Source organism: candidate division KSB1 bacterium, from assembly GCA_034521575.1.
Classification (GTDB): Bacteria; Zhuqueibacterota; Zhuqueibacteria; order Residuimicrobiales; family Krinioviventaceae; genus JAXHMJ01.
This window is the reverse complement of record JAXHMJ010000002.1, coordinates 57,672-173,014: the sequence shown is the minus strand read 5'-3', so window position 1 is coordinate 173,014 and position 115,343 is coordinate 57,672. Positions and strand designations below refer to the sequence as shown.

Here is a 115,343-nt window from a genome sequence, read left to right as displayed (position 1 = left end):
GGGTTCCTGCGGCGGATCACCGACAAGATCATCACCCTGCTGCCAAAACGGCTCCTGAATTGGGTCACGCGCTTTGCCATATCCGCCCCAGGCCCAGAAATTTGATCCGGCCAGAGGTGACCCGGATTCAACGCCTTGATAGATCTTGTCAAACACTGTTTTAAAATATTTGTCCCGCCATTGGGTTGTCGCCTCTGGAGAATAGGAATGACCGTCACGCGGAATCCCAAATTCCTCGAACGTAACCGGTTTGCCGACCTGTCTCGCATATTCAATATGCTGATTCAGATAGTCGAGTGCATTCTGCTCAGCGATGGGATAGGTTTCTTCCGGCTTTTGCGGATCGAACCAGCCCAAATTCGATATCCGGAGATGAAAGGTCATGTAATCGATATTCCCGGACTGATGGGTCTCGAGATAGCAGCGTTCGGATTCGAGCGAGCCCTTGAGGCCTTCGTTTCCGGTTGAGACCAGGTGATTGGGATCAAGGGATTTGATATAAGCGGCTGTTTCATCGGACCCCATAGGATAAACCGGTCGATATGCTGATCCTGATCTTTCCCGGTCTGGGGCGCGGTTCATTGGCAAGATCGCCAGGACGTGATGGTCGGACACATCTTGTACAATCGGTCGTTGACTGTATTTTCTCGATTGATAAGCATTTTGATATAATCACGATACGCCTGATTGGCCTGTTCATGCGCGTAAAATTGTCCGCTGTAGAGCATAAATGTATGCCAGTCATACTCTTTTAGAAACGGATTGGGCATGGTTTCATTTTCACACCACGACACATACTGCGCCATACCGCCGCTCCATACCCAGTAATTATTGAGATAAATCACGGCCACCATATCACGTTTGCTCATTTCATTTAGAAGAAAATCCAGGCCCCGAAGCACATCTTCATTATACACTCCAAGGGATGTCTGAAACGCCGGTTTAACGGTATTGAAATATTCGGTTTGTTCCGACGCCCGAGGACACGCAGATTGGTCACTCCCGAGCGATTGCAGATCAAGCTCCCGTATCAAGCGTTCACGATCTCCCTGATTGCCTTGCATCCCGAGATTTGCGCCGTACCAGACGTTGGTACCGAGAAAATAATAAGGTTTGCCGTCTTTGATAAATTGTGTTCCTTCAACTTTTACAAAATCGGTTTGTTGCGTCATGGAAGCGCAGGCCATAAACATCAGAGCTGATACAAGAACAATGATCCGTTTCATAGAAAAGCCTTTCATTTTAAGAGTAAACATTTTTTACTGAGCGTTTTGTCTTTGGTTTGCAGCCTGATAAAATAAACTCCGGTTTCTGCATTTTCAGCATTCCAAACCAGATTATGTACACCGGCGTTCTGATACTCCTTGACTAACAATTTTACAGTTTGTCCGCGTACATTCATCACAGATATTTTTAAAAGTCCGGATTTTGGCAACCGGTAGGTCATCCGGGTTGAGGCGTTAAATGGATTCGGATAAACCGGAGATAAATAAAAATCATCCGGAACGATAGCCGGTTTTTCTTTTACGCCTGTACTCAATCCGGTCGAAAACAGAATACTATCCAGAACAATCACACCCAATCCGCTCCCCCCGATGCCGGGCAGCACGTTAAAGGCCAGTTCGTTTAAATTCTCAAGATCGATTTGCGTCGCCGTGTCAGAAGCTGTGAATTGATCCAATGGAATAGAGATATACACAGGCTCCCGGTTTGAGAGAACAGCCTGCGGCTGATACGTCCAATAGCGGCCGTTTTTTTCTTTCAGCATTACCACAAAATCCCGGTTTGAAGCTCGTCCGGTTTCAGCCAGAATCGGATGGATTTTGCTGCAGAAAAATCACGGTCATGCAACTTTTTTACCAAGGCAGCATACGGCGCATAACCGCTTCCGACGCCATAGCTCACCCTCAGAGCATACGGATCGGTATCCACGTGTTCCGATTCCAACCTGAACTGCAGTTGTGTACCGGAGCGTATACTCCAGGCCGATTCGACTGTGGCCTGATTTTGATAAGCATCAAATGAATCCACAGTCATACGGTCTGTGATCAGGACCTCGACCGTATCGTTCACCAAACCATCGGATGCAGCAATTATTGTTGCAGCGCCGGTCTCCGGGGTGGCGTGGAGATCAATACATGCCACACCATTTTTCACCACCTGTGTTGTTTCTCCGGAAAATTCGCCGGGACCGGTTTTTTGGAATTCCACGCCGGGAGCAGCCTCACGACACAATCGACCCTCCCGATCAAGAAGATAACAGCAAAGCCGGGACGCAAAAGACTCTTGATTTAAAATTCGCGGCGGTTCCGCCGTCAGGCTCAATTGATAGGGCTCAGTGCCGTCCTGGATCGGAGAGGAGAAAAAGCGATATCCGGTATCGGTTTTGAGCGAGCTCGGGCACACGCAGTGTCAATACCCCATCGGAACCCGCGCCAATTTGGGTCGAAATCAGTTTACCGGACCAGGGTCATACCATTGGACAGAATAGGACGTATCCGGCACATTCTTTAGTTTGACCAACGTTCGGGACACATCAAGACCATATTGCTGACGCAGCCAGCCAAACGCTGTTCCGTCCGCGTGCATAGCCGCGGCATCGCAATCCGCCGCGCTGATATCCGCAGGCTGGAACGGAATATGCGCGTAATCAATGTGTTTGACAATTTCAGCAAAAGCATTCATTTGCTCCATAACATCACGGGTCATCAGTTGTTTGGAGCCGAAATCGCCGGCCACCACACGGGAGTAGCAGCCAGTCCGTTCGCCCAGCTTGCCCAGAGTGCATTATGAAACATTTGCGTATATTCGGGCGTGCCTCCGCCAAAGTCGCCGTAATTATCCGTATAACCGGCTTCGCCCAGAATAGCCGGCTGTTCAAAATCATTCCACATTTGACGGGTGACATTGGAATAAGTATATACGCTGCTGCGCAACGGATTACCGCCATAGGGCGCCAGCCAGCCGGTTTCATACATGTGTACATTCGATATATCCACCTCGGCATAGCCCTCGGGCCAGTATTGTCCGCCGCTCATAGAAGCGGTGGTGGGCCGCCCCGTTGGATCATGGGCTTTGAAAAAATCATGTACCCGGCCGACCCAGCGCCGGGCGTCATCCCGGCGTCCGTTTTGCCAGCCGTCGGTGCCGTTGATTTCATTGACAATTTCCCAAATCCCCAGAGCACGACTGTATCCCCAGCGTGCTATCAGATAGCGGTACTGCCGTTCCTGATACGTCCATGCCTCCTCACTGCTCCAGAAATCATTCACAGATGTAATGCTATTATAAGGATTGTTATGCCATTGATGCGCCCAGACCGTATTGGACAGCAAATATGCGGCCAAATCGCAAACATCATTTTCAGATTCCGCTCTTCAGACCATTCGATGAGCTGATCAATACGTCCGCATTTTTCCTGATCATAGCGTCCGAGACCGGATTGCATGGATTCGATGATACGAATCTCTCCGCCGTACGGGATATTCCAGTATCCCCAGAAATTGGCGCCGTATTCCTCCAATTGTCCGAGTCCGGAAGACCCGTTACTGACACCCCAGGGGTAATAGGGTCCGACCCCATAGAACGACGTTCCGTCATCATGCATAAAGTAGTGCGGATGATCCGGAGAAACTTTGATCCAGCCGTGATAATCGGATTCAGACACCTGAAAATGAAACAGCTCTGTAGAGGTATTCCCCGAGGAGGCCTGAGCGAGTAACCGATAGCTCCAGGCGCCGGTTTCGTTGGCGGCAAACCGGACTTTCCAGATATTTTGGTTTTGATAATCATCATAAAATCCATATTGATTCCATTCCTTGCCGGAGGGCGCGACAAAAACCCCTCTCACATCAATCTCTTCAGGATTATAGGGGTTGTCATAGTCGGCTTTTTCAATATGAAAGCGAATTTCGATTTTTTCATACTTGCCCACCACGGTTGAATTTACATCAACAACATTGATCACCGGATCGGTTTGGGCAGAGAGTGTTGCTGTTGTCGTGTGGAGAAGACGAAGTAATCGAAATCCAGCAAATGGATGTATACATTGCTCTATTCAAAAAGTCCATACAACTCCTTTTAAACCAGATTCTCAACTTCTATTTATTCAACCCGATCAAAACATCCGGAAGCCTCATAAGCTGATTCACTTGTCCATGGCGGACGCCACCATAAAACAGCCGGCTTGGTATTGGTTTCACGATCCCGGTCCATATAAGCGACATTCAGCCGGAATGATTCTGGTCCTGAGACATGAGCGATTTTGATTTCCATTCTCATTCCGTCCCTTGTTTAGGCGCAGGCAAATGCTTGCGGCCCAGGTTCACTTTGTCACGGATTATCATCTGACCCTCTTTTCCGGGCGCAATTTCGATTGAATACAGCGGCTTTGCTTGATTCGCAGAGAGCTCAGGTTGATTTTCACAGCGGGAAAAATGAATGATAAATTTATCCTGTAAATGATCAATAGAATCCGCGGTTAGTATCTGTTCATCGACAGCCTCTGCTGCAATATAAATATGGCTGGAATCATGCATCACAGCAAATTTGAACCAACTGTCCTCCTCGCCGGTCCGGGCCCAGTCTTCCTTGATCCATTGAGGTGTTTTGGCGCATCAAAAACCGCGCCTTTCGGCGACTGCGCATCCAGACAGGGCATTCGGTGGTCGCAGATCAGGCCGGAAGTCGCACGAGTGCCGCCAGTCTATCAGCAGCTTCCTGGAGGCGGATAAACTGATCGGATTTTTTGATGTTTCGAAATAGGCGGCCTTTAACTGCACCACAGGCAGATGATCCTGCAGATCCCGGATAGAAACCGGATTTTCCGCAGCCAACGTGATGGGGATGTCGATCTGTTCTTGTGCCGCTACGGTGGTATCCACATACCCGGGTTCATATTCCAGATCCGACCGCTCAAAGGTGCCGGTAATATGCATCGGGGGTTCAGCCCTGTTGATAAGCGACAAAGAGGTATTCAGTTTTTTGAAATACTCTCCGGGGTGAACCACCGGCTTGATGCGAAACCAGTTTTCGTTCCGCAGTGCAGTAACCACAGGATAGGTCTTTTCCGTGACAATATTGTCGCCTAAAATACCATCCAGAGTAATGACAGCGTTTTGAGGTCCATCCGGAGTCATGGTCACCCACATGATGTGATCAATCTCTCCCGATCGTTGGCCGCGCGGCCTGCGCTACCGCCTCCGGTAGTCCCGAGTACGTAATGGCGCCGGCCGTGACGTTCGGCTTTGAGATAGTGATGGTGATGACCGGAATATACCGTATAGTCCCGCCCGGCCAGAACCTCTTCCAGCGCATCATAGCCGCCTTTCTGGTGACGGTGCGGGACGATGCATGAGAGCAAGTCCGTTACATCATGATACTTTTTTAAAATCCGGGTAAAATAGTTGATCTGTGCGGCATCGATTCGTGAATCCGGTTCGGTATTCAGCATCAAAAACAGCACATCTTTGTAGACAAAATAATAATACGACCGGCCAAACCGACGTTCCCATTCCGTACGCATCCATTCATTGCTGATGTCATGATTGCCGGGCAGATAAAAAAACGGTAAAGTTAACTTTTGTATGATATCGTTAAATTCCGACCATTGTTCATGTAAATAGGTAGAATCCGTTGTATAACCGTCGACCAGATCCCCAACGGAAAGGACAATATCCGGTTGAAGTCGATTGACGTTGTCTACAGCGGAACGAAACACTCCGCCTCTCATACCGCCTGTCCGGTCTGCCATGATCACCATACGAAGCGGTGCATCATCGGCCCGGAAGCATTACAGGCATTTTATCGTCTCAATGGGGAATGCACCTTAACAAACGAAACACGACTCAAGATTATTCCCCGGATCAGGAACAACCAGTGCAATTTGATTTTACGGCCATGATTTTTCAATTGTCGAACCACATCTATTTTTGATTGTTTTTTATCAGCTGAATGCGCTGTTGAACGCATGCATAGGACCGGCCGCCGTCTTGCGGGGTGTTCATGGTATAATCCACAAGCTTGTCCACCGTGCTGCGGACCACGTGCATGCGGGTATCGGAAGAACCATAGTAAATGAACAACTCACCATTGTCCCGGGCCACCCAGCCGTTGCTGAAGACCACATTCGATACATCGCCCACGCGTTCATCATATTGGGGGGCGAGGAAATAACCGCCGGGCTGAAAAATCAATCGGGTCGGGTCATTGAGTGGTAGTGAACACCGTCAACATAACGCAGTCCGGCGGCGCAGCCGCGCACACCATGCGCCAAATGCAGCCAGCCGTGCGGCGTTTTGATCGGAGCCGGTCCGAGCCCGTTTTTGGATTCTTTGATGGTATGATAGGCGCGTTCTTCAATCACGGTTTCCTGTTCAATGACCGGATTTGTAATATCCTCAGCCAGACCCATCCAATTCCGCCGCCGGATCCGGCCTGGATAAAATCATCCTGTGGACGGGTGTAAAAGGCGTATTTTCCGTCGACAAATTCCGGATGCAGCACCACATTACGCTGCTGCGGAGACGGGGTTTTGAGATCAGGGAGACGTTCCCACTCGTTTAAATCGCGGGTGCGTGCAATTCCGGCCTGTGCGACAGCTGAAGATAAATCTCCCGGAGGCGCATTCGGGTCTTTGCGTTCGGTGCAGAACACGCCATAGATCCAGCCGTCTTCATGGCGGGTCAAACGCATGTCGTAAACATTCACATCCGGTTCGCTGGTTTCCGGCATCACAACCGGGAATTCTCGAAAACGAAATTTATCAACACCTGACTCGCTTTCGGCGATCGCAAAAAACGATTTTCGGTCATTGCCCTCGACCCGAACAGCTAATGCAATTTTGCCGTCTATCTCGATAGCCCCGGCGTTAAAAGCAGCGTTTACACCCATCCGTTCCAGTAAAAAAGGATTGGTGTTCTCATTCAGATCATAGCGCCACTCAACCGGAGCATGTTTATCTATAACGATCGGATTTCGAAATCGAGTAAAAATGCCGTTTTCAGTCGGCAATTCCTCATTATTTTTGTCAATAAAGGCTTTATGTTCATCCAACAACTGTTTAACGGCTTGCTTAAAATCAGCTTTCATTTTTTACACCTTTTATTATTCTGTTCATTCATTTATTCGTCTGATAATTTCGAGACAGGCCCGGCTGTTATGATAAGGGCCCTTCCACTCGGATACCTTGTATTCATCAGCAGAGGGGTTGTGATTTTCGTCAATTCTGTAAAACCACTCCCCGTGTTTATGATCCACAATACGTTTCCGTATAAACTCCCAAATATCATCGGCGATGCTCAAATAAATGTCATCTTTGTTTATCTGATATGCATTCAAAAATCCAACCAGCGCCTCTGCCTGCACCCACCAATGAAAATCCGTATCGATCTCGCTTTTGCCATTCATCCGTAATAGATGCCATGATCTTTACTAGTGCCCTCGGCTGCGGTCACCTCGGCAACGCGCAGTGCCCATTGCCTGATTCTGTTCAACCGGTCATCATCAGCAATCACATCCACCGTTTCACATAAAAGCCAGCTGCCTTCAATATCATGTCCAAAAGATACATTCATGGATTTTGAATTCCATTTCTCATCAAAAAACAATTTAAAATGAGCGGTTTCCGGATCAATGATATGCTCAAGAAACGTATCGAGCAGACGTATCAATTGCTCTCTCAGTTCATGCGGCCAGGCCCGGTATAAATGAGTATAAGCCTGATGAAGATATGCAGATGCGTATTCATGGATTTCTTTTCATTCATATCAATGTCCTGAGTCTGGGATAGTTGCAAGCAAGAACAGTCCCGGTTTGCCGCCTCATAATATCCAGCATTCGCCTGATCAAAACTGTATTTTTCGATTAATGTATACAGGTCTTTGGCATGCTCAAGCGCCTGTTGCTCGCCGGATGTGGTGAGAAGATACCATGAGTCCGTAGTGGTAAAGGCCTGTCGTTGAATTTTTATTACTATTGACGAGGGTTGTCCCGGTGATCAAGCGTCCAATAGAATCCGCCGAGTTGCTTGTCGTAAAAAGTATCCATTAATATCCGGTAAATATCCCGGGCCCGGTTCAGCAATGCCGATTGTCCGCTTGCGCGATACAACGTTGAAAACGTCCATAGTAAGCGAGTGGTTAGAATCAGTGATACATTCGCATTCTTGATTATGCTTAAATCATTGCTGATGCAGCCATTGATTTGCTTTGCATCGTTCAAACAATGTGTATTCCAAAACGGTACAATATTGTTCCACAATTCTGTTTTAACAGACTCGCCAAAACGATGCAATTCATTATTCGAAATAGTCAATTTCAAGCCTCCCGATCTGAGCGTCATGGTTGAAAATAATTTTTATAAACCGGTATTTTTGCTGATTATTGTGATAGGTAGAGAGAATCGGAGGCAGATAATTATATTGCTCATGGATTTTGTAAACGATTCATCACTAGGTTGATGTTTTGGATTCCGCTAAGTTTTCAGACAGAAGCAGTTAAAACTTGGGGTTCCATCTTAGTAACGTTGAGCCCGCAGCCTGCGTATAAAACCCGGCACATAATAAACCAGTTCGCTGCCCGGTTTTCCTGTTAGACGATTCAAATCTTCCTTTGTTTGTCTGGCCTGTTTAGATTCAAAGGTAAAATCCCCTTTATGGAAATAGGTGTTTCCAAAGGACAAAAGTTCATCGACCATTGTTTTAGAGTCGGCTGAAACAGGTCCAACAGGTTTTGACGGTTCCGAGACTCCGGACTCGTTCACGGCCCGCGCCCGGTAATCATAAGCCAGTCCGGTTTCAAACGTGGTATCATTGTACAAGGAAAAGTACGCCACTTTTGCATCTGAGACCCGATGCGCAATCGTTACCCATTCGTTTTTTCCATGTAATGAACGTTCAAGTTTATAAGCACGGGCTCCAACCGAACCCTGCCAGCTGAGGTGACCTGGACCTGCCGCCGGCAGCATGACAGGTGCAGCGGGAACAGTTAAGCATCGGGGCTTGCCGACTCTCCTGAAAAGCAAATGCCCGGCTGCGCATGACCTCGAGAATTCCCTGTTCGGCATTCGCCGCACCCGAGGGAAAACCCGGAAAATGATAAGACTTGAACAGACCTCCAATCGCCGGTTCGGAATGTCGATAAAATCCACCATCCCGGTTATGAAATCTCAGGCTCCAATAGAGCGCACCGCAGACGCCGGGGTGATCTTTGACTTTATTGAGCAGACGATCCAGGGCAGGGGGCATCAACCATCCGAACTCGCCGATCAAATAAGGTTTTTTACCCTGAGCCCTTTCAGCATTTTCGAGGATATGCTCTTGCATACGCATGGGATGATTTTCATAGTGATGCGATGTCACAATATCGATATGCGGATTGTCAATGGATGCCTGCCGCAACCGGCTGCTCTGATGTCCATTCCACCACCAGGTGATTGGAATCCTGCGATTTGATGTATGCAGCCATTTCACTCGTCCATGCATCGGGACAACCGCCGAGTTCATTACCGGTTTCCCAGGCAAGAATGGCCTTGTCGTTTTTATAGCGAATACCGGTCAGGGTGTTTTTTCGATTGACCATAAATCGAATGGTCTCTTTAAAATCCTGTTTTATCTGCGGATCGGTCCAAAAGTCTTGCGGCTGTTTTCCGCGAAAAGCCGCATACTCTGCTTTGCCTCCCATCCAGCTCCAATTGTCGACGAATGGAATAATGACGCGAATACCGATCTCATTGGCCAGCGCCAGCACCTGATCCAGCGCCTGAAACGCCTCTTCATTGAATTCTCCCGGACCTTCCACATGACGCGGAATTTCCGGATCTTTGTCGGGTCTTCGGACGGTAATCGTATAGGTCCGTACCACCTGACCGCCCATTTGTTTTACAGAATTCAAAGCATCTTGAATTTCAAACGCATTGGGAAGCCGCCAAAAATTTGTGCTCTTGAACTGCATATTATCTTCTATACAAAGCAAATTGGGGACATTAAAAGACACAAAACGCAATACATTCTCACCTTCGTACAATTGATCTCCTTCTGCCGTCACAAAATGATCAAACTCGGAATCATTTGAAGCGGCAAACAGCAGCGCAACACTGACTATAAGGCAAAGAAATAAACCTGATATAAACTTCACGTATCACTCCCATTAATTTTTTAATTCATAGTTTGCTTCGGATTCCTGCGGACGATAAACGGATTCATAATAATGATGTATTCTGTCCGGGAATGTTTCTATCGTTATATCTTTTTGTAAAGAGTCCAGAAAAACAGGGACAGCATTTTGTTTCTTACGGCGTAGAATTTTTTCGTGCAAAACATCTGCCGTCGACTCGAAAGTGACGTTGGGATGCTGCGCTTTGACAGCGTTAAACTCTTTGCGGATTTCTGACTCTGTGACGTTAACCTGACTTACAAGTTGTCGTTTCAATTTTAATTGCAGGAGATATTCTCTGTAAAGTGTCGTCTGTGTTTTGACATCATCTTTGTTATAAAGTTCGAGTTGTTCGGCCTCGCGGGTGAGCAAAACATCGCGGCACACCACATCAAGCGCCTGTTTAAAGCCTTTAAACAGGAGATCATAAGGAACATATTCGAGAGCGGCCACAAATTCTCCAATCGTCAACTCCTCACCATTGATCATGGCCAATGGTTTGTTCCTATTATCCCAGAGAGAATTGGATATTTGATGATACTCTGCTTCCGAGAGCTGCCGTTCATACATCGCGTCATACTTTGACGGTTGGCGGGTAAAATGTTCTCCAAGACGGGTGCCGACCTGCTGCATGGTCTTTGGATATACCTTAATGTCCACGTTCTGCATCATACTGTCTATGACATTGGCAGCAATATAATCACCCAATTTGTATTCGGCAAGGTATCTGATCTTTTTTGCACGGCTTGCAAACGCCTGTTCCGTAACGATGGGAACAGTTTTATAATCCAGAACCTGAACGATATGATAACCATGCCGCGACTGCACCGGTTTAGAAACCGTTCCCGGCGCCAGTTAAAACGCCGTCATTGCCAGGGGGTAATCCAGTTCATCCCATTTGATCCATCCCAGGTCCCCGCCATTTTCACGCAGTTCAGCATCCTGATAGATCATCCGGGCCAGGCTATCAAACGGCACACCGGATGCAAGCAGGGAGCGCAATGAATCCGCTTTTTCTTTTGTATCAGCGAACAGATGCCGAACATGGCGCGATTCCTGCATATACTGATATACCCTTCTGACCTCTGTTTCACTGATATCAATTTTCGGCTGTATGACAGCCTGATAATGAGCATCCCGGCACTTTTTGTCACGATAGGCATCAGCGCCGGTATTCAAGATATTCATCCATCATTCCGGTTTCAGCTGCAACTCTTGCAATAAGACGACGGTTTATCAATTCCTGCAGAAAGGATTCGCGCAGGGATTCGCTGTCAAACGTATCCGGTGTTTTTAGCAGTTTCAGATAAGCCAGCCTGAATTCTTCAAGCGTGATCTCTTCATCAGCAAAGACTGCGACCGGCGTTTTATCCTGCTTGCTGCAGGCGCTCATAAAAAAAAGAACCGTCAATAATAATACGGTTATTTTGAGTCTATACATCATAATATACATTATTCAGTTGCTAAATAAAAATCAAAATCTCCAGAATCTTGCCGCTGCCTCAGGACAGCGGCGAGACTCTTCAGGGAGATCGTTATTTAATCACGAGCATGCGTCCGACGTGTTCCCCGATTCCCGGGGCGTCCACATGATAAACATAAACACCGTAAGCGAGATCCATATTATCCTTGGTCATCAGATCCCATTCTTCGGAGCCGTCGGTCATGCTGCTGTTGTGTTCGATCGTTTTGATCAAAGAACCGTCCAGGGAATAAATCCGGATGGTGCACTCTTGCGGCAAATGAATAAACTCTACCTTGCGCGGCCCGCGTCCGGATGTATACGGATTCTGAGGTTCCCAAACAGCAGTAACCACATAAGGATTGGGAACCACTTTGATACGGTTGAGACTGTTTTTGGCCTCTTCCTGATCAATCTTTTGGCCTTTAACCTTGAAGCGGAATTTGGTCTCGGACGTAAACGGGAAATCCGGATACAGACTCAGTGTATCCCCGGCGCCCAGTGTACGCCCATAGTGGTTGATGAATGTTGTATCTTCAACCGAATTATTAAGCAGACTAAAAGTGATGAGTGTCGAGTCATTGGGCAGTTTTTCAACAAAGATAAGGCGGTCTTTGGCCGAGAAAAATCCGGGATTTACCAGATCCTTGTCCACGGTCGCATCCACAACACCGAATGTGACCTCTTCCCCGCTCTGTTTATCATACACCTTGTAATTCACCTCAGCCGACGGCAGTGGATAGAGTGTTCCGGTAGAGGCCAGAGGAATACCGATTTGCTTTGTAGTGGTGACCAATTCATCAAAAAAGACGATTTCATATTGCCGCGGATAGGCCGTTCCCTGAACAAATCCGCCCAGGTTAAACCGGCCGAACAGCAGCTTATAGGTGGTATCCGGATCAATGTTCCGGCTCCATTGCGTACCGTTGTAAATATTTCGTTCAGGCATATGCACCCGACCGGCTTCCGGTACCCTGGCTGTTATTTTCAAGCTGTTTACAATGGTTGAGGCGGTTCTCGGATCACCGTCCCGATCATCAAACAGATTGCTCAGCAATATAGTTTCCCCGTTAAGCGATCGATAATTTTTAAACCAGACTGTATCAAACAGCACGGACCGGGTCAAATTCCGAAGCACAAAACCGGTGGTTTGATTGGGAATCAACTCGCTGGGATCATCCATATCGACCAATGTGTCAAAATCATTATCCCGGAAATCCATGGATTGATCCAAAAACTGAATTTCATATTCATCACCATCAACCAGCGAATCGGGGTCCAGAAAATCGACGCCAACCCAGCCATGTGACACACCGCTTCCCATCATATGCGGTTCTTTATCAAAATCGGGACCGTCATAACCGAGAGCCGGGGCGCTCGGTGTTACCGCCACGACGTTTTCTCCAAGCTGAATATTCCCGGCCTGATCCACATTTACAAATATTGTTGTTTCGGTGGGACCGATATTATTTTCAAGATCTCCCTTGTCATATGCGGTTACCGCGTAATAATAACGCATTCCATTGACAAGAGGTGAATCAACATAGGTATGAACCAGTCCGGTTTCGTTACCGAGATTAAACTGAACACCGGTGCCAAAACTTTCCGGGAAAAAGCCATAGACACTATCAATTTTTATCATAAATTTCCAAAGGCTCTTTAAACCGTTCATATCCGAGTCCATCGGTAATGCTGCCGGCATCTTCAAAGGTATGATGAGTCGCCCGATAGATTTTGTATCCTTCAAAATCATAAGCCTTGAGAAAACGGTCAAAGCTTTCTTCTGCGTGCCGGTCCCAGTACAGGGTCACTTTATTATTACCGGGAACAGCGCGCACCTGCGGTTTGAACGGCGCCAGTGCAAAATTATAATTTGAATCATATATTTTCTGTACGGTTACTTTGTTTCTTAAAATATCTTCCTCATCCCATCCGTACAACATGGCGACGGAAAAGAATTCCTTCTGAGACGGATTCAAAGGAAAATAACCGGAGGAAAAGACATAATCATAATCTGCTCGGGTTCTGGACTCTGTATCGAAATAACCGGGTCGTGACATATCCCACATTTGCGGATCATTGCTGTAGGTGATATCTCCATATTCATAAAACTTGAAACTGGTCAGACCGATCTGATCACTTTCATCGACATCCACCTGATCTATATTGGGTTCACCCGGCAAGTCTCCGGCTCCCGGTGTAGGCATGCCGTCTCCCTCACCCTGATCCCCGGTACCCGGTTTACCATCCAGTCCCACATCATCAAATTCAGAATCCCAATCGTTATCATTATCAATCCCGTCATCACGGCGTTCATCAATCATGGGATTATTCAGCCCCTCTCCGGTAATATAATTTTTAGCCAGATAATCCTGATCGTTATACAGGGGATGCCGAATGTATAGAAAATATTCAACCGAGTCCTGAGTCATGGCGCCGTCGCTCTCATCAATAAAACCATTCAGATTATCATCAAAACCGTTTCTCGGCTGTTCCGTCAAGGGAGCGTTGGGGCTGCGTCTGAAAACGCTGTCCCTGAGCGTAAAAGTCAAGCCCTCAGCAGGCATGGTGCTGACTGTGCGCTCATAATGTTCACTATCATAATCAATAAGGACAATTTCATCTCCAACATCATAGAATTTTGTAAACATATCCTGAGTGATCATCTGACCGCCGCCATAGCCTATAGCATCGCCGTCATTATCGATGCCGTCAAACGCATTGCCGGGACTCTCCAGAAATGCGAATCCCACCCAGGGTACGGGCGTGTATCCACGGGTTCCGGTATTATCGGAATCGTAATTCACGGCCAACGCTCTTTCACGGTAATACTTTGCCGCGTCATCATCGTAATCAGAATTCTCACCGATTAATCCGCCGCTGGAAGCGCCGACATTGGCCCCGAATACGGTTTGATCCAGACTCAGTTCACCAAAATTACGGATTTCATACAGCCAGAATATACAATCCTCAGCATCCGGATTCGACCACTGCAGTCCGCGCGCAGCCAGACGCAGTCCCAGACCGCCGCGGTCCGGTTCCGAAGGAACCGGTTCGGGAAGTTGGTAGCCGCGCACCAGTTTTTTGTACTGGTAGTCATCCAGGATAAAATAGCTTTCTTCATCGGCATTCAGCTGATCTTTGCCGAAATATCCATTCCAGCTGCCACTCCATCCCGGATCGTTCGAGTCTTCCTGCTTGTCCGGCCAGAACGGCGGCCAGGTAAACGGCATGTGACTCATGGCAACCGCATGCGACGGATCTTTTTCTTTCTGTGTAATATTCAGGTAACCGGGCAAAGGTTCAAACCCCAAAAATGTGCCCAATGAATCATGAGAAAACATATTGGGATCCCAACCCTGACAAAAAATCACCGGTGTTACATATTCAAAAGTTGAATCACCGGTGGCAGAATCCAGGCCGGCGAACACCCGCACATTACTCATCACATAGAACGATGTATTACCCATTTGTACCATACCGGTACCGATGGGCCATTCACCGCCGTACACTGTGCTCTGGTCACCTTTGATCCCCCCCATCATACCGTGATTGTAAAATGTGACACGCACCAGATTGCCGGCGTGCACATTTTCGGCGCGGTTGATTGCGTCTCCGTGCCCGATTTCTTCGGCAGAGGCCGCACTAAAACCGGCAAGTAGAATCAACACTGTCAATAATTTATAATTCATAACCAATCCTCTGTTCAACATTAAAATGAAAATAACAATGAAAATTTATTGTGATGATCCAAACGACCGTAATCCACATTTGCATAATCGAGATTCAGAACCGTATTTAGAATATTAAACCGGACCCCAAATCCGAATGTAAAGCCGCCCTCCCGGTCTTTAAGGAAAAGTTGCCGATATCCGGTGCGCAGAGCCAAAGCATTCCACACATCGATTTCGGTACCGACATTCAGATACTCCCGATTGTCATTGGGATGAACCGCATCCACGGCAACGATCCAGTCGTATTTCTCAAGATTGAAAAAATCACGTCCGATATTTGCGGATAAACCGACCCGGAACAGAACCGGCATCGGAAACCCGTCAGTGTCCAGATAGGCGTTAATATTTTCATTGTTTCCTGCATATTGTTCAGAGATATCATGCTGAATCAGCATATCGCGTCCCTGCATGCTCATATCCGTACCGAAATTGGTAATCGACATACCGATCTTTACGTTTCTAAAAAGCGCACGATACAGCAGCCCGACATCGAACGCAAATCCGGTAGCCTGAGCATGCCAGATGCTCTCGCCCACATATTTTACATTTCCACCGATTGCAAATCGGTCTGTGAGAGCGCGGGCAAATCCAACATTTACGGCGTAGGAATGTGCAGAGACCATTTCACCATTCCCGTCCGGTGACATGACCGTTGTTCGCTCCATATCCGGCATTCCCAAATATGAAAAAGATATGCCGAACGTTCCCAGATTTTGAATCGGCACCGCAGCGCCAAAATATTCAAAATAGATATCTGCCAGATAATCAAAATGGTTGAACACCATCTGGATATTGTCGATACGGTCCAGGGCGCCCGGATTCCAGTACAGGGCTGTCACATCCGTGGCCTGCGTGGTATACGCCTCTCCCATTCCCAGAGCGCGAGCTCCCACGCCGATTTTGAGAAAACTGGCGGCCGTTGTTCCCACACCGCTGACTGTCTGGGCCTGCAGCGATTGAGGGACAGCGGCCAAAAGGAATAATAATCCTGTCAACAGTCCACATCGGCCTGCTGTTTTTAGCTTATTTCTGATCGCTGTTAAATTCATAATCAAACCTCATTTTTCTTAATAGCTTAACCGCAAACCCAAACTGATATACCGAGGTGACGAATACATCCCCGGACGTGTATAATACTCTTTAATGTCAGAGATTTCAATGTATCTGCCTTCCTGCTGATAGCTCTCCAGCGTGTAATCCGCCTGCCCTGTATCAGAATACACATAGAGAACGTTACGGGTATCCAGCAGATTGGTCACATCCAGGTAGAACTGCATAGCATAGGCTCCGATATTTAACATCTTTGAAACCCGCAGATCAAAATTATATGTAAAGGGCTTGCGTTCACTGTTTTCACGTAAACCGATATAAGCGCTGGAGCCCGTCGCTTCACCGCGAATAAAAGAAGGCGTATAGGGCAACCCGGAGTTCATTGAACTGGTCAACGTAGCCGACCACCCATTCTGCGCATAATTGGTAACCACACCGAGAGAGTGGCGCTGGTCCCAGTTCAGATTGATCAGCTGGACGCGCGGGGCTCTGTCGTTCTGCAGATCATTGTACGCATCGCGCGGATTCGACGATGTGCCGCGTGCCATCATATACGTATAATCGAAATTTACACGCAATGGTGAAAAATCCATTTGCGATGAAACCGTCACCCCCTTGGCGCGCGCATGGTCTTTGTTCACATAGCTGAAATAGGTCAAACCCCGATAGGTATCCTGGGGAAAGCCCGTACCAATCCAATCACGGATATCCCGGTAAAACCCTGTGATGTGAAGGTACCAGGCGTTGGAAAGCTGCTGTTGCAGTCCAATCTCATACATGACCGTGCGTTCGGCCTTTAAATCAGAATTGCCCACCAGATTTTCCGCTCCGGCACCGGTAATCCAGAAATTCGGATTGGCATACAGATATTGAAACTCCGGATTCTGGAAAAAATGACCGTAGGAAAAGTGGATGACCCCCTGATCAGAAATGGGAAAGGAAAGGCCGAACCGCGGACTGAGTTGAGACTTGGGTTCCGGCTCGTTATACCAGAACTCCTTGCGCTCTTTAGCCGAGTATCTGACCAACTCGCTATCCGGAGTGGCTGCGGTGTAATTCTTGTAAATATGATCGTATTTAAACGGAGAATACACCTGGGGATCGATGGGGTCGCTCAGCAGCCGACCATCAGAGTAAAAATAATCATACCTCAGCCCCAGGTTAATGACCAGCTCCTGGAATTCAATCTTGTCCTGAATAAAAGCAGCGAATTCCTGCGGTTTTGCCGAATAATAGGTATGAAACGGTGAACTTGACGGGGGCACGATCGGACGATAATCCGCCTGCGAAAACTGCAGTTCGTAATAATCGTTTTCGATCTCGTGCATTCGGCCGGACACACCCATCTTGACCAGGTGACGTTTGGTAACCTGACTGGTCAAGTCCAGATTAACCGAGTAATAGCTCGTATTCGTATGAGTGCGGTTGGCATCGTTGCCCCAATAGGCAAAGTCATTTTCGGCTTGGAGGAGATTGAGATATTATCATCCGGGCCCGGAGCAAATACGTACTGCTCAAAATCGCCGGGCTGAGTCGGCATATAGCGATAGTCATACGGATTTTGATAGGCATAGTTTTCGTGATCGTTTTTATAGTAACTGCCTTTCAGATCGAGAAACGTGCTCCTGCTGAACACATAGGTGGCGGACAAGATATGAGTATATCGATTGGTGTAATAATGACGTCCGGCATCCGGGACATATTTAAAAGTCGTCGCTCCGCTGACACCATAGCTGTGATCATTATTGAAATAAAAGCCGTAACTTAAATCCAGATCTTCTGTAAGATCGATATAGAGTTTGGATTGTGTGGAAATCCCGCGATACCAGTCGAGCACCTTGAGTTCGTTATCCGGAGATGCAAACTCGTGGGTTGTATCGGAAACCGGACTTTGAAATCCCCAGGCATAAAATACTGCATACCATGCTGATAACCCGGAGAATAATTGTACCGCCCGGACACGAAAAATGACAATCGTTTATTCGTAAACGGCACCGGACCGGACATATTAACCTGCAGATCCTGAGATTTTAATGGATTAAAAGTGTCCAGATACCCTTCTTTCTGCAGCCAGGGTTTTTCCTGGAAAATTTCTGAATCAAAGCCTTCTTGTTCATCAAAATACTGAAACAGGTCATAATCCAGTCTGTCATTACGCCGGTTTAAAGCGCGGGCTGCTGCATGCACCCAGTCTTCATTTTTATTCACGTGATATACATCATTATCAAAACTGAAATAATCACCAAGATATCCAGTCAGATTGAATGTAAATTTGTCGGTGGCTTTTTTGGTCACGATATTGACCACCCCGGACAAGGCTTGACCGTATTCCGCATTAAAAGTTCCGGTAATCGCTTTTAACTCTTCAATAGCCTGATCATCGATACTGATACCGGAACTGCGGTTCAACGGATTCAAAACCTGGACCCCGTCCACCATATAGGTAATTTCGTTCGTTCGGCCGCCGCGAATATGCAGGCTCCCGGACGCATCCCGGGTAATACCGGCCTGCAGGGACAGCATCTCGGAAACACTGCGAACCGGTAAATCTTCGATGGTTTCAGAACTGATGGAAACTTCGGATGAAGTTAGATCTTTCTGAATTTCCCGATGAGCCGTCACAACCACTTCCTCACCGGCTTCCAGTACCGTTTCGCGCAATTCAAAATTGACTTTGGATGTCAGGTCAACACTGACCCGGACCTCTTCAACACGCTGCGGTGTATAGCCGATCATCCGGGCAACAACTGAGTAACTTCCGGGTGGAACATTAATGATATAGAATTCACCCTCTGCATCCGCTGCCGCCCCCCTATTTGTATTCTGAATTACAATATTCGCACCAACGAGCGGCTCGCCGGTTTCAGCGTCTAGCACTCGTCCTGCAATTTTCCCGGTGGTCGCGGCAAAAGCCGCAGATACGGAAAACAGGAGAATCAGAAAAATCCACCTGATCATTGGTTTACATCTTTTTTCAACCATATATTGTACCTCTGACAAAACGTTTAATATTATGGATTTTATTTAACAGTCCATCAACGGTTAAATAAAATCCATAATCAGGTTCAGGAGAAAAAAAGTGGCAAGGGCATTGTATGCCCTTACCACTGTGATCAGCTTATTTAAGCAGCATCATTTTTTGAGTTTTTGTATAATCCGTTGTTTTCATCTGATAGAAATAAACACCGCTGGATACCCGGAGACCGGCGTCATTGGTTCCGTCCCAATTGACGCTATGGGTTCCGGCAGCCTGTTTGGCCTGCACCAGGGTTTTCACTTTTTTGCCCAGCACATCATACACCACAATCGTAACATCTGTGGCTTTTGCCACATCATAAGTGAGTGTGGTTACCGGGTTGAACGGATTCGGGTAGTTCTGATGTAGAGAAAATTCATTTGGAGCCGAATTGGCATCATTCACGGCAGCCGGGCCTCCGATCACCTCAAGAAATCCCCAGGCGCCGGGACGCTTCCAGCCCTCATGGCCGCTGCTGCCGCCCCAGTTTGCCTGCAGCGTACGACCTTCATCACCTTCAGCCGGATCCAGATCGTTACAATTGATCTGCATGGGCATTTTTGTACCGTCTTTGATAATCAGCTCATGATTCAGAGCCAGAGAATCGAGAAAAATGCGGGTTTCAATGATATAGCCGTCACCCGTGAACTTTTGAAATACCGTGGTTTCCACACCGGGGAAGGACTGGTCAATAGACGTAGCCGTACCGGAGGTGCCCCATGCGGTGAAAGCAATGCGCCAGTCGCCGGTTCCTTCCGCATCAACCGTATTGTACCCGTGATAATCATCAAGTGTGGTCACGTCATAGTAACCGATATAGAATTCAAGCGCATCGCCCATCCAGGGTTGAGTTCCTTCGTACAACGGCTCGTTGCCTTCCGCGTTCAGATCATCATCTGTGACATTCGCGGAAATGTAGAGATAGTCGTCATCCACCACAAAGGTGGTGTGCCACATCAGATCAGTGGACTCGTGGTCCCATCCCGCGACTTGAGATGAATCGCCACCGGCGTTCTCAGGAACAAGTTGATATTCGTTGTAAGGCTCAAACTCTGTTGCCAAACCATCAAGCGAAAAAGAAGAAGCAAAATCAGCAACATACCTGGCTTTGGCTGTAGCGCTGGTATGGGTTACCGTCACCGGACCAACCTTGCATGATTCCGTCAGTTCGGTTTCACCGCCTTCGGGATCATTGGCTGTTACAGCATAATAGTATGTGGCTTCGCCGCCGTCCGAGGTAAAGGGTCGATGCTGCCAGTATTCTTCTCCATGCGGAATGTCATTGGTCAGTTGAATCACACCTTCCGCGTCCAGACTGTTGACAGGAGATTGACTCATGTAAACATTATAGCTTTCTGTGCCGAGATCGTTATCTACCCAATTGATCTCAACGGTCTGGTAGGGCGGCATGGATTCATTTGACGTATCAACCGAGGCTGTAACAGTCGGCGATGCAACCTCACCTTCGGGTTTTTCAATACCTAAAAGAGTCAGGTTATCAAAATAAACAGAACCGGTCCATTCATGACTGGCATCTGCATAATAAACCTGGGTACCGATAGTAATCGCGGCTTTAGGGTCAATCTTCCCCTGTTCTTCGAAATCAACGATATCATACGTCATCGTATACCAGCCGCCAGGCGTCAAAGTCGAATCACTGACCATATATTTGGCTTCACTCCAGTCGACATTTGTCCCAAATATCGAGACCTGAGCGCCGAGCGGCATACTTTCGGGGATATAAACATCCAGCGTCATTGCGGTGGCGCCGGTATCCGTCTCGGTCCAACCAAAACTGACGTTACTCATGCCGATGGCTTCTTTTTGTCCCAGACTGAAATCCCAGTCGGCTTTCATCACACCGTCACTCTCGCCGGTCGGATCATCCATGCGCGACAAATCCGTGAGGGCATTCCCCCAGTTCATGGCTTTGAATCCCTGCAATTCCGCAGCAGGACTCTCAAAATCAGCCAGTACCCATTTGGAACCAATGTCCATTCCGAGCATTCCAGCATTATCGATATAAATCGTGCCGGTCCAGGCGGTGTCCGCACCGGTTACATCAAAGGTATGCACTTCCAGCCCGGCTCTTCCAAAGGTATACTGATAGTGATCAAATTCCGCCGGATTCATAGCGCGTGCCGCTTCCAGATTGAAAAAGATCGGATACCAGACTTGCTTGGGAATAGCATTAGCTCTGTAAAGCTTTTCTTTCCAGGTCCAGGTGTTGTTATCCTGTGCCCAGGTTTTAATTCCCAGTTCATCAGGAGTACCCTCCGGCAGCCAAATATGATAAACCATCATATCATAGGACGCCGGATCCGGCAGGCCGCTTCCTTCTACATCGCCTTTTTGCCCGGCAGAGCCGTCAAAGGTCAATGCAAGCACACCGTCTGACTCGCCACTGGGATCAGCCTGATTCGATACATCGGTGAATCCGGTTCCCCAGCCATTGTCAGCGAAACCACTTGTTGTACCATCATCGAATTGAGCGTAAAAATCCGGTTCGACACCTATTAAGGAAACATTGTCCATATACAGAGTGCCCGCCCAATCGGCTTCCGCACCGCTCAATGAATAACCTGCGACCTCTATACCGGCTTTTATCTTGTAGTCATGATGATTGAGATTAGCCGGGTCAGCTACATATTTGGCTTCAAGATCAAAGGTTATGGGATACCAGGTTTCTTTGGCAATATCACCGGCATAATACACCTGTTCATTCCATCCCCAGCTGTTTTGATCCTGCGCCCATGCTTTGAAAAGCAGAGAATCCGGTGCGTCCGAAGGCAGCCAGAGCCACATCATCAAACTATAGGCGCCATTCGACTCTATATCGGCTTTCGCAAAGGCTCCTTTGTCACCAGCGGCGCCGTCAAAATTGAGCTCCAGAACACCCACAGACTCTCCAGACGGATCATCTGCATAGCCGATGCTGGTCAAGGCTTCGCCCCAGCCGATGGAAAACCCACCGTCTGTACCCGCCTCAAAATCAGCAATCACCTGTGCCTGAGCTGTTGAAAACAATCCCACACAGATCATCAAGGCAAACCATAAAACATGTCTCATTTCCAAACCTCCTTTTGATAAAATTGATAATACAACCATTAATGAAAACGATAAATTGTGAGTTTCACCTCCTTTTGCTAATGTCCATAACGGAATCTCTCTCCACAAGACGCACAGGAACAAGTGAGGTACTCGGCTCTGATTCTGTCTGTTGCAGGACAGAAAGAAGACGCCTGACCGCGATCGAACCCATCTCTTCTTTGTACACCCGAATTGTGGTAAGCGGAGGAGACGATATTTTAGCCAGACCGATATCATCAAAGCCTATAAAACTGATATCGTCCGGAATTTTGAGTCCTTTATCCAAAACGGCTTTATAACCGTAAATTGCATTGATGTCATTGGCGGAAAAAATGGCAGTGGGAGGATTCGAAAGCGATAAAAGCCGCGTGACATGTTCATACCCTTCCTCCAATCCCCCATTGACAACCAGGGCTTTATCAAACTCGATTTCGCGATATTCCAGAGCTTTTCGATACCCTTTAAATCGCGTTTGAAAACTCAAACGATCCAGGTCGGCGCTGATAAACCCGATTCGTCTATGCCCTTTCCGGATCAAATGAGTGCTTGCTAAAAAGGCACCGCGTTCATTATCGATAAGAATTTGGGGGAAAAAGGACTGCCTGTATCGGGGATCTACCAATACCGCAGGCAGATTCAGCTTGGAAATACGCTCCACAAAAGATTCGCTGACCACGCCGACCAGCATAAGGCCATCCACCAATTCATCGCGAATCATCTTGGGCAGGGTAATATTTTCATTCTGAGGGAGCAAGTGAAGAACGAGGTTATAATTATTCATCACCAGAGCAGCTTCTATGCCTTCGAGTACTCTTGAATAAAACGGATTATTTGAAAGGGGTAAATCTTTGTGACAGAAAATAACACCGATATTTTCACTGCTTTTTCGAGATTTCCGGGTTCCATCTACAAGCACCGGTCCGGCATCTTTTAACACAGAACGCCTAGGATTTTTAGATATACTGGACTCTGTATTTTGAGAGTTTTCCTGCAAAAAATTGTTCATACCGGACTCATTTTTGGAAAAGGTACATTGAAAATATCTGCACTCCGAATCTCGCAACCTTGTTTTTCGCTATCACAAGCGGCTAATCCGACATATTGTCGAAATCGTTTTCGACTTAAGCAAGATAATATACAAAACATCTAAAGTCAAGAACTTTTTTTACGAAACCAGTCCTGGAGACCTTTTTTTTTTATCGCTTACAGAACAGGTTTATCTTTGCATTTTATCTGATTTTTTTTATTTTAAGAGAATAAACCTATGGATTGCCTTATGAAAGAAGCGTTGTATTATTCAAAACTCGAGAATCAGCAGGTCCAATGTCATCTGTGTCCGCATGAATGCCGGATCGCTGATCAAAAGACAGGGATTTGCAATGTCAGACAAAATAAAGAGGGCGTTCTATATTCTCTGGTTTACGAACGTGCGATTGCCACTCACATTGATCCCATTGAAAAAAAACCTTTGTTTCACGTCTACCCCGCTTCCCATTCTCTTTCGATTGCCACGGCAGGGTGTAATTTCCGCTGCATGTTTTGTCAAAATTGTGATATCAGTCAGGTTAAATACAGTGACACTATCACAGGAGAGCGCATTCAGGCAAAAGATATCGTTCGCGCCGCACATGACAACCAATGCCGAACCATCGCATTTACGTACACAGAACCCACGATTTTCTTCGAGTATGCCCTTGACATTGCAAAAGAAGCGGCCGAAAAACAAATCAAATGCGTTTTCATTTCCAACGGTTTTATCAATCCCGAGCCTATGAAACAACTGGCCCCTTTTCTGGCAGGCGCCAACATTGATCTCAAAGGATGGGATGAATCATTTTATCGAAAAATTATCGGGGGCCGGCTTGAACCCGTATTGAATACCCTCAAGCTTTTGAAGCAGCTCGGCGTATGGCTGGAGGTCACAACTCTAATTGTACCAGGTTATGCCGATTCCGAACAAACATTGCAGAGTATTGCACAATTTATTAAAACAGAGCTGGGCCCTGAAACACCCTGGCATATCAGCCGTTTTCATCCCCAATACAAAATGACCGATAGAGATGCCACGCCAACATCTGTGATTAAAAAAGCGGTGGAAATGGGTTCCAGAGAAGGGTTGAGATACGTCTATTCGGGAAACATCCCCGGCGATGATGGTGAACACACGCACTGCTACTCATGCGGCGCCATGCTGCTGAAACGATACGGCTTTCGCATCATTGAAAACAATGTTCGCAACGGGAAATGCTCTGAATGCGGCGCTGAAATAGATGGCGTGTTTGCCTGAGCCTATTCATCCAGACAGACCCGTCCAAGCGTCCATTGCATTTTACCCGAATCATAAATCAGCTCAAAGGTGCCGGATTCTCTGGTTGTCACGTGATAATGCACATAACAGTTGGCTCCTGCCGGATGATTCCAGACAGCCTGAATGCGACAAATATGGTATGCCCGATCCCGCCACCGGAACCGAATGGGTCTCATACGTTCAGTAGAAAAGTACGAAATGACCTCAATGGTTTCATTTATAGATTCAAATGTCACAATCGATTCCTCAATAATCAATGCAAAAATATAATAAATGGTGTACTTTATCACAACACTTATTTCAGCTTTTTGAACCGGCAAGAGTGTTTCGAATCTCGTTCGCATTTTGTATATTATAAGAATGAACAGAACTGATTGACAAAATTGCCGACAACCCGACCGCGTTTCGACATTGTACTGGTATGACCCGAAAGGTTTAATGTGCGTTATAAAAGAGTTATAAATGCCGCCATGCTGACGGCATTGTGCGCCGCTGTGGGATTTGCGTTTATTTACATTCCCAATATTGAATTGATCACAGCTGCTATTTTCATATCCGGCTTTTTGATGGGTCCGGCATACGGAGCAGCGATCGGAGCTCTGGCTGAATTTATTTTTTCCCTGTTCAACCCCTACGGCGCCTCAGCCCCTCCTCTGCTTCTGGCCCAGGTTATTTCCATGAGCCTGGTGGGATTTACCGGCGGAATCATCAGAACGCGATATTGGTTCGAATGTCCGAGAATCCGCAGACATGTTATAACAGGACTTTGCGGACTGCTGCTCACCTGTGTGTTTGACGGATTAACGACCCTGAGTTTTGCGGTTTTTGTGGCGGGTGGAGACACGCAAAAACTCGCGTCCATTTTCACCAGTGGTATTGTATTTTATCTGTTTCATATATTGATCAATACGCTGATATTTACAACTCTTGTCCCCGTTCTGCTAAATCGATTACACCGTTACCAACACAAAGGGATCCAGTGAAAAAACTGATTTGTATTTTAAGTCTCATTCAATTTTACAGCGCAGCCCGCGCCATACAGGCGGAAACCACGCAGGAAATATCCGCCGTCCTGCCGGTACGACCGGACACGGCATTTTCCCTGCTTTACGCCGATTCAAATTCTCTGCAGGGCTCTGATTATTCATCCTTTGCTGATATTGTCAATTCACTTGCCGGTGTCTATCATTACGATTCTCACAGTATGGGAGTGCCCGCACCGGTTTCGCCGGCCTGTTCACCGCCCGGAGAATTCACCCTGGAATATGACGGACTGATATTGAATGATCCGGTCAATGGCAAAGCAGATGTTTACCTGATTCCGACCGAGAGCATGGGAACTGCGGGGCTTGAGCAGGGTCTTTATCAGCATTTTTCAACCGGACAAACGGTGCGAATAACCAGTCAGGACCGGTCCTATATTCCGCTGCATTCAAAGATCGCCTACCGTCCGGGAACCTATCAGCGCAATCAGTTTGATGTGAGACTCGGTGTGCAAATCAATCCGACAACAGACTTTAATGCAGGTGCTCTTACCCGGGCATTCGGCGGAGTGATGCCTCACTCGGCTTACAGATCAACGATCTGGAACGCAAAACTGGACAAACACTATAAACATGCGTCGCTCAGCTATCTCTGGTATCAATACAGCGACCATCAACGATTTCCATTAAAGTCACCGTTACCCGGCTGGCAATCGCTTGAAGAGCCTCATCGAAAACGTTTCCGAAATGATCACGCTCTTTTCCTGCGCAGCGGAAATTTTCGAGCTTCAGCCCAGTTAACACTCTATGATCGAAATGATTTCGGCAGTGACCGTTCTCAACTTGACCAATCCCATACTGTTCGCCGTCTTTACGTCAAGACCGCCTATCAGGACAGCATCTCCCGCCTGGGATACGGGATGGGGCTATTCGGTCGATTTGATCGTTTCCAAAGCGATACATGGAAAGATATAAAGGACAGTCAATACGGAGGATGGCTGCATGTATCGGCACGGTTAAAAAACCTGACCGGAGAAGCTGGATTTAATGTCAAAACACAGAGCCAACATTCATTTCTACTGCCTCAGTTGCGGATCAGGCTCAAAACCGGCGAGAAATCCGCCCTGTCGGTTTATGCCGGTCAAAACATCCTGCGCCCGTCTATTGAGGAACGCCATGGCAGGGGGCCATTCGCCACCGGTAATGATTCACTCAAGGCAGCCACATTAACCCATACCGGCCTGAATTGGCAAATCAACCGTTCCCGCTTTCAAATTCTTGCCGGCATGGCAGTACAACACAGAAAGCATCTTCCGGTCGCCGTATTCGATCATGACAAGATTCAATACAATAATTTTGACGCACACACGTGCGGTTCAATGACCATTGCCCTCAATTATCAGCCGACTGTTCACTGGGGCGCACACGCACGCTTGCTATTTTATCAGGACGTGTCTGATTCATTTATTGCGGCCAATCGTCCTGATTTGTACAGTCGTTTTTATATTTCATATCAAAATATCTTTTTTCAGCGTGATTTAAACCTCATGCTTCGTCTGGGCGGAGAGTACATCGGCTATCGCAAAGGGCCGGTACCCGTTTATTCAGAATATTCTGATATCACTGTCACGTTATCTCCCCGTATCATCCCGTATGCACATATCAGTGCGACCATTGGCCGTGTTGATCTGTTTGCCGTCATCGAAAATCCGGCAGGCTGGAATTTTCAGCAGGTGTATGGATTTGATACGCCCCGGGCATTGATCCGATACGGTATCGTATGGACTTTTGATGATTGATAATCACAGGAATGCCCCCGCATTCCTGTGCAAGCTGCTTACCAGCCCAGGGTGTCAGTTTGCCCCAGCATTTCATTGAGACGATGTTCAATGATCTTCTCCCGATTTTGCCGGCGTTCCTGAACCATTTCTTTCAGTTTTTCAAGTTCTTCTTCCAGTTTCTTGATGCGTTCCCGTTTGTCTTGTTCACGCAGATCAAAAAGCTCACTCAGTTTTTGCTCAAGCTCTGATTGGATCTGCTGCTTTTCAGCATCATCAGAGCTGTTGCGATAGTTCCAGGCAAGCTGCCAGCACTCTGCATTTAGCTTTAATTTTTCCAATCCGCGATCATAATGCTCCGGGGCAATTTCTTTGAGCCGCTGCAGTTTTTGCATTTCTATCCAGTTTTTAACCAGAAAGCGTTTGTATTGTTGCGGATTATCCTCAAGATCATTTAAAAATGCAGCATCAATGATGTTTTTCTCTGTCAGTAAATCAATAATTTCCTGTTCTTTGTTATCATCCCATCGCTCATTCGGATTTACTTTGCGTTCAGGTCGTTGCAGCCGGTTGACCGGTTGGGCAAACACGGTTCCTGCAAGCGTGAGCAACACCAATATACCGATTATTCGATTCATTCGCATGATTCTACCTCCGGGTATTAAAATGTCATTGTTTCCAGGTCTTGGGTCAAGGATCGCATATTACTTTCAATCAGATCAATTTTCGATTCAATACTTTGATCAGAATAGATAGCATAGTCCTGATCCGAATATAGCTCTGAAATTTTCAGTTCAATATGATCCAGATTGTCCTCAATTCCGGCATCCCAGGCCAAAAGTTCCCGAGATAATTCCGGCTTTGTCGAGGTCATCGTCCAGAGACTGATAATGAGAAAGGCAGTGGCGGCAGCCACAGCCACAGCCCATGGCAGCCGCAAGTCCGTGGCTGCAGTCCACCATTGTTTCAGCTTATTGATCACATTCCGGGTCCAGGAGATGCGAACGTTATGCTGCAATATGTTCTGAATAACGTCAGCATCAACCGATTCTTCCGGCAATTGATCAACAAGCTGTGCAGCGCTCTGCAGTTCCTTTACAGCTTTACGGCATTGCGCACAACGTTTCAGATGTGTTTTAAAATCCCGATTCGTCTCTGTGTCCAGCTCATTATAGAGATAAAGGACAGCTGTATCTTTATATTTTTCACATAACATGATAGTCTCCAAACTCTGATTGCATGATTTTTTTCAGATTGATCAGCGCATAACGCATTCGTCCCAGAACGGTATTTAAAGGGCAATTTACTTTTTCAGCGATTTCTTTGAACGACATGCCGCTGTACTGCCGAAGCAAAAGCACCTGTTTTTGTTCCACGGGCAATTTTCCCACCGCCTGTTTTAATAGCGTTTTTAATTCAGAACGATCAAATTCCTGATCCGGTAATGGAGAATTTACATCCTCGTATTCCACCGGTTCTTCATCGTTCTTTTCAATCGTATCTGTTTTCATATGCGATTTGATCCTTTTTTGTTTGCGCAGATAGTCAATTGCAACGTGATTGGCAATCCCGAACAACCAGCTGGAAAACTTGCCGTCCTCCCGGTATCGCGGCAGCGCTTTGACAACCTTTAAAAAGGTCTCCTGAAACAGGTCGTCAGCAGCGATTCTGTCTGTAATCATCCGGCGCAGATAACCGGTTAACGGCCTGTTGTATCGCTGAACCAGCCGTTCAAATGCCCGCGCATCGCCACCTTTGTATCTCCGGATCAGCTCTGCGTCTGATACAATCTGATTTGAATTCATAGCCTCTGTTCCTTGTATTCGTAACGGTAAACGGTAAACCTGAGAATTTATTGTATATTTTATTTGTTTAAACAAATAAAATAAAAAATCGAAATTCCGGGTTGTTTCTACTGCTCAGGGGTAATGGGGGGTAAAAAAACCGATATGCGGAACAGTTTTGCTTTGCAGCCACCGGTCAATCCTGATCAAAAAACAATTTCAGTTCCGAAAAAACTGTTTCGCGGGTTCCGGTGAGGACACGGCAGGATGGCAAGGAATGTAGAAAACGTTTTCCATAGGATTTTGAAATAACACGATGATCAAAAATAATTACAGCGCCGCGGTCGCTTTTTCGACGGATCAGGCGTCCGAATCCCTGCTTAAATTTAAGCACCGCAAGCGGCACCGCATATTCGATAAATGCGTTGCCGCCACGCTTTTCAATGGCTTCGTATCGAGCCTCAATCACAGGTTCACTGGGCACCCGAAACGGCAGTTTGGTAATGATCACCGACATCAGAGATTCACCTTCAACATCTACGCCTTCCCAGAAACTGTCCGTGGCAAACAAAACCGAATGTGTATCTTTTTTAAATTTATTAATCAGATGATGCCTGTTTTCATCCCCCTGTTTCAGCAAACGGATACGAATCTGTTTCAGGGATTCGTACATCTGCCGGTAGAGCATATTTAAAAGTCCGTACGACGTAAACAGCACAAAGGCTCGGCCGTTAGATATATTCAGCGCCTTGAAAACCGCTTTATTGAGTTCACCGGCAAAGGATGAATGGCGCGGATCCGGCATATCTTTGGGGATGGCCACCACAACCTGTTTCTGATAATCAAAGGGGGCGTCCAAAAGCAATTCTATGCGGCGGGCCGGCGACAACAGATCCAGACCAATACGGCTGGCCAGGAAATCAAATTTGCGGTCCACGGTCAATGTTGCAGAGGTCATAATTACGGTTTCAAAATTTTCATAAACCGCATTGAGCATACGTTCCTTGATCTCGAGGGGCGATATTTTAAAGCGCAATATATTGAAATGGCGTGCGCCGCCCTTGGCCTCGATCCAGCGGATATGGTCTTCGTCGTGTTTGAACAACACATTCCGGATCACCTGGCCGGCCAGAATCAAACGTTCGGCCTGGGCCGCGATATCAATACAGACCGAATCCCAGGTTGGATCCTGCAGCATCGCCCCGGCCTGCTGAGCGGTTTTCACCAAAAGACCCAGGTCATCTGTAAATGATTTCAGATTATCCAGATAAATTTCCAGAGGTTGACGCAGCCCCACATCATCGATCAAACGCGATGTGACGTCCGGCAGCAGTCGCAATTTGATTTCCTGATCAACAGATTTGCCCTGATAGCGCTCCACCGCCTCATAAAAAAGATCCATCACGGTATTCGTATGCTCCAGCAGCTCGCGTACAGCGGGCAGAATATCATTCTGCAGCAGATTTTCAATTTTTTCCGATTTATGCTGATCCAGTTGTCCGGTATTTTTCAGCAACTTTATGCGAAGGGTATTCAGGTATCCATACTCTCGCTGTTTTTTTTGCCGAAACAGCCGGTGCAACATCCGGATCAGTCCGGCCCGGGTGATCTGGCTGCCGAAATAGCTGGTTGCAACATTTTCGATATGATGCGCTTCATCAAAAATAATTTTTTGATACGGCGGCAGTACCGCGGCGCTGGTCATACTGCCGGTTTCCTGTCGAACAGCAAGATCAGCAAACAAAAGATGATGATTAACCACCAAAATCTGCGCTTGTGCGGCCTCCCGCCTGGCTTTGTTCACAAAACACGTGCGGAAATGCGCGCAGCGCTGCCGGGTACAGGTATCACTTTCCGATGCAATCCGCTCCCACACTCTGTATTTGGGTATGAATGACAGATCAGCTTTGCTGCCGTCTTTGCTGTTGCGTGCCCACTCGATCAATGCGCTGAGCTCGTCCTGATCTTCTTCATCACCCTGTAGTTTTAACTCGGATTCAACTTCATTCAATTTGCGCAAACAGACATAGTTGGACCGTCCTTTTACAAGTGCGGCTTTAAATTTAACATCCAGGACATTTTGTAAAAACGGGATATCCTTACTGATCAACTGTTCCTGGAGATTAATCGTATTGGTGGAAATAACCACCCGCTCGCGATTCTGCAAAGACCATTGCACGGCCGGGAGCAAATAAGCCAGAGTTTTACCGGTTCCGGTTCCCGCCTCGATCGACGCCACTTTTCGATTGTTAAATGCCTGAACCACCTGTAAAATCATGCTCATTTGCTGTTCACGCTGTTCAAAACCGGGAAGGGTTGCAGCTATTTGACTGTCCGGTCCGAGGAGCGCCTGAATGGCATCAATATCCAGAGGCGTGATATCCGTTTTTGCAAACGGTTCAATAACGACATAAACATGCTCTACTAAATTATCAACAATATAAAATGCAGTGCTGAAATCATCGAGCTGAGTGGCGATGCTCAAATCTGCATTCGAGGGTTTAAGAGCCCCTGAAGGATGGTTATGGATGACCACATCCGCCTCCCGGGCGGCTTTGGTGACCACCGGAACCGCCGTATCATGCCCCCTTGCTACGGTCTGTACATCCTGAACGACAAGATTGTCATCTGTATAACCGACAAAAAAGACTTCATTTCCATCCGCGGCTTTAATGTCGCGGGCCAGTTGTTCGCGTGCCGATTCCGCAATATAGGTTGTGATATCCATATAATTCCCAGATAATAAGTAGGAAAGATACGAAAATCAGCGGAAAAGATAAAGAAAAACATGGACGCGCTATTCAAAATCTGTACTGCGCCCCCATGCCGAGCATCACAACGCCATCATCATGACTGTTATTCTACACCCAGGGCGGTATATCGGGTAAACTGTCGTTAAATTCCTGAACACGTTTGTTTTCGATTTCAGCGGTATATTTGCGGTTTAGAAACAAATCAACAATCTCCTTTTCAAAGTATTCCCAGGACTCTGTTTCTTTCCCCGAAACAATCGGATAAAACCGGGCTCCCACAGCATACGCTGATTTCATATCTCCGGGCGCGTCGCCTATCATGAGCACCTGCGCTTTGGGATAGCGATTTTGCGTTGTTGCTTGCAGCTGCGTCTTTTTATTCCCCATTTCCTGCCCGGCTATGATGGAAGTATAAACATCTATACGGTGCTCGTTCCACTCTCTGACAATCGCCTCATGAGGTGTGCTGGAAACCACAACAATATCAGCCTGATTCTGCAAACGTTTCAATACATGCGGGACGCGTTCGAAACAGGTAACCCCTCTTACCATATCCTCAATCGAGGCGTCCACAGCGCGACTCCATTCAACAGCCTGTTTTAATACCGGATCCTGTGTTTGTTTGTACTGCGCTTCAAGAGCGGGTACGCCCAGTGGCGCGCCGGATTCGATGAATGTTTGCAGAGCCGTCACATCAGGGAGCGGCAGACCCCTTTTTTTCACATCAGGATGTTCCTGGAGCAGCTCGAGCACCTTGATTAAAGCCGGGAACCGGTTGGTGCCGCGCCATTGCGAGTATAAATTAACAAATTCCGCCGCCTGTCTGGCTGGCCTGGAAATGGCCTGTAAATTCCAGTGTTTGATAATATTGGGTATAAAACATTCTTTATGTTTGATCTCCATGGAATCAAACACACATCCGTCCGAATCTATACCGATATAAAACTCGTATTTCGGTTTAAAATTTTCCAGTAGTTGTGTATAATTCATCCGGGGTTCCTTTTATTTAAATTTAGTGCCGCGCTCTGACTATTTGTCACATACAGGATAAAGCAAAGCCAGCCTGTCAGCAGAGTGTAATAACGACATATCATGCAGCAAATCAACATATTGCCCATCCTGATATTTAATAGATGCAATTCTCAATAGTTTTTCCAATATATCATATTCATGGTGCATGGGAGTGATCTGCGGGTACGGCCAGGGTTGATCCTGGAAATAAGGCAGCAGAAAATCGAATGCCGTTTTAATCCCCGCGCCCTCTTTTGTTCGATAGCGCCAGAGATCAATATTAACATGTTCGGCAAGCTGAGCGAGTTCAAAATAAGCGACCAGATTGAACAAACTGTAATGCATGGAACGGGTTCGCTCCAGTTCAAATGGCTGGCTGCCGTCCGGTTTAATATGAGCTTCAATACGGCGTGTCTTGCTGCGCTCACATACACGCCGAGCAAGCGAATCGTTTCTCCGGGAGAAATAACAACCGGTGTATTCATACGCTGGAAAAAATCGTCCTGCTGCTTTTTGACTTTTGTGAATTGTGTTTTCCAAACAATAAAAAACAACGACTCTGTACTCGTATTCACTCATTGAACCGGCTCTTTGATTTCCTGTGCGATTGGAACGGATTTGCGTATCACTTTGGCAGCATTCCAGCGCAGTATAAAGCCGATTGCTGCAATAATTCCGCCGGCAAAGAGAAAACACACACGCCCCTGAAATCCATTTGGAATCAAGGACAGCAGCATAATGAACCCCCCATAGGGTATGCACATATTTGACAGTGTTTTTAGCTGTGCGTAATCCTTTTCTTTTGTTTTTTCCGCTATGGAATAAACAGGGCGATGCATACGTTCAAAAAAGTCCTTCTCACGTTCATTCAGAATCTCTGCTGTTGTATCTCGAAAAAACGACTGTGCCCAAAAACCACAACGAGCTTAGAATCACATTAAACAAGAGACCAATAAACTGAAGATAATGTGTATATTCCACATCCGTAAAGGCGCTATCCAGTCCCAGAACACCTCTGATAATTTCCGGATTCATAATACGGGTTGTAAATAAAGAGATTACAAAACCAAAGATCACAGTACTCCATGCCGACCATGCAGGCGACTTTTTAATAATAAATCCCCAAATTAGCGGAATGACAAACGGAATGGCCACATTGGCACTGAATAACTGCATCACATCAAACAGACCGAGGTCTGACGTGCTTATCAGAAGCGATGCGCTGATGACTAAAAGTCCAAAAACAGCGGTGACTATTTTTGCGGCCACCAGATACTCAGTTTCCGTGGCATCTTTACGCAGGACAGGTTTGTAGAAATTGCGGATAAAAATACCGGCGCTCTTGTTCAAACCGCTGTCCATGGAAGAGATGGTTGCCGCAAAGATAGCGCTCACCATCAAACCGATCATTCCCATCGGCATGGTCCGCAATCCAATGGCCACATAAGCTCCATCCGCCATATTATTCAGCGTACTCAGTTCGGGAATCGCAGAGAGATCCGGGTAGAGGATCGCAGCCGCCATCGGCGGAATAAACCAGATAATGGGACCAAACAGAAAAAGCAAAGAGGCCAAAAGGCCTGCTTTTCTGGCGTTGCGTGTATCCTTGGCAAACAAGAACCGATAGGAATCATTGAGATTGTTAATCGTGCTAAACTGTTTGATAATCATCGCAACAACCCAGAAAATAATGATCTGCGGCCTCAGAAGGATGGTCCAGTCAAAATGATGCTCCGGTAGTTTTGAGGTAAACGTGGCGGCTCCTGATGCAAATGATCCGTCGCCTACCGCCTGGATAGCCAGAAACGCCGCAACCATGGAAATGGGTATCAGAATCATCACCTGCATAAAATCCGAAGCCACAACCGCCCAGGATCCGCCCAGAGACGCCATAAACAAAACCACCAGACCAACCGCCAGAATTGTCAGTTTTAAATCCATACCAAAAACCACAGAAACAAAACTGCTGATGCCCGTCAGCCAGATACCGGCATAGAATATTCCAATCGGCAGCCAGACCCACGTGAAAAACTGTTCATTGACCTTCCCGTAGCGGTCACGGATGGCTTCCATGGGCGTCACGACCCGCATCTGTCTGAATCTGGCCGCGGAAAACAAAAAGGTGCAAAAATAGCCGAATGCATTGCCGATAAATATGACCATGATCATCGTTCCGTTGCTGTAGGCATATCCGGCAGCGCCGGTAAACGTCCAGGCGCTAAACTGGGTCATAAATGCTGTCGCTCCAACCAGCCACCACAGCATATTACCGCCACCCCGAAAAAAATCGCTGGAATCACTGCTGAATTTCCTAAAAATAAATCCCAGAGACGTTATGAACAAAAGATAACAGACAATGACGCCGTAATCAAAAATAGACATATATGGCTCCTTATCGGGATGCGTATCCCGCCTAATTTCTGGTTCATACTATTCGTTTGAGCCGCTGCCGCCGGCTATCAGAAACTAAATCATGTGTCAAACCTATGCAGTGAGCTCATCAGACAGGCTGCCATCTTCATAAAGCAGATCATTCAGCTTTGCATCACTGGATATACGCGCAAGTACGACCTTACCGGTGACAGGTAAAGCATTGATATTTATGGACAGGGACTGGACAGGCCCCATCTGCATCATCACATGTTCATCATCATAAAAAACAAGTTCAGCCCGGTTATCAACAATGCGGAATGATTTGACAAATTCTTCCAGCTCATCCGTCTCGACATTGCCCATTCTTCCGCAAACCATACTGGCCAGATAAAACGGCTCATCGGTTTGCCTTTCAGTGCCAAAGGCCGGGACAACACTTTTATGATAACGGCTGTTTGCCCCGCACACATCTTCATGAAAACCTCGAGCTTTGAATGAGCGAGTATAGCCATAGAGATTTCGAATAAATGTAATTTTATCATCTTTTATTGCGTATTCAATTCCGGGCTTACTGAACACCTGCGTTTCACCCTCATCAAATCCGAGGGAATATCCGCCTTCCCGAAAAACAAGATTTGAAAGACTGGGTTCGATCCGATGAATATTGATCATCACATCATCTTTTACCAATATAAAAGTGGTTATAATACCGTTATCATCAACCTCATGCATGGGATAGCGGGCAGCGGCAAAATCTGTTTCACAATACAAATTTTCCGTTTTCCATCTCTGTTTGAAATTAATTCCGTCAGTTGAAAAAGTCAGACTGTTATCACAGTTCCAGGATTTGTAAATAGGCCTTGCCTCATAACTGAAAATGGAAGAATAGGCAAAATTGGTATAGCGTGCATTATACTCGCTTTTATCATGATAGGGTTTTTGGTTGATAATCTGAACATGACCGCTGTCCTTGCGTCCAATCATGACAAGTCCCGGTTCTTTGATCGGAAAGGAAAAATCTTTTTGATGAATGGGCAATTCTTCCTCCGGCTGCGTCCAGAACGGGTCATCTTGAGGTATGAACAATAGCGCCATGCTTTTGGTCGCCCAAAGGGGTGAACCGCCGCAATTGTAATGCTCCAGCACAAATTCATTCGGTCTCAGCCACCCCATGCTCAGATGATTGCGGTCGGTGAGAATTGGATTGCTGAAATAAAATTTCATCGTGGAATTGCACATGGTTCTCACCTGTCCGGAAGAAATATCAAGACAGTCCAGATATTGTCCCAGTGCAATCGGCGACACATACCCGAACCGGTAGATCATTGAGCGTCCCCAGCAGGGTGTAGACCCGTCTCCGGCAAAAAAATACCTGAAATTTTGCGCAAACTGCCGAACACGTTCTTTATGCATCTCTGCAATATCAGGTTTGGATTCACCGTCGATAATCGCCCACAATAAATAATAAAAATGAAAACCCCAGGCATTGTAATAATCGAACCGGTTCACAGCATGTCCATCGCAGTACCAGCCGTTGCCCACGTACATGCTGTCGCAAAACCCGAGGTTTTCGTCAATCTGTTCCTGAGAGTAGGGCATTCCAAACTGTTTCAATACCGCATTGGTGATGACATTGAACAGCAGCCAGTTATTCTGGTGATATTTGACCTGTGTGCACTGAATCAAATAATCGGCGACCTGTTTTTTTTCGGCCTTGGAAAATTTATCCCAGATCTTTTCCCGGCTCACATATAGTCCCCAGCAGAGCGCTGCCATTTCCACCAGATGCTGGGCATAATCGACAATCTCTCCCCAATATTCAGGATGTTTCGGATCCGTGCCCGCCAGAATTCCCTGCCGATAGAAATCAAGCACATCTATGGACTCTTTACCAAAATTCAGTATTCCATCCTTTGAAGAACTCAACCAGGGTCCTGACATGAACAATGAGCGTGTAAAGCCTTCCAGTTCATCGGCAAGTAAACCATGATGACTACGGGGGCCCGGAATGCGCTGACGCGCTTTGTAACGCGATGCACTGTCCAGAATCCCTTTCATGAGCGTGAAAAACACTTCTTCCCAGTGGTCGCGCGTCCAGCCTGTAATGTGCGACGTCTGATAATCCAGCGGCGTCTTGAATTCTATAGCGTGCATCAGGACCTCCCCAATCCAAAGGGATCGAACAAGGTCAGAGGCCATTTACCCAAAGGCTGCAGTTGTCCATGCAGCACGGCCTTTGTTGTGCAAAGCCCTTCGGGGGTCAGGTTCATGTTCAAAACAGCTGACTGAGCAGCAGGGATCAACCCGCCTGTTTCCTCGATACAATAAGGCGTATTGGTGATTAAAAGCACCGGATAGCCGGCATCAATCAGGGTTTTCACATACTCGTGCGGCCTGGCGGCACGATCGTAAAAATTGGTACATATAATCAGGGCATAATCGTGATCCTTGACAAACTGCACGACTTTTTCTTCTTTATGCTTGTCATAGCCAAAATGAGTTTCATAGGTTTGCAGTGTCGGCCAGTCTTCTTCCATCAACTGAGCAAAGAGTGCAGGATGATCAAACAGATCATTAGGACATTTGATCGAGTTTTGCTGATTGATGAGCAGTACCTTTTTATTTTTGTCAAGCGGCAGGGCATTCAGTTCATCTTTTACCACCAAAATGGCGTTCTGAGCGGCCTTTTTACTGGTTTCAATCACCATTTTATCCCGTGTGGGTTTCGTCTGCTTTGCCGGCATCGACCCTTCCCATATCCTCGAACAGGCCGTATTTTTTCTTGAGTTTCAAAACACGCCGAACCTTGTCATCCAGTTCATCCGCGTCTATTTTACCATCTGTTACCCACTTTTTAATCGTATAAAACATTTCACCGCGCCATTGATTTTCAGCTTTCATCAATATAGTGTCGGCTCCGGCTGCAAGCGCGCGTGAACAGGCTTCTCCGATCCCATAACGATCAATCAAGGCGCCCATCGTGATACTGTCCGTGGTGATCACACCTTCAAATCCCAGTTCTTCGCGCAGTATGCCGTGAACAATGGGTCTTGATACCGTAGATATGTGTTCCGGGTGAATCTGCGGGTAAATACAATGTGCGATCATAATCGCGTCCATTCCCGCTTTGATCAATTCCCGGTATGGATACAATTCAATTTCATCGAGCCGAGATTTGGATACATCCAGGACCGGACATGCGAAATGCGCATCAGTGGCGGAATCACCGCGGCCCGGAAAATGTTTTGCTGCAGCGATAACATCTTCATCTCTGAATCCTTTGAACATGGCGACGGCATATTCCGCCACCAGCTTTGGATCATCGCCGAATGCACGGCGACCGATCTCCGGATTCAGCGGATTAATATTCACATCTACTACCGGTGAATGGATCATATCCAGCCCGGCGGCTTTTATCTGTTTGGCCAGGCTGACGGCCACATCATATATCAGTTCCGGGCTGCGGGATGCAGCCAATCCCATATTTGACGGAAACTGCACCACGCCGCCGCGTGCGTAATCTTTGCTGGTATCGCCCTCCTGGTCAATGATCATATGTAAAGGTATCTTGAGGTGCCGCTGAGCGGCCAAATCACGCAGCTCATTCATCACCTGAGCGTAACCGCGGGTATCACAATAAGGAGGCAAACCGTCCAGCGCTATTTTCTGCATAGACGGGACAAAATCTTTTCCAAGTTCCTGCTGCTTTGCTTTATCATCACTAAAATAACGAAACATACGGCCAAATCCCGAATGACGGATGCCGCTGCATTCGTATCGAAGGATCGCTTCCTTGAGATCATTGGTAATGACGGTCCCGGACATTCCCACCACTACACACTGCCCGATCTTTTGTTCCAGTGTCATCTTTTGCAGAATAGTTTCAATCCATGGTTCTTTTTTCATGAATCATCCTCTCAATCACATTTAATAAAAAGCATATCATAATTCCGGGTGACTGCATCTTTTTCCAGGCCTTTGTTCAGAATCTTTTTGTAAAAATATTGTATATCATTGCCGATAAAATCGGTATTTGACATATTTTCAATGATTCCGTCAGCATTCATGTCGAGTGCTATGGTTTTTTTGTTTTCTTTGCGGGACTTTATGATTAATCGATTTGAAATACTTCCGTTTACAGGAATAATAGTCTGCAGTGAAAAATTATATTGAGAATCCTGTGTAAAAAAATATTTTGAATATACATAGTCCTTTGAAATCCGGTATGTATCATTCAATAACACACCTGTTTGGTAGAGTCGATTCAAGGAATCAGTTAAAATATGTTTTTGGGGAACCAATCCAGAGTCCCGTCCGCATTTGTATCCTTTGCCAGGACAACCGGTTCACTCTTTACTATTTTATTCAATTGAATACAATTGGGGTCGTTTTCACTCATGTTATACACGAGATGAAACGATTGGTTCTGAATGGCAAAAGTAAAAATGGTCTGTTGCTCCACTCTGTCACAAAAAGAAATGAACACCCAGATTCCGAGACTGATTAATGCAATTCGTTTCATTTTATTCTGTTTCTTTCTTTAAGAAAAGGTGGAGATAAATGCATATCTCCACCTTTAAATTAAAAACCTGCTATTTACTTCATCATGATCATTTTTCGGACAGCTGTGAGATCACCGGCTTTTAACTTGTAGAAATAGACACCGCTGGGAACCAGACGTCCCAGGTCGTCACGGCCGTTCCACAGGAGTTTGTAATGACCCGCTTTACGAGACTCGTTAACAAGAGTCCGGACCTGCTGTCCCAGCATGTTAAAAACAATGAGTTGAACATCAGATGTTTTGCTGACAGCAAATTCGATCTGTGTAGAAGGATTAAACGGGTTCGGATAATTCTGAGACAGATCAAATTCCGTCGGAAGGGTCTGTTTCGAATCAACGGAACTGCCGCCGGTCAGAGAATTATTCAAATCACCGAGCGGACCGCCGTCATCTGCAGCAGTTGCGGATTGTGTGCCGGCATCATAGCTGGCATTATAATCTGCAGGCTCAATCGTGCTCCAGTTTTCAGGCAGCGGTTCAACATTGACATCCTCATAAACCTGAACCAGATAATCATACGGAGTCGGTGAAACATTCTCAAATGTCAACACTTCCGAGAAATAGGCATCATCTGCCGCGTCGCCCATAAAAGCAGCCAAAGTCGGAGACAAAACCTCGGCAGCATCGACTGTGTCATTTGTGGCATAATAATCCAGTACCTGCTGGTCCGTCCATATGTTGTTGTTGGACATAGTAAATGATTCGAGCGCCAGATCTCCGGCAGAATCGGCAGCAACCGTCACCACATAAAAGTCCGGAGCATCGGTATGTGCCTGTTCATCGGCCCAGAACTCACAATTTCCCTGGTACAGCGGATTCTTGATAATGTTGTTGGTGATCTTTACATGCACGGAATTGGACAGATCAAACGAACCATGGCGTCCGAACACATGCAGGACAGTGTTGTGATCAAAGATAAAACTGTTGACCCCGCCGCCGCCGGTCCGCAACAGGCGATCGTGCATGTTGTAAATGGTACAATTTTGAATCACAACACTTTCAACATTATTACCGCGCGTATCGACCAAACGACCATTGCCGCCATGCGCAAAATGATCACCAATATTGCCGATACGGCTGTTCTGAATGGTTAATTCCATATCATCAGACCACAGCTGGAAAGAGCCACCCCGTTCCTTTGTCACATGACAGCCGTCAACAAGAATTTCGTTGCCCTCACCGTAAAAACGGATGCCGCCCCAGCGGGAACCGCCGAGAGGACTGATGGTCTCGATATAGAGATTTTCTAATGTGGCGTCACCGCGTGTGTTGAACACCTGGGTAAAGCTGCCGTCCGCTTCAACCGCCGGACTGATACGCGGCAGGTCACCCGCGCCATCTTCCGCCTTGATGTGCAGATGATAATTGCGATTTACGATCGGTTCGGTGACCAAATAGGCTGCACCGCGTTTGAGCACATACACGGTAGCGGGATCCACACGCTCACCGGTGTCCGTGGTATCACTATGGATCATTTCATTGAGAATACCGGGATTTCCGGGCTCTATGACAATTTCTCTTCCGGCCATCAGTGTGTTGTTCAAATCACCCAGCGGACCGCCATCCTCTGCTGCTGATGCAGATTTCGAAGTGGAGCTGTATCCGGCATCAATATCAGCAGGTTCGATGGTGCTCCAGTTTTCCGGCAGCGGTTCAACATTCACATCCTCATAAACCTGAACCAGATAATCATAAGGGGTGGGCGGTACATTGGCAAAAATTAGAGGTTCGGAAAAGTATGCGTTGGCTGCGTCAGCACCCATAAAAGCCTTTAGTGTGGGTGACAACACCTCAGGCGCGTCTACAGAATCATTGGTGGCATAGTAATTCAGAATTTGTTGGTCCGTCCAGATATTGTTGTTGAACATGGTAAACGATTCAAGGGCCAAATCTCCGGCAGAATCAGCAGCAACCGTCACCACAAAAAAGTCGGGAGCATCGGTATGTGCCTGTTCATCGGCCCAGAATTCGCAATTACCCTGATACAGCGGATTCATAATAATGTTATTGGTAATCGTAACGTTCACAGAATTGGAGAGATCAAACGAACCGTGACGTCCGAACACATGCAGGACTGTATTGTGATCAAACACAAAATTGTTTACAGCGCCGCCACCGGTTCGCAAAAGACGATCATGCATATTGTAGATAGTACAACTTTGAATCACGACACTTTCAACATTATTGCCGCGGGTATCAACCAAGCGGCCATTGCCGCCGTGCGCAAAATGATCACCAATATTGCCGATACGGCTGTTCTGAATGGTTAATTCCATATCATCAGACCACAGGCTGGAAAGAGCCACCCCGTTCCTTTGTCACATGACAGCCGTCAACAAGAATTTTGTTGCCCTCACCGTAAAAACGGATGCCGCCCCAGCGGGAACCGCCGAGAGGACTGATGGTCTCGATATAGAGATTTTCTAATGTGGCGTCACCGCGTGTGTTGAACACCTGGGTAAAGCTGCCGTCCGCTTCAACCGCCGGACTGATACGCGGCAGATCACCCGCGCCATCTTCAGCCTTGATATGCAGATGATAATCTCGATTGACAATCGGTTCGGTGATCAAATAGGCAGCATCACGTTTGAGTACATATACAGTAGCGGCATCCACGCGCTCACCGGTGTCCGTGGTATCGCCATGGATCGTTTCATTGAGAATACCGGGATTTCCGGGTTCTACAACAACTTCTCGTGCAAACAAGCTGGATGCAAACAGCATCAACGCGCAAACGAACAAAACTTGTAACTTTCTCATGTTTCATACTCCTTGGTTTGTTATTGGCTACAGAATTACTGAACCACGGGCAAATCGTTTTTGTTACACCTCCTCTCCGCTAAATAATGGTCAAACTCTTTTTGCTCCACTTTATAATTAGTTGTTTATTTTAAAATGTATATTGAATCCCGAAATCACCGGTCATGCCGAAATATTCGATCGTTGTCGGATAATCATTTGCACCATAGAATGACTTTTCTCCGCGGCTGGTGAAATTAACCAGATTGAGGAACAGGCTGGTATGCTTGCCCAGTTTTTGTTTAAACGAAGCATCCCAGCGCCAGTAATCATCGGTATACTGATCCTGTTCAGCAATGGCGCCGACCGAATATAAGCTGCTTCCCTGGTAAAAGATTGAAATCCGCGCCGAGAATCCGCCGATATCGTAGCCAAGAGCGATATTGGCGATTTGATCCGCCTGGCCGGGCATTTCGCTTTTGCGGTAATACTCTTCATATATGGTTTCGTACGAATAGGTTTCGGGATTGTACTGAAAGATGTAATTGTATTCCGGGAAAAATGTCTCGGAATAGAATCTGGAATAATTGGCATTCAGCACCAGTCCGCTCAATGGCTCCGGCAGGAAACGCAGCTGCGTCTGCAGATCAAATTCAATTCCCCACACCTTGGCCTGCCTGGAATTCGTATACCATCTCAAAGCATATCCTGTTCGATACACCGGGTCAACATAACCCAATTCAGCAGAGCGTTCATTTGTCGTTATAATTTCATTCTTACGATAGAAAATATCATCAATGTTCTTATAAAATCCGCCGAGCGTGACGAGTCCAATCTGATTGCTATAATATGACAAAATTGCATCATAATTCCATGATTTCGCGTGTTTTAAACCAGGATTGCCGGCACGGATGACCAATTCTTCTTTATCAATGCGCGTCCGCGGAGCAATGTAGGAAAAATCCGGTCGTGCCAGCGTTTTGGTGGCAGACAACCGCACATCAAATGTATCCCATGGTTTGATTTTTAAATGTAGATGCGGCATCCATTCTTCATATTGTTGATTTGTTGTGGTATCCCGCTGTATACCGGTTCTGCCGTACAATTCTGCGGTGGTTGCATAAACACCCTGATACTCGTTATCCGAACGCTCATATCGTACACCCGGCAGAATCATCAGGGATTGACCGTAATTCAAACGTGCCATAAAATATCCGGCGGTCACACTTTCCTGAACATCATACAGATCACCCAGCATATCACGATCATTGGTGAAATAATGATTGTGATCCGAGTACCATTGGCGCACACGGGATTCACTTAACAACGGAGCCAGTTCATAATCACCCTGTAAAAAATCACCGATCCCGTCGTAGTCACTCACAAAGTTACTCATGGCAATAAATCCATTATCCGTCAACTCGAGCGAATAGGGATTGCTGTCCAGGGCCTTTTGAACAAACGTACTGCCCAGATAATAGAAATACTCTCCACGGCGACTGCGCACACGTTCTTTATCGATAAACGTGTATTTCCCTCCAAATTTTATCGAACTTGTAAGTTTGGTTGTAAAATTGACCGGTATTTCAATATTGATCTGTGCGGTTTGATTAATATTATTAACTGTATCCTGCGTCATACGCGCACGCTGCAGCAGACTTTTGTCATATTTATTATAGGCCGCATCCGGGAACTCGGACGGATGGCCGCGGGGATTCAGTTTGCTCTGGTCAAATGCAGACAATTCACGGAACCGTAATTCGAAATCGTAAGGCAAATAATTATTTGTCAAAAACCGCGAATATCCCCAATCCAGATTCAAACCCGAAATCATATGATCCCCGCTAATCCCGTTCGATAACAAGCTGGTTGTTCGTTCTGTTGATATGCCGGCGGTTTCCACCGTGTTGGCATTGGCTGTGCCGACGTTATAGGCTCTCAGGCGTTCATAGATATCCCGGGATTTCTGACTGAAAAAATTGGTCAACGAAATAGAGTGTTTTTCATTAACTGTATAATCAAGATTCAGGCTGCCGCCCCAGCGCATACGGGTTTCCACCCTGTCTGTCAATGACATGGTATTGGCAATCACATCAATGTTCCCCTCTTCATCACGAATACCTTCTGTATCATAAGTGGCATTAAAGACATCTGACCCCCGATTATAGGTTTCGTAATATGCAGAAGCAATCACACCCAGTTTACTGTCAAGGAAACGATTGCTTAACTGGCCGTTTGCCTTGAAATTCCCCCAATCATTGTTTAAATCATTGTAACCGCCCAATACTTTGACATACCCCTGAAACTCCTCAGGTGCTTTTTTCAACACCAGATTCACTGTGCCACCGAATGCTTCCGCATCCATATCAGGCGTCGGTGCCTTGAAAACTTCAATCGAAGACAAAACATCGGACGAAATCATTGAAAGATCAACAGATCTGTTCTGCGAATCTGAAGAGGGAATTCGTACACCGTTTACGGTGATGCTGTTCAACTTGGGCTCCAGCCCGCGAATGATGACCTGTTGACCTTCACCGGCGTTGCGGCGAATAGATACACCCGAAATACGCCCAACCGATTCCGCTGCGTTGGCATCCGGCAATTCCTTGATGCGGTCCGAAGAAACCACGTTCATGATCGTATTTGCAGTCAACTGCTGATTGATCGCCTCGACCTGCCCCTGACGCTGAGCTGTGATGGTAACAAATCCATCCATTTGAACGACATCATAGTTTAGCAAGACATCTTTCTCCAGCACCTGTTCCCGGGCAAGTTCAATCTCTTCGGTAAAATTTTTATATCCCATATAGGCAACTTGCAGAGTATATTCCCCTCCCGGTACATTGAGGATCACATACTCCCCACTCAAATCAGTCGCAGCACCAATCGATGTCCCTCGTAAAAACACATTAGCGCCCGGGAGCTTGACTCCCGTACTCGCATCAACGACAGTCCCGCGAATCTGTCCGGCTGAGACAGAACCGACCATCAAAAAACTCAAAAGGACGGTTAGACTGATAATCAAAAGACCTCGCATCTTCATAATGATCTCCTCGTTTATAAAATGAAAAGCTGATTGTTTTCACGGATGCGGTACGTTATTCTCATGCTACAATGTATAATTTAAAGTTTATTAAAGAAGCAAATACATGTAGTTAACCGCAATTTGCATGTTATTATCAGAGTTATACAATTGTATTTTTTGTATTTAAACCATCTGATAAATCTGTATATAATCAGCAGTCGCAGAGGCGGGTGCGGATAAAACCTGAAAAAGAAAACCAAACGCGACTTTTGCCTGAATCGAATGTACCCAACAGGTTTAAAAAGGGGGACAACTATTTGCCCTGTTATTTTTGTGAATCAGAAAAAGACTTGATCTTGATTGTTTTTTTTTAGATATTAATTTTATTCTTTAACCTGATTGAAAACTATGATCCAGGATTCACTGACAAAAGAAAACAAACAGCAAGCACTGAACCGGGTGCTCAACAGCGAAGAGTTTATCAATGCCGCCAAGTATCAGGAGCTGCTCAAATATCTCGTTTCGATTTCTGATCAAACGGATTTGGTCAAGGAATGCACGATAGCCATTGAATTTTTCGGCAAAGACACTTCATTTGATCCGGCTATTGATTCGAGTGTGCGCGCCTATATCAGCAACTTGCGTAAAAAACTGGAACATTATTACCTGACACAAGGAGCAGATGATCCTGTTCATATTACCCTCCCTAAAGGACATTATCATATAGAATTTGTTTCTAAAACGCGTACACCTCCCCGGTTCAATATAAAGTATTATATACCTTATATCATTTTGGGTATTTTCCTTTTGGTTGCTGTCCCCTATCTGATCATCATAAACCACCCAGAAACAAAAAACACATCCAAAATTATACCCCGGACTCATCCGGTATGGCAAACCATTTTCCAAAGCCCCAAAAAGACATTGATCGTGCTGGGCGATTATTATTTCTTTTCTCTTGCCTATGAAAAAGGACGGCAAAGTTACATTCGCGATGTGGAAATCAATTCGGACAGTGAACTGGCTGCTTTTATCCAAACGCACCCGGAGTATAAAAACCGGATAGACCATACGTATCACAGTTATCTGGATGAACATTTGCCCCAGTGTGTGTCCTATCTTGTTCCTTCACTCGTCGTGCATGGCAACAATTTTGAAATCAAGCTTTCCTCAGAACTGCAGATAGAAGACCTGCAAAATTACAATATTGTTTACATCGGCCCCTACAAATGTCTGAATATCCTGGATACCGTCACTCGTAAATTAAGATTTAATTATCAGTTGAGACAGGGATCCAGTCAGCTTTTGTTTTATGATGTGGATTCTACAAAGGAATATTCTTACAATTGGGTCACAAACCCGGAAACCAATGCGCGAAATGATTATGTCATGGTCATCAAAGTATCCGGTTACAATGACAATACATTTGTATTCTTTATATCAGAGCATGATTTTGGCAATATCGGTACTATGAAATATTTTACAGATCCGGAAACAGCAGAATCGTTACAAGACATAACCGGAGATCATTATTTTGAGGCTTTGTTCGAGGTGACCGGTATCATCCGCACCGCCTTTAAAGTAGATGTCAAACACATCAATTTTCTGCACTCTGATTTTGAAATCGATCTGCAAAATGATCAGCATCAAGTATCTTCCAAACAACCCTGACTGCCACTCGACATAACTTCTATTGAATAATGCGCCGCTTCATATTGCGGAGCGCCAGATATCCGAACAGCACAGCGAACAGAATGAGATACAGGATATTAAAAAGCATATGCGATTCCATGGCGCCTATACAGAAAAAGCGGGTCAATTCAACCAGATGATACAACGGAAACAACAGAGAAAACAGTCCGGCCCATTCCGGGATTCCTGAAATGGGGAAAAACGTACCCGAGAATAGAAACATGGGGGTGATAAACAAAAACACCGGCAGATTAAACATGTCGATTGTCGGAATGATACCGGTAAAAAACATTCCGATGGAAGCAAAGGCGAGTCCGCCCAGAAAGGCCAGCGGGATGCACATCAGAGCTCCGGGAAAGTTGGCAAAGCCGATGGGAATCAGCACGACAAGCATAATCGTGACCGCGCCCGCAGCTTTGGATGCCGCCCAGACAATTTCCGCAATGATAATTTCCTCAAGACTTAACGGTGTTGCCAAAAGTCCGTCAAATGTCTTTTGATAGTACATCCGCACAAAAGAGGTATAGGTGGTTTCGAAAAAAGAATTCCACATACAGGCAGTCGCCACCAGTGCCGGCGCCATGAACCGGGTATACTCCAGCTGCAGGCCTGCATACTCGACCCCGCCGATAAGGCCGGAGAACCCAAGTCCAAATGCCAAAATATAAAAAGCAGGCTCGAGCAGAGGGACAAGAAAGTTAACTTTCCAGATACGCTTGTAGGTTATTAAATTCCGGTACCAGACGTGCCGGAACCGAAGGGTAATATCAGAAAGAGCAGGTCGATTCATTCGCGTAACTCCCGTCCGGTCAGACGCAGAAATACATCTTCCAGATTTCCGGCCCGAAACAGACAAGCTTCCATACAATAGATATTTCGGATTTCCTTTTCCAGTTCGCTCTGCGGTTGGGTATAGACAATAATCCGCTGGCCCAGATCGTCATAACGAATATCGTGCTTGTGAATATAGGCCAAAAGCTCCTCACCCGGAGTCTGGATTTCGATCACACTCTCGGCCACATGTTCAGAGATTAATTGCTTTGGCGCCCCCTCTGCGATAATAGTGCCATGATCCATAATCAGGATTCTCTCACAGAGCGACTCGGCTTCATCCATATAATGCGTGGTCAAAAACAAAGTGAGACCGCGTTTTTTCAATTCAAGCAGCCGGTTCCACAACTGATGCCGGGACTGCGGATCCAGGCCGGTGGTCGGTTCATCGAGAATCAAAAGTTCCGGTTCCGGCACCAATGTACGCGCCAGCTGAAGCCGGCGCGCTAATCCGCCGGACAGTTCCATCACCCGGGCTTTGCGTTTATGAGTGAGCGCAAAAAACTCGAGCAGCTCCTCGGAACGCTGCTTGGCATGCGCTTGATCCATCTCAAAATAACGCGCATACAGCCAGAGATTCTGTTCCACCGTCAGATCCGGATCCAGCGTGTTGTTCTGCTGACAGATTCCCATGCGCGATCGTATATCACGCCAGTCCGTACGAATATCCTGACCGAACACGCGCATTTCTCCATTGGATATCGGTGAAAAGCCGTATATCATTCGAATCGCCGAGGTTTTGCCGGCGCCGTTGGGACCGAGCAGACCGAAAAACTCACCGGATTTGACTTGAAATGAAATCGAATTGACTGCGGTCAAACCGCCGAATTGTTTGACCAGATTATCAGCTTTGATCACACTCATATCTGTTGACCTTTCTCTGAATCAGCATCACATCCCAAAACAGCAAACACCCGGTCAATATCATTCAGCACACTATGCAATTCCCGGCGCGTTGGGGCGGGGAGTCCATTTTCATGATCCACATGCTCGGCACGCATCAGAATATCAGCCACCGCATCAAACGCAGCGGCAACATTTAAATTGTCATCCATTTTTTCCTCAAATGCATCACGAATTTCCCGAGCCGGATCAAAATCAATTTCATCCGCGCCCGATGTTTCCTTTTCAAAAAGCGAACAGACCAGTCGACGAACCCGGTCCAGATGCCCGGCGCGCTCTTCTACACAGGGCATACACATGTCCAGTTTTTCCCGATACGGAGCATACAGCAGGAAAAAGCGGATGTGCCGGTAATCAAATCCTTTCTCCACCATATCGTCCAGATACGCGACATTACCTTTTGATTTTGACATTTTTTCACCATCCACCAAAAGCTCGCCGCCATGCAGCCACCAGGGACAAAACGCCTTGCCCGAAGCCGACTCCATAATGGCCAGCGTATAATCATGATGCCGGTACAGATTATCAAATCCGCCTGTATGGATATCAATTTCAAAACCGAGCGTCTTTTTGATCATGGCCGCGTCCTGAATATTCCAGGCCGGCCGCCCCTTGCCGATACGCGTTTCCCACCATACATTTCCTTCTTTCTTTTTCGGTTTATGCCACAAGATAAAATCACCGCGATTCCAGCGCGTACCGGGATAGGTATCCTGACGGAACCGGATCTTTTTATCCGGCCAGTTGCTCATATCCAGTCCATACAGGCGTCCAAATCCTTTATAGGTCAACGGATCAAAAAACACTTCCCCCTCATGCCAATAGGCGTGCCCGCTCTCCAACAGGCTCTCAATCAAATCTACAGCAGCCTCCACACTGGTACTGGCACGCGGTATCTCGTCAGGCAAATCAATATTGAGCAGTCCGCATTCGCGTACAAAGCGTTCTTCAACCGGCTGGCAAAGCTGACGCACCGTAACGCCCTGGCTCAGAGCAAGTTCTATGGATTTATCTTCAACATCTGTGTAATTGATGACACGCTGCACGGTGTAATCTTTATATTCCAGATACTTTTGCAAAACATCCTCATAGAGATAGGTGCGGTAATTCCCGAGATGCGGAAAACGGTACACACTGGGTCCGCAGGTGAACAATTTAACGTGTCCGGGTTGTCTGGGTTGAAATTTTTGCTTCTCATCCGTCGCTGTATTGTATAATCGCAATTCATTCATTGGGATCTCCGGTGGTATCTTTTTCCATGCAGTGTATTCAAAACATGATAATCTGATAATATTAAACGTGATTTCGGGTTAACTTGATCCGATTTTTATGTAAAATATTTTTATTTAATATCAACATCCTACTTTTTTTCAGACATTTATATCCGATTCAATGCGGCACAGAGTATTATGCTGAAATGCTTCAGCTAACCGCAAGGCCGAAGGCATATGAATCCCAAAACGTTGAGATATACATTTTTTGAGTATTTACTCATTTTTCAAACCTAAAGCTTGATATTGATAATGATTTTCATTATCTTTTACATTTTTTTAACAGGGGGCCTCATGCCGGCCGTCGCTGACGACTGACTGTAAACCATGATTCAATACAATCTTCATAACAGCGTCAAAGAGTTGCAAAAAATTAGTCATCGGCGCCGGATTCATCGGCGTGGAGATGTCAGACGAATTTAATAAAAAATCCAAAGATGTTACTCTGATCAAAGTCCTGCCGCACATTATGGGGACGGCATTTGACAAGGAATTTGCCGACAAGGCCGAGGAGAACCTCAAATCGCGCGGTGTCAACGTCATGACCGGAACGGCGGTCAAAGGCGACGGTCAGGTGACAGGTGTGCTGTTGGACAACGGCGAAGAACTGGACGCAGATGCAGTTGTATTATCATGCGGGTATAAACCCAACGCAGAACTGGCGGAAAAAATCGGACTGCAGATTAATGAATTTGGATTTATCAAAGTCGATCAATATATGCGCACCAACGTTCCGGATATTTTCGCAGTCGGCGATTGCGCCGAAAAGCATGATTTTTCAACAGGCAAACTCAGCAAAGTGATGCTCGCTTCCACAGCCTGTGCAGAGGCGCGGGTTGCGGCAATGAATTTGTTTAAATTATCGACCATAAAAACATTCCGGGGAACCATTGGTATCTATTCTACCTGTATTAACCAGACGTCTTATGCCGTGGCCGGATTGACCGAGACCATGGCAAGAAATGAAAATTTTGACATTGTCACAGGCACCTTTAGCGGCATTGACTGGCATCCCGGTTGTCTGGACGATTCTTCCCCCCAGACCGTAAAGTTGATCGTGTTGCGAGAAAACGGTGTTGTTCTGGGCGGCGAAGTGTGTGCCGGCAAAAGCGGCGGCGAGCTGATCAATGTCATTGGATTTGCTATCCAGAATCATATGACTATATATGATTTTCTCGTGGCACAAATCGGGACTCAGCCCATGCTGACGGCTTCACCGGCCGCCTATCCGCTGATCAAAGCGGCGGAAATGTGTGCCAGGGATATGCGAAAATAAAAAAAAGGGCTGTTTAAACAGCCCTTTTTTGAATGACCTGTTCAGAACATTTTTATTGACCTGACGTACGAGCGGCGGTTTTTTCAGGATAAAGTACAACCTTTACATACTGATCCTGTTTTATATAACATTGCGCCGCGTCCTGAATCATTTCGACAGACAATTTGTCATACAGATCCGGATAGCTTGTAATCTGTTTAAATTTCTGATTATACATCTGCCGGGATTTTAATTGACTCAGCCAGAATCGATTTTCTTTCAGATTAACTTCGTATTCGCGTTGCTGACTTTTTCGTACTTTGGAAACGGTTTCTACAGCCGGGCCTTGAGCTTGCAAACTATCAATCTGGGCAAATAACGTCCGGACAAGTTCCTCTACTCGTTGCGGCGCACACCCGAACATGATATGCAATGAATATTCAGGATTCGGATATCTTTCCGCGCCGGAGCGCACCTGCACACCATAGGTCCCTCCCATATCCTCACGCATCACCTCACGCAGTTTAATACGCATCACCGATGCCAGAGAATTCAATGCATAACGATTTTGCCGTGAATCCTCAAACGCTCCGGTAAATACCACCCGAACCAGGCTTTTGGGCTCCACACCTTTATACACCGATTTTTCAACGATACCGTCCGGCGGCCTGATTCCCGGATCCTGCCAGGATTCACTGCGGTCGGTTGACGGCAATGCGCCCAGATAAGTTTGAATCAAAGGATCAAGACTGTCCGGATCAAAATTCCCGACAAAAAAGAATGTAAAATCACCCGCATCCGCATACCGTTGCTGATAAAAATCAAACGCGGTTGTATAGTCAATCTCTTTTAGGCGCTCCAGTGTCCAGGGTCTGGAGCGTGGGTGATGCTGACCCAGAGTCACCTGAAGCGTATCCATGAACGCCGTTTCCGGCCGGGCGCTGCGGTTCTCAATATATCCCTTCATGCGGCTCATAAACGACTCGAACGCTTCCGCATCTTTTCTCGGCGCCGTCATATACAGATATATCAACTGGAACAATGTTTTCATATCCTGGGGAGAGGCGCTTCCCCGAATACCCTCCAACGTCGTATTGATATAAGGGGAGACGCTCACAACTTTATCTGACAGTTTCTTTTCCAGCTCAATGCTTGAAAATTTGCCGACTCCGCTCTCCTGGATAATGCTCGCCGCGGCGAGCGCTGACACATACTCCTGACTGTCAGTCAGAGAATGTCCGCCAAAACTGTATCCGTCGAACAAAACCTGATCGTTTTTAAAATCCGTGGGTTTCAGCACGACCTTTACGCCGTTTGCAAGCTCCAGTTCGGTCACGCCCAGTTCCGCATTCGAACTCTTATCCATAATATCAGTCTTTGGCGGGACATCTGCAATTAGAGGCTCAAGGCGCACATTGTCCTGCCAGGGACCAATTGCTTTTTCAGTTGCTTTTTTAAAAACAGCAGACAGCCGGGATTCATCCGGTACGGCTACATCCTGTTTTTCCGGAGCATTGACCATCACGACACGGTTATCCTCTGTTATCCACTGTCCGGCCAGTGCATTCACATGCTGCAATTGAATATCCGGTAACAGCTGCCGGGCAAGCGCCAGCGACTGTCCCGGCCCCGGAATAGGATCATTGGACAGAAAGTGCGACACATAATGTCGCGCCAGGCGTCTGGATTGCGTTTTGTCACGTTCTTTATACGCCTGTTCTTCACTGCGCAGAATTTCCCGCTTGGCGCGTTCAAGTTCAGACGCCGTAAATCCGTGTCGCTTTACACGCAGCGCCTCGGTTAATAATGCCTCCAGTCCGCGTTCCACACTGTTTTCTTTGACCACACTGCCTAAAAGGTAAACCTCTTTGGTGCGGACAAACTGCCCTTTACCGGAATATGCATACAAAAACGGGGGATCCGTTTGTTTGGTCAGTTCTTTTAGGCGTTTGTTCAGCATATGATTGTAGAGGTTTTCCACAAGCAGCACCCGGTAATCCGATACGGTTTCAACCGGCTTCGGTTCGCTTTTAAAATAAATACTGACCCGAGTACGGCTCGCCTCCTTGTCGGTTGCAATCGCAAACAACGCTTCTTCATGATCCGGGACCGGATACAACGTCCGTTCGCGCGGGGTTTTACGTGCGGGCAGGGATGCAAAATGCCGGTTCAGCAATTCCATGATATAATCCCTGTCGAAATCACCCACAGCAACGACCCCAATCAGCCCGGGACGGTACCAGTCGCGATAAAATTTCCGTATAGTCCCGTAATCTGCAGATTCAATAATATTTTTCTTGCCGATCGGCAGCCGTTCCGCGTACCGCGAATCCCTGAACAGAACCGGCAGCTGTTCGTCCAGCATACGCTCCTGAGCGCCGCGTCCCAGCCGCCATTCCTCGATGACCACACCGCGCTCTCTGTCAATTTCCTGCGGCTCCAGACTCAAGGCGTGCGCCCAGTCCTCCAGGATCTGAAATCCGGTTTCCATGTAACTTGAACTGTCCGTCGGCACATTGAGAAAATAAACAGTCTCGTCAAAACTGGTAAAAGCATTGATCTCGGGTCCGAACTGCATTCCGATGCTTTCCAGGTAATCAATCAGAGCCTGTTTTTCAAAATGTTTTGTACCGTTAAACGCCATATGCTCAACAAAATGCGCCAAACCGCGCTGATTTTCATCTTCCAGCACCGATCCGGCATTCACCGCCAGCCACAGGGTGGCCCGATTCTCGGGTTTACGGTTAACCTGTACATAATATTTCAGGCCGTTCTCAAATTCACCCAGAGTTACATCCGGATTGACAGGCAGAGGGTCCTGCATATCCAGATTCGCCGGCTGCACATGATCCGGTGACTGAGGAAATACAGAGCGGCTTGACAGCAACAGTCCCAAAAGCATAAAAACGAGTAATCTCATAGAGTATCTCCAAATAAATACAATTTATATAGTTAACGCAATATCCGGTAAAAAGTTTTGTAAATCCTGAAAACAGCTGTTCAATATACAAACACCCACCATAAACCACAAAAAAGTTTATCTTTTTTTATCCCCGGGATGAAATGCCCATTCTTTCCTGTTTTACTGGTGAGTGTCAGCAGCGCCTATGCCATTCATTTTCTGGTGCGTTATTATGTAATACAGTTCAACGGTCACAGCAAATCAGAGGCGGTCACACAGAGTACAAAATATGTCGGCCCGGCAATCGTTATGGCCGGAATCACCACTGAATTAGCACGATGAGAATCCCAGATCTGGCACAATTTATGGTCAGAGAACTCCTGGGGACGCGCAAAAGATTTGTCGAGCGCCTCAGAAAAATCCGGGAATCGCGTCTGGTTGTGGTTGAACAGATCATCAAGCGTCTGCACGGGAATGAGATTCTGAACCGACAATCCGATTCGCGTGCCGAACGGTGCTGTATACAAACCGGTTCACGGGATCGGACAAGAAAGCGGGATTGACCAGCATACCCGAACTGCTTACCGCCGCGGCAACCTGCGCACCTCCCATGCCAAGCGACTGCACACCCTCCACAGTAACAGGATAGTTCAGACCGATCACATCAGACTGTATGGTTGTTCCCGGTAGTTCTACGGTACGGAACGTGTATCCGCCCTGTCCTGCAATAATTGACACTGAGCATAACATAAAAATAGTCAGAAACCGATAAATTTTCATCGCATTGTCCTCAATTTTTAAATCAAGGTTCTTGGCTATATCCTGGACAGGTTGTGAAACAATATTAAATTTTCTGATAAAAAATCGGTCCAGGTTTACTTGCTTTTTAGTACAATAGATGGAACATGCAATAAAATTCATGCTTTTGCTGCAACATTAATAAAATAATATACCATAAATAAACAATTATTTTTGAATTTGCAAGATAATCTTTGTATTTCTAAATACATATATTACATCCCCTGTGTAAACAGCCTTCCTTTAGGAGCAGATGGTCCCGTTGAGGAAGGCTGTCATTGCTATTAAAGAACAGATGAAACAGGCTCGTCTTTGAGCTGATTGACACGCTGCTCAATAAGACCAATCACTTTTGCCTTGTTGGCTTCCAATTCCTGATCGACCTGGACTTTTTGCATTTCATCTTTCAGCATCCCCAGATATTCAATCAAACGCGATTTGGCATCATCATAGCGCGGACTCTTCGGATAGCGGTACAAATAATCATCCAGCACCACAAAAGTTAGTGGAATGGCTTCATCCAGAGGCTGCCAGTACTGATAAATCTGTTCAGACACCACTTTTTTCAACGGTTCATTGATTTTAGGGCCTGCGTTGAGAGAGACCGAACCCATCAAATTCGTGGACAGTTTATACAGAGCTTCCAGCGCGGTATTGCGTTTCTCCTCATCTTTAAATGATGCAATCTGTTTGTGATAGGCTTTAAACTTTTTCAGGCGTTCTTCTTTTGGTGTTGACGTTTTATCCAGACGAAAGTTCACATTCAAGCGCGTCCAGGATGGAACGGTTTCACGGCCTTTACGGGCAGGATTAAACTGCACTTCTTTTGCAAATTGCACCGCCACGCTGTCCAGATCGGCAAAGCCGGAAGACTCGTCCAATTCGACGGTCTTGACCATGCTGTCACCGCTTACATAAACAGCCAGCCCCACAACACCTTCGCGCTGCTCCATTTGTGCCTCTAACGGATAGTCAAGAGGCGGAGTAGAACGAACCGTTGCCTTTTGATATTGAGCCGCACATTGAAAAAGCAATACACCAACCGTCACCAACGTGATCAGAAACGAATACCGGAATATTGTTTGGTTTTTCATGATAACCTCTCTTTCTATTGATTAAATGAATATTCAAGGTCGAACAATTGATCGAGGCACCGGATCCTGATCTTGATACCATAATCTAAAATGATAATCCCATTCGATCCAGACCGGTACCGGCTTTTTATTCGAAATGGCAGGAGTAAATATCGCCATCTTTGCATGTTCCACTGCAGTAGAATCCAGAATAACCGAACCGCTGGATTCCTTGACAATGACAGACTCGACTCGACCGTTTACATTGACCCGGATAAAAAGATTGACATGCCCGGTGGTGTTTCTCGTATCGCCTCCTGGGGATAATCGGGTTTATCCAGGCTTGTAAGTTCCGGTGCTGTGATGTCATCCAGTCCGGACGCGCTGTCCCCCACTTTTGGGGTACGATGGCGCAGAGTTCGGGGGGCTCGGGTCTGCTGATATTGCAAAACCACCAGATCATCATCGATCACCTTGTATGTAATGTGGTCATCCAGTAAAAAGGAGAAAACTTTGCCCAGTGGTTCATCTTCCACATCACAGGACAACGTCACTGAGTCGATAAGCGAGTCGCTAAAAACAAAGGAAACATTGGTTTGGTCTGATATTTCAGCCAGAATCTCTCTCAGCGGAGCGGATTGAAAACGCAGATTCACACGCTTGTTAAGGTGCGCATCGACCGAATTCGTCTGCGGTATAGCTTGGCCGGTAACAGTCAGGATCAAAAAGAATGAGAAAATCATGTGTTTCATGACGGCCTCTTTTCCATACTGCCGAATTTAATATGAGTGTCATATTCATGAAACTCACAATCCACACTCAAACTCAAAGAGGTCAATACGGTTTCCAGGGTTTTATTCTCAAACGTCGCTGTAACTGTTTTGTGAGCCAAATCGCTGTCCAGCAGCTGAATTTCCACACCGTAAAATCGCTCCAGTTCATTGAGGATTTCTGCAACCGGCGTTTTGATAAACACCAGACGGCCCTCCATCCAGCCGATTGCATAATCTGCATCGACAAACTGTGGCGGTCTGGCCGCCTTTTCTTTCTCAATGCGACTGGTCTCATTGCGGACCAGTTGAACTTTGGCCGTATCCTGATTCGAACGGGTCAACTCGACTTTGCCGCGTTTGACAATGACCCTGGTTTCCCGATCGCGCGACCAGACATTAAAGGCGGTTCCCAACACCCGCGCCTGTGCATTCGCTGTATGAACGAGGAACGGCTTTGCATCCGGTACGACGACAAAAAAGGCTTCACCGGTCAATTGAATTTCACGAGTTGATACAAAACGTTCAGGATAGCTCAACTCACTGTTGCTGTTCAGCCAGACTTTGGATTGATCCGGTAAAAGAACGTATTCTTTTTCTACGCTCCGGGTGGTCACAGTGAGAATCCTGGGAGCCGGACTCTTGAAATACAATACTGCAGACACAGCCAGCACCAGCACTGCAGCAGAAATCACCCACCGGGCCCGCATCGGAACCGGATTGAATAAACGCTGTATGAATGATGATACAGAACCGGAATGCAGTTCTTTTTCCCGACCGATTCCCAGTGAGCGGGACAATGTTCGCCATTCATGATCCAGGTCCGGAAGGTCGGGCGGCATTGTGCTATCCGTCTCGCCCCAGACTTTTTCAAGTTCGTCAAAACATCGTTGATGCTCAACGGACTGTTTCAGCCAGACGTCAAGCTCGGCCCGCTCGTCACGGCTGATTGAATCAGTTAGTGATTTGCTGCAAAGCTGAAAATAATAATCGTCTGTATGTGTGCTGTTATCCATTGCCATTATTCTTTCCTTTCATAGGTCTATACGGACGAGTCTATAAATACCCTATCATTAACATCATTTTTTTTGAAATTCCTGAAGCTTTTTTCGTAACTGCTTTAACGCGTTAGACATGCGGCTCTCCACGGTTTTGACCGAAACCTCGAGTTGTACTGCAATCTCTGCATAAGTATAACCTTCGTAGCGGCCAAGAACAAACACTTCGCGCACCGGTTCCGGCAGATCAGTAATGGCGTTTTGCAGAGCTAACTGCAAATCAGAATGATCTTGATACGCTTCCGATTTCCGACGAGCCTCCTGTTGATATTCCTGTCGGGAGGATTGCCTGCGGTAAAAATCAATCAACTGCCGATCCGCGATCCGGAACAAGTAGGCTTTGCATCCCATCTCCGGTTTCAGGGTATGCCGGTGCATCCATAACTTGGCAAAAGCATCCTGAACAAAATCGCGCGCCTGCTCAGATGAGCGTATCCGGGTGTATACGAACGCATACAGAGGTTTATAGTAACGCCGGAATACGGTTTTGAACGCCGTCTCGTTTGAATCAACCAATGCAGCAGCAAGCTGCTCATCACTGGAGTTTTCCCATTTTTGTTTCAAATAACACCCTCTTGTGTTTCAGTTAAAATTTAAAGTATGATCGACCCAGTCAAGACCGCTATTCTGTTCTCGGTCATACATTTCTTCTTAAAGACAACGGTTATAATGAACTCGAACCGCTTATGGACATTAACAGTATATCCGGACGGACGTATCAGCTCAAACAGTACAACGGAAATTGCAGTTTGCATAATTCTTTCATTTCCGTTTCTCACGGTAAATTTTCTCCAGCTTTTCCAGCAATGCACGGTACATCTCGGGCCGCTGAGCCTCCAGCGTGCTTTTGGCATAGCGGTTCATATCCACATGGTTCCCCCAGGTGCTGCATGGATGCGCATAATTCCATTCAACCGGACCGCTGTCATCGGTGTAATAATTCGGCCGTTCCTGCGGAAACGGCTGCACAAACCGTCCCGCCCAGCTGGCCTGTGCGGGATTCGACAAATCATGACCAGGATCGATCACATAAAGCACAGTCGGCGTATCGCCAACGCGAAAATACTGCGCCCAGTCTTGATTCTTAACAACCTCCTTGATGTGCTGAGCCAGTGCCCCGTATTTAGACAGTTTTCCAAACATCTCTTTCGGTTCTTTACCGCTGAACATCCCCTCATAAGTCCAGTTGATCTCAAGCCACCACATATCTGTAAAGCGCGGATCATCAAAGATTTCATTCCTGCCGAATCCATTCCAGTTGTACTGCTCACAGGGTTTTTCAGTTTTTTCCCAGCTTTCCGGTATGTGAACGCGGTATTCTTCCATCATCAGATGTGTGCCGATGGTGATGACACGGATATTGTCCGATAAATCGGGATTTTGCCGCAACGCTTTACCAAAATTCACCATATTGCCCCAGATCAACACATAAAGCGGATTTGTCTGCACCGAAGCGGCTTTTACAAACAGCTGCATGGCATGATCAAAATCAATAGCCACTCTGTTTTTGAGTGAATCCGGTAACGGATATCCCTTTTCAGCGAGTTGAAAGGATTGGTAATCTTTATAATAGGATTTTAATGCCAATTCACATGCCTTATAACCCTGCGCTTCCCAGCGGTCCGGGACAATACCTTCGATGCGCAGTTCATCCGCATACCAGAGCAGATGCACCAGCGACTGCCGGTCATCCGGATCGCCGGCATCAATATTGATATCGGTAAACACAAACACGCGCGGACAATTGCAAGCCAGCCGTTCAACCGTGCATTGAGTCAGAAATAAAATAAAGAGACAGAATACTAGTCTTTTCAAACTCTTATCTCCAAGATTTGTCAAGTATAATGGGGTCGTTTTTTCAGCTAACATACAGAATTAAAGCGATTTTTGCAAAGCATTCATAGAATTTATGAATATTTATAATAAAAGGGCGCAATTTAACAGGATCAGCTCGTTCTGTTGGTTTCGTACATGGCTGTTTCCCCCGGAAAACTAAAAATTTATAACAAAATATAAAATACAGAAAAAACAAAAACAATATATAATCTGACGGGAAATAATCACCTCTGCAAAAGACCGCTTTCAGCAGCATCATTGCAAAGAGCAAAAGATGTGTTAATTTATATTCCCTGGAACCTGCCGTAGAAAATAAGCTTTGGAAACGGGTTTGGTGATGCCACTACCACAAAAATGGTATCATTTTTTCTGTACGTCTTTTATATTCGATATAGTTATTCCCAAACCATTCGATCAAAGCCTGTTCTTCGATTCGAATTCGATAAACAACGGATGGAATAGCCGCCAAAACGGCTCAGGCAATTCCGCCCCAGCTTCCCAGCTCAGTGGTATACCGATGAACAAACAGGACAATCCCAGATAGGCGGGATGACGCACAGTTTTGTAAATACCCCGGGTTACCAGTTCATGGGTATCCGATGTTTCCACGTGCACACTGTACTCCTGAAAGCAGTACGGGCCAGCACCCGAACCGCAATTCCGGTTACAATAAAAAGCATTCCAATCATTCGCAGTGAAACAAAGGTTTTATGAAAAAGTCTATTTTAAACACCATACGTCCAGAAATGAAAAAAGCATTGTTCCATACCAAATGATGCTGATCAGCCAAAAAGAGCCCTTTACCAGCTTTTTTCCGAATCCTGTTGTTGATAAAAAAGAGAAAAACCCCGTTCCACAACAGCCCAGCCGACAAATCCGCCGAATCCAAAATTTTCTGCAATGGTTATAAAATCCATAGAATCCGCAAAGCGCTAAAATTGAACCCGTTTTAATCAAACCGTGAATAGGATGCTATCCAAAAGGAGTTTCCGAAACACCCTGAAATCACAAGATGTCTGCTTCTCCGGCAAACATCTTGTGATCAAATGATTCTACTCTACTTTTCGTGACATGCCAATGTGAAAAATTCAGCCGGCGTCAGCTCTTATTCACCAAACTGCCACAACAGAAACGCCCATTCGTCCGCCAGTTCTTCCAGGTACTGCTGCCGGGTAGAGCCGATGCCGTGACCTGAACTGTAATCGACCCGGAACAAAATCGGATTGTCACTGCCGCTGGCCGCCTGCAGACGCGCTGTCATTTTTGCAGAATTCCAGGGTTCCACGCGCGGATCGTTCACCTTGACACCGTAATATTCGTCCACCACATTTTCAACGCGCGCGGCAGGCGGATTTGTATCCTTTGCCGGTGCCGACGCGATGAGGGATAAAAAGACGAAAACAAAAAACAGCACGAGTGCATACTTTATAACGGTTTCCCTTTCATAAGAGCTTTATTTTACATGCTAAAATAAAAAAAGATCAATGAAACCAATTAAAAAAACAGGGTATGCTTTTTTCCAACCGTATGGGAGCCTATTTGATTAGGTTCATGTCATCAAGAAATCATTTTTTCAAAAGGGGGAAGCATCCCCCTCGCTACAGCCAGGCTGTCTTCCGCTACCCCCTCTGTTTCCAGATCATGCTGATCTTGCAGCAACGCTGGTGCGGATATTTCATTGCAAAACAAACTTACCACGTCCGGCCTTTGAGCAGTTTTTCCCGCTGATATTCAGTCAGTTCTTCATCACGTTCCTGCAGCCAGCGGCGGAAATGCTCTTCTATCTCTTCCGTCCATTTGCTGTCAATCTGTCCCGGCGTGTATTCTCCCTGACGCAGCATCTGATGTCCGAATTCATCCCGCAGCCGGATAATTTCCGAAGTTTGTACAGTCTCCTCAACCAGATGCGCCGGTATGAAAATCACACCTTCTTCTTTTCCCAGAACCGCGTCACCCGGCATCACCGAGGCATGTCCGATTCGGATGGGTGAATTGATCCCCATAAGCATAGCGCCATCAAGATAAGACGGGTGCCAGCCGCGGTTGAAAATGGGAAAATCTTTAATTTTCTTCACGCCTTCGATATCGCGGGCGCCGCCGTCAATCACCACACCGGTACCGCCGGTTTTCACCCAGATCGAATTGGCCAGATTATCACCCAGATAGGTGCCGTCAACCACCTTGCCCATCAAATCCACCACAATAACGTCGCCGTCCGCCAGCGTATCGATGATCCAGGAATTCTGTGCGCCGATACGACCGTCTTTTTCGCCCTGTTCATCAATAACCGCATCCACATCCGGACGCTTTGGATGAAAACAGGCCGTAACCGCACGTCCGGTCAATACCGGCTCGTTTTCGGTGATCACCCAGTCGCCTTCAAACTGATTGTGAAATCCGTGTCGCCGACACACAGCCCAGGCTTCCTCAATGGATACGCTCTTTAAGCGCTCCAGAAGCTCATCTGCCACCCTGGGACGTCCGTCCGGAAAACGTTCCCCCTCCCATTGGGGGGTATATTTGATAATATCCTCTTTTGAAAACACGCCGACCTGGGCGTAAAGTGACTGTACAATAAATAAACCTGCCATCAAAATAAATATCAATCGTTTCAATAACATACCAACCTCTCCGTTTCGATTAATGATTTGCACGAATTTATGTCAGATTACGTCTGCGCATTCTCTGCAGACGGCTCCACAGCCGGTCCCAGGATTCCTCGTCATCCCATTCCGGTGTGGGTGCAAAATACTGATCGTCACCTTTTAAATGCTTTTTGATGGCTTTTTCGTTGAGTTCAATACCCAGGCCGGGACCATTCGGAACAGGCACATAGCCGTCCTGAACCAGCGGTTTGGGCACGCCGGTCACAAGATCGTCGTACCAGTCGTCATCCACGTTATGATGTTCCATCACCAAAAAGTTCTCCGTAGCCGCCGCACAGTGCACAGATGAATACATTGTGACCGGACTTCCGGCCATATGCAAGGCCATGGCAATGCCATGCTCCATAGCCAAATCACCGATCTTTTTGGTTTCCAGCAGACCGCCGGACGAAGCCAGATCCGGATGACAGATGGCAATGGCTTTTTTCTCAAACAAATCCATAAAGCCGTCTTTGAGATAAACATCCTCACCGGTCAGGATGGGCGTGTCGCAGGAATTGCGCAGCATCACATACTGATCCGTGTATTCCCAGGGTACCATATCCTCATACCAGGCCAGATTAAACTCATCCAGCGCCTGTGCTATTTTAATACAGTCTTCAACCGGAAAATGACCATAATGATCGGTTGCAATGGGGATTTCCCAGCCGACAATATCGCGCACCGCCGCGCAATAGTCCTTTAAAATGGATAGCCCCTTGTCCGTGATGCGGATACCGGTGAACGGGTGCTTGACCTGAAAAGTCTTGGTCATGCCTTTCGGCGCCGTGATGGTTCCCGGGATATCACGCAGCAGCCGGATACCCACATCCATTTTTAAAAACGTATAGCCGATATCCATGCGTTCTTTGAGTTTCTTACCCATTTTCACAGGATCATTTAGGGTGGGCGTATCGGTATACACCCTGATCTTGTCGCGGAATTGTCCCCCGAGCATCTGCCAGCAGGGCACATTCCAGGCTTTCCCGGCCAGGTCCCAGCAGGCCATTTCAATGGATACGACTCCCCCGGCCTGTCTGGCGTGATGCCCGAATTGTTTCAGTTTTCTGAATATTTTGTCAACGTTACAGGGATTCTCACCCAAAATCCGGCTTTTGAGCATCAAAGCGTAGGTCGGACTGGAGCCGTCGCGCACTTCACCGTATCCGCTTATCCCCTGATTGGTATCCAGACGCACCACATAGCGCCGCCATCCCGGTCCCATACGCACGATGCGCAAGTCGGTGATTTTAAGATCAGAGGGCTGCGAATTTGTGTTGACCCGGGCCTTGACTTCCTGTGCATCCGCATCGGTCACGAATCTTCCGGCTGCCGCCGTTGCAGCTGCGCCTATACCGAGCCGTTTCAGCATATTTCGACGATTGATCATGGTTCTCTCCTTTCGGACTATGAACATATACTTTTTTTATATCAACCCATCAGAACATATTCAGGATTCAGTCTTGATCGTTTTATCCTGTTCAGACTCTTGAGGTTTGGCCGGTTTGCGGTGCCACCAGGTGGACAACATGGATCCTGAAATATTCATCCAGGGACCGAATATGGCCGGGGCCAGGGCGGCATTGGCGCTCTTGAGCACCGTCATGGCCAGACCGGACGCCATGCCGCCGTTCTGCATGCCCACTTCAAAGGCTACGGTACGACACGAACTTTCATCCAGTCGAGCAGCTCGCGCCAGCCAGTACCCCAGAATATAACCGATAAAATTGTGCAGAATCGCCGCGGCAATCAGCGCCAGTCCCACGGACAGCAGTTTTTCACTGGACCGGGCGGTAATAATGCCGATAATAAAACAGATACCGGCCATGGAAACAACAGGCAGCACTTTGTCCATCCAGTTTTCCGGTCCGTTGAACAGCGCATTGATCACATATTTTGCCAGCGCCACCACACCAATCAATGCAAATCCGATAATCGAGCCGTTACGCAGTGCAGCCAATGCGCCCCAGAATTCAGCGCGAATTAAAATACTGACCAAAGCGACTGCCAGGCCGATAATCCCGATCAGCAGCAGCCATTTCCCGCGTTTGACAAGCGCGCTTTTACCATACAGGATTTGATTAGCAAAGAGTCCGGCCAATATGGGTACAATGATCATGTTTAAAATCGAAAGCATCATGGCGACAAAATCGATGGGCACCAGGCGTCCTGCCAGGGTTTCCATGAGAAACGGCGTGGCCACCGGGGACAGGAGCGTGGAACAAGAGGTCATGGTGACGGACAATGCTACATTGCCGCCGGCGAGAAAAGTCATTAAATTGGACGCCACACCACCGGGACAGGAGCCGATGAGGATCACGCCGGCCGCGACCTCGGGTTCAAAACCGAACAGGGTCGCAATGCTGAGGCCGGCCAGAGGCATGATGGAAAACTGCAGCACAATACCCAGCAGTATGGGCCATGGCATGGTGAACACCCGGGTAAAATCTTTGACGCTTAATGTTGTGCCCATACCGAACATAATGATCTGGATGAGCGGTACAATGAGAATGCCGAGATCAAATCCGAACCAGGAGCCGAACGCCGCCGGATACAGCAACGACGCGGACACGAACACAAACACCCAGGCGGTGAATGCGAATTTTTTCAAAAAATGATGCTGATGGAAATACAAGGCAAGACAGACGAAAAAACCGACAACAAAAGGGGGGGCAAGAGGTATATCCGTAAAAGCCCACAGCAGCAAGGCGATGAGCAAAAACATAACGGCTAACAATCCGGCAATGCGTCGTAAATTCAGCTGTTTCATATCATATCCCTCGGTTTATGCTATCGTCTGAACAGGATGCGAAACGTTCTGTTTTCTTGACACAAAAAAGACAATATCAATATAATAAAAATATGGGACAATATTCAAATAATTTTTCGAGTTCAGCATCCACGATGCTGGCGTGCAGGATCCAATAATCATGAAATAGCAATCATTCGGTATTTTGATATGATTTCAATATCTTTTACCGGATTCGCCGTTGCAGTTCGCGCCGTTTGTCGTGTTCGCTGTTCAAAGAAAATCAGCAACGAACAAGACGAACAAAGCATTTAATGATTAACAAAGAATAGCATCACAGGTAAAAAATTGAATGTCTTTTGTTTTATTGTGCCGCCCCCCTCGTCGCACAGTCGGCAACGATACGATGAGACGATGCTTTAAAACACAATCTCCGCCAGCACCGGCATGTGGTCGGAGGGCAAACGACCGTTAAAGGTATCCGAAAGCGTCCCGTGATTGATAACCGTACCGCCGGTGATGAAGATATGATCGATGGGCGGGGCTGTTTCTTGTAACGCTGAAAACCGGAATGCGGTAAATGTGCGGGTCGGGCCGTGATGTGGATAAACCGCCAGCGCCTTGGTATCGCTTAATTTTTGCCCCGACATTTGAGCCGGATTGCCGGTCAGGATTTCATAGGGTTTGGAATCCGGATCGGCATTGAAATCACCCGCCACGATCACGGGTAAATCATGGCTCAGGATTTTGATTTTCCGCAGCAGCAATGTGGCGCTTTCCCGGCGCGCCGTTTCCGCAATATGATCAAAATGGGTATTGAAAAAGAAAAATACTTGCCCGGACTGTTTATCTCTGAATTGTCCCCAGGTCACGATGCGATTGTAATCGGAATCCCAGCCTTTGCCCGGTGTGTCCGGATGCTCGGACAACCAGAAGGTCGAGTGATCGAGCAGTTCGAAGCGTTCTTTCCGGTAAAATACCGCGCAAAACTCGCCTGCTTTATCGCCGTCATCGCGGCCCACTCCAAACCAGGCATAGTCCGGCAAACGATCTGCCAAATCATGCACCTGTCCGATCAGCGCTTCCTGGGTGCCGACGATATCAGCACGATGAAAGCGGATCATCCCCGCCACCAGATCCTTTCGGTTCGGCCAGGCATTGATACCGTCGGATGCCACATTCAGCCGGACGTTAAAAGTCATGGCCCTTGTTATAGCTATATCCTTTTCACTCGCAAAGGTCATAGCAACCAATCCCAAACAAATCATGAATAGAAAAATATGTAATTTCAATTTCAACTCCTTTTAAATAATGGAAATCGATGGACTCCTCATCATTCGACCCATCTGATTGCAAATCAGGCAGATTTAATCCGTACCAGAACCACCAGAATGAATATGAGGAGGACAATAAAAACAAACCAAAGCCTCGCGGCTTTTGAGCGGGTACGCGTCGGGATAAATGTCATATATGTCAGATCATTGTACGCATGTCCGAATTGAAACTTGCAACAATTTACACACTGGCCTGCATTATTGTAATTTTCAAATCCGCATTTCGGATAAATTATAATTGACCGACATGGTCTTTGTGGTTGCTGATAATAATATGTAAAAGAGTGTCATAATTTTTTGATTTTTTATTATTTATATACACTCCAACAGTACGTACTGCAGTACGTACTCTTTGTTCTTTGCAAAGCCGTATTTACATGATGCAAAAAAAGCCGTCCGGCAAGACCTGAACACCAACGGGCGGTTAGCTCGCTTTTATTTCTTTTTTTAAAATATTCTTGAACCGCGTTACCGAAATATAACGATCCGCCAGTAATTTGCCGTTATAGACAAGATTGAATGTCGCATACAGCGAAGGCGCTTTTTGGGCTTGCTTTGCTGTTTTGATTTCAATAATATGGGGCTCCAGATGTTCATTGGCCAGAACCGGCTTGACTTCTTCCATAAACCGCGCAACCCAGGGACATTGTTTCGAATAAATGATATTCAATCCCTGATAAGAGTTCAACACCGACTCCCAGTCGTTGATGTGCGGCAGCGGTCCCTTGTCGAATGTCTTGACCAGCAGCTGTTCCTTTCCGGATTCTTCAAGCAGTTCATAACCGCGCTTGACAAATATCTCCCGGTTGGCCATAAAGGCTTTGTCACTGGTTAATACAGCAACACCGTGCATATCTTTGGCATCCCGCTCCACTTCGGCGATCAGTTCAGCGCCCAGACCCTGATGCTGATACTTTTTGCCGTTGGTCCACAGACAATGGATGAACATATAGCCGTTTGCCTGAACCGAGCGCCAGCAATATTCGCCGGGGACGTATTCGATAAATCCGACCGGTTTCTTTTCCTCCTCGATGAACAGCAATTTGATGCGCAAACCGTTTTTAAACTGTTGGTCCAGCCATTCGATCTTTTTGTGGTAAAACTCGTGCTTGGGATTGATAAAACAGATCACCTGCGGATACTCGGCCAGATTTTCAGCGGTGACGTTGACGATTCTGGTTTTCATGATTGATCTATCCTTTTTCATCCTGTTCAATGAATGTATGCTTTGTTACAATGTCAGCTTTTTCCATCCGGTTGATCGCAGTAAAATCAGCAAATGACGAATGGGCGGTCAGAAACCACTCGCCGGATTCATAATCGAGCACATCCTGTTTTGTCGACAGCCAGTAAAAATTGATCAGGGGCGTTTTGTCTGCAGGCGTTTTCAGTCGCAAATCCAGAAAATAAATATTCTCACAGCATTGCACCACCGGAAGCGAATACAGTCTGTATGACTGATTTGCTCCGATACGGATTTCTATGGTTTTGGCAAACAGTTCCCTGCCGTCCATCGCGAGCATGCGGATTTCGGCCGACAGGTCCTCAACGGCCTGTAAATAATCATTAATCAGATAGATGCTGTGATCTTTATAATGGTACACCAAATTCAGGGGCCGACAGCCGTTTTTCGCCCCGTAAAAAGCGCCGTTGGGCATCAGATACCAGTCGTACAGCTGCCAGAGCATCCCGGGCATGGCTGAATTCAGCATCCACTGGATAATTCCCGTTGCATTGGATCGATTGACATGAAACGCCTCAAACATGGCACGCATGGCTTCATAATTGGCCATTTGCGCTTTAAACGCGAACGAACCGATGTCTGGTCTGAGAGTTGTTCCGCCTGCATCACCCGCATATTCATGGTGTAAAGGTCGGGTTCACCCAGATGAACCGGCCACCAGATCCGGGGGTATTGATATTCAAATCCGCATAGTCGGATGGGTGAAAACAAAGTTTCCGCGTTTCGTTCGGCTGCAGGGAAAATTCCTGATTCAAGACAATGTTTTCGATCTTGATTTCAGCCAGACCGGACACGGGCTCTTGCGCATGATTGGTGATCTCGGCCGAAACGGTCAAAGCCGCCGTTTCCAGGGTTTCAACATCCAGATCCGATTTGACAAACCCGTTTTTCAGGGACACGGCGCCGGATTGCAGCAGTTTGACCGGCCGCCAGATGCCCATATTCTGATCCGGAGGCCAGGGATTCCAGTCGACAAAGCCGATGCTTAAATCACCCGGTTGAGGCGGAAAAACCTCGAGCGCCAGCGCGTTTTCGCCCTGTTGCAGATGTTCCGTGACCTCAAATTCAAACATCCGGAAACAACCCTGCACCTCGTTGAAATCCGCGATACAGACGCCGTTGAGCCATATATTTGCTTTATCATTCAGTCCCTCGAAAATTAACCGATAATAGTGTGAATCATCTATGGCATCGAGAAAAAACGTTTTCCGGTACCACCAGGAAACCTTGAAGGGTTCGACTGAAATGTGATCCAGATTATCACTGAAATACACGTTTCTGTAGACCTTGTTTCTCACCAGCGCCGCCATGACGGTGGACGGGATGTCTGTTGGCAATGCATCTTTAACGTCGAATCCGGGCAACGACACTCTCTTTTTGTCCGATTCAAGCTCACGGGACGAAAAGAGCAACCAGCCTTTTAAAATGTTAATTTCGTGCATAGAGATATCCGTTTCCGGGCGTTTTGCTACCCCCGGCCGGTGACCGTGGGGGGTCTGCCTTCCCCGGCCCCGATACCTGCGAGTGTTGTTCATATCCTCAGGAGATGGATTCTCCATCTATCCTGCGCGTGGATAAAGTCGATATCATCGCAAAAAGATGCCTTGAAATAATACCGTTAAATCGCAATTCTGTAAACAGTTTTCACCTGTGCCGGTTATCGAGGATAAACCGTACTGAATATACGGTTTTTACGGTTTGTGTTCAAGTAACAAAAGTTAAAAAAAGTAATTGCATTTATTTCTGTTGTTTCATAGATTCTTTCAAGGACAATTATCTGCATTTAAATTCTCCTTCCTTTTTGCAAAATGCTCTTTATATGGACCTTTGATTGATAATCTGTCACACAGGCGCGGATTCAAGTTTACGATATCAATAACTAGACATTAGAATATTCGGTTCTTTGATTACGGGAGCAGAATCATGAAAAAAGTAACAACATTTTTAATTTTCGTCTGCTTTATTCAATGCTGTTTATTGATTTCAACAGCAAACAGTCAGGAGAATAAAAGCCACATCTTTTCTAAAAGTTCCGATCCACCCTCCGCTCTTAAAAAATCATTCAGCACACACATGATAAATAAAGACAGCACCAATGAGCTATACTGGTTTTATAATCCCGAATTCAGAACAATCGGTATTGAATATGAAGAATCCCGGGATTTTTTCTGGACTGTACACGAGACCCAATCGAGCAGTCACTCCCCGACCATCTTTTCACTGGATTATGTGGGTGATACGGTATGCGTGATTATCGACACCCTTTGCCTCTCGGAAATTAATCCGGGTTGGCCCTGGCAGCTGGACAACCGCACGGGCATCGATGTTATGCCAAACGGTAATCTGCTCTTACCGGATTATAATGGAGATTTATCCTATGCCGATGACAATATTGTCGAAATCAGACCTGACGGCACCATTGTCAATGCCTGGGAAATGGATGATGAAGTGGGCAGCAATGACTCGCGGGACAACAGTGAAATTGACAGTATCATCGATATTGCCGTGATTGCGGCCAACGATGACTCGATTCACGCCTTTGTCACCGCCGCCTATGATGACTGGCGTGTTTATGAAATTGTACTGTTCCGCACCGGCGAATGGTGGACCCCGAACAGCTGGTACACGCTATCGGTGGACTCGAATTTAGGCTTTTCTGAAAAAGATGACAATCTCGGGATTGATGTAATCGGGGATACAGTTGTGATCTCCAGCTGGGATCATCTAAGAGCCGATTTCTACGATGTGAATTTCAATTTTATCGATTCCTTAAGAATGTACGGTGAACACAATGGCGGTTATCACTCGGGGATTTGTTTTATACCGACGAATGATACACTCCAGGCCGGTGCAACGGACTTTTCGTCAGACCTTAGCGCCGTACACAACACAAACTTTATCCTGAATTCTCCTCCCGAGATCAGTGATATCCCGGATCAGACAGGGCAGGAAAATTCAGACATAGGTCCGCTGGATTTCAGTGTCTTTGATACACAAACGGATGCCTATTCACTGATCGTCACTGCATCCTCAAACAACCAAACCTTGATTCCGGATGCGAATATAAGCCTGGGCGGCAGCGGAGAAGACAGATCCATTACCCTCACCCCGGCTGCCGATCAAAGCGGTGAAGCAGTTATTACCGTTACTGTGGAAGACGGAGGCGGTCTCACGGCATCGGACGAATTTGATGTGACCATTTATGCCACGGCTTCCAATATTTATATTGATCCCGCAGCAGGAGAGGATGATGGTGCACGCGACGGTTCCTCGAGTGAGCCGTTTGCCACACTCAGTTATGCCGAATTTCGTGCAAGCGACGGCGACACCCTGAATCTAAGCGGCACCCTGACTGCCGACGGCATAGCTACAGACCACAAAGGTGTCGAGATTACAAAAAATCTTTTGATTCGCGGCGAGGCTGCTGATCAGACTGTTATGCAGGGACATTCATCGAGTGCATCCAGTTCCGACCGGCGCTGCCTGACCATTGCTGCCGGGAACTCGGTAACTGTGAGAGATATGACCCTGCGTTACGGGAATGGCGGCACCACGGGCGGCGGGGCAGTGCTCAACAATGGATCACTCACCATTGAAAACTGTATTATCACAGACAATATCACAACCGGCGCATCTAATTACGGCGGCGGTATCTATAACAGCGGAGTATTGTCGGTCATCAACAGCACCGTCAAAAACAACACCTCGGGCGCCAGCGGCGGGGGTATCTATTCCGCTCAGGATATAACGGTAAAAAAATCCACGATATCCGGTAATACAGCCGCATCCGACGGCGGAGCTCTGGTATACAGCGCATCAGATGATAATCTCAACCTGACCTTAACCAACTGCACGATTTCCGCCAACACCGCCACATCAGGTAACGGCGGCGGCCTGCATATCAGCGCCGGAGGAGCCTATACAGCTGCGGCGACCATCACAAATGCCACAATCGCAAACAACACCTGTGGCGGCAGCGGTAACGGTATCTATGAAGAAACAACGGCTGCATCGGCGACTGTGAGTTCTGCTTATACCAACACCATCCTGGATAACACCGGCAGCAGCGGTAATTATGCGCAAAGCGGCAGCGGAACGCACAACCTCAGCCGCAATTACAGCATCTGCCGGGATGCCAGTATGCCTGCAGCCGGAACCGGCAATCAAAACAACACAGAATATCGTCCTTGGACCACTGGCAGATAACGGCGGTGATACTCAAACTCATGCCATATCAGGAGACAGTCCGGCTGTGGATTCCGGAACTGAAAAGGGTGTCCCCAACACCGATCAGCGCGGATACGTCCGTCCCCAGGCCCTGGGTTACGATATCGGAGCATTCGAACGCGTCCCGAAAGTATATTTTGTCAATTCCAGTACGGGATCCGATGACGCGGCACACGACGGATCGTCGCTGCTCCCCTGGGCAAGCATCAGCTATGCCATCAGCCGATCCAAAGTCGGGAACGGTGATGTCATTAATATCAACGGAACCTTCACAGGCGAGGGGTCTGCGATCGACGGCATCACGGTGAACAAATCACTGACCCTGCAGGGACAACCGTTAACCGAAACGATTGTTCAGGCACATGCCACAGACGCCGCGTCTGCGGACCGGCGCTGTTTTACAATTGCCGCGGGCGCGGTAGTCACTTTACAATTTTTGACGATTCAAAACGGTAATCCCGGATCGAATAACGGCGGCGGTATTCTCAACAGCGGCAGATTGAATATTGAAAGCTGTACTCTAAAAAACAATATTGCAGTGAACGGAGGCGGCATCTATTCCGAGACCATACTGCAGACCAGTTATTCCACAATATCAGGCAACACAGTTAGCGGCAATGGCGGTGGCATTTATACATATCTCTCAGATCCACAGTCGGTGAGCAGCGGTATTGATCCGGCAGGAGATATTCATTTTGGAATGGTTAATTGCACGGTCGCAAATAACAGCGCAGGCTCTCTGTCTGGTAACGGCGGCGGTTTTTATATGCACGCCAGCTCTGTAACCAGGACGACTCTATTGAACGCCAGACTGATCAATGTCACACTGGCGGACAATACATGCGGAAGTTCCGGCTCGGGAAGCGGTCTTTATCGCCTTGCAGAGACCACCTCGGAATCGTCACAGACCCATTTGTGGATCACCAACTGTATCATTTCAAATGGAACGAGCAACAATTATGCGGACGGCACATCCGGCTCAAATGCAGGCCATAGCCTTGACCGGTTTGCCACATTATGCCGGGATGCGAGCATGGACACTGTAAACTCGGGTAACCTTAACAATACAGATCCGCAGCTGTCAATTCTTGCAGATAATGGCGGCAATACCCGCACCATGGCACTGCTGGCAACCAGTCCGGCTATTGACAGCGGCACCGAAAACGGAATATTACACCAGACAGATCAACGCGGGCTTTCGCACGTAAATGAACCGGACATGGGCTCTTATGAATACGGGTCCTTTACTCCCCTGCTGGTTGAGACTAAAATATTTCTGCAGGGCGCCTACAATAGCACAGCAGAGGAAATGAATACATCCGTATCTGTCCCCATCCGCTCACCTTATCAGGAGGATGAGCGCACTGTGAGTTCAGTTCCGGATGATATTGTAGATTGGGTGCTGGTTGAACTGCGTTCTACAACGGACGGTGCAGCAGTGGCATCAAAAAGTGCATTTTTACGCAAAGACGGGCTTGTGGTTGGGGATGACGGGACGACGACCGCCATTGAAATGACCGCAGCGCCGGGGAACTATTATCTTGTCATCAAACACCGCAATCATCTAACAGTCATGAGTGATGAAAAACATACACTGAGTGTCGGATTATCAACACTATATGATTTTACAATGGATGAAAGTTCGGCTTTTGATAAATATTATGGCGGTGATGCTGCTGTACTTGAAACCAGTGTTTATGGAATGTACGGCGGTGAAACCAATAATACCGGCACAATCACTACGGCAGACAAGGCGCCTGTTGTGAATGATTTGAATAAATCAGGTTACCATACAACAGATACCAACTTTTCAGGTACGATTACAACAGCTGACAAGGCATTGATCGTGGAAAACCTGAACAAATCCACTGCGGTCAACTAGAATACCTGTGGGCGAGGAGAATATTATGAAAAGAACATTCAAACGATTTTCGATTGTATTGATAGTTGTGCTGACTATGGCATCTACTGTTTTTTCACAGATCACCGTACAGGTGTATATAGAAAACGCTCAGGTCAACAGCGGAACATATTCATGGGAGATTCACTTTAAGCCATTATCCGGTTGGATAGAGGATGGCGGCGGCGAGAGTTACCTGGCGGAAGCTTCTTATTATTTCAACTATAACAATGCGGCATTATCCAGATCCGGTAATCACCTATAGCAATCCTCTATGTGACGGCAGTCATTACACCTCAACCACCGGCATAACAGCCGGAAAAGTGTATGTATCGCAAGTGGCAAAATTCAACAGTGAATCACAGTTTATCCAGGGAACAAAGTATCATATGTATACCGTCGAGATGGATATCACTGACAACAGCGCGACTTCCGGACTGGATTGGGATCACCTCAACAACACCGGCATCGAAAATGCCGCAGGGGATGTGGCTGATGCCAATGATATCACCTTCTCCGGCAGCGGTGATATTTCACTACCCGTTAATTTATCTGCGTTTTCTGCGTTATGTACATTAAACGGAATAAAGTTAAAATGGACATCAGAAAGTGAAATCGACAATCTGGGCTATATCCTGGAAAAAAAATTAGGGGATACAGTGCAGTGGCAGACAATTGCATCCTACAAAACCCATCCCGAACTGATCGGACAAGGCAATTCTTCCTCATATGCAAATTACACGTTTACGGATATCAATATATCCACAGGAGATGTCTATACGTATCGTCTTTCAGATGTCAATACAAAAGGGGAACAAACGGTTTTGGGAACAACCAAAGTCACAGTGACACAGGACATTCTCCCCAAAGTCACAGGTCTATTACCCGCCTGGCCGAACCCGTTCAATCCGGTAACCAGTATCAAGTATCAACTTTCTTCATCGGAACAAGTCAATCTAAAAATCCTTGATATTATGGGTCGTACCGTGAAATCCCTGGTGCAAGACAAACAGCAACAGGCAGGCAGTTACACGCTGACCTGGAGCGGAAAAGACGCCCGGGATATAAAAGTATCAAGCGGTGTTTATTTTGTTTTACTGCGCGCTGGAAAGTTTACAAAATATCAAAAAGTGTTACTGGTTAGATGATTCAAAAAAGATTGGACCAGCATAATATGTTTATCAGTATGTCCGGCATTCATGTATTTCGCTTAACCGTAACACTCGGAAAAAAAAGCTGTTCAAGGTAAAGACACCGCTTTGACAGAATGTACCATTTTACGCAGTTTTTTTGACATTTCTTCTTCATCGTCCGGTTCCACAACCCTTTGACGGGCATACTCAGCCGTTGCCTGCAGCATCTCCATCAGCTGCTTGGCTTCCAGAGGGGTCATTCCGGTTGTTTCGATACCCTGTTCGATTTCGTTCAGATCATGACGAATGGCATGCATCGTTTTGCTGACTTTTTGCTTATCCGGTTTTGCAGTCTCGGGCGGAGGCGCCATCAGATCGGTTATAATCAACCCGTTTTCCTTTTCCCGCATATACGTCTTTTTTAGCACCTGTTTAATCTGTCCGCCGAATGACATTCCATAGGGTTTGACAACACCATCATAAACAATTCTACCTTTAAACGGCAGTAGAACCGTTTGCAGATAAACCGGCAGCGGTTTGCCCTGAAGAATTGTCTCAAACGGCTCGCCGAGCGCCAGCACAGCGTAAACCCTTTCATCCTTGATGAACACCGCATACTTTTTAAGCAGCCGCTCGACGAAAAATTCACCGGATATAAACTGTTTCCATGAACGGATAATTGACACCTCTTCTTCACCAAACCCGAAGGGATTTTCAGCTGCGAACTCATCAATAATATCAATATGTTCGAACAGCCAGTCCCGGACAACTACTTTCTGTAATTGAGTGGTATCCAGAAAATCGTCAAAACTTTCCACTCCGTCAATCAGATCCTGGGTCTGACTGATATAATACTGCAGGGGCAGCATTAACTGAAAAAACAGCCTTGCATCGTTTTCGGATAATTTCATAATTCCTTTTTAAATGTTGTTGGGCTTTTTATTTAGAGCATCGTAAAAATATAACAATTGAAAGCCAGAAAATAAAGGTTTTATTGATAAATCACATAAACACCGCTGCCCGTCCCGATCCACAGGTTATTTTCAGAATCAAATGCCAGTTCAGAACCTGATGAGATGGGAATATCGGCCTGTTCATTCACGGTCCAGCAATAGGCGCGTTCTCCGGGTGACAGATAAATGGATTCAACCCGGGCGGGTTTGAAATCAGGTGCCGTTTCTTTCATGCGTTTGGCAAACTGATGTCTGAGAATTTTTCGGTATCCCCGGCGCATTTTTGCTTTCTTTATGTTTCAAATTCAGATGAGACTGAAATACAATTAATCCTGAATTCAAAATTCAGTTACAAACACGTTTTTGACTCGTTCACTCTACGACCCCTGCTGAACTCCCGGTATACCCCGCCTCTGATCCGTATCATGCACATCGTAAAGAACAACCCCGTTCGTGCTCCGCCGTTTAATGGTTTTTTTATTTAAACATTTTTACCGAATTTTGCAAGAAAATATTTTATTATTCGATAATAGATCAATCCCGGCAAACGTGAATGTTTGTTTAGCCGCTTCGAATGACAAATACATTCGAATTTTCTGCAAACAGCAGCAGGTTTGCCGCGCCCATGCGATCGCCGACCCGGGCATAACAGGTGGTTGACAGTCCGGCAATACCGCCTCCGACGATCATCATACTCTTTCCCATGTCTTCTGTGATTAAAATAGCGTCAAATCCCTGCAGATCGTGAACGCTGCAGCAGCATTGACCCCATGCTGTGCGTTTTATTCACCGGATTCCTGATTATAGATGACCGGCATACATCCCTGCCAGCGTGACCAGAGCTCGTCACGGGTGATCAGATCAGCCATAAAATGTCCCACGTTGATGCGGCTGGTGGCGCCGGCATTAAAAATGGCGCTGCGTATCGGCGATTCGTACACCTTGTACTCTGATACCGTGTTTTCATCGATCAGGCTGTCCGGACGAACAACCACCCATTCGATCTTGTCATCATCTTGACCCACTTTTGTACGCAAATAATCCGCTGCGGTTTCATTGTCCCCATGCGGCGGCAGCAACAGGCGAATCAATCCGACAACCCATGTTTCCCCGACAGGAATCGTTTCAAGCTCAGGATTTTTATATCCAGCGGTGTTCATGAGCACAAATTTGACCGGCTTTGGCGGATGATTGGCCCGGATCGCGTCGCATAACCGGCGTACTGCATCGGCTACAAGTCGGCGCGGCCGGCCGTACATACCTTTGAAACTCAGGTTATGTCCCAGACAGGACACCACGGCATCACAGGATTGCGTATGCCGGATCAGTTCATCATCATCCAGATCCAGGATCGGCGCATGAATAAGGGTGATATGGGGGTGATTGCGAACCGCATCCGGCAATTTATCAGCAGACCGGACGATTGCCCGCACACAATGTCCGCGATCCAACAGCTGTTTGACCAGCCACCGCCCGGTTGCGCCGGTGGCGCTGGCGACGAGAATGTTCATATGCTTCCTCCTGAATTGTCTAATCTCAAATTCTGTAATTTGTTATAATCCGGATCAAAGAACAAACATTTTTTTGTAATAAAAGACACAGATTCTATAATCCGGGTTATTTGATCAACAGCATTTTTTTGCATTGAACGTGTTCCCCGGCATCCAGCCGGTACAGATATACCCCGCTGGTCAAGTCTCTGCCCTCAAATAAAACAGCATGAGCCCCCGGTACGAACAGGCCGTCCACCGGAGTCGCTATGTTTTGACCCTGCATATTGAAAATTTGCAGTTTTACATACTGCTGACGGGGCAACGAGAAACGAATGGTTGTAACCGGATTAAACGGATTGGGAACATTCTGCTGCAAATGAAATCCGGATGGCACTGCAAAATCGGCAACACGGGAAACCGGTGAGTTTGAAAGTTTTAACGTGGATTTCATGAGCATAACCGTATATGGATTCCATGTGGACAGGGTGTAATACAGAGTGGTGGTGGAATCGGTTCCGGTTGCCAGTTCGTCAAATTGATACGGTCCGTATTCACCGACGAGTTGTGAGATTTTCACCGTACTGCCGGTAACATATTCGACCTCTGGCGTTTGTGACACTACAGATGTCGCAAGAACAATTGAAAACAGAATAAAAATGGATTTCACGGGGGCTCTCCTCATTATATTGTGATGATAGCATGCTTTGCGTTTTCAGACAAATATTTTCCTGCCAATCATGCGTCAATAAACGCGTTTGCCCCCTCCTGTCCCCTGTTTTCAATAGTAACACTTGCATCCGGAGCTTTTGTCAATTTACCGATGGATCACTCTTGAATCAAGGCTTTAAACTGTGGGCAGATCAGGCATGCCGCCATATTTCACAACACGTTCCGGCTTGCCGCATAAGACAAAACTGTTATTCATGTGATCCCGTTCATCCAGTCCAATACGCCTAAAGATATCGGCCCAGTTATCCAGATTTGCATATTCCCTGACTTTATTCGTAACAGGTTCATTTTCCCATTCAGGATGTTCGTCCACAAATTGTGCATAGACGTGTTCAGCATGATCCTCAAATTCTGCATTGAACAGAAACGCTCTGCGAATGCTCACCAGAGCCACAAGGCGCGTCAGGATAACATAAACAGTAACCATAACAAAGGGGAAAACAGGGAACAGATACCAGGGCTCTTTTACGCCATCTTTTTTCATTTTCTCATCAATGACCATCAGGTGCCAGAATTCGTTGTCCTGCGCTTCTCGACTCCAGTTTAAAATATTGGATGCTTCTTGAACCAACTCTGAATTTCGGTAGCATCGTGTCATTCGAGCGTACTGGCGAATTTCCCAGGATCGGTAAGGGATGCTTGCCAGCATCTCTATGAGTTTGGCCTTGGCCAAGGTAATTTTTTTACCGGTGATCAAGTCCATAGAAAAGAAAAAGGCTTTTGCCGCAAGCGAATAGGGATATCGGGGTCTCTCTCTGGATGCGTGTTGTTCTTTCTTTAGATTGACATTCATATTCTCGGGTCTCCTTGTACTCATTGAACATGATTAACCCATAGTGAGCTTTACTATTTACTCATTTTCATGCAAAAATGCAAAGATAAAGTTAAAGCATCTATTCCCCACACGTTCCCACCCTGCATTACCGGAACGATTATTCTTCTCCAGGAACTCTACTCGCGAAAGAACCATTTATCAAACAGGGGGTCGTAGCGCAGCAGATAAATCTCGTCATCCGTGGTTCGAACTTTGAAATAGTACAAGGCAGGTCGGCTCGAGTCGAGTCCGCCTTCGTACCATCGATCCTGTATGTCGGTGATTTTGACGCGGCGGTCCTGAAAAACAAGAGCTGTCGGAGCCTCATTGGCTTTGCTGCCGCTGTAGCGCTCGACCTGGATGCGTTCCCATAACAGATTGAGCTGTTTAATTGTGGACTTTTTGATAGCCATGGTTCTGCTTTATATCCGGATTTGAGAATCAAGGTCTACACTCTCAAATTCTGGAGACCTATTCTCTTGTTTCCCACTCTTTCTCTTTTGTCGGACTTTTGGTTTTTAGCTCTTTGTTGATGATCCGCGCGATTAATCGCTGGGCTTCTGTTTGGGGATGGATACCATCAGCGGCATAATAGTCCCAGACAGGCCGCAGTCGGCTATAAACATCAATAAACGGGCAATGCGTTTTTTCAGCGATTTTTTTAAAGCGTGGATAAAGCCAGGCAATACGTTCAGCCCCGCCGTGATATTTTTCACGCATTATTTTATCTTTTCCCTGGGGCGGAGGCGAGATCAGATAAATATCAGGATTCGAAACCTTATAAAGCGGATGTTGTTTTATGCAATTGATCAGTGTTTCCATATATTCAGGAACTTTGTGCAGTCGTTCATCAAAAACCGCTTTGCAGTCGTTTGTGCCCAGCATGATAAGAATCGCATCAAGACCGTCAAGCTGTTCATAGGCATCCTCGATATAAGTGTTGATATTGCGAAGCGTGTTTAATTTCTGATCGCCCAGATTATCAAAACCGATGGTATTTCCAGAGATACTGGTATTGTAAATAAAATCATTATAACGCATCTTTTTCAATTGATTAACCCAGCCCGTTTCCGCCTTGCCGTTCGAATCACCGACCGCCAAAATACGCCTGGCAGGTACATGATCCAATGCAACTTTAGGCAGTATCTCGTGTCCCCCCTCAAAAATCACAACCTTTACCAAATCTTTATACATTTTTTCATAATGGATCGTTCTGCCTCCCAGAGTTTGCTTGTCAGGCTTCAGGGTGTTGCGCATGCTTGTCATTTCAAGCATATCCCGAACAGGGATCAGGGCATGGGTCTCTGCGATATCAAAATCGCGTACCACCTTGTTATAAAACAAAAGAGATTGAGTAATCGGCACCGAGCCTTCATAACCGTCATGAATGCCGGCATATAAAGCAAGTTTGCTCCGTTTCCTGGACATCGGCGTCTGCATATAATACGGTGAGCGTCTGACAGCCTCATCCTTGTTAAAAGAAAACGTGCCTTGCTCGTACTGCTGCCATGTTACAGTCGATTTTTCGATATCCATGGCGTATTTCCGGCCTCTGGCTTTGGATTCGTGGTACCATTTCACCAGATCGGAGATTGGCACCCAGGCGGAGAAGGACTTTATTGCGTAGTTTGATTTCATAAAAGCCAGCAATGTGGCATATCCGCCGCCGCTTAGGCCGATCACATGGATCTGCGCTGTATCAACCTCGGCATTGTTTATCACATAGGCGATGGCATCGTCAATATCCTGAATAGCCAGAGGACTGCCACAGGCGTCCGGATTGTTGTTCGGTCCCCGGAAATGCGGATGAATGTAATGATAATCCCGTTCAATGCACATTTGTGACAGGGTATCTTTCTGTTCATATCCATTGCTCCAGGTGTGCAGACTAACAATGAGTGGACGCGCCGCTGACCCTCCGGCATTGTAGAAATAGGCCGGCTGCGGTTGACCGTCGATTGAAGATTTGATTTCAATTTTTCGGCATTCAGGCGGCCAGTCTGACGATGCTGCCGGACTCGGCCTTTGCTGTGCATGCACAATTACTGTCAATACCATAAATACAAAAAACAGCATTGTCATTCTCATGATTCTCCTCATGTTATTAAAAGAGCCTGCTATTCACATACACAACGAGTTAAAGCAAGCTGTTGTATCCACGCTCAGGTTCCGGCTGTAATCCCAGACAAACAAGAATCGACACCACTTGATCAACCATCTTTTTTGTATGCGCGTTTTGGGCTCAGCATCGTTAAAATTGATACAGAGCACAGCATGATATACTTGATAATGTGTTTATCGATCAGTTGGTGTCACAAAGGCTGAGAATTTTTACTAATTTTGTTCTCGCCCTTTTGCTCGCTGCTGTATCATGATCTATCGGTGATTGTTCCAAAGGATCACGTTTCATATCATAAAACCGGCCGTCGCGGTAGAGCTTGAAATGTTTTGTGCGAACCCAGGCCTGTCCATCCCATTGGCAATAAGACCACTTTCTTGAATTTGGATTCTTTTGACCCAGAATTTGCGGTAAAAAACTAATGCCGTCAATAGTCAGATTTTCAGGCGGCAAAGTATGAGCCAAGTCGGCAAAAGTAGGCAGAAAATCAGTAAAATCGACCAGATCATCGCAAACCGTCCCTGCCGGTGTGGTTCCCGGCCAGCTGGCGATCAACGGCACATGGGTACCGGCATCTGTGAGCTGTTTCTTGCCTCCGATAGCTTTTTCACCATTCACAATTGAATATAAAGGCTCTTTTATATATTCGCCATTCTCATATCGTGAAATAAAAGCAGGCGGAGTTCCGTTATCTCCTGCGAACAAAATCAGCGTATCCTCGCATATCTTCAACTCGTCGAGTGTTTTTACAACTCGTCCGATCAGTATATCCATTGTTTCAATTAGCTCCTTATAGGTCTGATAGCGTCCATCAGGGCCGGTGGGCGGCGGTGAAGGCAAGTCATTGCTGATCTCATGCGGCAGGCACATAGAATAATAGGCCAAAAAAGGGGAATCCCTGATTGTTTCTGATGAAATCGGTTATAAATTTGCAGAATATATCCGGGCCATATTGATCATCCGGTTCTTTTCGCGGTTTGCCGTTTTCGTAGATAAACGGCCCGTAATAGCGCGGGCCTTCATGCCACCCATACACACAGCTCTCATCAAAGCCCATTTTCTGAACATGATCCGGTTCATTTTTTTGCAAAACCATTTGCCATTTCCCGGCAATTGCGGTTTTATAACCGGCATTTTTTAAAACATGAGCAAAGGTTCGTTCTTTATCCTTCATTGCCCCCCATCCGATATAATTACGAAAACCGTATTTGCCTGTTAACAGTTTAACACGCGAAGGCGCGCATGCCGGGGAACTGTAACACTGTGTGAAACGGATACCGCGACGGGCAAGGGCGTCAACGTTCGGCGTTTTGTACGTCTCACCGCCATAAACTCCCGGAATTTCACATCCCAAATCATCCGCCAGTATAAATATAATGTTCGGCTGCTTGGATTTCTCTTCCGTCGCGTTTTTAGACGAACAGTTAACCCCTGTTAAAACAAGTGATGATACAGTCAATACACTCGTTTTGAGAAAAGACCGACGATTGCGATAATACGCCATTCATTTATTTCCTTTTTGTATGCAGTACAACGATAGTCCAAATCCGACAATTGTTTCCAATTTTGGCCATTTTTTGAATTCGTTTTTCACTTGTTTATTCATCTCAAAATCTCCTCAGTCCAGTATGGTCAGCAGGTTCGCCTTGATGATTAAATAGCAAAACCTGGTATTATTGACCAGCGCGCCGTCTTTTGTACCAGGCATGGATGGTCAAATCTTCATGCACCTCTGCATGGGGGAAGAATAAACTGGCAAAATATCCCACAAAAACGATGATCAGATGAGAATAAACACCAATCATATATTTATGATGCGGGAAATTCCACTTGCCCAAATCCAGCAAAATCATCCCATTGAATTCATTGGATGTCAGCACGGCATACCCTGTGAACAAGATGGTCAGCACAATAGCGATGTACAAGCCTTGCTTGTTGGCACGTTTGGAAAGAGTGCCGAGGATAAAAATACCCGCAATTCCACCTGAAAAAATAGCGTATAATGCAAAGATAATACCCAGTATTCCTTCACTACCCAGATAGACATAAAGAGAAGCCACTAATAAACTTATAAATCCAAACACAACAGTCACACCCTTGCCGAATTTAAGTTTTTGTTGATCCGTGGCGTTCTTTTTTAAACGAATATAATAATCTTCAACAACAATAGCCGACAAGCAATTCAAATCAGAGTCCAGACTGGAGATAGAAGCAGCCATCAATGCTGATATGATAAGGCCGGTCAAACCTATCGGAATTTGAGTTAGAATAAAGTACGGGAAAACAGCATCCGAGGCAATGTTGGCCGGCAGCGATTCCGGTGTGGCTTTATAGTATACAAACAAGGCTGTTCCGATAAACATAAACAGCGTCCAGACCGGCAAACTGACAAACAGTCCGATCAAAGAGGCTTTTTCGGCATCCTTTTCTGATTTTGCGGCCAGATACCTCTGAACAATCGTCTGGTCGGTTCCATATTTCTGTATGCCGTAAAACAATCCGTTAAAAACCATGACCCAGAACGTCAGACGCGTGAAATCCCATGCATAGGGGGCAAAGCTGATCCGCTTATGTTTAATGGCGACCTCAAACAGGTGAACGATACCTCCGTCGATCGAAAACAAAATGATTCCAATCGCCAACAAACCGCCGCCGATCAATAAAAAGCCCTGAATCACATCAAGCCAGATCACACCTTCTATCCCCCCGCGCAGGGTAATAAAGATCACAGCCAGGCCGATCACCCAAATAATCAAAAGGGTATTGAGTCCCGTCAAACTGGCCAGGGCAAGGCCCATTAAAAAGAACACCGTTCCCATTTTGGCGCCGTGGGCAAACGCAAACGCTAATGAACTATACAGACGCGCTAAAAAGCCGAATCGTTTTTCAAAATACTCGTATGCGCTTATGCCGATCACCTTGCGGTACAGCGGCACAACAAACCATACAAATCCTACCAGGACAACAACCACCATGATTCCCTGAACCAGCAAAAGCCAGTTATCGCTGAATCCCTCTCCCGGATAGGCCAAAAAGGTAACACTGCTGATGAGTGTTGCCATGATTGAAAATCCTACAGCCCAGGCCGGGATAGACCCGCCGGCGGCGTAATAATTATCTGTGCTGGTTTGTTTATTGGCAAATCGATTTCCAATGTACAAGGAAACCAGCAAAGAGATACCAATTACCAGATAATCCAGCCAATGCAATGCTTGATCGTACATGTTTCCTCCAAAAAATTAAGGTTTTAATAAAACAATAGCTATGATCTTTGTTTGTAATGCTTTAAGAACAGAAAAGTCAGCAAGGTATTGATACTGCATACCTTTACTCTTTTTACTTTTGCAACAAGGTCAATGCTTCATTGGCGATATCCGAGTGTGTCAGTCCGAATTTCTCTTTCATTTCCTCGTTTGATCCAGACTTGCCGAACACATCGCGGACTCCCACACGTTTCATCTTCGTGGGCCGGTTTTCAGACAGCACTTCTGCAACAGCAGAGCCCACACCGCCGTATATATTATGATTGTCTACTGTAAGAATATAACCTGTATCCTGGGCCGCCTGTATGATCGCTTTTTCATCAATCGGTTTGATAGAGCTCATATTTAACACTCGCGCCTTGATGCCTTTCTTGCTCAGAATATCGGCTGCTGCAAGGGTATCACCGATCAAATCTCCATAACCGATCAATGTGATATCCTTCCCGTCGCGAAGCGTCAATGCCTTGCCCAATTCAAATTCATAATCATCCGGGACATATTGCGGAACCGGATCGCGGCCAATGCGAATATACATCGGCCCGTCATAGGTCAAAGCATACCGCAATATGGCTTGCGTTTCCCGGGCATCCGCCGGCTGAAGAACCGTCATATTGGCGATCGCGCGCATAATGGCAATATCTTCCAGTGATTGATGCGACGCGCCGTTCTTGCCCACAAATAGTCCGGCGTAAAGTCCCATTATTTTTACATTCAATCGAGGCAGAGCGATCGAGGTGGTGACTTGATCACAGGCGCGTCTGGAACAAAAGGTACAAATCGTCGATACGAAAGGTATGAGACCGGTGGTGCTCAGACCGGCCGCAATGCCCATCATATTTTGTTCCGCGATACCAATCTGATAAAAACGTTCGGGGAATCGGTCTTTCGAATGAATTTATTTTTGAAGCCGGATTAAAATCGGCATCCAGCAACACAATATCCTCATTTTGTTCCGCCAATTCTATCAACGTCTGCCCCAGGACATCCCGGGGTGCGATTTGCTGATTCATCTATTTCACTCCTTCCATAATGGCGATTGTTTCGTCTATCTCTTGTTGCGAACAGCCAAAGTGCTGCAGGGTACTTTTGACCTGATCTTTTGTAAATGACACCGAATGACTTTGCGCCTGATCTTCTACATGGGTAATCCTGAATCCCTTGACCGTATGGGCGATGATTATCACCGGTTTGCCTTTGATTTGTCTGGCCTGATCAAACGCGTTAACAAGCTGCGCAATCGAATGCCCATTCACCTCAAGCACATACCAGCCAAATGCCTGCCATTTATCACGGAGCGGCTCAAGCGGCATGACATTCTGGACCCGATCGGATAGTGAAAATTTGTTATAATCCAAGACAGCACACAGATTATCAAGCTTGAATTTCGGCGCGCTCATGGCCGCTTCCCAGATTTGGCCTTCCATGGATTCACCATCGCCGATCACCACGTACACACGACTATTCTTTTTTTGTTTACGCAGCCCCAGAGCCATGCCGATTCCGGCGGAAAGCCCCTGACCCAGCGCTCCCGTGCTCATTTCAATACCCGGACAAAAACCCAATTCCGGATGCATTTGCAGCGGACTGTTGATATGATGCAGCGTCCATAACATGTCTTTGGGGATATAATCCAATTCCGCAAAGGCAGCGTACTGAGCAGGACACGCATGACCTTTGGACAGCACGAACCGGTCGCGTTCCGGATAGTCAGGGTTGCCTTTTTTTACATTCATTTCGTGAAAATATAATACCGTGACAATTTCCGTTATTGATGACGATCCGCCGGCGTGGCCGGTGCCGGATTTTGCGATCATTTTCACCAAATGCGTCCGAATGGTGTTGGCTGTTTTTTCCAATTCCTCTATTTTTTGAACAGGCGCGTTCATCAGGTAAACTCCTATTTTTTATGGGTTACATTGATCATTAATCACTGTCTTTAGATATATATACACTGACAACGCAGATCATTGATCGACACGAGAATCTATTGTCGTTGTCTCATGCCTTTTCTGTTATTGCCTGACGCGTTCTCGGCTGCTTTACAGTTTCGACAGTGTCTTGCAAAGGATCGTTATCTGTTCGATTGCAGTTCATCCAGATCAACTGTGATACGACCCTTTGACTGGTTATCAATACTGATAATATTGAAACCTATTTTATTTTGACTCAAATCAAACTCGAGTAATCCAAAAGAACATTTTTCATTATATGCAATTAACGCCTCGGGCATGACCGGGTGAGTATGAATATTCGTCAGTCGCGAACTCTGAAATTCGTAAAGCGGGTAATCATGATCACGTTCAATCTTCCAGACATCGGTTCTATGGCGATCCGCTGAGAGGAGAATGACTCGGTCAATTGTATGGTCCGTCAAAAATTTAAAAATCTCCTGCCGTTCAGCTTCAAATCCTGCCCAGGTATCTTTACTTCCCGGTTTTGCATCTAACGCCCATGGCACAGATGATACGATTACTTTTACTTTGGCTTTAGATTCAAGAATTTTTTCTTTCAACCATTTCTTTTGATCCGGCCCGAGCATTGTCCGCTCTTCCTTGTAAGGATTCGTTCTATAAAACCGGCAGTCGAGCATAAACAATTCAATCTCGCCTATGGAAAAATTAAAATAACTGCCGGGCGCTTCTCCAACCCGTTAAATGGATTAACCCATTGTCTTTCAAAATGACGCAGCATCGGCAGTTTCCATTCAGGCTTGTCAAGGTAAGGTCCCATCCAAATATCATCTATGGCCGCATCGTGATCATCCCAAATTGCATAGATGTTTGTGCTTTGCAGAAATCTTTTGTATTCCGGTCTTGATTGTCTGCGATAATACGTATAATCATGAAAAGCGCCGGGCATTTCGGGAAGGTCGACATATACATTGTCGCCGAGCATCAAAAAAGCATCCAATGAATAAGACGCAAGCGTATCCCAGATTCTTTCATGCTTATCCGTGTACCCGGCACCGCCGCCAAAACCTATTGCAATTTTATCCTTATAACTTTCCGGATAAGTTTTGAGAGAGTAGTTTTTTGCTGTTTGTTTTCCATCAATCGAGATTTGAAAAGTATATTCAGTATCCGGTTCTAAACCGGTGACAGGAATTTCCACGCTGTAATCATTCACTGCTTCTGTATTCCCGCTAAAAGCGCCAATCACATCTCTGTTATTTTTACTGACAACAATTTCCACCTCGGATTCGTCAGCAGTACGCAGCCAAATTCTGGCGCTCGTCGTTGTAACAGCGCCTTTCATGGGTCCGTGAATCAATTTTATATCTTTTTCTTTTTTGAGATTTTTGAAATAGTCGGTTTCATAAATCGGTTGGAGCAAATCTTTCGGTCCGGCCAGATATCTGGTAAACGGAAGCCCGTTATGTAAAGCAAGCTTCATATAATAGAGCGCCGAATCGATTTCACTTTTTTGGGAAAACGCAATGGATAAATTGAAACAGGATTCCAAATCATGGGGCTGTACATCAAGTGTATTTTTACAAATGCGAATGGCGTTATCAAAATGACCATCCAAAATTTCCAGTAATTGTCTTTGCCCCTGGCGCTTGTAATACTTTGATGTGGCATTTTCTGAAAACATACGCCGGTTCCATTCATTTTCACTGCCGTAATAAGCGTATTCCGCATTTTCTTCAAACGCATCGGGCGGAGCAAATTGTCCGTATTCACTTAATGATTTGAATTCATACTCTTGTTGCTGACATCCAGCTATCAAAAAACCAATGCAAATAATGACTATAATTTTACAAGATCTCACAACTCCTCCAAATCTTTCATTTTAAAAAATATCATTCTCAGAACACGTAAACATCGGATCATGAGTTTAAAAGATAGTCAAAAACTATACGGCAATCAGAACTATTCATCATTTCTGTTCCGAAAACTCTTGACATAAATCCATAGCAAACATGATCTTTTCATCGGGAACATCACATTCGATATCAGGCATTCCAACATCACAGGGAGCGAGGTTTTCTGCAATGAATTTAAAATCGTTTCTGATTTCCTGATTCGTTTTGTTTTTCAGATCTATAGATTTATACAGACAGTTTCTTCTCGCTTCAGGAAACACCTCACGCGCCTTGTTCAGATCAGAATCAATGCCCATGTCAATATAAGCGACATTGGGTATTTGTGAATAAGGGTCCAGATAGGGTGTAACCGTCCATGCACAATTGTGGACACCGATAATCGGGAATTCACTCGCAATCTTTTGATCGTATTTTAATAATCGGGATTTATATACCTCGGGACCGACCATATTTACAGTACAGTTGGCGATTGTAGAAAAATCATACATTTGACCGTATTCCCGCTGTTTCGCATAGAGGAGGTTTACGCCCTGAATGAATGTGTCGGAAATCACATCAAGCAGGTGATCTGCGGGCCCGGCCTGATCCATAAGATCAAGAAAAACAGATTCGCCTCTGAATCGAAAAGCAGTATTCAGGTTTCCCTGCCAATTGAGAAAACCTCGCACGCCTCCTGTAACCTTGTAAATCCGGTCAATCTGATCAAAAATATTCATGAAAAATGCATTATTTGATAAATCAGGTACCTTGAGTGATAAAGCATCATCATCGGTCAATTTTGCGCCTTTGGGCACCGGCCATTGACTCTGGGAATAGTGCAGCGGTCTGTTAAAGATAGAATCAAGAATCCCGATACCATAAATCCCGGTTAACAGATCATAAGGTTCGTCTTGCAATGCCTCGCCGATATTATAGCCCGGAAAACGTTTTCTGATTTCCCGGCGCATCGTTTCATGACATTTCAATCTAAATCCGACATCGGTATGCCACTTTTCAGAAAAATCAATCCCGCAAAATTTATGAAACCATGATGGATTAAAACCGACTTCTGGACGCATAAACGCTTCATCGCCTGTGGCAGGTGTTCGAATTGGAGGAGCTCCCAGCGCAATATAATATTTCAATTTATCCATTCCATTATCCTTTGTTTATATTGTCACTTGAGCTTATAGCATCAGTGATCAGTTCGTCGGCTATGTTTTCATGGTACGTGTGAAATGACAAAATGGGTTCTCTTACCTTTGCTGTGTTGAATATTCCCTGGCGATGCACCAATCTCTTGTTAAAATGAATAGAAATATCAAGATGCTGATGCGAGAAGGAAATAATGGGCAGGAGTTTATGAAATAGAATCTTTGCTTTTTCTCGTTTTCCAATGTTATGTAAATGATATATCATTCCATAAACATCATGCAGAATGGTGGGCATAAAGGCATCTACACCTCGATCAAGAGCTTCAATCATCTGCGTTCCTGCCCATCCACCCGAAAGATTTAATCTTTCATCCTGTGATCTTGCCGTCGTGCAGCAAATTACCGGCACTTTTCCATCAGTCTTGTTAACGACGGTCTCCGCTATTAAACGTTTTTCTTCATGACCGAGTTTGTTTACTTCTGCGGCTAAGCCTAAAGCGAGAAATCCCGAAACCTTGCACTTTAATGAATGCGCAACATATCTTTCAAGTGAGTCGGTATCAACTCTATTCTCTAAAGTAAACGGGGTGTTTATGACCCCAATAATATCTTTAAGGCTTTCATTCACAAGTTTTTTCCCGCTCATTGGATATATAATTTGTTAGTCTACCAAGTCCTTCAATCTCAACAGAAACTATATCCTTATGAGATGCAACAAATGACTTAAAAGTCCCGGTCATTATGACATCACCGGGATATAATTTTACGATTTTTGTCAAGTCAGAAACAATTTTTGCCGGTGAATAGAGTAGATCATTGGTACTGCCATGATAAACAGCATTCATATTCGTTTCAGGATTTTGGATAGAAACAGTCAAGCTCTTGTCCAGCCAATCAACGTTTGTCCACACAAAAGGTCCAAAAGGCGCAAATCCATCACCTATTTTTAAAGCTGCAGCAAGAGAAGGATCCTGATAATCAGGGGTATCTCCGGTTGCCTCTACAAAAGAATCGGCAGATCCCATAATATCGTTTCCAACAGTAAAGCCAAAAATGGCTGCTTCCGCTTCCTGCTCATCTGAATCTGCAATCGGCTTGCCGATAATGATGGTCAATTCACATTCTACTTTGACTTTATCTAACGCAGCCGGCAAAACAATCTCGTCTCCGTCTGATGCGGCAGAAGAGGCCGGTTTTAAAAACCATCTTACAAACTTTGGCGGTGTCTTGTCTTGCCATGCTTGTTTATAGGCTTTTACCAAACCGATTATTTTCGCAGGCTCGCTGGGATACAAGAGTTTGACCTGGGACAATTCACAAGTAATGCCAGTGAATTCAATTCCAAACCAGGGCGCCTTCTCAAGCTGATGAATGGTATTATCCTCATACTTGCCGTAATACGTATTGCCATCTTTTTTGTATCTGCAGAAAATTGATTGTTGTGTGTTTTTTGCCATTTCGGATAATTCCAGTCTTAAAATATTACCAGGGCATCTCTCTTTTGGTATACACTCTGCCGACTTGCGCCGCTTGTTTATTACTTCCGGCTCCAATCATTACACCTTTATCAACACGTTTTTTGACATTATCCGGTAAAACATTGTCCAGGAAATAAAGTCCATTTTTTTTGCACAGGGCAAGCACACGATCGCCGGCTTCGGCAACACCTTCCGGTACAGGAGGATCCGCTCTGCCTTCAAGATAGCCGAGTGAAAACCCGAAATCCCGAGGGCCGTGTTCTGCAAATGCCAGTCCGGGTATTTGTAATGTTTCTTTTGCATGACTCAGGGCGTGCGGGTCTTCAATCTTTACACCCAGCATTATTTCACCGTTCGGATTTAGCGGCCAAACGTCGGCTTTTTTCAAGTATTCTTCCTCATCAAGCCCCCAAACCCATGCGGCAAATCCATGGCTTCCCCAGCCGCGCAATCCTTCTCCGATCACATCGATTTTTTGCTTGTGAACAGGATAACGTGCAGTTTGAACGTATTTTAAAACTGCCTTTGGATCCCGGGCGCGCGGTAAATGAACACCGTGGACACCTGTTGCCAATGCTTGCTGAACAATCCAGGAGCTTCCCATAAACGAAACCGTATCAGTACCAAGCACCGGTACGACAACGACCACAGTGGGTGTTCTATGTCCGCTTGGCGTGGGGCCTCCGTCTACCAGTCCGCGCATGAAATCCCGCAAACGTGAGAAATCAAGCGGACGATGTTCCATATTATAAACAATATAATCCGCCCAGGTCTGCGCCATTTTCACGCCTTCCTCATAACCGCCGGTGGTTTGAGCGCCTTTATAATAGACCGGCTGTCCCGCATTGAACAGTTCAATGCATTTGTTTATCCTTTGCGGTGTATAGTTTGAATCCACAAAGCTCTGCTGAGCGATTGCTAATGACGAGCAGGTTATCAGAATAATAAAAACGATACTTTTCAAGTTTTTCAAATACATAGCATTCCTCCGTTAATGATTCAAAGTAAATGTTGGCAGTATATTTAATGATGTAACACGGGGAAAATCTCCCCACACTCGCAGAATATGGTTGTCATAATCCTTTACCACCCCCCAACGGCCTCCAGCATTGACGATCCGATCTGATATTTTTTCGGGTAAAAGTTCCTTCTCATCTTGAATAACCAGTTCGGAATAATGCTCAGCCTTTCGGGCCGACAAAACAGATAAATTAATTCCGTTGTCAAAAAATCCGGGAATTCATTTTTATTCCCTTTGAATTTTTCCGCCTGCAGCATATAATTATCGTGAATCTCTGCAACGGTTTCCTGCAAAACAAAATCAGCCCAGATGATATTGTTTCTAATTACTGTTTTGTCCAGGTAATCCTTGGTTTCAATGACAAGCATGTTGTCCAATATAACATTGTTTCTGATCTCGGTTTCGCTTCTTTGAAAATAAATCCCGCTGTTCTGTGCAACAATATTATTGACAAACTCGCCTCTGCTTTCCATGGTAAAGCGCATGGCGCCTGAGTTCATGGACGGATTTCGATTGGCGATGAAAACATTATTCTCGATTGTAACGTAAAAGTTTTCCCGGCGCGGGTATGGGTCAAGCGGTGCATCATACCTGTGCTCTTGTCCACCGACGAACAAAGCACCGGCATCATCGGTGCATTCATTATCAACAAATATATTATTTCTAACAAGGGTCGAACTCCATAAAGCAATAAAAACAGCACCGGCATCATTTTCGGAACCAGCATAGTTGCCAAGGAAAATATTTCCGTCAATCAACCCTTTACTCCAACGAAAAATCGAAACAGCGCCGCCGTCACTGCTCCTCATGGGATCATCCAATCCGCTCTCATTTTTTAAGAAAACATTATTGAGAATCTGAGGATCACATTGGTTATCGAAAGCAATGGCAGCGCCTCTTCCGTTTTCAGTTTTGTTATGAGCAAACAAATTATTCTTGATCAAAGGTGCGGCGCCATCCTTACCGTAGATTGCCCCGCCGTCATTTGCCGTTTCATGCCAGTATTCCGGATTCCAGTCAAGGGGCTTTAGGGATTTATTATGAATAAATTTGTTATTCGAAATTGTGGGTGAAGCGCCATCACAATATATAGCGGCTCCTTTTCCACGATATTCCGAGTTGCTTATGACGAACCCATCTATAATGCAGTTATCATCTGCTATGATTGCTCTTTGCTCGTTTTTAATGTTGATTTCAGTGGGGTATAATCCAACATCTCTTTCCCAGGATTCACGATTAAAGCCTCCATATAAATCGACAAACGGTTTCAGAGCAATTGTCTCTCCATCATATATCCCTTTAGAAACAAATAGTGCAATTCTATTTGATCCAGTTGCATTTTTGACGTTTGATACTGCACATTGAATGGTTTTAAAAGGATTATCCTTTGTTCCTCTATTCATCTCATCAGAGCCGTCTTTGGCAATAAAGAATATTTGTGAATATCCATCACGTTCAACAAGTCGGGTTGCAGGTCCTTTTACCTGAGCAAAAGAATAAACTGCAGCTAATAAAATAAAGAGTGCAAGTTTTGATTTCATAAAAACTTCTCCGAATTTGTGTTGGTTTCCAGGTGGCAACTAAAGTTTAACATCCTGCGGCTCGCTTGTTAAAGATACAAGAACTATATTGATTAGCAAATGACCCGCTTTTAGTATCTGTTTTTCTCCCATATATATTATAATGTTCACACCCAACTCTAAAATTCTGTCATTAATTGCTGACTATATCACATATTTGAATCGACTTTTATTCACGTGGAATCCTTTTCCATCAAGTATTTCGGTCACAAATTGATTATTCATTATTACTCTCGTTCAAATTTAATTTCAGTCAGTAAAAGCACTCAGACACAAGCACAACATGTCTTCATTGCCGGCTTTAATATCGTATGCTGTATCCCTCGGTGTAAAGAAAATATTTCCTGCATTTACGTTCTCTATAGTATCATTTTCAACGGTTACTAGAGCTTCTCCTCGCAAAACAAAAAATGTCTGCTCAACAGAGTTGTCTTTAATATTACGAATTGATTGACCGCAAGGATATGATAGCAATTTCATTTGAATACGGTTTGCTTTTGCATCCATTAAAGTTGTTTTTAAATGTGCAGTATCTTTTTTTATAAATGAAAAAAGATCTTTGTAAAATTTTCCCGGTCCTGGTTCAAAATTTGTTTTTTCATTATCAGTATCAACTTTTCCTGAGACAGCTTGCTGCTTTCTGATTTGTTTAACTTTTTCAATATGGTCTGCAAAAGTAGAGTGTCCTTCTTTATCCGGATTCAGGAATACGTTGAAAAGAATATAACACAAGCGTTCCTCTGTTGTTGTAATGGTCTGATGTACCAATCCGGCAGGTACATAAGCGAGTGAACCCGGTTTGGCATCAAACACATCTTTGCCCAAATGAATTTTACCGACTCCATTCGTTACATAAAATATCTGGCTTTTATCATTATGTTTATGAGGGGGGCCATCCTGGTTTGGTGTCCAGCAATTCCAACCGATTTCAGTTAATTCAGTTTCACTTCTATCAATCAAAACCGTTATTTCATTAAGTCCCGCTACATCAAGTTTTTGTCCTTGTTTATAAAATCGATTTATCATTTCATTCTCCGCTTTTAATAGCCTCATCCATTGTGGTCTGAATATTATCAATTTCAAAAATGCTTGCGCCTGTTTTAAAATCAGCGCCCGGCAAATCTTCCTGGTACAAACCCGGATTACCAGGTTCTCCATTAACGATGAAAGGTCTGACGTCACCGCGCCAGGGTCCGGTTCTAAAAACAATTCGCTGCAAAGATTCTGTTTTAACAGCAAAAGGGATTTTTTCTTTGACCAACGCTTTATCTAAATAGACATCATAAGATTGAGTTTCACAATTCAGTTTTAACTCGATATGCCGCCAGTCTCCGACTGAATATTTAACAGGATCAATTTCCAGAGGACCTCTATCGAACATAAGCCACTCTTCTGAAAAGAGAAGACGCAGTGGTCTTTTGCCTTTTATGTCATGAATTTCAAATTCCAACTTGGCGGAACCGAGCAGGACTTGTTTGATGCTGAATTTAACTGAAAGCTTTTTGCTCTCGGGAATGAGCTTTTCAACTCGCAGATAATCGTAAGGTTCTTCGTCCGTTAATCTTAGAACGTTATCGGCAGATTGCTGCTTCTTTGATGCAATTTCCGCCGGGGCCCATTTAGGAACATAGAAACTCCACTCTGCTAAATCGGCTATCTCATTGATATCATCGAATGATTCGTTAATATGCTCATCAGCAATTCCGGTGACGGGAACCTTGATTTTTGATATCCAAATATCTTCCTTGTTAACACTGTAGGTGATCCAGATATCATTCCCCGCCGGATTACCATTACCAGGCACAATCCCGCGAATATATTGTGGCCCTAAACCTTTATGAATACCCTGATATCTCATCGGCGGTACCTGCCCATTAATACAAAGCATATCATCAAAATGATGCCCATCGTTACCGGTAATAATAACAAGTGGAAATCGATTTCTTAACGAAGCCGAATGGTTATAAACCAGAGCGTATCTGTTATCTTTCGTTCTCTGGCCCCACACTTTTGCCCCGCAGGTTTTTAGAGTGGGACAAGTGCTGATACTTGTCCAGGTCTCACCGGTATCGGAACTCAGAGCCGCAAGATTATGTTTCCATAAACCAACAACGACATCATCAGGTCGTTTATAATAACAAAGCGCCTTAATTTCATGTTTGCCCCTATCAATATTGTAAAAGCCATCTTTAGCTCTATCCATTTCCCACCATTGCAGAGTCGCCAGTTTATCGGCAAGTAAATCCTCACATGCCTTGAGAAATGCCGGGTCATCACTTTCTTTGTAGAACGGGTAATCCGTATTGGTTTCATTCCATCCGGCATGCCGGTTATATCGAATAAAGTAAATCGGACCGAAAGAGCCATCTTTATAGATTTCTCTGACAACTCTTCCCAGTCCTTGCCCCAGGTTCGGGCTATGTCTGGGTGTGGCACAATAACTGTAAAACCCTATTGTTAAAAGTTTGCCGTTTGGCGCCACATAAAATCCCATACGCTGATGCATCACAGAAGCCATACCTTTCGGTATGTATCCAAATCCGGCATCAATCTCGGGGAGCGAATAAACAGGAAAAACAACTTGAGGATTAGTCCAGTCAGTTCCGTTTTCCGAAGCAGCAATCAAAGTTCTGCCGGGAGCGCCGTGTTCTTCTTTCAAGTTACTTAAATACTGCAGATAAAATTTACCGTTCCAAAATGCCAACATCGGAGCATGGCTGTATGTCCAACCGATCAAGCCGCCCTCTGTCGGATTTGAACGGTTGGCTCTAAAAACCTGAAAAGTATGTACCCCGGCGGCATGCGGTAATTTTCCATCATAGAAATATTTGTTCGTTTGACGGTTTCCAATATATTTAACCGGCTCGTTTTTGCTTTCTTTTATTGATAGCGGATATTTTTTTTCAGCATGGATCCCGACATTCAAAAACAAAATTACTATAACTATTATACTTTTTGATAGATTTTTCATGAACTTGATTCCCGAATTTTATACTCATAAGTGCTGTTTCTTATTTTCAGCAGCACTCCAAAAAATTCACAACATTCATAAACATGCTACTTATGGCTTCCAGATTGATGCAGCGATATGCTGCTGCGGATTCTCCTCTGTCGCCCAATAATATATTGCAACCACATTGCCTTCTTTGGTTTGAACAATTCTTGGATAACCGAGGTCTCTCATTCTTCCGGTTTCTGTTCTGATAAAATCATCCCGAATAACAAATTCGGGTTCCCAGGTTTCTCCATGATCATTGCTGTATCTTCCAAGTATCTGAAGTGTTGTTCGGTTTCCGTATATTGCACATAATCTGCCGTCATCAAGTTTAACCAGAGCGGGAGGATTACCGTTGTGTTCTCCTGTATCGCCAACCTTGCTTGTAAATCTCCACGAATATCCGCCATCATCCGATTTGTAGGCATCAATCCAGCATTGGTTTCTATCAGATATATTTCTTCGCCTTGCAACCATAACCATTTCATCTTTATCCAGTTGAACTGTATTGGGCATTGCATTTCGATATGGATCTTCACAAGGGACGACCCAGGGTGAGATTAATTTAAAAGTCAAACCGCCGTCATTTGTTTTGATAACCGAAATATCATCGGATAATCCGGTACCATCAATTCGGGACGTAATAAAGATTAAACATTCTTTTTCACTTAATGCAATGTAATCCGTTCTTGGAGTAAGGATGCGGGCCTCAAATCTTTTATGCTTATGAATATCACCAAGGTAAAAAGGACCGTTCCATGTATTTCCTTTATCATAAGAATAATAGAAAGCTCCGTCTGGATCGTTATTACCGTGATAAGTTGAACCCAATATCCGCATTGCAAAATTTTCATGTTTGAAATTAACGGGGTCTTGTAATTTTGATTTTGTGCCGCCATCACCAACATAATTTTCGGGATCAAACATCGTCCATGTTTTTCCACCATCTTTACTTCGGGTCAACAGACTTTTAAAAGGAGCATTTTCTTTTATATTATGTCCATCAGCTTTTGCATATTCTACCTGTGTAAACCCGACCAATATTTCATCCCCCCAAACCCAGACACCATTATTAGCAGGCCAACCATGAAAATAGTTTTTTTGAACAGCGGCTATTTTATGCTCAATCTTTAATGATTGTGCCGCAAGACTGGTCGAAAAAAGAAAAACTATAACTGATAAATAAAATACGTTCACTTGATGCTCCTTTAGACATTAAAAATATAGACCGGCCTTTTACTCGTTCAAAAACTGCATAGAATAGAGTTTTGACCCTCTCATTCGAAAAACAAGTTTTACCACTTTACCTTCAAGCGGAGAAACATCTTTTGTCGTCTTTACTTTTTCCAATATTTCAGTCGATTCACCCTCGCCAATACTCACATCTGTAAATTCCTCGCGATTTTGAATCCATTCAGCTTTTTCTTTAATAAAGTCACCATTGATGTAAACACAATCATCCACTGAAAAGCCTTGAATCGGATTATCATGCTCATCCACAAAACCAACCTGAGTATACCCTACCGCATCGGTGTCAATATTAAGGACCAGCCGGTTTCCTTCAAAAACAAACGGCTTTGTCTTGATCACGGCTTCTTTTTCATACGGACTGTCAATTGATATGAATCCGTCTAATCGTTGCACCAGTCGAAATACCGCTCTCTTGTCATCATATTTTACCCAGGCGGAATGATAATGCGGTTCAGCAAAATAATACTGCCACAGTTCATTTCCACGCCTGACCATACCCTGTGCGATATAGGCGGTCTTTACATCAATCCCCCCATGTTTTCCAATGGGAACATACGCGGGTTGATAATACCGTTTCCAGTCCAGCCCATTGCGACTCACAGCGATCTGGGTTTCAATTGGTCCGGCTCCCCGCAGTCGAGTCGAATCTATTAATATCTGTCGTGTCAGCGGTCCATCTTCTTCATAATGAAAATAAGTGATCGGAAACGAGATATACGTATCCGGAGCATACTCGTACTTTATAGCTTTGGTTACATAAATATCCATTCCAACGGGATCGTCCCCGGTTGGATCAAAGGCATGCGGAAATTCCAACCCAAAATCACCGGGGGTCAACGGACCATTGTCAAGCCACCAGGGCTGTGGTTCGCGCAGTCGGTATTTTTTATCCAGTTCCCAATAGTCATTTTGGCTTAGAGGTTCATATTTGACAGGCTTGTACAGATTCTCAGTTTGAGTAATGACTGTACTTCTTCGAGTGGCGCCGCCCGGTGTATGAAATATACCGGTCCGGTGGGTTGAAACATACATCTGCCGCTGGTCATCATAAAATGTACAGGATTGCGTGCCACTTCTAAAAGGAATTAAAGCCATTTTCCGGCGGCTCCAGCTCCAGCCGTCCGCAGAGGTATAAAGGTAAACACCGCGGTTATGATAACTGGATATATATTTCCATTTATGATCGCCTTTGCCGTTCGGATCGATAAAAGGAGTGCCTTTACCGCCAACACGTTCGGGAATCACAATATTATCCCTGCCGCGATAGCTTGTACCGGTATTGGGAGCTTTAAAATTTACGCCGTCTCTGGATGTATGAACAATCATAAAATCGTCATGGGCGGAATTATAGATGCGGATTAATCCATCCTCATCTTCGATAACGGTTAAATGTTTTCTAAAGGGGCCTTTAATATTACCCATTACCAGTTCTTTTTTTCAGGGGGATTAACCGTAAACTCGACATCGCCGACGGTCTCAAGAAACGCATCATCAATAAACAGATGTTTTCTGCCGCCCAGCTGTAGCGGCGTATCATCCCTGGATTCATCATCAAACAACAGAGGCGGGCCTTTTTCAAGTTGATCCGCAACGTATCCTTCCTGATAAATACTGGAAAAGCTTTCAGGCGGATTAAACTCATTTGTATAAATTACATCATCCGAAAATCTCAATTCATCAATTTTACCTTGCAGAGGATGTTCCCACAGACCGTCCCGGGCAATGCTCATATAATCTTCGGCAAAGGAAGGCTCGAGTTTCCCGATAGTGACGTTATTCGCTGTCGACAATAATTTTCCATCTACAAAATGGAGAATCTTGTCGTTATCAGCGAAATGCACAAATGCAACATGATGCCATGTTTCAAACGTGAGCTCAGTAGGCAGAGTAACCGCGCTTTGAATCTTTGGGTTAAAGAAATTAAATGAACGGTTCTTTAGATCCAGACTGAGACGTGTCAATTTTTCATTTTCCCCCCTGGGTCCGGCGCCAATTTCAAAGACCGTTCCAATATCAGAATTCTGATTGGGATAAAACCAGAATTCTACGGTCCAGTCAAAATCGCCCAGATTCATTGCAGTCGCCGCCGGGCTTTGGAACCCGACCTCTTTGCGCAGATGCGTTTCGCCGCTTGTCATCAACGCCGAAAACTCGGCATTGTACCACGTCAAAGGCGCAACGGTGCGTCCCGGAGGAGGATCAAGCTTTACAAGCCCGAACTTTTTTTCACCCTCGGGCAGCTCAACTTTAGGATGCATCAGGGGCTCGAACGCATTTCCAAATTTACCTTTAACAATTCTTCCGCCCGGGCCGAGTACAAGCGGCAAATTATGTTCCGAACTGTTTTCTAAAACCTGACTTGGATATAAATCGCATTGTTCATCAAACAGCCAGAGAGATACAGTATGATCCTCTTTGGGGGCGGATAACAGAGTTGCGTAAAAAAAGACAATGACAGCAAGCAATACTTTATAATTCAACATATTCAGAACACCTTTTTAGATTATTTCAGATTATTTATTTGTAAACTGCAGAGAATAGAGTTTTGACCCTCTCATTCGAAAAACAAGTTTTACCACTTTACCTTCAAGCGGAGAAACATCTTTTGTCGTCTTTACTTTTTCCAATATTTCAGTGGATTCACCTTCGCCAATACTCACATCTGTAAATTCCTCGCGATTTTGAATCCATTCAGCTTTTTCTTTAATAAAGTCACCATTGATGTAAACACAATCATCCACTGAAAAGCCTTGAATCGGATTATCATGCTCATCCACAAAACCAACCTGAGTATACCCTACCGCATCGGTGTCAATATTAAGAACAAGCCGGTTTCCCTCAAAAACAAACGGCTTTGTCTTGATCACGGCTTCTTTTTCATACGGACTGTCAATCGATATGAATCCGTCCAATCGTTGCACCAATCGAAATACCGCTCTCTTGTCATCATACGTTACCCAGGGCCCATGATAATGCGGTTCAGCCCAATAATGCTGCCACAGTTCATCTCCACGCCTGACCATACCCTGCGCGATATAGGCCATCTTTACATCAATTCCTTTATGTTTTCCAATGGGAACATACGCGGGTTGATAATACCGTTTCCAGTCCAGCCCATTGCGACTCACAGCGATCTGGGTTTCAATTGGTCCTTCTCCTCGCAGTCGAGTCGAATCGTATAATATCTGTCGTGTCAGCGGCCCATCTTTTTCATAATGAAAATAAGTGATCGGAAACGAGAGATACGTATCCGGAGCATACTCGTACTTTATAGCTTTGGTTATATAAATATCCATTCCAACGGGATCGTCCCCGGTTGGATCAAAGGCATGCGGAAATTCCAACCCAAAATCACCGGGAGTCAGCGGACCGTTATCAAGCCACCAGGGCTGTGGTTCGCGCAGTCGGTATTTTTTATCCAGTTCCCAATAGTCCATTTGGCTTAGAGGTTCATATTTGACAGGCTTGTACAGATTCTCAGTTTGAGTAATGACTGTACTTCTTTGAGTGGCGCCGCCCGGTGTATGAAATATACCGGTCCGGTGGGTTGAAACATACATCTGCCGCTGGTCATCATAAAATGTACAGGATTGCGTGCCACTTCTAAAAGGAATTAAAGCCATTTTCCGGCGGCTCCAGCTCCAGCCGTCCGCAGAGGTATAAAGATAAACCCCGCGATTATGATAACTGGATATATATTTCCATTTATGATCGCCTTTGCCGTTCGGATCGATAAAAGGAGTGCCTTTACCGCCAACACGTTCGGGAATCACAATATTATCCCAGCCGCCATGACTTGTACCGGTATTGGGAGCTTTAAAATTTACGCCGTCTCTGGATGTATGAACAATCATATAATCATCCTGGACGGAATTATAGATGCGGATCAATCCATCCTCATCTTCGATAACGGTTAAATGTTTTCTAAAGCGGCCTTTAACATTACCAATTACCAGTTCTTTTTTTTCAGGAGGATTAACCGTAAACTCGACATCGCCGACGGTCTCAAGAAACGCATCATCAATAAACAGATGTTTTCTGCCGCCCAGCTGTAGCGGCGTATCATCCCTGGATTCATCATCAAACAACAGAGGCGGGCCTTTTTCAAGTTGATCCGCAACGTATCCTTCCTGATAAATACTGGAAAAGCTTTCAGGCGGATTAAACTCATTTGTATAAATTACATCATCCGAAAATCTCAATTCATCGATTTTGCCTTGCAGAGGATGTTCCCACAGACCGTCCCGGGCAATGCTCATATAATCTTCGGCAAAGGAAGGTCTGAGTTTCCCGATAGTGACGTTATTCGCTGTCGACAATAATACTCCATCCACAAAATGGAGAATTTTGTCGTTATCAGCGACATGCACAAATGCAACATGATGCCATGTTTCAAACGTGAGCTCAGTAGGCAGAGTAACCGCGCTTTGAATCTTTGGGTTAAAGAAACTAAATGAACGGTTCTTTAGATCCAGACTGAGGCGTGTTAATTTTTCATTTTCCCCCCTGGGCCCGGCTCCAATTTCAAAAACGGTTCCGCTATCAGAATTCTGATTGGGATAAAACCAGAATTCTACGGTCCAGTCAAAATCGCCCAGATTCATTGCAGTCGCCGCCGGGCTTTGAAACCCGACCTGTTTGCGCAGATGCGTTTCGCCGCTGGTCATCAACGCCGCAAATTCGGCATTGTACCACGTCAAAGGCGCAACGGTGCGTCCCGGAGGAGGATCAAGCTTTACAAGCCCGAATCTTTTCTGGCCCTCGGGCAGCACAACTTTAGGATGCATCAGGGGCTCGAGCGCATTTCCAAATTTGCCTTTAACAATTCTTCCGCCCGGGCCGAGTACAAGCGGCAGATTATGTTCCGAACAGTTCACTAAAACCTGACTTGGATATAAATCGCATTGTTCATCAAACAGCCAAAGAGATACAGTATGGTCCTCTTTGGGGGCGGATAACAGAGTTGCGTAAAAAAAGACAATGACAGCAAGCAATACTTTATGATTCAACATATTCAGAACACCTTTTTAGATTATTTCAGATTATTCATTTGTAAACTGCAGAGCGTATAACTTTGAGCCTCTCATCTCAAGAACAATCTGTACCGTTTTTCCGGCGAGCTCGGATATATCTTTACCTTTCTGCATCCACTCTATTTCTTTTTCCCAGGAAATCTCCGTTGATATAAACGCATTCATCGACGGCGAATCCCTCAATTGGGGTTCCATTTTCATCCAATAATCCGACTTGTGCATAGCCCGTCGCTTCGGTATCAATATTGATGACAAGTCTGTTGCCTTTAAAAACCAAAGGTTTTGTGATAACCGTTGTCTCTTTCTCATAAGGAGAATCGAGTGAAACAAAACCGTCAAGTCTCTGAACCAGTCTGATCACGGATCTTTTATCATCATATTTTACCCAGGGTGCATGATAATGCGGTTCACAGAACACATATTGCCAGATTTGATTCTCACGTTTTACCATGCCGTAGGCGATATAAGCGGTTACAAAATCAATCCCCTGATGTCTGCCGATGCCGACATATGCGGGTCTTGGATATCGTTGCCAGTCAACGCCGTTGCGGCTTGCCGAAAATTGAGTCTCAAGCGGCCCGGAGCCGAGCTGCCTGCTTTCCTCGAAAAGGATACTTCTTTCTTCCGGTAATGATTCCTCATAATGAAAATACATCACAGGAAAAGCCACATACGTATCCGGTGCCCACGGGTATTTATGAGCTTTGGGAATATAAACATCCGTTTCCCGTGGGTCCAGGCTGTCGATTGGCGAAAAAATCCAGGGGTATTCCAAAGAGAAACCGCCGGGAGTCAGAGGACCGTTATCAAGATACCAGGGCCTGTATTCAGCAATCCGTTTTCCCTCGGCTCTTTCTTTTGTTTCAGCCGGAGTCAGAGGAGTGAACGGCCAGGGTCGTAATAAATCTTTTGTTTCCGTCATCACAAAGTCACGCTGAGTATCCCCGGTCCGGGTGCGGCCGAAATCTGATCGGTGAAATGTCGTATAGACCTGTTTTTGATCATCATAATAAATATTGGCCTGCGAGCCCGAACGGAACGGAAGCACAGGCTGTTTATAGCGTTCAAAACTCAAACCGTCTTTGGAATAAAATATGGAAACAGCCCTGCGGTGATAGTCGCTTATATTGTATAGCGTTCATCATCAGGCGCGTGGGGATCCAGTAAAGACAATCCCCATGCCCACATTTTTATGCAGGACAATATTGGTACGACCTTTATAGTGTCCGTTCGGCAAATCAGGCGCTGTAAAATGAACTCCATCTTTTGAAATCCATACAGCCAAATAGTCATCCTCAACCGTGGTATAGATACGAATGTTTCCGTCTTTATCTTCAACAACACTGAGATGTTTTCGAATATGTCCCTTGATATTTGTTAAAACAATTTCTTCCATACGCGGAGGATTGACAACAAATTCAGCGTCTCCGGTTGTTTCAAGGAGGGCATCATCAATAAAAAGATGTTTTCGAGAGCCCAGTTTGATGGGTTGATCAAGTTTTTCACCATCGAATAACAGTTCAGGCCCGGCAATCAAATTATTTGTTTGTTCCAGATCATGCAGATAAGAGAAACTTTGGGGCGGCGTGAATTTATCCGGATATATCATACCTTGAGAAAACCTCAATTCATCAATTTTGCCTTGAAGGGGTTCCTTCCACAAACCGTTTCTTCCCACACTCATGTAATCCTCTTCACCCACCGGCAGCGGCTTTAACGCTTCAGAATTCTCCTGGCTGATCATCTTTCCATTGACAAAATAAGTCAATTGGTTTTCTCTTGAATCATATACAAACGCAAGATGCTGCCATGCCTCCGGTTCAAGCGACGAAGGAATCTCGATCAGAGTTCGGCTCGGTTGATTATAAAAGATAAATTGTCCCATATCCCGGTCAAGTTTCAATGTGGTATAAATCCGGTTCTCCCCTCTGGGCCCCGTCCCTATCTCAAAAACGGTTCCGGTTTCATCAGTCTTGCGCAACGGGTAAAACCAGAATTCCACAGTCCAGTCAAAATCACCAAGATTTAAATCTGTTTGAGTAACCTGGGGGAAACCGACCTCTTTGCGCAGGTGAGTTTCTCCGCTTGTCATTAAAGCGGCAAAGTCGGCATTGAACCAGGACATTGGCTCTACACTCCGCCCATCAGGTACGGGCAGTTGGTCCAAACCAAATCTCACCATTCCTTCAATCTCTACAAAATCGGACTCTGCTTGTCCGACCGGTAGCAAGGCATTTCCGAATTTACCGTTTCAGATTTTCCCGCCCAAACCGAGAACCAGGGGTAATCATCGTCAGATAAATCAGACAGAACACAACTCGGATAAATCCCCTGCTGCTCATCGAATGGCCAGAAAGCAATTGTGCTTTTATCGGTTTCCCGGGAATTGCTGCTGGTCGTCAACATGAACAGAATTCCGACTAGTAAAAAAACCGTGATTTTTTTTTGAGTAGACATAATATGATTCCTTTCCAATATTTGGCTTTACTTGCCGCACTCATAATTTGACCTTTAGAACCAGATACCTTAATTCTTTATAAACTCATGTCGGGTTACGTGTATTGAATTCTTTGTTGTATCAATACCAACCAGATGGAACGGACTTTTATTATTATCGGCGAATGAATCCGTTACGATAGACCGGAATCGTTCGCAAAAAGTTCATCTTTCATCCACCGATGAACATGACCGACAAAGATTCCTTTAATTTGCTCTTTATGAGCGTCAACCAGTGAGAAAAATTCCGGTTCTATTTTTGGCGAAATAAGGTCTTTGGGCTTATTCCGTATTTTTATATGATCCGTTTTGACAGGATGATGAATAAAGAGTAGAACAGGCAGCCCTTTTTGTAATTCGTTTTTCAACCACTGCATTTGCTGGTCATCAAAAAACCGATCGAGATATCTTCCACGCATACTGTTGAGAAACAATAAATTCCATCCTTTATGTTCAATCGCATAATAGGGCTCAATATCCGCCAACTCGTGCCATAACACTTCCATGGTATCAATATCCTGAAATGAAAAAAGGGCATCGGAATCCCGGTCACTGTCAATCTTATAATCATGGTTTCCGAGTGCGATATGCCAGGGAATTTCAATCCGGTTTATTATCTTTAAAAATTTTTCCGCCCTTTGATTTCCAGGCAGGCCCACTTTATCTCTGAAACGTTGAAAGCTTGATACCGCATCGCCGGTTATTACAAGCATGTCCAGGTTTTCAAACATTCCATCATTGACAGCGCTGATCATATCAATCAGACGCTGATCTTTTGTCTCATCATTGCTGATATGAATATCACTGAGAATGAGCAGCGAATAGTCTTTATCAAGCGTTTGCGTATTAGTTCCACATGATATAAACAGCCAGAATATGGATAGAAATACAAGGGTTGCTATTTGACATATTTTTTTGCGTCTGAACATCGTTATGACCTCAAATTTTCATTTGATAAATTTTCATTAATTGCACTGTCACATTATTACCGACATAATATTTTTTTTTGATATCCAAATGTCTAATGACTCCGGGTCACAAAATCATCAATCCAGTAAACAACAGGTTTTACTTTTTGTCCGGAAAAAGGCAAATCCTCACCAAACATTCCAACGGCATCCGGATAACCATCGAGGTAATCAAGCGGCACAATATTCCTGTATGGGCCCGTTCTAAATACGATACGGTTTACATTGCTGACCGGCTCACCAAACTCAATGGCTTTTCTTTGAATCTTTCCGTCGAGATAAAAATCATAGGATTGTGAATCACAATCAAGAACGAGCTTGATTTGATGCCATGTCAGCGGTTGCATATCAACCCCGTCCAGTTCAACATCAAGCAAGTCGAAACGAACATTATCATGGTCGATGCGCAGCCGCGCCGCCCTCTCTCCTTTTTCACTGTGCACCTCAACTTCAAGCGCTTTGCCGAGCCTCACCCCGTAGGGATAAACTCTAAAGCTGATCTCGATATGTTGACTTTGAGGGAATATTTTTTCGGCTCGCGCATAATCATAAGGTTCTTCATCTTTGAGTTGTAGTACTTTGTTTATGCCGTCCAGATCATTGACAATGTCAACAGATGCCCATTGGGGGACATATAGATTCCAGTAATCCAGTGCATCAGCACGGGCAACTGAGTTGAAATTTTGATCAATATCTTTGGTGACCTCGCCTGTTATAGGTGTTGTTATATTTGCAATCCACATATCTTCTTTATTGTTGCTGAATACAACCCACATTTTATCCCCCGGGGGATTGCCATTTCCCTCGGCAATGCCGCGGAAATATTGAGGGCCAAAATTTTTATTTAATCCGCTGTACCGTTGCGGTGGAACTTGTCCGCTGACACATAACATTTCTGTAAATTCATATCCGTCCTCACTTGTCATTACAACCATCGGGAAACGATTTCGCCATGTGGGTGACTGGTTATGAACGAGCGCATATCTGCCATCATCTGTTTTTTGTGCCCATGTTTTGGACCCTGCCGTAATCAATGTTTTATTTTTCGTAATCGGCGTCCAGGTATTGCCTTTATCAGTTGTCAAGGCCGCATACTGGTTTTTCCACAATCCCACCACCACACTATCAGGTCGTGTATACCAATCAAACGCTTTCCCCGCACCCTTTGAGGTTGTAATTTTTTGATGAAACTGAAACGCATTTTCAATATCCCCGGGATTAATCGGGTAAAAACCGTCTTCAGCCCGATCTTCTTCCCACCACTGCAGGGTCATCAGCTTGTTTTGCAAAAGAGCTTCACAAGCTTTGATAAACCCTGTATCATCACTCTCGGTATAAAAGGGATATTTTGTATTCGATTCGTCGAAACCGGCATGCCGGTTGTAGCGAATAAAATAGATGGGGCCGAATGTACCGTCCTTTTTAATTTCCCTGACGACTCGTCCCAAACCCTTGCCGACATTGGGAGAATGCTGTGGACTTTTGCAGTAACTATAAAACCCGGATGTCAGTAATCTGCCGTTCGGCGCGACATAAAAACCCATACGTTGATGCATAACCGCTGGCATTCCTTCGGGAATATGAATATCATCTCTTGTAATCTCGGGCAATCTATAAACAGGGAAAACCACCGTCGGATCACTCCAGTTCACACCATCTTGGGACGTCAATATGGAAGTGCGGGTTGGCGGTGTATGTTCCTGATACAAACCGGACAAATACTGATAATAAAACCGACCGTTCCAATAGGCCAGGTAAGGCTGATGATTATAGGTATAGCCAATGCCGCCTTCACCCGGAGGATGTTGTCGGTTTGCTCTTACGACTTGATATTGATGCACACCCACAGCATGCGGCAGCTTGCCGTCAAAATAATGTTTATCGACGGTCTGTTCGCCCGAGTAAACAATGGGTTCGTCTTTTGATTTTTCTACCCCGGGAGGCATTTTTTGCTGTGAAAATATCAAACTTGAAACCAACAATAGAAATGAGAGCATTAATTTGTAGATCATAATCAACCTTTCTTTTTTTTACAACAAAATGAGTGATAACAATAGAATAATGATCATACCGAATACACCCTGCAACAGGGTTGCGATGGTATGAGTTTTCAGAGCAGTGGGTGTATCCATATTGGAAAACTGAGACACCACCCAAAAATAACTGTCATTAATATGAGAAACGGTCATGGCTCCGGCGCCGATTGCCAAAACAGTTAATGCTTTGGCTATTTCACCATCCAGTTCAAGCGGACCCAACAGAGGTGAAATAATTGCTGCGGTGGTGATGATGGCGACCGTTGACGAACCCTGAGATGTCTTTAATAGAGCGGCAATCATAAACGGAAGAAGCAAGCCCGCGTTCCAATTCGACAATGTATGGCCTAAATACGCTCCCAAATCCGTTGTTCTCAAAACATTACCGAATGCGCCACCTGCGCCTGTTATCAAAATGATGACACCCGCATTTTTCAAACCATCCGTTATCCAACCGCTATGGGTACTTGGGCTTTTTCTTTTTAAGAAAAATGAAATAAAAACTGCAATGAATAATGCAATGAACGGATCACCTGTAAAATCAATAAACTTGTAGAGTACACCTTCTCCAAAAGGGGTCGATGGAGAGTTTGCAATAGATTTGCAGGCTATCAAGATGATCGGAATCATAACAGGGGCAAAGGAAAGTGACGTGGAAGGCAAAACACGATCATTGCTTTGGGGTTCATCGGTATCGGGGGCAACCTTGAATTTTTTAGCAAAATTCTTTGCCCAAAACAAACCCGCCAAAGCCGAGGGTATGGCTGCAATCAGAACCCAGAACAAGTACCAGGCCGATATCCGCACCTAAAGCTGCCGCTGCAGCCAGGGGCCCGGGAGTTGGCGGCACAAAAACATGGGTTGCATACAAACCGGTTGCCAAGGCGACACTCAAGACTGTCAACGACATTCCTGTTTTTTTACTGATTGCTTTGTTAAGCGATGAAAGAATTATAAAACCGGAATCACAGAAAACAGGAATGGACACAATAAAACCGGTAAGATTCATCACAAGAGGAGATCTCTTTCCCCGATTATTCGCAACAAGGTTTCTGCTATTGTTTTTGTTGCACTGCTTTTTTCAAGATATTGACCTATTATTGCACCAAAAACAATAATCAGGCCGATACTTTCCAATGTATCGCCAAATCCCTTTTCTATCGATTCAATGATTACGGTTGATTCAAGACCGGATAAAAACCCGATGACTATAGAAGCCAATAACAACGATATAAAAGGATGCAATTTGTATTTTGCTGTGGCAATGACAACGATTGTCAAAATAATAATTAAACTGATCAAAGTAGTCATAATAGTATCTGTTTATAATCCGGTTATTCATTCATTTTCAAAGCCATCGCATCTTTTTACAATGACCCTTTTATCCTGATTTTCATTGATAAAGATTATCGAGCGCCTAAATAATTCAACAACCATGCCGGCCATGCATAACTGCCGGGTTTAATCGTTACAAAAAAATGATCGCGTGATTGTACACGCATTCTGATAACACCCGGAGAAAGCTCTTGAACCGGAAACAATTTTTCAAACCCGAGTTTTTCCGTGATTGAATGTACGGTCGCTCCTCCATCTATCAAAAGCTCATTGACATCTACCTGCTTCAGAACAACATGTACCAGTCTTGCCATCTCTTTTCTTAGTCGCACGGCATAATTCTTGTCGCGAACAACCTGCTGATCTATTTCGATAATGACAACAGTATGTTTATGAAAAGCCTGTACAACCTTTTCTTTCCACCATTGAAAAGAGTCTTCCACACCAAGGCTGTTAGTAAATACACTATCAGGCATTGGAATTATTTTTAAAGCCTTATTCGCTATGTCTTTAAATCCGGCCTTACCTTTTGAGTAGGCGCTGCCGCATACAATCAATATATTTTTTCCAAACTTTACAGATTTCCCGGTCTTTGAAATGACTTTATCATATCCTTTAATCTCAAGTAAAGCTTTGAAAAATTCAGCCCCGCCGGCCGGCAAAATCGTGTTATCAACCTTGGAAGCCCAGTCTTTCAGATCTTTGCTCGTACAATGCTTCACCGATTATTATTCCTTGCCGGATGATGTTTTGACCAAGCGCTAAGACGTGAACCGTATTGAGATCATCAGCATTTATCAATTCCAGTACATTGGATGTGGTTAAAGGGTAATCAGGATCGTCAGCCAGTTTCGTTTCATGTAGATACCGGTTTTTTATATAATAAATCCCCTCTTTTAGAATGCGGCCAAGAGAAGGATTTGCCGGCACCAAAAGAACTTTATCATAAACATCTGCGTTTAAAACAGCCTGGAGTTCTTTATAAATATGACCTCTAAATATCGAATCCGTTTTTTTAAAGGTTAAACCACGACCCAATTCCGTCAATTGTTTTGTGATAGAATAAACTTCATTATATGCATTCTCTGCTTTCATAGACCGGGTATCGGTTGCAATGATTAATAAATCGGACTCGGATATTCTATGAACATGTGGTTCAATTTCGACCGCAAGCCCGTATCGTAAACCCAGTCCGGCGATTTCAGCGGCGCCTGTAAAGTCATCTGCGATCACTGTCATCATGATTTGTTTCCAACCTTTTCTGAATTTACGATCGGACATTGATACCGCATATTTAATGGCAAGCACCAATGCATCTTTGCTGGCTATGCCCTGACCAGCAATCTCAAAAGCCGTACCATGATCAACAGAGGTCCGAATAATGGGTAAACCTAACGTAATATTGACACCGGTTACGCTCTTTATTTTTCCTGTCGCTTGATCCCATTGAAACGCAGCCAACTTGAAGGGTATATGGCCCTGATCATGATACATGGCAACACAACCGTCAAAGGCTCCGGCCTTTGCAGCAGCAAATAATGTATCAGCCGGGAACGGACCTTCTGCGTCAATACCCAGTTCCTTTGCGCGTTCAACAGCCGGCAGTATTTCTCTGGTATCTTCATCGCCGAACAAATTGCCATCGCCGGCATGCGGATTAAGAGCGGCTATCCCGATTCGGGGCTTGATCACACCAAACTGTTTGCACGCATTGTTTAATAATTCAGTTACCTGGACTATTCTTTGCTTTTTTACGGCGTCGCATGCCTTTCTTAAAGAAACATGGGTAGAAACGTGAACCACCCGAAAATTTTCGTCAATCAGGAGCATTGCATAGTTCTTTGTTTGGGTAAAATGGGCATACATTTCAGTATGTCCGGAAAATTTATGGCCCGCCACATTTACAGACTTTTTGTTGATCGGTGCGGTGACAGTGGCATCAATTTCTTTGGCCAGAGCAAGCTCAATGACTGTTTTCACACATTGAAACGCAGCCTCTCCAGCCATGGGCGATATTTTACCCATTTCAAGTTTATCTAAATCTATCAGGTCAAGAGAGTAAACAGTTATTGTATTTCGATCAAATTCGGCTTTTCTAATATTATCTATTGATTTTATGTTTTTCGGAACGTTTTGCTCAGCAGCGGCTTTTCGAATAACACTCAAATCGCCGACCAGAACAGGGTTACACCATTCAGTCACTCTATCATCACACAACGCTTTCACAACAATTTCAGGACCAATGCCTGCAGGGTCGCCCATTGTGATTCCGATTATAGGTTTTTGGTTCGCCATTAGATACTCATCAACTCCAGGTTAAATCATATTTATCAATTAAATGACGAGTTTGTTCGTGAATCATTTTTTCTTCATTTTCCGGCAGCTTTGTAAATGGCAGTGTAACTTTTTTACCGCACAATCCCGCTTCGTTCATCATAACTTTGAGTGCGGGTAAAGATTGGCCCAGTATTTTATCTTTTTGATAAACGCTTGCTATTTCCATCGAAATGTTTTGACAAAGCTCAGCATTTTCTTTATCTCTATTAATAACAGCCTGATACATATCTTTGTAGACCGGGGCATTAAAGTTACCTGTGCTCGGAACAATACCATCCACTCCGCTCCACAACCCGTTAAATGACTGCGCACCCCAGCCGATAAAGTATGAAAAGTCCTCTCGATTTGCCCACAATTCAATGGATTGTTGCAATCTCTCCATACCTCGTTCAGAGTCTTTTAGCCCAATGATCCGTTCATGGTGACTTAGCTTTTCAATGACTGTAAGCGGGATGGACATATGGGTTGTCGCCGGAATATTATAAATAAACATTTTTCCATGAATGGCTTTGACAAAACGCTCGTAATAATTCAGCATCTGATCATGGGTTAAAGGATAGTAACCGGGAAGTAAAACTACCACCGCCTCTACTCCTGAATCAAAATAACGATTTGCGGCTGTTACCGCATCCTCAAAACAATTATCGGATATGGCAACATAAATTCTGTGTTGATCAATATATTTTTGTAAAGCAGCTACAGCTTTTGTTTTTGCAGATTGAGGGATCGAAGCTGTTTCACCGGTGGTTCCAAACAGCAGAGTCTCACAGTCATTTGCGTTGAAATTTTCGATAATTCTTTCCAATGCAGGGATATCTATTTTTCCGTTATCATCAAACGGAGTCACCACAGGGATGATAATGCCGGAATATTCTTTTCGCCTTTCAATCATAGAGTTTGCCTTTTTCAATAAGCTTCATGATATATTTTTTTTGCGTCCTCGAGTGTTACATGACGAGGATTATTTTTTAAAAGCCTTTCTACCTTCATGGCCGCTTCCGCCAGTCTCTGCACAGCGGTTTTGGGAATATTCAGAGTAGAAAGTTTTACCTTTACGTTCAGGAACTCACAAAGTTGAAATATTCTATCAACGCCGTTTTGAGCCGTTTCATAATCATTTTTCCCTTCTTCCCCACCCAAAGCGCGGGCAACCGTTGCGTAGCGTTCAGTAGATTCCACCATATTGAATTTCATAACATAGGGGAATAAAACAGCATTGGACAATCCATGCGGAATATGATATTCGCCGCCCAACGGATAAGATAAAGCATGTACGGCAGCGGTATTGACAGAGCCAAGTCCGATGCCTCCATAAAGACTGCCGAGCGCCATGTTTTCACGCGCTTTTTCATCATTTCCATCATTATAGGCACGCCACAGAGAACTACCGATTAATCGAATGCCTTCCAAAGCAAACATGTCAATAACAGGATGAGCATACAGGTTGGTATATTCTTCAATACAATGTATGAGCGCATCCAAACCCGTGGTTGCTGTAACAGAAGGAGGAACGGATTTTGTAAACAAGGGGTTTATATAGGCTGCATCTGGAATCAGGTAAGAGCTTGTCACGCCTTTTTTAAGATTATCAGTCTCATCAAGCAATATTGCATTGGGTGACACCTCACTTCCGGTTCCTGATGTTGTCGGCAGACAGGCTAAATAAACCTGCCGTTGTTTTAAACGGCCGCCATCAAGCATCTCCAGAATATTTTGATCATTGTCAAGCATGGCGGCCAGTAATTTAGCAAGGTCTAAAACGCTTCCTCCTCCAATACCCGCTACGCTGTCAATGTTTTTCTGTTGAGCAAAGTGCAAAGCATTTTGAAAATCCTCAATCGTGGGTTCGCTGTTGACAGTTTGATACACAAAAACATCAGCGCCATCTGCTTTTATTTTTTGGGTTAAAGGATGAATGTGTTCAAGCAATGGCTCGGTTGTAATCAGCAGTAGCGTTTTACAACCCGTTGTTTTATAATCAGCAATAAACAGATCACTGCAACCATTTCCGAAAACCAGTTTTTGAGGAAGATTGAGACAAATTGTTCGCATTCTTTTCCATTTAGAATCAGGTTACAATAATACCGTCTTTTACTCTCCAGCCTTTTCGATTTTCAAACCGCCAATCTGATTTATCAGGATCATAATCGGGATTAACGGTCATCTCCCAGGCGCCGACTTTGTCTCTCCAGTTTTTTAATTTTACAAACAACCGCTCAGCGAGTTCAGGCATTTTATCCGCCAGATCATTGATCTCACTGGATCATTTTCCACATTAAAAAGCTGATACGGTTTTTCTTGACCTAACTTGCTTTGCTCAAACCATTCAATTAACTTGTAATTGCCCTCCCGGATGGCAGCAGCAGGTTTATATCCCAGGTGATGATAATGGGGAAAATGCCAGCATAAAAAATCCCGATCAAGATTTTTTTCCTGCTTGATCAACGGCAGCAAACTGACGCCGTCCAGATTCAACGGCAATTCTTTTTCTCCGAGTATATCTGCAAACGTTGGATAGAAATCATCCGATGTTACCAGTTCATTCGATACCGTTCCCGGTGCTATGACACCCGGCCATTTTATACAAAAAGGCACTTTAATTCCGCCCTCATAAATCATTGCCTTACCGCCGCGTAACGGGTCTTGCTCCTGATGCAGTTCATATCCGCCGTTATCGGAATAAAAAATCACAATCGTTTTTTCAGTCAGGTTATGTTCTTCAAGTTTATCCAGTATCTGACCTATCCCGGTATCCATTCTTTCAATCATTGCACCCATCACGGGATTATTCACGGGATCATTGGAATAGGGTTTGTCTTTATACTTTTGTACCAGATCATCTTTTTCCATCAACGGTCGATGAACAACATGATGGCTGGTATAACAGAAAAACAGATCATCTTTATGTCTGTCAATAAAGTCAAGAGATTGGTTGGTGATTTCAACAGCATGGTGCGCGTCATTGGGAGGCGCTTCATATTCCGGTTTGACTGTAGTTAGCACTTCATCAAAGCCCTGCGAGCCCGGATCTCCGGGTCTGCCCGC

At 45.5% G+C, this 115,343-nt stretch carries 111 protein-coding genes and 3 pseudogenes (2 of these 114 cut by a window edge); 9 read left to right on the top strand and 105 right to left on the bottom strand.

All coding sequences use genetic code 11. From position 1 onward, the window contains the following. From U5R06_03370 to U5R06_03230, 29 genes and pseudogenes are all read right to left on the bottom strand, one after another. Positions 1–582: the 5' portion of a hypothetical protein gene (locus tag U5R06_03370; GenBank protein MDZ7721876.1), read on the bottom strand. 75 nt of this gene lie to the left of the window's left edge; 582 of the gene's 657 nt are visible here — the first part of the coding sequence; its start codon is at positions 580–582; its stop codon lies beyond the left edge, outside the window. After that, positions 579–1,226: a hypothetical protein gene (locus tag U5R06_03365; GenBank protein ID MDZ7721875.1), complete on the bottom strand. Its 648-nt coding sequence runs from the start codon at positions 1,224–1,226 to the stop codon at positions 579–581. The genes U5R06_03370 and U5R06_03365 overlap by 4 nt, the downstream gene beginning before the upstream one ends. A gap of 11 nt (positions 1,227–1,237) precedes the next feature. Further along, positions 1,238–1,768, bottom strand: a complete 531-nt coding sequence (locus U5R06_03360) for a T9SS type A sorting domain-containing protein (GenBank protein MDZ7721874.1) — start codon at positions 1,766–1,768, stop codon at positions 1,238–1,240. Continuing rightward, on the bottom strand, positions 1,768–2,406 hold the full coding sequence (locus tag U5R06_03355; protein MDZ7721873.1) for a hypothetical protein: 639 nt from the start codon (positions 2,404–2,406) through the stop codon (positions 1,768–1,770). Before U5R06_03355 ends, U5R06_03360 begins: the two co-directional genes overlap by 1 nt. Positions 2,407–2,451: 45 nt before the next feature. After that, the gene (locus U5R06_03350; protein ID MDZ7721872.1) at positions 2,452–2,685 is read right to left on the bottom strand and encodes a hypothetical protein; all 234 of its coding nucleotides are present in this window, start codon (positions 2,683–2,685) and stop codon (positions 2,452–2,454) included. A 23-nt stretch (positions 2,686–2,708) separates the two neighbouring features. Next, positions 2,709–3,272: a hypothetical protein gene (locus U5R06_03345; GenBank protein MDZ7721871.1), complete on the bottom strand. Its 564-nt coding sequence runs from the start codon at positions 3,270–3,272 to the stop codon at positions 2,709–2,711. Continuing rightward, entirely contained in the window at positions 3,269–3,967 is a 699-nt protein-coding gene (locus U5R06_03340) for a DUF5060 domain-containing protein (GenBank protein MDZ7721870.1), read from the bottom strand. The genes U5R06_03345 and U5R06_03340 overlap by 4 nt, the downstream gene beginning before the upstream one ends. Positions 3,968–4,104: 137 nt before the next feature. Then, the gene (locus tag U5R06_03335) at positions 4,105–4,275 is read right to left on the bottom strand and encodes a hypothetical protein (protein MDZ7721869.1); all 171 of its coding nucleotides are present in this window, start codon (positions 4,273–4,275) and stop codon (positions 4,105–4,107) included. Positions 4,276–4,277: 2 nt separating this feature from the next. Continuing rightward, positions 4,278–4,541 carry a hypothetical protein gene (locus U5R06_03330; GenBank protein ID MDZ7721868.1) on the bottom strand — a complete coding sequence of 88 codons (264 nt, stop codon included), beginning with the start codon at positions 4,539–4,541 and terminating at the stop codon, positions 4,278–4,280. A gap of 75 nt (positions 4,542–4,616) precedes the next feature. Further along, a complete protein-coding gene (locus U5R06_03325) occupies positions 4,617–5,150 on the bottom strand; it encodes a hypothetical protein (GenBank protein MDZ7721867.1) in 534 nt (177 codons plus the stop codon). Continuing rightward, positions 5,141–5,752: a metallophosphoesterase gene (locus U5R06_03320; GenBank protein MDZ7721866.1), complete on the bottom strand. Its 612-nt coding sequence runs from the start codon at positions 5,750–5,752 to the stop codon at positions 5,141–5,143. Before U5R06_03320 ends, U5R06_03325 begins: the two co-directional genes overlap by 10 nt. A 172-nt stretch (positions 5,753–5,924) precedes the next feature. After that, positions 5,925–7,089 (bottom strand): annotated as a pseudogene (locus tag U5R06_03315) (glycosidase). Between the two features lie 24 nt (positions 7,090–7,113). After that, complete coding sequence (locus tag U5R06_03310; protein ID MDZ7721865.1) at positions 7,114–7,407, bottom strand: AGE family epimerase/isomerase; 294 nt, start codon at positions 7,405–7,407, stop codon at positions 7,114–7,116. Beyond that, positions 7,404–7,670, bottom strand: a complete 267-nt coding sequence (locus U5R06_03305; protein ID MDZ7721864.1) for a hypothetical protein — start codon at positions 7,668–7,670, stop codon at positions 7,404–7,406. The genes U5R06_03310 and U5R06_03305 overlap by 4 nt, the downstream gene beginning before the upstream one ends. Positions 7,671–7,971: 301 nt before the next feature. Beyond that, complete coding sequence (locus tag U5R06_03300) at positions 7,972–8,313, bottom strand: hypothetical protein (protein ID MDZ7721863.1); 342 nt, start codon at positions 8,311–8,313, stop codon at positions 7,972–7,974. A 201-nt stretch (positions 8,314–8,514) separates the two neighbouring features. Beyond that, positions 8,515–8,832 (bottom strand): hypothetical protein, encoded by a 318-nt coding sequence (locus U5R06_03295; GenBank protein MDZ7721862.1) that lies wholly within the window; start codon positions 8,830–8,832, stop codon positions 8,515–8,517. A 67-nt stretch (positions 8,833–8,899) separates the two neighbouring features. Further along, positions 8,900–9,397: a hypothetical protein gene (locus U5R06_03290; GenBank protein ID MDZ7721861.1), complete on the bottom strand. Its 498-nt coding sequence runs from the start codon at positions 9,395–9,397 to the stop codon at positions 8,900–8,902. Beyond that, entirely contained in the window at positions 9,378–10,133 is a 756-nt protein-coding gene (locus U5R06_03285) for a cellulase family glycosylhydrolase (GenBank protein MDZ7721860.1), read from the bottom strand. Before U5R06_03285 ends, U5R06_03290 begins: the two co-directional genes overlap by 20 nt. A gap of 12 nt (positions 10,134–10,145) precedes the next feature. Then, the gene (locus tag U5R06_03280; protein ID MDZ7721859.1) at positions 10,146–10,979 is read right to left on the bottom strand and encodes a hypothetical protein; all 834 of its coding nucleotides are present in this window, start codon (positions 10,977–10,979) and stop codon (positions 10,146–10,148) included. Positions 10,980–11,006: 27 nt separating this feature from the next. Then, complete coding sequence (locus tag U5R06_03275) at positions 11,007–11,339, bottom strand: peptidylprolyl isomerase (GenBank protein MDZ7721858.1); 333 nt, start codon at positions 11,337–11,339, stop codon at positions 11,007–11,009. Beyond that, the gene (locus tag U5R06_03270; GenBank protein ID MDZ7721857.1) at positions 11,314–11,595 is read right to left on the bottom strand and encodes a hypothetical protein; all 282 of its coding nucleotides are present in this window, start codon (positions 11,593–11,595) and stop codon (positions 11,314–11,316) included. The genes U5R06_03275 and U5R06_03270 overlap by 26 nt, the downstream gene beginning before the upstream one ends. 91 nt (positions 11,596–11,686) lie before the next feature. Continuing rightward, positions 11,687–13,255, bottom strand: coding sequence for a hypothetical protein (locus U5R06_03265; protein MDZ7721856.1), 1,569 nt, complete (start codon positions 13,253–13,255; stop codon positions 11,687–11,689). Beyond that, complete coding sequence (locus tag U5R06_03260) at positions 13,242–15,305, bottom strand: hypothetical protein (protein MDZ7721855.1); 2,064 nt, start codon at positions 15,303–15,305, stop codon at positions 13,242–13,244. Before U5R06_03260 ends, U5R06_03265 begins: the two co-directional genes overlap by 14 nt. 20 nt (positions 15,306–15,325) lie before the next feature. Then, complete coding sequence (locus tag U5R06_03255; protein ID MDZ7721854.1) at positions 15,326–16,396, bottom strand: PorV/PorQ family protein; 1,071 nt, start codon at positions 16,394–16,396, stop codon at positions 15,326–15,328. A gap of 18 nt (positions 16,397–16,414) precedes the next feature. Further along, positions 16,415–17,794 (bottom strand): annotated as a pseudogene (locus tag U5R06_03250) (TonB-dependent receptor). Beyond that, entirely contained in the window at positions 17,776–18,234 is a 459-nt protein-coding gene (locus tag U5R06_03245; GenBank protein ID MDZ7721853.1) for a hypothetical protein, read from the bottom strand. The pseudogene U5R06_03250 and the gene U5R06_03245 overlap by 19 nt, the downstream one beginning before the upstream one ends. Next, on the bottom strand, positions 18,162–19,355 hold the full coding sequence (locus U5R06_03240; protein MDZ7721852.1) for a TonB-dependent receptor: 1,194 nt from the start codon (positions 19,353–19,355) through the stop codon (positions 18,162–18,164). Before U5R06_03240 ends, U5R06_03245 begins: the two co-directional genes overlap by 73 nt. Before the next feature lie 160 nt (positions 19,356–19,515). Beyond that, positions 19,516–22,482, bottom strand: a complete 2,967-nt coding sequence (locus tag U5R06_03235) for a FlgD immunoglobulin-like domain containing protein (GenBank protein MDZ7721851.1) — start codon at positions 22,480–22,482, stop codon at positions 19,516–19,518. Between the two features lie 64 nt (positions 22,483–22,546). Further along, the gene (locus U5R06_03230; GenBank protein MDZ7721850.1) at positions 22,547–23,509 is read right to left on the bottom strand and encodes a substrate-binding domain-containing protein; all 963 of its coding nucleotides are present in this window, start codon (positions 23,507–23,509) and stop codon (positions 22,547–22,549) included. Between the two features lie 270 nt (positions 23,510–23,779). On the opposite strand from U5R06_03230, the gene amrS reads away from it, so the two are divergent. Then, the gene (gene amrS, locus U5R06_03225) at positions 23,780–24,790 is read left to right on the top strand and encodes an AmmeMemoRadiSam system radical SAM enzyme (protein MDZ7721849.1); all 1,011 of its coding nucleotides are present in this window, start codon (positions 23,780–23,782) and stop codon (positions 24,788–24,790) included. A 2-nt stretch (positions 24,791–24,792) separates the two neighbouring features. Here the strand turns inward: amrS and U5R06_03220 are convergent, their stop codons facing one another. After that, positions 24,793–25,047 carry a hypothetical protein gene (locus U5R06_03220; protein ID MDZ7721848.1) on the bottom strand — a complete coding sequence of 85 codons (255 nt, stop codon included), beginning with the start codon at positions 25,045–25,047 and terminating at the stop codon, positions 24,793–24,795. Positions 25,048–25,251: 204 nt separating this feature from the next. Between U5R06_03220 and U5R06_03215 the strand changes: the two genes are divergently transcribed. Together U5R06_03215 and U5R06_03210 are read left to right on the top strand one after the other, a co-directional pair. Further along, positions 25,252–25,794 carry an ECF transporter S component gene (locus U5R06_03215; GenBank protein ID MDZ7721847.1) on the top strand — a complete coding sequence of 181 codons (543 nt, stop codon included), beginning with the start codon at positions 25,252–25,254 and terminating at the stop codon, positions 25,792–25,794. Continuing rightward, positions 25,791–27,593 carry a hypothetical protein gene (locus U5R06_03210; protein MDZ7721846.1) on the top strand — a complete coding sequence of 601 codons (1,803 nt, stop codon included), beginning with the start codon at positions 25,791–25,793 and terminating at the stop codon, positions 27,591–27,593. The genes U5R06_03215 and U5R06_03210 overlap by 4 nt, the downstream gene beginning before the upstream one ends. Before the next feature lie 38 nt (positions 27,594–27,631). Here U5R06_03210 and U5R06_03205 read toward each other — a convergent pair whose 3' ends face one another. The 16 genes from U5R06_03205 to U5R06_03130 form a co-directional block, all read right to left on the bottom strand. Further along, entirely contained in the window at positions 27,632–28,216 is a 585-nt protein-coding gene (locus tag U5R06_03205) for a hypothetical protein (GenBank protein ID MDZ7721845.1), read from the bottom strand. A gap of 17 nt (positions 28,217–28,233) precedes the next feature. Further along, a complete protein-coding gene (locus tag U5R06_03200; GenBank protein ID MDZ7721844.1) occupies positions 28,234–28,788 on the bottom strand; it encodes a zf-HC2 domain-containing protein in 555 nt (184 codons plus the stop codon). Beyond that, complete coding sequence (locus U5R06_03195; protein ID MDZ7721843.1) at positions 28,778–29,377, bottom strand: sigma-70 family RNA polymerase sigma factor; 600 nt, start codon at positions 29,375–29,377, stop codon at positions 28,778–28,780. The genes U5R06_03200 and U5R06_03195 overlap by 11 nt, the downstream gene beginning before the upstream one ends. A gap of 175 nt (positions 29,378–29,552) precedes the next feature. Next, complete coding sequence (locus tag U5R06_03190; protein MDZ7721842.1) at positions 29,553–32,084, bottom strand: helicase C-terminal domain-containing protein; 2,532 nt, start codon at positions 32,082–32,084, stop codon at positions 29,553–29,555. A gap of 133 nt (positions 32,085–32,217) precedes the next feature. Beyond that, entirely contained in the window at positions 32,218–33,099 is an 882-nt protein-coding gene (locus U5R06_03185) for an HAD hydrolase-like protein (GenBank protein MDZ7721841.1), read from the bottom strand. Between the two features lie 39 nt (positions 33,100–33,138). Further along, positions 33,139–33,699 carry an alginate lyase family protein gene (locus tag U5R06_03180; protein ID MDZ7721840.1) on the bottom strand — a complete coding sequence of 187 codons (561 nt, stop codon included), beginning with the start codon at positions 33,697–33,699 and terminating at the stop codon, positions 33,139–33,141. After that, the gene (locus U5R06_03175) at positions 33,696–33,959 is read right to left on the bottom strand and encodes a hypothetical protein (protein MDZ7721839.1); all 264 of its coding nucleotides are present in this window, start codon (positions 33,957–33,959) and stop codon (positions 33,696–33,698) included. Before U5R06_03175 ends, U5R06_03180 begins: the two co-directional genes overlap by 4 nt. 25 nt (positions 33,960–33,984) lie before the next feature. Then, on the bottom strand, positions 33,985–35,502 hold the full coding sequence (locus U5R06_03170) for a transporter (protein MDZ7721838.1): 1,518 nt from the start codon (positions 35,500–35,502) through the stop codon (positions 33,985–33,987). Between the two features lie 102 nt (positions 35,503–35,604). Beyond that, positions 35,605–37,647, bottom strand: a complete 2,043-nt coding sequence (locus U5R06_03165) for a DUF2264 domain-containing protein (GenBank protein ID MDZ7721837.1) — start codon at positions 37,645–37,647, stop codon at positions 35,605–35,607. Continuing rightward, positions 37,647–38,237: a hypothetical protein gene (locus U5R06_03160; protein ID MDZ7721836.1), complete on the bottom strand. Its 591-nt coding sequence runs from the start codon at positions 38,235–38,237 to the stop codon at positions 37,647–37,649. Before U5R06_03160 ends, U5R06_03165 begins: the two co-directional genes overlap by 1 nt. Further along, on the bottom strand, positions 38,203–39,399 hold the full coding sequence (locus U5R06_03155) for a glycoside hydrolase family 3 protein (GenBank protein ID MDZ7721835.1): 1,197 nt from the start codon (positions 39,397–39,399) through the stop codon (positions 38,203–38,205). The genes U5R06_03160 and U5R06_03155 overlap by 35 nt, the downstream gene beginning before the upstream one ends. Positions 39,400–39,410: 11 nt before the next feature. Then, positions 39,411–39,731, bottom strand: coding sequence for a hypothetical protein (locus U5R06_03150; protein ID MDZ7721834.1), 321 nt, complete (start codon positions 39,729–39,731; stop codon positions 39,411–39,413). Positions 39,732–39,769: 38 nt separating this feature from the next. After that, a complete protein-coding gene (locus tag U5R06_03145) occupies positions 39,770–40,015 on the bottom strand; it encodes a hypothetical protein (protein MDZ7721833.1) in 246 nt (81 codons plus the stop codon). Positions 40,016–40,089: 74 nt separating this feature from the next. Further along, complete coding sequence (locus U5R06_03140; GenBank protein ID MDZ7721832.1) at positions 40,090–42,360, bottom strand: T9SS type A sorting domain-containing protein; 2,271 nt, start codon at positions 42,358–42,360, stop codon at positions 40,090–40,092. Further along, positions 42,335–42,814 (bottom strand): hypothetical protein, encoded by a 480-nt coding sequence (locus U5R06_03135; GenBank protein MDZ7721831.1) that lies wholly within the window; start codon positions 42,812–42,814, stop codon positions 42,335–42,337. The genes U5R06_03140 and U5R06_03135 overlap by 26 nt, the downstream gene beginning before the upstream one ends. A 130-nt stretch (positions 42,815–42,944) precedes the next feature. Further along, positions 42,945–45,836, bottom strand: coding sequence for a TonB-dependent receptor (locus U5R06_03130; GenBank protein MDZ7721830.1), 2,892 nt, complete (start codon positions 45,834–45,836; stop codon positions 42,945–42,947). Between the two features lie 390 nt (positions 45,837–46,226). Between U5R06_03130 and U5R06_03125 the strand changes: the two genes are divergently transcribed. Continuing rightward, a complete protein-coding gene (locus U5R06_03125; GenBank protein MDZ7721829.1) occupies positions 46,227–47,489 on the top strand; it encodes a hypothetical protein in 1,263 nt (420 codons plus the stop codon). Positions 47,490–47,508: 19 nt separating this feature from the next. On the opposite strand, the gene U5R06_03120 is transcribed toward U5R06_03125, so the two are convergent. From U5R06_03120 to U5R06_03110, 3 genes are read right to left on the bottom strand one after another with little or no spacing between them, the layout of a single operon-like run. Further along, positions 47,509–48,300, bottom strand: a complete 792-nt coding sequence (locus tag U5R06_03120) for an ABC transporter permease (protein ID MDZ7721828.1) — start codon at positions 48,298–48,300, stop codon at positions 47,509–47,511. Further along, on the bottom strand, positions 48,297–49,205 hold the full coding sequence (locus tag U5R06_03115) for an ABC transporter ATP-binding protein (GenBank protein ID MDZ7721827.1): 909 nt from the start codon (positions 49,203–49,205) through the stop codon (positions 48,297–48,299). Before U5R06_03115 ends, U5R06_03120 begins: the two co-directional genes overlap by 4 nt. Further along, the gene (locus U5R06_03110) at positions 49,202–50,476 is read right to left on the bottom strand and encodes a class I tRNA ligase family protein (GenBank protein ID MDZ7721826.1); all 1,275 of its coding nucleotides are present in this window, start codon (positions 50,474–50,476) and stop codon (positions 49,202–49,204) included. Before U5R06_03110 ends, U5R06_03115 begins: the two co-directional genes overlap by 4 nt. A gap of 379 nt (positions 50,477–50,855) precedes the next feature. Between U5R06_03110 and U5R06_03105 the strand changes: the two genes are divergently transcribed. Continuing rightward, entirely contained in the window at positions 50,856–51,791 is a 936-nt protein-coding gene (locus U5R06_03105) for an FAD-dependent oxidoreductase (GenBank protein ID MDZ7721825.1), read from the top strand. A 52-nt stretch (positions 51,792–51,843) separates the two neighbouring features. Here the strand turns inward: U5R06_03105 and U5R06_03100 are convergent, their stop codons facing one another. The 17 genes from U5R06_03100 to U5R06_03020 form a co-directional block, all read right to left on the bottom strand. Next, on the bottom strand, positions 51,844–54,690 hold the full coding sequence (locus U5R06_03100) for an insulinase family protein (GenBank protein ID MDZ7721824.1): 2,847 nt from the start codon (positions 54,688–54,690) through the stop codon (positions 51,844–51,846). A gap of 233 nt (positions 54,691–54,923) precedes the next feature. Then, entirely contained in the window at positions 54,924–55,142 is a 219-nt protein-coding gene (locus U5R06_03095; GenBank protein MDZ7721823.1) for a hypothetical protein, read from the bottom strand. Then, positions 55,129–55,452, bottom strand: a complete 324-nt coding sequence (locus U5R06_03090) for a hypothetical protein (GenBank protein ID MDZ7721822.1) — start codon at positions 55,450–55,452, stop codon at positions 55,129–55,131. Before U5R06_03090 ends, U5R06_03095 begins: the two co-directional genes overlap by 14 nt. A gap of 302 nt (positions 55,453–55,754) precedes the next feature. Further along, complete coding sequence (locus U5R06_03085) at positions 55,755–56,564, bottom strand: energy transducer TonB (GenBank protein ID MDZ7721821.1); 810 nt, start codon at positions 56,562–56,564, stop codon at positions 55,755–55,757. 239 nt (positions 56,565–56,803) lie between these two features. After that, on the bottom strand, positions 56,804–57,295 hold the full coding sequence (locus U5R06_03080) for a hypothetical protein (protein MDZ7721820.1): 492 nt from the start codon (positions 57,293–57,295) through the stop codon (positions 56,804–56,806). Beyond that, entirely contained in the window at positions 57,292–58,335 is a 1,044-nt protein-coding gene (locus tag U5R06_03075; protein ID MDZ7721819.1) for a FecR domain-containing protein, read from the bottom strand. Before U5R06_03075 ends, U5R06_03080 begins: the two co-directional genes overlap by 4 nt. A gap of 57 nt (positions 58,336–58,392) precedes the next feature. Beyond that, a complete protein-coding gene (locus tag U5R06_03070; GenBank protein MDZ7721818.1) occupies positions 58,393–58,935 on the bottom strand; it encodes an RNA polymerase sigma-70 factor in 543 nt (180 codons plus the stop codon). Positions 58,936–59,133: 198 nt separating this feature from the next. After that, positions 59,134–60,186, bottom strand: a complete 1,053-nt coding sequence (locus U5R06_03065) for a DUF1593 domain-containing protein (protein ID MDZ7721817.1) — start codon at positions 60,184–60,186, stop codon at positions 59,134–59,136. Positions 60,187–60,621: 435 nt separating this feature from the next. After that, positions 60,622–60,822: an isoprenylcysteine carboxylmethyltransferase family protein gene (locus tag U5R06_03060; protein ID MDZ7721816.1), complete on the bottom strand. Its 201-nt coding sequence runs from the start codon at positions 60,820–60,822 to the stop codon at positions 60,622–60,624. Between the two features lie 490 nt (positions 60,823–61,312). Continuing rightward, entirely contained in the window at positions 61,313–61,621 is a 309-nt protein-coding gene (locus U5R06_03055) for a prolyl oligopeptidase family serine peptidase (protein ID MDZ7721815.1), read from the bottom strand. Positions 61,622–61,898: 277 nt separating this feature from the next. Further along, complete coding sequence (locus tag U5R06_03050) at positions 61,899–62,828, bottom strand: RraA family protein (GenBank protein ID MDZ7721814.1); 930 nt, start codon at positions 62,826–62,828, stop codon at positions 61,899–61,901. A 37-nt stretch (positions 62,829–62,865) separates the two neighbouring features. Further along, positions 62,866–64,242, bottom strand: coding sequence for a mandelate racemase/muconate lactonizing enzyme family protein (locus tag U5R06_03045; GenBank protein ID MDZ7721813.1), 1,377 nt, complete (start codon positions 64,240–64,242; stop codon positions 62,866–62,868). Between the two features lie 60 nt (positions 64,243–64,302). Further along, a complete protein-coding gene (locus U5R06_03040) occupies positions 64,303–65,622 on the bottom strand; it encodes a bile acid:sodium symporter family protein (protein ID MDZ7721812.1) in 1,320 nt (439 codons plus the stop codon). A gap of 398 nt (positions 65,623–66,020) precedes the next feature. Beyond that, complete coding sequence (locus U5R06_03035; GenBank protein ID MDZ7721811.1) at positions 66,021–66,893, bottom strand: endonuclease/exonuclease/phosphatase family protein; 873 nt, start codon at positions 66,891–66,893, stop codon at positions 66,021–66,023. A gap of 466 nt (positions 66,894–67,359) precedes the next feature. After that, positions 67,360–68,121, bottom strand: a complete 762-nt coding sequence (locus U5R06_03030) for a GNAT family N-acetyltransferase (GenBank protein ID MDZ7721810.1) — start codon at positions 68,119–68,121, stop codon at positions 67,360–67,362. Between the two features lie 7 nt (positions 68,122–68,128). Continuing rightward, a complete protein-coding gene (locus U5R06_03025; protein MDZ7721809.1) occupies positions 68,129–68,728 on the bottom strand; it encodes a hypothetical protein in 600 nt (199 codons plus the stop codon). Positions 68,729–68,795: 67 nt separating this feature from the next. After that, a complete protein-coding gene (locus U5R06_03020) occupies positions 68,796–69,620 on the bottom strand; it encodes a hypothetical protein (protein MDZ7721808.1) in 825 nt (274 codons plus the stop codon). Positions 69,621–70,251: 631 nt separating this feature from the next. Between U5R06_03020 and U5R06_03015 the strand changes: the two genes are divergently transcribed. Genes U5R06_03015 through U5R06_03000 form a run of 4 tightly spaced genes read left to right on the top strand, consistent with a single transcriptional unit; the run spans position 70,252 to position 75,453 of the window. Then, on the top strand, positions 70,252–72,384 hold the full coding sequence (locus tag U5R06_03015; protein MDZ7721807.1) for a right-handed parallel beta-helix repeat-containing protein: 2,133 nt from the start codon (positions 70,252–70,254) through the stop codon (positions 72,382–72,384). Next, the gene (locus U5R06_03010; GenBank protein ID MDZ7721806.1) at positions 72,311–74,287 is read left to right on the top strand and encodes a choice-of-anchor Q domain-containing protein; all 1,977 of its coding nucleotides are present in this window, start codon (positions 72,311–72,313) and stop codon (positions 74,285–74,287) included. The genes U5R06_03015 and U5R06_03010 overlap by 74 nt, the downstream gene beginning before the upstream one ends. A 25-nt stretch (positions 74,288–74,312) precedes the next feature. After that, positions 74,313–74,570 carry a hypothetical protein gene (locus U5R06_03005; protein MDZ7721805.1) on the top strand — a complete coding sequence of 86 codons (258 nt, stop codon included), beginning with the start codon at positions 74,313–74,315 and terminating at the stop codon, positions 74,568–74,570. Beyond that, positions 74,536–75,453: a T9SS type A sorting domain-containing protein gene (locus U5R06_03000; GenBank protein MDZ7721804.1), complete on the top strand. Its 918-nt coding sequence runs from the start codon at positions 74,536–74,538 to the stop codon at positions 75,451–75,453. Before U5R06_03005 ends, U5R06_03000 begins: the two co-directional genes overlap by 35 nt. 92 nt (positions 75,454–75,545) lie before the next feature. Here U5R06_03000 and U5R06_02995 read toward each other — a convergent pair whose 3' ends face one another. The 39 genes and pseudogenes from U5R06_02995 to U5R06_02805 form a co-directional block, all read right to left on the bottom strand. Next, a complete protein-coding gene (locus tag U5R06_02995) occupies positions 75,546–76,349 on the bottom strand; it encodes a hypothetical protein (protein ID MDZ7721803.1) in 804 nt (267 codons plus the stop codon). Between the two features lie 80 nt (positions 76,350–76,429). Beyond that, a complete protein-coding gene (locus tag U5R06_02990; GenBank protein MDZ7721802.1) occupies positions 76,430–76,672 on the bottom strand; it encodes a hypothetical protein in 243 nt (80 codons plus the stop codon). A 280-nt stretch (positions 76,673–76,952) separates the two neighbouring features. Beyond that, a complete protein-coding gene (locus tag U5R06_02985; protein ID MDZ7721801.1) occupies positions 76,953–77,084 on the bottom strand; it encodes a hypothetical protein in 132 nt (43 codons plus the stop codon). Positions 77,085–77,173: 89 nt separating this feature from the next. Beyond that, on the bottom strand, positions 77,174–77,902 hold the full coding sequence (locus U5R06_02980; GenBank protein ID MDZ7721800.1) for an NAD(P)-binding oxidoreductase: 729 nt from the start codon (positions 77,900–77,902) through the stop codon (positions 77,174–77,176). Positions 77,903–78,008: 106 nt separating this feature from the next. After that, positions 78,009–78,551 carry a T9SS type A sorting domain-containing protein gene (locus tag U5R06_02975; protein ID MDZ7721799.1) on the bottom strand — a complete coding sequence of 181 codons (543 nt, stop codon included), beginning with the start codon at positions 78,549–78,551 and terminating at the stop codon, positions 78,009–78,011. 177 nt (positions 78,552–78,728) lie between these two features. Then, entirely contained in the window at positions 78,729–79,406 is a 678-nt protein-coding gene (locus U5R06_02970) for an alternative oxidase (GenBank protein ID MDZ7721798.1), read from the bottom strand. A gap of 158 nt (positions 79,407–79,564) precedes the next feature. Next, positions 79,565–79,840, bottom strand: a complete 276-nt coding sequence (locus U5R06_02965) for a cytoplasmic protein (GenBank protein MDZ7721797.1) — start codon at positions 79,838–79,840, stop codon at positions 79,565–79,567. Positions 79,841–79,898: 58 nt separating this feature from the next. After that, the gene (locus U5R06_02960) at positions 79,899–81,515 is read right to left on the bottom strand and encodes a GDSL-type esterase/lipase family protein (GenBank protein MDZ7721796.1); all 1,617 of its coding nucleotides are present in this window, start codon (positions 81,513–81,515) and stop codon (positions 79,899–79,901) included. Positions 81,516–81,729: 214 nt separating this feature from the next. Continuing rightward, positions 81,730–82,431 carry a sulfatase-like hydrolase/transferase gene (locus tag U5R06_02955; protein MDZ7721795.1) on the bottom strand — a complete coding sequence of 234 codons (702 nt, stop codon included), beginning with the start codon at positions 82,429–82,431 and terminating at the stop codon, positions 81,730–81,732. Then, on the bottom strand, positions 82,400–83,050 hold the full coding sequence (locus U5R06_02950; GenBank protein MDZ7721794.1) for a sulfatase-like hydrolase/transferase: 651 nt from the start codon (positions 83,048–83,050) through the stop codon (positions 82,400–82,402). The genes U5R06_02955 and U5R06_02950 overlap by 32 nt, the downstream gene beginning before the upstream one ends. A gap of 169 nt (positions 83,051–83,219) precedes the next feature. Further along, positions 83,220–84,770 (bottom strand): sodium:solute symporter, encoded by a 1,551-nt coding sequence (locus U5R06_02945; protein MDZ7721793.1) that lies wholly within the window; start codon positions 84,768–84,770, stop codon positions 83,220–83,222. Between the two features lie 112 nt (positions 84,771–84,882). Next, on the bottom strand, positions 84,883–85,644 hold the full coding sequence (locus tag U5R06_02940; GenBank protein MDZ7721792.1) for a transketolase C-terminal domain-containing protein: 762 nt from the start codon (positions 85,642–85,644) through the stop codon (positions 84,883–84,885). Further along, positions 85,556–85,819, bottom strand: a complete 264-nt coding sequence (locus tag U5R06_02935) for a hypothetical protein (GenBank protein MDZ7721791.1) — start codon at positions 85,817–85,819, stop codon at positions 85,556–85,558. The genes U5R06_02940 and U5R06_02935 overlap by 89 nt, the downstream gene beginning before the upstream one ends. After that, positions 85,820–86,695 (bottom strand): transketolase, encoded by an 876-nt coding sequence (locus U5R06_02930; GenBank protein ID MDZ7721790.1) that lies wholly within the window; start codon positions 86,693–86,695, stop codon positions 85,820–85,822. Between the two features lie 185 nt (positions 86,696–86,880). Then, positions 86,881–87,399: an alkaline phosphatase D family protein gene (locus U5R06_02925; protein ID MDZ7721789.1), complete on the bottom strand. Its 519-nt coding sequence runs from the start codon at positions 87,397–87,399 to the stop codon at positions 86,881–86,883. Between the two features lie 17 nt (positions 87,400–87,416). Then, the gene (locus tag U5R06_02920; protein ID MDZ7721788.1) at positions 87,417–88,580 is read right to left on the bottom strand and encodes a hypothetical protein; all 1,164 of its coding nucleotides are present in this window, start codon (positions 88,578–88,580) and stop codon (positions 87,417–87,419) included. A gap of 108 nt (positions 88,581–88,688) precedes the next feature. Further along, positions 88,689–89,768 (bottom strand): hypothetical protein, encoded by a 1,080-nt coding sequence (locus U5R06_02915; protein MDZ7721787.1) that lies wholly within the window; start codon positions 89,766–89,768, stop codon positions 88,689–88,691. Positions 89,769–89,772: 4 nt separating this feature from the next. After that, positions 89,773–90,396 carry a dihydrodipicolinate synthase family protein gene (locus U5R06_02910; protein ID MDZ7721786.1) on the bottom strand — a complete coding sequence of 208 codons (624 nt, stop codon included), beginning with the start codon at positions 90,394–90,396 and terminating at the stop codon, positions 89,773–89,775. Further along, positions 90,389–91,225, bottom strand: a complete 837-nt coding sequence (locus U5R06_02905; GenBank protein MDZ7721785.1) for a fumarylacetoacetate hydrolase family protein — start codon at positions 91,223–91,225, stop codon at positions 90,389–90,391. Before U5R06_02905 ends, U5R06_02910 begins: the two co-directional genes overlap by 8 nt. A 25-nt stretch (positions 91,226–91,250) precedes the next feature. Continuing rightward, positions 91,251–92,225: an aldolase/citrate lyase family protein gene (locus U5R06_02900; protein MDZ7721784.1), complete on the bottom strand. Its 975-nt coding sequence runs from the start codon at positions 92,223–92,225 to the stop codon at positions 91,251–91,253. A gap of 104 nt (positions 92,226–92,329) precedes the next feature. Next, the gene (locus tag U5R06_02895) at positions 92,330–93,808 is read right to left on the bottom strand and encodes a right-handed parallel beta-helix repeat-containing protein (GenBank protein MDZ7721783.1); all 1,479 of its coding nucleotides are present in this window, start codon (positions 93,806–93,808) and stop codon (positions 92,330–92,332) included. 288 nt (positions 93,809–94,096) lie between these two features. Continuing rightward, positions 94,097–94,873, bottom strand: coding sequence for a cupin domain-containing protein (locus tag U5R06_02890; protein MDZ7721782.1), 777 nt, complete (start codon positions 94,871–94,873; stop codon positions 94,097–94,099). Between the two features lies 1 nt (position 94,874). After that, a complete protein-coding gene (locus U5R06_02885; GenBank protein ID MDZ7721781.1) occupies positions 94,875–96,818 on the bottom strand; it encodes a hypothetical protein in 1,944 nt (647 codons plus the stop codon). Between the two features lie 90 nt (positions 96,819–96,908). Then, complete coding sequence (locus U5R06_02880; GenBank protein ID MDZ7721780.1) at positions 96,909–98,039, bottom strand: sialidase family protein; 1,131 nt, start codon at positions 98,037–98,039, stop codon at positions 96,909–96,911. A 39-nt stretch (positions 98,040–98,078) separates the two neighbouring features. After that, positions 98,079–99,515, bottom strand: a complete 1,437-nt coding sequence (locus tag U5R06_02875; GenBank protein ID MDZ7721779.1) for a hypothetical protein — start codon at positions 99,513–99,515, stop codon at positions 98,079–98,081. After that, entirely contained in the window at positions 99,515–100,576 is a 1,062-nt protein-coding gene (locus U5R06_02870) for a LamG-like jellyroll fold domain-containing protein (protein ID MDZ7721778.1), read from the bottom strand. Before U5R06_02870 ends, U5R06_02875 begins: the two co-directional genes overlap by 1 nt. 30 nt (positions 100,577–100,606) lie before the next feature. Continuing rightward, complete coding sequence (locus tag U5R06_02865; GenBank protein ID MDZ7721777.1) at positions 100,607–103,105, bottom strand: LamG-like jellyroll fold domain-containing protein; 2,499 nt, start codon at positions 103,103–103,105, stop codon at positions 100,607–100,609. Positions 103,106–103,226: 121 nt separating this feature from the next. Further along, a complete protein-coding gene (locus tag U5R06_02860) occupies positions 103,227–104,201 on the bottom strand; it encodes a hypothetical protein (GenBank protein ID MDZ7721776.1) in 975 nt (324 codons plus the stop codon). A gap of 69 nt (positions 104,202–104,270) precedes the next feature. Beyond that, a complete protein-coding gene (locus U5R06_02855) occupies positions 104,271–105,251 on the bottom strand; it encodes a LamG domain-containing protein (GenBank protein ID MDZ7721775.1) in 981 nt (326 codons plus the stop codon). 68 nt (positions 105,252–105,319) lie between these two features. Beyond that, positions 105,320–105,583 (bottom strand): hypothetical protein, encoded by a 264-nt coding sequence (locus tag U5R06_02850; protein ID MDZ7721774.1) that lies wholly within the window; start codon positions 105,581–105,583, stop codon positions 105,320–105,322. 173 nt (positions 105,584–105,756) lie between these two features. Then, a complete protein-coding gene (locus tag U5R06_02845) occupies positions 105,757–106,551 on the bottom strand; it encodes a metallophosphoesterase (protein ID MDZ7721773.1) in 795 nt (264 codons plus the stop codon). 92 nt (positions 106,552–106,643) lie between these two features. Then, positions 106,644–108,602, bottom strand: a complete 1,959-nt coding sequence (locus U5R06_02840) for a six-hairpin glycosidase (GenBank protein MDZ7721772.1) — start codon at positions 108,600–108,602, stop codon at positions 106,644–106,646. An 18-nt stretch (positions 108,603–108,620) separates the two neighbouring features. Beyond that, positions 108,621–109,937, bottom strand: a pseudogene (locus U5R06_02835) (GntP family permease). A 95-nt stretch (positions 109,938–110,032) separates the two neighbouring features. Then, positions 110,033–110,623 carry a nucleotide-binding domain containing protein gene (locus tag U5R06_02830; GenBank protein MDZ7721771.1) on the bottom strand — a complete coding sequence of 197 codons (591 nt, stop codon included), beginning with the start codon at positions 110,621–110,623 and terminating at the stop codon, positions 110,033–110,035. A gap of 10 nt (positions 110,624–110,633) precedes the next feature. Beyond that, positions 110,634–112,256: a 4-hydroxythreonine-4-phosphate dehydrogenase PdxA gene (pdxA, locus tag U5R06_02825; protein ID MDZ7721770.1), complete on the bottom strand. Its 1,623-nt coding sequence runs from the start codon at positions 112,254–112,256 to the stop codon at positions 110,634–110,636. 10 nt (positions 112,257–112,266) lie between these two features. Continuing rightward, entirely contained in the window at positions 112,267–113,190 is a 924-nt protein-coding gene (locus tag U5R06_02820; GenBank protein MDZ7721769.1) for a dihydrodipicolinate synthase family protein, read from the bottom strand. Positions 113,191–113,204: 14 nt separating this feature from the next. Further along, positions 113,205–114,350 carry an iron-containing alcohol dehydrogenase gene (locus U5R06_02815; GenBank protein MDZ7721768.1) on the bottom strand — a complete coding sequence of 382 codons (1,146 nt, stop codon included), beginning with the start codon at positions 114,348–114,350 and terminating at the stop codon, positions 113,205–113,207. A 16-nt stretch (positions 114,351–114,366) separates the two neighbouring features. Then, a complete protein-coding gene (locus U5R06_02810; protein MDZ7721767.1) occupies positions 114,367–114,531 on the bottom strand; it encodes a hypothetical protein in 165 nt (54 codons plus the stop codon). Further along, positions 114,501–115,343: the 3' portion of a sulfatase gene (locus tag U5R06_02805; protein MDZ7721766.1), read on the bottom strand. It continues 489 nt past the right edge of the window; only the last 843 of its 1,332 coding nucleotides appear in the window; its start codon lies off the right edge, out of view — the gene reads right to left on this strand; its stop codon occupies positions 114,501–114,503. The genes U5R06_02810 and U5R06_02805 overlap by 31 nt, the downstream gene beginning before the upstream one ends.

Coding starts and splice junctions, on each gene's coding strand:
- U5R06_02895 (MDZ7721783.1), bottom strand. CDS start 93,808: ATGAAATCAAAACTTGCACTCTTTATTTTATTAGCTGCAGTTTATTCT.
- U5R06_03195 (MDZ7721843.1), bottom strand. CDS start 29,377: ATGAATTCAAATCAGATTGTATCAGACGCAGAGCTGATCCGGAGATAC.
- U5R06_03075 (MDZ7721819.1), bottom strand. CDS start 58,335: ATGGCAATGGATAACAGCACACATACAGACGATTATTATTTTCAGCTT.
- U5R06_02925 (MDZ7721789.1), bottom strand. CDS start 87,399: ATGCTCGACTGCCGGTTTTATAGAACGAATCCTTACAAGGAAGAGCGG.
- U5R06_03325 (MDZ7721867.1), bottom strand. CDS start 5,150: ATGTGGGTGACCATGACTCCGGATGGACCTCAAAACGCTGTCATTACT.
- U5R06_02865 (MDZ7721777.1), bottom strand. CDS start 103,105: ATGTTGAATCATAAAGTATTGCTTGCTGTCATTGTCTTTTTTTACGCA.
- U5R06_03365 (MDZ7721875.1), bottom strand. CDS start 1,226: ATGAAACGGATCATTGTTCTTGTATCAGCTCTGATGTTTATGGCCTGC.
- U5R06_02890 (MDZ7721782.1), bottom strand. CDS start 94,873: ATGATAAATCGATTTTATAAACAAGGACAAAAACTTGATGTAGCGGGA.
- U5R06_03080 (MDZ7721820.1), bottom strand. CDS start 57,295: ATGAAACACATGATTTTCTCATTCTTTTTGATCCTGACTGTTACCGGC.
- U5R06_03040 (MDZ7721812.1), bottom strand. CDS start 65,622: ATGAAACAGCTGAATTTACGACGCATTGCCGGATTGTTAGCCGTTATG.
- U5R06_03050 (MDZ7721814.1), bottom strand. CDS start 62,828: ATGTTATTGAAACGATTGATATTTATTTTGATGGCAGGTTTATTTATT.
- U5R06_02905 (MDZ7721785.1), bottom strand. CDS start 91,225: ATGGCAAAAAACACACAACAATCAATTTTCTGCAGATACAAAAAAGAT.
- U5R06_03185 (MDZ7721841.1), bottom strand. CDS start 33,099: ATGAATTATACACAACTACTGGAAAATTTTAAACCGAAATACGAGTTT.
- U5R06_03230 (MDZ7721850.1), bottom strand. CDS start 23,509: ATGAACAATTTTTTGCAGGAAAACTCTCAAAATACAGAGTCCAGTATA.
- U5R06_02945 (MDZ7721793.1), bottom strand. CDS start 84,770: ATGTACGATCAAGCATTGCATTGGCTGGATTATCTGGTAATTGGTATC.
- U5R06_02850 (MDZ7721774.1), bottom strand. CDS start 105,583: ATGTCTACTCAAAAAAAAATCACGGTTTTTTTACTAGTCGGAATTCTG.
- U5R06_02870 (MDZ7721778.1), bottom strand. CDS start 100,576: ATGTTGAATTATAAAGTATTGCTTGCTGTCATTGTCTTTTTTTACGCA.
- U5R06_02970 (MDZ7721798.1), bottom strand. CDS start 79,406: ATGAATGTCAATCTAAAGAAAGAACAACACGCATCCAGAGAGAGACCC.
- U5R06_03130 (MDZ7721830.1), bottom strand. CDS start 45,836: ATGAAGATGCGAGGTCTTTTGATTATCAGTCTAACCGTCCTTTTGAGT.
- U5R06_03360 (MDZ7721874.1), bottom strand. CDS start 1,768: ATGCTGAAAGAAAAAAACGGCCGCTATTGGACGTATCAGCCGCAGGCT.
- U5R06_02845 (MDZ7721773.1), bottom strand. CDS start 106,551: ATGTTCAGACGCAAAAAAATATGTCAAATAGCAACCCTTGTATTTCTA.
- U5R06_03240 (MDZ7721852.1), bottom strand. CDS start 19,355: ATGATCAGGTGGATTTTTCTGATTCTCCTGTTTTCCGTATCTGCGGCT.
- U5R06_03000 (MDZ7721804.1), top strand. CDS start 74,536: ATGCGGCATTATCCAGATCCGGTAATCACCTATAGCAATCCTCTATGT.
- U5R06_03125 (MDZ7721829.1), top strand. CDS start 46,227: ATGATCCAGGATTCACTGACAAAAGAAAACAAACAGCAAGCACTGAAC.
- U5R06_03015 (MDZ7721807.1), top strand. CDS start 70,252: ATGATAAATAAAGACAGCACCAATGAGCTATACTGGTTTTATAATCCC.
- U5R06_03165 (MDZ7721837.1), bottom strand. CDS start 37,647: ATGCACGCTATAGAATTCAAGACGCCGCTGGATTATCAGACGTCGCAC.
- U5R06_02985 (MDZ7721801.1), bottom strand. CDS start 77,084: ATGATGATCGTCGGAGGCGGTATTGCCGGACTGTCAACCACCTGTTAT.
- U5R06_02900 (MDZ7721784.1), bottom strand. CDS start 92,225: ATGTATTTGAAAAACTTGAAAAGTATCGTTTTTATTATTCTGATAACC.
- U5R06_02915 (MDZ7721787.1), bottom strand. CDS start 89,768: ATGGATAAATTGAAATATTATATTGCGCTGGGAGCTCCTCCAATTCGA.
- U5R06_03030 (MDZ7721810.1), bottom strand. CDS start 68,121: ATGAAAACCAGAATCGTCAACGTCACCGCTGAAAATCTGGCCGAGTAT.
- amrS (MDZ7721849.1), top strand. CDS start 23,780: ATGAAAGAAGCGTTGTATTATTCAAAACTCGAGAATCAGCAGGTCCAA.
- U5R06_03190 (MDZ7721842.1), bottom strand. CDS start 32,084: ATGGATATCACAACCTATATTGCGGAATCGGCACGCGAACAACTGGCC.
- U5R06_03115 (MDZ7721827.1), bottom strand. CDS start 49,205: ATGAGTGTGATCAAAGCTGATAATCTGGTCAAACAATTCGGCGGTTTG.
- U5R06_03025 (MDZ7721809.1), bottom strand. CDS start 68,728: ATGGCCAATTATGAAGCCATGCGTGCCATGTTTGAGGCGTTTCATGTC.
- U5R06_02990 (MDZ7721802.1), bottom strand. CDS start 76,672: ATGCGCCGGGGATACCGAAAAATTCTCAGACATCAGTTTGCCAAACGC.
- U5R06_03335 (MDZ7721869.1), bottom strand. CDS start 4,275: ATGGAAATCAAAATCGCTCATGTCTCAGGACCAGAATCATTCCGGCTG.
- U5R06_03265 (MDZ7721856.1), bottom strand. CDS start 13,255: ATGATAAAAATTGATAGTGTCTATGGCTTTTTCCCGGAAAGTTTTGGC.
- U5R06_03260 (MDZ7721855.1), bottom strand. CDS start 15,305: ATGAATTATAAATTATTGACAGTGTTGATTCTACTTGCCGGTTTTAGT.
- U5R06_03235 (MDZ7721851.1), bottom strand. CDS start 22,482: ATGAGACATGTTTTATGGTTTGCCTTGATGATCTGTGTGGGATTGTTT.
- U5R06_03100 (MDZ7721824.1), bottom strand. CDS start 54,690: ATGAGATTACTCGTTTTTATGCTTTTGGGACTGTTGCTGTCAAGCCGC.
- U5R06_02960 (MDZ7721796.1), bottom strand. CDS start 81,515: ATGAGAATGACAATGCTGTTTTTTGTATTTATGGTATTGACAGTAATT.
- U5R06_02980 (MDZ7721800.1), bottom strand. CDS start 77,902: ATGAACATTCTCGTCGCCAGCGCCACCGGCGCAACCGGGCGGTGGCTG.
- U5R06_02815 (MDZ7721768.1), bottom strand. CDS start 114,350: ATGCGAACAATTTGTCTCAATCTTCCTCAAAAACTGGTTTTCGGAAAT.
- U5R06_03160 (MDZ7721836.1), bottom strand. CDS start 38,237: ATGCCGGCAAAGCAGACGAAACCCACACGGGATAAAATGGTGATTGAA.
- U5R06_02940 (MDZ7721792.1), bottom strand. CDS start 85,644: ATGATGGGCATTGCGGCCGGTCTGAGCACCACCGGTCTCATACCTTTC.
- U5R06_03010 (MDZ7721806.1), top strand. CDS start 72,311: ATGCCAGTATGCCTGCAGCCGGAACCGGCAATCAAAACAACACAGAAT.
- U5R06_03045 (MDZ7721813.1), bottom strand. CDS start 64,242: ATGATCAATCGTCGAAATATGCTGAAACGGCTCGGTATAGGCGCAGCT.
- U5R06_02995 (MDZ7721803.1), bottom strand. CDS start 76,349: ATGAAATTATCCGAAAACGATGCAAGGCTGTTTTTTCAGTTAATGCTG.
- U5R06_03255 (MDZ7721854.1), bottom strand. CDS start 16,396: ATGAATTTAACAGCGATCAGAAATAAGCTAAAAACAGCAGGCCGATGT.
- U5R06_03005 (MDZ7721805.1), top strand. CDS start 74,313: ATGAAAAGAACATTCAAACGATTTTCGATTGTATTGATAGTTGTGCTG.
- U5R06_03200 (MDZ7721844.1), bottom strand. CDS start 28,788: ATGTTATGTGAAAAATATAAAGATACAGCTGTCCTTTATCTCTATAAT.
- U5R06_02875 (MDZ7721779.1), bottom strand. CDS start 99,515: ATGGGTAATATTAAAGGCCCCTTTAGAAAACATTTAACCGTTATCGAA.
- U5R06_03310 (MDZ7721865.1), bottom strand. CDS start 7,407: ATGAATGGCAAAAGCGAGATCGATACGGATTTTCATTGGTGGGTGCAG.
- U5R06_02810 (MDZ7721767.1), bottom strand. CDS start 114,531: ATGCCTGAACTCGCTGAGCGGTTGTTTGTAAAATTAAAAAACTGGAGA.
- U5R06_02840 (MDZ7721772.1), bottom strand. CDS start 108,602: ATGATCTACAAATTAATGCTCTCATTTCTATTGTTGGTTTCAAGTTTG.
- U5R06_03155 (MDZ7721835.1), bottom strand. CDS start 39,399: ATGAAAAAAGAACCATGGATTGAAACTATTCTGCAAAAGATGACACTG.
- pdxA (MDZ7721770.1), bottom strand. CDS start 112,256: ATGGCGAACCAAAAACCTATAATCGGAATCACAATGGGCGACCCTGCA.
- U5R06_03270 (MDZ7721857.1), bottom strand. CDS start 11,595: ATGATGTATAGACTCAAAATAACCGTATTATTATTGACGGTTCTTTTT.
- U5R06_02950 (MDZ7721794.1), bottom strand. CDS start 83,050: ATGGCGTATTATCGCAATCGTCGGTCTTTTCTCAAAACGAGTGTATTG.
- U5R06_02935 (MDZ7721791.1), bottom strand. CDS start 85,819: ATGAATCAGCAAATCGCACCCCGGGATGTCCTGGGGCAGACGTTGATA.
- U5R06_02820 (MDZ7721769.1), bottom strand. CDS start 113,190: ATGATTGAAAGGCGAAAAGAATATTCCGGCATTATCATCCCTGTGGTG.
- U5R06_03135 (MDZ7721831.1), bottom strand. CDS start 42,814: ATGAGAAAGTTACAAGTTTTGTTCGTTTGCGCGTTGATGCTGTTTGCA.
- U5R06_03085 (MDZ7721821.1), bottom strand. CDS start 56,564: ATGAAAAACCAAACAATATTCCGGTATTCGTTTCTGATCACGTTGGTG.
- U5R06_03205 (MDZ7721845.1), bottom strand. CDS start 28,216: ATGCGAATGAATCGAATAATCGGTATATTGGTGTTGCTCACGCTTGCA.
- U5R06_03275 (MDZ7721858.1), bottom strand. CDS start 11,339: ATGAATATCTTGAATACCGGCGCTGATGCCTATCGTGACAAAAAGTGC.
- U5R06_03350 (MDZ7721872.1), bottom strand. CDS start 2,685: ATGAATGCTTTTGCTGAAATTGTCAAACACATTGATTACGCGCATATT.
- U5R06_03320 (MDZ7721866.1), bottom strand. CDS start 5,752: ATGGCAGACCGGACAGGCGGTATGAGAGGCGGAGTGTTTCGTTCCGCT.
- U5R06_03145 (MDZ7721833.1), bottom strand. CDS start 40,015: ATGAAACGAATTGCATTAATCAGTCTCGGAATCTGGGTGTTCATTTCT.
- U5R06_03170 (MDZ7721838.1), bottom strand. CDS start 35,502: ATGTCTATTTTTGATTACGGCGTCATTGTCTGTTATCTTTTGTTCATA.
- U5R06_02965 (MDZ7721797.1), bottom strand. CDS start 79,840: ATGGCTATCAAAAAGTCCACAATTAAACAGCTCAATCTGTTATGGGAA.
- U5R06_03175 (MDZ7721839.1), bottom strand. CDS start 33,959: ATGCATCGCCCTGTTTATTCCATAGCGGAAAAAACAAAAGAAAAGGAT.
- U5R06_03180 (MDZ7721840.1), bottom strand. CDS start 33,699: ATGAGTGAATACGAGTACAGAGTCGTTGTTTTTTATTGTTTGGAAAAC.
- U5R06_02930 (MDZ7721790.1), bottom strand. CDS start 86,695: ATGAACGCGCCTGTTCAAAAAATAGAGGAATTGGAAAAAACAGCCAAC.
- U5R06_03120 (MDZ7721828.1), bottom strand. CDS start 48,300: ATGAATCGACCTGCTCTTTCTGATATTACCCTTCGGTTCCGGCACGTC.
- U5R06_02855 (MDZ7721775.1), bottom strand. CDS start 105,251: ATGTCCTGGTTCAATGCCGACTTTGCCGCTTTAATGACAAGCGGAGAA.
- U5R06_03020 (MDZ7721808.1), bottom strand. CDS start 69,620: ATGCACGAAATTAACATTTTAAAAGGCTGGTTGCTCTTTTCGTCCCGT.
- U5R06_02885 (MDZ7721781.1), bottom strand. CDS start 96,818: ATGAAAAATCTATCAAAAAGTATAATAGTTATAGTAATTTTGTTTTTG.
- U5R06_03110 (MDZ7721826.1), bottom strand. CDS start 50,476: ATGAATGAATTGCGATTATACAATACAGCGACGGATGAGAAGCAAAAA.
- U5R06_03090 (MDZ7721822.1), bottom strand. CDS start 55,452: ATGAAAATTTATCGGTTTCTGACTATTTTTATGTTATGCTCAGTGTCA.